This window comes from Streptomyces sp. NPDC045287 (assembly GCF_056432325.1).
On the sequence record NZ_JBWKJG010000008.1, the window covers coordinates 55,332 to 170,674 of the forward strand.

The 115,343-nt window shown below is 71.4% G+C and carries 98 protein-coding genes, 2 tRNA genes and 1 pseudogene (2 of these 101 cut by a window edge); 56 read left to right on the forward strand and 45 right to left on the reverse strand.

Annotated elements, in window-relative coordinates:
- Positions 1-1,335: the 3' portion of a response regulator gene (locus AC07D6_RS15295; protein ID WP_479044624.1), read on the forward strand. It extends 2,769 nt beyond the left edge of the window; only the last 1,335 of its 4,104 coding nucleotides appear in the window; its start codon lies beyond the left edge, outside the window; it ends in the stop codon at positions 1,333-1,335.
- Positions 1,336-1,399: 64 nt separating this feature from the next.
- On the opposite strand, the gene AC07D6_RS15300 is transcribed toward AC07D6_RS15295, so the two are convergent.
- The 5 genes and pseudogenes from AC07D6_RS15300 to AC07D6_RS15320 all read right to left on the reverse strand — a co-directional run bounded on the left by AC07D6_RS15300 (position 1,400) and on the right by AC07D6_RS15320 (position 5,311).
- Positions 1,400-3,049, reverse strand: coding sequence for a long-chain fatty acid--CoA ligase (locus AC07D6_RS15300; protein ID WP_315876909.1), 1,650 nt, complete (start codon positions 3,047-3,049; stop codon positions 1,400-1,402).
- A 179-nt stretch (positions 3,050-3,228) separates the two neighbouring features.
- Positions 3,229-3,774, reverse strand: coding sequence for a SigE family RNA polymerase sigma factor (locus AC07D6_RS15305; RefSeq protein ID WP_315876910.1), 546 nt, complete (start codon positions 3,772-3,774; stop codon positions 3,229-3,231).
- 474 nt (positions 3,775-4,248) lie between these two features.
- The gene (locus AC07D6_RS15310) at positions 4,249-4,371 is read right to left on the reverse strand and encodes a hypothetical protein (RefSeq protein WP_479044627.1); all 123 of its coding nucleotides are present in this window, start codon (positions 4,369-4,371) and stop codon (positions 4,249-4,251) included.
- A 118-nt stretch (positions 4,372-4,489) separates the two neighbouring features.
- Positions 4,490-4,963 (reverse strand): annotated as a pseudogene (locus tag AC07D6_RS15315) (DUF817 family protein); the annotation flags it as partial.
- Between the two features lie 263 nt (positions 4,964-5,226).
- A tRNA-Ser gene (locus tag AC07D6_RS15320) sits at positions 5,227-5,311 on the reverse strand.
- Between the two features lie 469 nt (positions 5,312-5,780).
- Between AC07D6_RS15320 and AC07D6_RS15325 the strand changes: the two genes are divergently transcribed.
- Positions 5,781-7,037, forward strand: a complete 1,257-nt coding sequence (locus tag AC07D6_RS15325) for a hypothetical protein (RefSeq protein ID WP_479044630.1) — start codon at positions 5,781-5,783, stop codon at positions 7,035-7,037.
- Positions 7,038-7,285: 248 nt separating this feature from the next.
- Here AC07D6_RS15325 and AC07D6_RS15330 read toward each other — a convergent pair whose 3' ends face one another.
- Positions 7,286-8,839 carry a S1C family serine protease gene (locus AC07D6_RS15330; protein ID WP_479044633.1) on the reverse strand — a complete coding sequence of 518 codons (1,554 nt, stop codon included), beginning with the start codon at positions 8,837-8,839 and terminating at the stop codon, positions 7,286-7,288.
- Positions 8,840-9,054: 215 nt separating this feature from the next.
- Between AC07D6_RS15330 and AC07D6_RS15335 the strand changes: the two genes are divergently transcribed.
- The 3 genes from AC07D6_RS15335 to AC07D6_RS15345 all read left to right on the forward strand — a co-directional run bounded on the left by AC07D6_RS15335 (position 9,055) and on the right by AC07D6_RS15345 (position 11,661).
- Positions 9,055-9,861 carry a glycerophosphodiester phosphodiesterase gene (locus AC07D6_RS15335; RefSeq protein WP_479044635.1) on the forward strand — a complete coding sequence of 269 codons (807 nt, stop codon included), beginning with the start codon at positions 9,055-9,057 and terminating at the stop codon, positions 9,859-9,861.
- Between the two features lie 47 nt (positions 9,862-9,908).
- Positions 9,909-10,619: an ATP-binding protein gene (locus AC07D6_RS15340; RefSeq protein ID WP_479044637.1), complete on the forward strand. Its 711-nt coding sequence runs from the start codon at positions 9,909-9,911 to the stop codon at positions 10,617-10,619.
- 70 nt (positions 10,620-10,689) lie between these two features.
- Positions 10,690-11,661 carry a DUF5926 family protein gene (locus AC07D6_RS15345; protein WP_479044640.1) on the forward strand — a complete coding sequence of 324 codons (972 nt, stop codon included), beginning with the start codon at positions 10,690-10,692 and terminating at the stop codon, positions 11,659-11,661.
- Between the two features lie 260 nt (positions 11,662-11,921).
- Here the strand turns inward: AC07D6_RS15345 and AC07D6_RS15350 are convergent, their stop codons facing one another.
- Both AC07D6_RS15350 and AC07D6_RS15355 read right to left on the reverse strand, forming a co-directional pair.
- Positions 11,922-12,509, reverse strand: a complete 588-nt coding sequence (locus AC07D6_RS15350; protein WP_479044642.1) for a hypothetical protein — start codon at positions 12,507-12,509, stop codon at positions 11,922-11,924.
- Positions 12,510-12,778: 269 nt separating this feature from the next.
- Positions 12,779-13,534 (reverse strand): bifunctional DNA primase/polymerase, encoded by a 756-nt coding sequence (locus AC07D6_RS15355; RefSeq protein WP_479044645.1) that lies wholly within the window; start codon positions 13,532-13,534, stop codon positions 12,779-12,781.
- Between the two features lie 457 nt (positions 13,535-13,991).
- Between AC07D6_RS15355 and AC07D6_RS15360 the strand changes: the two genes are divergently transcribed.
- Both AC07D6_RS15360 and AC07D6_RS15365 read left to right on the forward strand, forming a co-directional pair.
- Entirely contained in the window at positions 13,992-15,617 is a 1,626-nt protein-coding gene (locus tag AC07D6_RS15360; protein ID WP_479044647.1) for a PP2C family protein-serine/threonine phosphatase, read from the forward strand.
- A 176-nt stretch (positions 15,618-15,793) separates the two neighbouring features.
- Positions 15,794-17,257 (forward strand): aminopeptidase P family protein, encoded by a 1,464-nt coding sequence (locus AC07D6_RS15365; protein WP_479044649.1) that lies wholly within the window; start codon positions 15,794-15,796, stop codon positions 17,255-17,257.
- A gap of 127 nt (positions 17,258-17,384) precedes the next feature.
- Here the strand turns inward: AC07D6_RS15365 and AC07D6_RS15370 are convergent, their stop codons facing one another.
- Entirely contained in the window at positions 17,385-17,831 is a 447-nt protein-coding gene (locus tag AC07D6_RS15370; protein WP_315876921.1) for an ATP-binding protein, read from the reverse strand.
- A gap of 225 nt (positions 17,832-18,056) precedes the next feature.
- Between AC07D6_RS15370 and AC07D6_RS15375 the strand changes: the two genes are divergently transcribed.
- The 9 genes from AC07D6_RS15375 to AC07D6_RS15415 all read left to right on the forward strand — a co-directional run bounded on the left by AC07D6_RS15375 (position 18,057) and on the right by AC07D6_RS15415 (position 28,043).
- The gene (locus AC07D6_RS15375) at positions 18,057-18,851 is read left to right on the forward strand and encodes a hypothetical protein (RefSeq protein ID WP_479044652.1); all 795 of its coding nucleotides are present in this window, start codon (positions 18,057-18,059) and stop codon (positions 18,849-18,851) included.
- Positions 18,852-19,117: 266 nt separating this feature from the next.
- The gene (locus AC07D6_RS15380) at positions 19,118-19,849 is read left to right on the forward strand and encodes a YcnI family copper-binding membrane protein (RefSeq protein ID WP_479044655.1); all 732 of its coding nucleotides are present in this window, start codon (positions 19,118-19,120) and stop codon (positions 19,847-19,849) included.
- A gap of 47 nt (positions 19,850-19,896) precedes the next feature.
- Positions 19,897-20,595 (forward strand): SCO family protein, encoded by a 699-nt coding sequence (locus AC07D6_RS15385; RefSeq protein ID WP_479044657.1) that lies wholly within the window; start codon positions 19,897-19,899, stop codon positions 20,593-20,595.
- On the forward strand, positions 20,592-21,092 hold the full coding sequence (locus AC07D6_RS15390) for a copper chaperone PCu(A)C (RefSeq protein ID WP_479044659.1): 501 nt from the start codon (positions 20,592-20,594) through the stop codon (positions 21,090-21,092). Before AC07D6_RS15385 ends, AC07D6_RS15390 begins: the two co-directional genes overlap by 4 nt.
- Positions 21,093-21,108: 16 nt before the next feature.
- The gene (locus AC07D6_RS15395) at positions 21,109-23,100 is read left to right on the forward strand and encodes a copper resistance protein CopC (protein WP_479044661.1); all 1,992 of its coding nucleotides are present in this window, start codon (positions 21,109-21,111) and stop codon (positions 23,098-23,100) included.
- Positions 23,101-23,107: 7 nt separating this feature from the next.
- Entirely contained in the window at positions 23,108-24,349 is a 1,242-nt protein-coding gene (efeB, locus tag AC07D6_RS15400; protein ID WP_315876927.1) for an iron uptake transporter deferrochelatase/peroxidase subunit, read from the forward strand.
- 187 nt (positions 24,350-24,536) lie between these two features.
- Positions 24,537-25,475: a prephenate dehydratase gene (pheA, locus tag AC07D6_RS15405; RefSeq protein ID WP_315876928.1), complete on the forward strand. Its 939-nt coding sequence runs from the start codon at positions 24,537-24,539 to the stop codon at positions 25,473-25,475.
- A gap of 487 nt (positions 25,476-25,962) precedes the next feature.
- Positions 25,963-27,240, forward strand: a complete 1,278-nt coding sequence (gene serS, locus AC07D6_RS15410; protein WP_315876929.1) for a serine--tRNA ligase — start codon at positions 25,963-25,965, stop codon at positions 27,238-27,240.
- Positions 27,237-28,043, forward strand: coding sequence for an HAD family hydrolase (locus AC07D6_RS15415; RefSeq protein ID WP_479044665.1), 807 nt, complete (start codon positions 27,237-27,239; stop codon positions 28,041-28,043). The genes serS and AC07D6_RS15415 overlap by 4 nt, the downstream gene beginning before the upstream one ends.
- Positions 28,044-28,124: 81 nt before the next feature.
- Here AC07D6_RS15415 and lpdA read toward each other — a convergent pair whose 3' ends face one another.
- The 5 genes from lpdA to AC07D6_RS15440 form a co-directional block, all read right to left on the reverse strand.
- The gene (gene lpdA / locus AC07D6_RS15420) at positions 28,125-29,528 is read right to left on the reverse strand and encodes a dihydrolipoyl dehydrogenase (protein WP_315876931.1); all 1,404 of its coding nucleotides are present in this window, start codon (positions 29,526-29,528) and stop codon (positions 28,125-28,127) included.
- Positions 29,529-29,656: 128 nt separating this feature from the next.
- Positions 29,657-30,379 carry an ABC transporter permease gene (locus AC07D6_RS15425; RefSeq protein ID WP_315876932.1) on the reverse strand — a complete coding sequence of 241 codons (723 nt, stop codon included), beginning with the start codon at positions 30,377-30,379 and terminating at the stop codon, positions 29,657-29,659.
- 15 nt (positions 30,380-30,394) lie between these two features.
- Positions 30,395-31,306 (reverse strand): ABC transporter ATP-binding protein, encoded by a 912-nt coding sequence (locus AC07D6_RS15430; RefSeq protein WP_315876933.1) that lies wholly within the window; start codon positions 31,304-31,306, stop codon positions 30,395-30,397.
- Positions 31,303-32,181 (reverse strand): ABC transporter permease, encoded by an 879-nt coding sequence (locus tag AC07D6_RS15435; RefSeq protein WP_479044669.1) that lies wholly within the window; start codon positions 32,179-32,181, stop codon positions 31,303-31,305. The genes AC07D6_RS15430 and AC07D6_RS15435 overlap by 4 nt, the downstream gene beginning before the upstream one ends.
- A complete protein-coding gene (locus tag AC07D6_RS15440) occupies positions 32,178-33,146 on the reverse strand; it encodes an ABC transporter ATP-binding protein (RefSeq protein ID WP_479044967.1) in 969 nt (322 codons plus the stop codon). The genes AC07D6_RS15435 and AC07D6_RS15440 overlap by 4 nt, the downstream gene beginning before the upstream one ends.
- Before the next feature lie 227 nt (positions 33,147-33,373).
- Here AC07D6_RS15440 and AC07D6_RS15445 point away from each other — a divergent pair, with 227 nt between their 5' ends.
- The 3 genes from AC07D6_RS15445 (at position 33,374) to AC07D6_RS15455 (ending at position 36,828) form a co-directional block, all read left to right on the forward strand.
- Positions 33,374-35,143 carry an SDR family oxidoreductase gene (locus AC07D6_RS15445; protein ID WP_479044671.1) on the forward strand — a complete coding sequence of 590 codons (1,770 nt, stop codon included), beginning with the start codon at positions 33,374-33,376 and terminating at the stop codon, positions 35,141-35,143.
- Between the two features lie 61 nt (positions 35,144-35,204).
- The gene (locus AC07D6_RS15450) at positions 35,205-36,212 is read left to right on the forward strand and encodes a MerR family transcriptional regulator (RefSeq protein ID WP_479044674.1); all 1,008 of its coding nucleotides are present in this window, start codon (positions 35,205-35,207) and stop codon (positions 36,210-36,212) included.
- Positions 36,213-36,285: 73 nt separating this feature from the next.
- Positions 36,286-36,828 carry an RNA 2'-phosphotransferase gene (locus tag AC07D6_RS15455; RefSeq protein ID WP_315876937.1) on the forward strand — a complete coding sequence of 181 codons (543 nt, stop codon included), beginning with the start codon at positions 36,286-36,288 and terminating at the stop codon, positions 36,826-36,828.
- A gap of 348 nt (positions 36,829-37,176) precedes the next feature.
- Here the strand turns inward: AC07D6_RS15455 and AC07D6_RS15460 are convergent, their stop codons facing one another.
- Entirely contained in the window at positions 37,177-37,413 is a 237-nt protein-coding gene (locus tag AC07D6_RS15460; protein WP_479044676.1) for a hypothetical protein, read from the reverse strand.
- Positions 37,414-37,613: 200 nt separating this feature from the next.
- Here AC07D6_RS15460 and AC07D6_RS15465 point away from each other — a divergent pair, with 200 nt between their 5' ends.
- The gene (locus tag AC07D6_RS15465; protein WP_479044678.1) at positions 37,614-38,510 is read left to right on the forward strand and encodes an LLM class flavin-dependent oxidoreductase; all 897 of its coding nucleotides are present in this window, start codon (positions 37,614-37,616) and stop codon (positions 38,508-38,510) included.
- Positions 38,511-38,641: 131 nt separating this feature from the next.
- Entirely contained in the window at positions 38,642-39,502 is an 861-nt protein-coding gene (locus AC07D6_RS15470) for an HAD family hydrolase (protein WP_315876941.1), read from the forward strand.
- A gap of 63 nt (positions 39,503-39,565) precedes the next feature.
- Here AC07D6_RS15470 and AC07D6_RS15475 read toward each other — a convergent pair whose 3' ends face one another.
- From AC07D6_RS15475 to hisC, 5 genes are all read right to left on the reverse strand, one after another.
- Positions 39,566-40,651: a M23 family metallopeptidase gene (locus tag AC07D6_RS15475; protein WP_479044680.1), complete on the reverse strand. Its 1,086-nt coding sequence runs from the start codon at positions 40,649-40,651 to the stop codon at positions 39,566-39,568.
- Positions 40,652-40,861: 210 nt separating this feature from the next.
- On the reverse strand, positions 40,862-44,470 hold the full coding sequence (cydD, locus tag AC07D6_RS15480) for a thiol reductant ABC exporter subunit CydD (RefSeq protein ID WP_479044682.1): 3,609 nt from the start codon (positions 44,468-44,470) through the stop codon (positions 40,862-40,864).
- Between the two features lie 25 nt (positions 44,471-44,495).
- A complete protein-coding gene (gene cydB / locus AC07D6_RS15485) occupies positions 44,496-45,497 on the reverse strand; it encodes a cytochrome d ubiquinol oxidase subunit II (RefSeq protein ID WP_479044685.1) in 1,002 nt (333 codons plus the stop codon).
- A gap of 16 nt (positions 45,498-45,513) precedes the next feature.
- Complete coding sequence (locus AC07D6_RS15490; protein WP_479044687.1) at positions 45,514-47,019, reverse strand: cytochrome ubiquinol oxidase subunit I; 1,506 nt, start codon at positions 47,017-47,019, stop codon at positions 45,514-45,516.
- A gap of 455 nt (positions 47,020-47,474) precedes the next feature.
- Positions 47,475-48,560 carry a histidinol-phosphate transaminase gene (gene hisC, locus AC07D6_RS15495; protein ID WP_479044689.1) on the reverse strand — a complete coding sequence of 362 codons (1,086 nt, stop codon included), beginning with the start codon at positions 48,558-48,560 and terminating at the stop codon, positions 47,475-47,477.
- Positions 48,561-48,956: 396 nt separating this feature from the next.
- Between hisC and AC07D6_RS15500 the strand changes: the two genes are divergently transcribed.
- Both AC07D6_RS15500 and AC07D6_RS15505 read left to right on the forward strand, forming a co-directional pair.
- Positions 48,957-50,072 carry a LacI family DNA-binding transcriptional regulator gene (locus AC07D6_RS15500; protein ID WP_315876947.1) on the forward strand — a complete coding sequence of 372 codons (1,116 nt, stop codon included), beginning with the start codon at positions 48,957-48,959 and terminating at the stop codon, positions 50,070-50,072.
- Positions 50,073-50,346: 274 nt separating this feature from the next.
- On the forward strand, positions 50,347-51,483 hold the full coding sequence (locus AC07D6_RS15505) for a metallophosphoesterase (protein WP_479044693.1): 1,137 nt from the start codon (positions 50,347-50,349) through the stop codon (positions 51,481-51,483).
- A 491-nt stretch (positions 51,484-51,974) separates the two neighbouring features.
- Here the strand turns inward: AC07D6_RS15505 and thiC are convergent, their stop codons facing one another.
- The gene (gene thiC / locus AC07D6_RS15510; RefSeq protein WP_479044695.1) at positions 51,975-53,753 is read right to left on the reverse strand and encodes a phosphomethylpyrimidine synthase ThiC; all 1,779 of its coding nucleotides are present in this window, start codon (positions 53,751-53,753) and stop codon (positions 51,975-51,977) included.
- Between the two features lie 220 nt (positions 53,754-53,973).
- On the opposite strand from thiC, the gene AC07D6_RS15515 reads away from it, so the two are divergent.
- Positions 53,974-55,338, forward strand: a complete 1,365-nt coding sequence (locus tag AC07D6_RS15515; RefSeq protein ID WP_479044697.1) for a YibE/F family protein — start codon at positions 53,974-53,976, stop codon at positions 55,336-55,338.
- A gap of 114 nt (positions 55,339-55,452) precedes the next feature.
- On the opposite strand, the gene AC07D6_RS15520 is transcribed toward AC07D6_RS15515, so the two are convergent.
- The 4 genes from AC07D6_RS15520 to AC07D6_RS15535 form a co-directional block, all read right to left on the reverse strand.
- Positions 55,453-55,887, reverse strand: coding sequence for an SsgA family sporulation/cell division regulator (locus AC07D6_RS15520; protein ID WP_315876951.1), 435 nt, complete (start codon positions 55,885-55,887; stop codon positions 55,453-55,455).
- 138 nt (positions 55,888-56,025) lie between these two features.
- Entirely contained in the window at positions 56,026-56,568 is a 543-nt protein-coding gene (locus AC07D6_RS15525) for a helix-turn-helix domain-containing protein (protein WP_479044700.1), read from the reverse strand.
- 244 nt (positions 56,569-56,812) lie between these two features.
- Positions 56,813-57,034 carry a DUF5326 family protein gene (locus tag AC07D6_RS15530; protein ID WP_315876953.1) on the reverse strand — a complete coding sequence of 74 codons (222 nt, stop codon included), beginning with the start codon at positions 57,032-57,034 and terminating at the stop codon, positions 56,813-56,815.
- Between the two features lie 164 nt (positions 57,035-57,198).
- A complete protein-coding gene (locus AC07D6_RS15535; RefSeq protein WP_479044703.1) occupies positions 57,199-57,516 on the reverse strand; it encodes a cupin domain-containing protein in 318 nt (105 codons plus the stop codon).
- A gap of 49 nt (positions 57,517-57,565) precedes the next feature.
- Between AC07D6_RS15535 and AC07D6_RS15540 the strand changes: the two genes are divergently transcribed.
- From AC07D6_RS15540 to AC07D6_RS15555, 4 genes are all read left to right on the forward strand, one after another.
- On the forward strand, positions 57,566-57,946 hold the full coding sequence (locus AC07D6_RS15540; protein ID WP_479044705.1) for a phage holin family protein: 381 nt from the start codon (positions 57,566-57,568) through the stop codon (positions 57,944-57,946).
- Positions 57,946-59,088, forward strand: coding sequence for a cystathionine gamma-lyase (locus tag AC07D6_RS15545; protein WP_479044708.1), 1,143 nt, complete (start codon positions 57,946-57,948; stop codon positions 59,086-59,088). The genes AC07D6_RS15540 and AC07D6_RS15545 overlap by 1 nt, the downstream gene beginning before the upstream one ends.
- Positions 59,089-59,300: 212 nt before the next feature.
- On the forward strand, positions 59,301-60,197 hold the full coding sequence (locus AC07D6_RS15550) for a LysR family transcriptional regulator (protein ID WP_479044710.1): 897 nt from the start codon (positions 59,301-59,303) through the stop codon (positions 60,195-60,197).
- 61 nt (positions 60,198-60,258) lie between these two features.
- A complete protein-coding gene (locus tag AC07D6_RS15555; protein WP_315876958.1) occupies positions 60,259-60,738 on the forward strand; it encodes an NUDIX domain-containing protein in 480 nt (159 codons plus the stop codon).
- A gap of 199 nt (positions 60,739-60,937) precedes the next feature.
- Here the strand turns inward: AC07D6_RS15555 and AC07D6_RS15560 are convergent, their stop codons facing one another.
- Entirely contained in the window at positions 60,938-62,185 is a 1,248-nt protein-coding gene (locus AC07D6_RS15560; protein ID WP_479044713.1) for an MFS transporter, read from the reverse strand.
- 156 nt (positions 62,186-62,341) lie between these two features.
- Here AC07D6_RS15560 and AC07D6_RS15565 point away from each other — a divergent pair, with 156 nt between their 5' ends.
- Both AC07D6_RS15565 and AC07D6_RS15570 read left to right on the forward strand, forming a co-directional pair.
- The gene (locus tag AC07D6_RS15565; RefSeq protein ID WP_479044715.1) at positions 62,342-62,800 is read left to right on the forward strand and encodes a MarR family winged helix-turn-helix transcriptional regulator; all 459 of its coding nucleotides are present in this window, start codon (positions 62,342-62,344) and stop codon (positions 62,798-62,800) included.
- Between the two features lie 22 nt (positions 62,801-62,822).
- Positions 62,823-63,275 (forward strand): GNAT family N-acetyltransferase, encoded by a 453-nt coding sequence (locus tag AC07D6_RS15570; RefSeq protein ID WP_315876962.1) that lies wholly within the window; start codon positions 62,823-62,825, stop codon positions 63,273-63,275.
- Positions 63,276-63,295: 20 nt separating this feature from the next.
- Here AC07D6_RS15570 and AC07D6_RS15575 read toward each other — a convergent pair whose 3' ends face one another.
- Positions 63,296-64,666, reverse strand: a complete 1,371-nt coding sequence (locus tag AC07D6_RS15575; RefSeq protein ID WP_479044717.1) for a serine hydrolase domain-containing protein — start codon at positions 64,664-64,666, stop codon at positions 63,296-63,298.
- Between the two features lie 86 nt (positions 64,667-64,752).
- Here AC07D6_RS15575 and AC07D6_RS15580 point away from each other — a divergent pair, with 86 nt between their 5' ends.
- The gene (locus AC07D6_RS15580; RefSeq protein ID WP_479044719.1) at positions 64,753-65,412 is read left to right on the forward strand and encodes a GOLPH3/VPS74 family protein; all 660 of its coding nucleotides are present in this window, start codon (positions 64,753-64,755) and stop codon (positions 65,410-65,412) included.
- A gap of 180 nt (positions 65,413-65,592) precedes the next feature.
- Here AC07D6_RS15580 and dnaB read toward each other — a convergent pair whose 3' ends face one another.
- The gene (gene dnaB, locus AC07D6_RS15585; RefSeq protein ID WP_315876965.1) at positions 65,593-67,101 is read right to left on the reverse strand and encodes a replicative DNA helicase; all 1,509 of its coding nucleotides are present in this window, start codon (positions 67,099-67,101) and stop codon (positions 65,593-65,595) included.
- Between the two features lie 423 nt (positions 67,102-67,524).
- On the opposite strand from dnaB, the gene AC07D6_RS15590 reads away from it, so the two are divergent.
- Complete coding sequence (locus AC07D6_RS15590) at positions 67,525-68,862, forward strand: MATE family efflux transporter (protein ID WP_479044721.1); 1,338 nt, start codon at positions 67,525-67,527, stop codon at positions 68,860-68,862.
- A gap of 141 nt (positions 68,863-69,003) precedes the next feature.
- On the opposite strand, the gene rplI is transcribed toward AC07D6_RS15590, so the two are convergent.
- From rplI to rpsF, 4 genes are all read right to left on the reverse strand, one after another.
- On the reverse strand, positions 69,004-69,450 hold the full coding sequence (gene rplI, locus AC07D6_RS15595; protein ID WP_315876967.1) for a 50S ribosomal protein L9: 447 nt from the start codon (positions 69,448-69,450) through the stop codon (positions 69,004-69,006).
- 17 nt (positions 69,451-69,467) lie between these two features.
- Complete coding sequence (gene rpsR, locus AC07D6_RS15600; RefSeq protein ID WP_005315025.1) at positions 69,468-69,704, reverse strand: 30S ribosomal protein S18; 237 nt, start codon at positions 69,702-69,704, stop codon at positions 69,468-69,470.
- Between the two features lie 44 nt (positions 69,705-69,748).
- A complete protein-coding gene (locus tag AC07D6_RS15605; RefSeq protein ID WP_315876968.1) occupies positions 69,749-70,315 on the reverse strand; it encodes a single-stranded DNA-binding protein in 567 nt (188 codons plus the stop codon).
- Between the two features lie 72 nt (positions 70,316-70,387).
- On the reverse strand, positions 70,388-70,678 hold the full coding sequence (gene rpsF, locus AC07D6_RS15610) for a 30S ribosomal protein S6 (protein ID WP_004950685.1): 291 nt from the start codon (positions 70,676-70,678) through the stop codon (positions 70,388-70,390).
- A 277-nt stretch (positions 70,679-70,955) separates the two neighbouring features.
- Here rpsF and AC07D6_RS15615 point away from each other — a divergent pair, with 277 nt between their 5' ends.
- From AC07D6_RS15615 to AC07D6_RS15625, 3 genes are all read left to right on the forward strand, one after another.
- Positions 70,956-71,270 carry a hypothetical protein gene (locus AC07D6_RS15615; protein ID WP_315876973.1) on the forward strand — a complete coding sequence of 105 codons (315 nt, stop codon included), beginning with the start codon at positions 70,956-70,958 and terminating at the stop codon, positions 71,268-71,270.
- A 110-nt stretch (positions 71,271-71,380) separates the two neighbouring features.
- On the forward strand, positions 71,381-72,499 hold the full coding sequence (locus AC07D6_RS15620) for a lipid II:glycine glycyltransferase FemX (protein ID WP_479044725.1): 1,119 nt from the start codon (positions 71,381-71,383) through the stop codon (positions 72,497-72,499).
- Positions 72,500-72,586: 87 nt separating this feature from the next.
- The gene (locus tag AC07D6_RS15625) at positions 72,587-73,618 is read left to right on the forward strand and encodes an alanine racemase (RefSeq protein WP_315876975.1); all 1,032 of its coding nucleotides are present in this window, start codon (positions 72,587-72,589) and stop codon (positions 73,616-73,618) included.
- Positions 73,619-73,660: 42 nt separating this feature from the next.
- On the opposite strand, the gene AC07D6_RS15630 is transcribed toward AC07D6_RS15625, so the two are convergent.
- Together AC07D6_RS15630 and AC07D6_RS15635 are read right to left on the reverse strand one after the other, a co-directional pair.
- Positions 73,661-75,112, reverse strand: coding sequence for a glycosyltransferase family 87 protein (locus AC07D6_RS15630; protein WP_479044728.1), 1,452 nt, complete (start codon positions 75,110-75,112; stop codon positions 73,661-73,663).
- A 134-nt stretch (positions 75,113-75,246) separates the two neighbouring features.
- Positions 75,247-78,018: a transglycosylase domain-containing protein gene (locus AC07D6_RS15635; protein ID WP_479044730.1), complete on the reverse strand. Its 2,772-nt coding sequence runs from the start codon at positions 78,016-78,018 to the stop codon at positions 75,247-75,249.
- Between the two features lie 357 nt (positions 78,019-78,375).
- On the opposite strand from AC07D6_RS15635, the gene AC07D6_RS15640 reads away from it, so the two are divergent.
- From AC07D6_RS15640 to AC07D6_RS15650, 3 genes are all read left to right on the forward strand, one after another.
- Entirely contained in the window at positions 78,376-79,068 is a 693-nt protein-coding gene (locus AC07D6_RS15640; RefSeq protein WP_479044732.1) for a PadR family transcriptional regulator, read from the forward strand.
- Positions 79,069-79,118: 50 nt separating this feature from the next.
- A complete protein-coding gene (locus AC07D6_RS15645) occupies positions 79,119-80,201 on the forward strand; it encodes an inositol-3-phosphate synthase (protein WP_315876980.1) in 1,083 nt (360 codons plus the stop codon).
- A 90-nt stretch (positions 80,202-80,291) separates the two neighbouring features.
- Positions 80,292-81,548: an MFS transporter gene (locus AC07D6_RS15650; protein WP_479044734.1), complete on the forward strand. Its 1,257-nt coding sequence runs from the start codon at positions 80,292-80,294 to the stop codon at positions 81,546-81,548.
- 84 nt (positions 81,549-81,632) lie between these two features.
- On the opposite strand, the gene AC07D6_RS15655 is transcribed toward AC07D6_RS15650, so the two are convergent.
- Positions 81,633-83,075, reverse strand: coding sequence for a CCA tRNA nucleotidyltransferase (locus tag AC07D6_RS15655; protein WP_479044736.1), 1,443 nt, complete (start codon positions 83,073-83,075; stop codon positions 81,633-81,635).
- Positions 83,076-83,258: 183 nt separating this feature from the next.
- Between AC07D6_RS15655 and AC07D6_RS15660 the strand changes: the two genes are divergently transcribed.
- The 7 genes from AC07D6_RS15660 (at position 83,259) to trxA (ending at position 92,875) form a co-directional block, all read left to right on the forward strand.
- On the forward strand, positions 83,259-85,616 hold the full coding sequence (locus tag AC07D6_RS15660) for a DUF6049 family protein (RefSeq protein WP_479044739.1): 2,358 nt from the start codon (positions 83,259-83,261) through the stop codon (positions 85,614-85,616).
- A 45-nt stretch (positions 85,617-85,661) separates the two neighbouring features.
- Entirely contained in the window at positions 85,662-87,866 is a 2,205-nt protein-coding gene (gene murJ / locus AC07D6_RS15665) for a murein biosynthesis integral membrane protein MurJ (protein ID WP_479044742.1), read from the forward strand.
- 119 nt (positions 87,867-87,985) lie between these two features.
- Complete coding sequence (locus AC07D6_RS15670; RefSeq protein WP_315876985.1) at positions 87,986-89,710, forward strand: protein kinase family protein; 1,725 nt, start codon at positions 87,986-87,988, stop codon at positions 89,708-89,710.
- Positions 89,711-89,771: 61 nt separating this feature from the next.
- Positions 89,772-90,476, forward strand: coding sequence for an RNA polymerase sigma factor SigM (gene sigM, locus AC07D6_RS15675; RefSeq protein WP_315876986.1), 705 nt, complete (start codon positions 89,772-89,774; stop codon positions 90,474-90,476).
- On the forward strand, positions 90,473-91,387 hold the full coding sequence (locus AC07D6_RS15680) for a hypothetical protein (protein ID WP_479044745.1): 915 nt from the start codon (positions 90,473-90,475) through the stop codon (positions 91,385-91,387). Before sigM ends, AC07D6_RS15680 begins: the two co-directional genes overlap by 4 nt.
- A 125-nt stretch (positions 91,388-91,512) precedes the next feature.
- Positions 91,513-92,487 (forward strand): thioredoxin-disulfide reductase, encoded by a 975-nt coding sequence (gene trxB, locus AC07D6_RS15685; RefSeq protein ID WP_315876988.1) that lies wholly within the window; start codon positions 91,513-91,515, stop codon positions 92,485-92,487.
- A gap of 43 nt (positions 92,488-92,530) precedes the next feature.
- On the forward strand, positions 92,531-92,875 hold the full coding sequence (trxA, locus tag AC07D6_RS15690) for a thioredoxin (protein ID WP_479044747.1): 345 nt from the start codon (positions 92,531-92,533) through the stop codon (positions 92,873-92,875).
- An 83-nt stretch (positions 92,876-92,958) separates the two neighbouring features.
- Here the strand turns inward: trxA and AC07D6_RS15695 are convergent, their stop codons facing one another.
- From AC07D6_RS15695 to rpmH, 9 genes are all read right to left on the reverse strand, one after another.
- The gene (locus tag AC07D6_RS15695) at positions 92,959-93,576 is read right to left on the reverse strand and encodes a GNAT family N-acetyltransferase (RefSeq protein WP_315876991.1); all 618 of its coding nucleotides are present in this window, start codon (positions 93,574-93,576) and stop codon (positions 92,959-92,961) included.
- 174 nt (positions 93,577-93,750) lie between these two features.
- Positions 93,751-94,851: a ParB/RepB/Spo0J family partition protein gene (locus AC07D6_RS15700; RefSeq protein WP_479044751.1), complete on the reverse strand. Its 1,101-nt coding sequence runs from the start codon at positions 94,849-94,851 to the stop codon at positions 93,751-93,753.
- The gene (locus AC07D6_RS15705) at positions 94,848-95,933 is read right to left on the reverse strand and encodes a ParA family protein (RefSeq protein ID WP_479044753.1); all 1,086 of its coding nucleotides are present in this window, start codon (positions 95,931-95,933) and stop codon (positions 94,848-94,850) included. Before AC07D6_RS15705 ends, AC07D6_RS15700 begins: the two co-directional genes overlap by 4 nt.
- Positions 95,934-96,167: 234 nt before the next feature.
- A complete protein-coding gene (rsmG, locus tag AC07D6_RS15710) occupies positions 96,168-96,902 on the reverse strand; it encodes a 16S rRNA (guanine(527)-N(7))-methyltransferase RsmG (RefSeq protein ID WP_315876994.1) in 735 nt (244 codons plus the stop codon).
- Between the two features lie 72 nt (positions 96,903-96,974).
- Entirely contained in the window at positions 96,975-97,484 is a 510-nt protein-coding gene (locus tag AC07D6_RS15715) for a Jag family protein (protein WP_315876995.1), read from the reverse strand.
- Between the two features lie 13 nt (positions 97,485-97,497).
- Positions 97,498-98,727 (reverse strand): membrane protein insertase YidC, encoded by a 1,230-nt coding sequence (yidC, locus tag AC07D6_RS15720; RefSeq protein WP_315876996.1) that lies wholly within the window; start codon positions 98,725-98,727, stop codon positions 97,498-97,500.
- Positions 98,728-98,730: 3 nt separating this feature from the next.
- The gene (gene yidD, locus AC07D6_RS15725) at positions 98,731-99,057 is read right to left on the reverse strand and encodes a membrane protein insertion efficiency factor YidD (protein WP_315876997.1); all 327 of its coding nucleotides are present in this window, start codon (positions 99,055-99,057) and stop codon (positions 98,731-98,733) included.
- Positions 99,054-99,425, reverse strand: a complete 372-nt coding sequence (gene rnpA, locus AC07D6_RS15730; protein ID WP_315876999.1) for a ribonuclease P protein component — start codon at positions 99,423-99,425, stop codon at positions 99,054-99,056. The genes yidD and rnpA overlap by 4 nt, the downstream gene beginning before the upstream one ends.
- Before the next feature lie 18 nt (positions 99,426-99,443).
- Complete coding sequence (gene rpmH / locus AC07D6_RS15735) at positions 99,444-99,581, reverse strand: 50S ribosomal protein L34 (RefSeq protein ID WP_003956500.1); 138 nt, start codon at positions 99,579-99,581, stop codon at positions 99,444-99,446.
- 361 nt (positions 99,582-99,942) lie between these two features.
- Here rpmH and dnaA point away from each other — a divergent pair, with 361 nt between their 5' ends.
- The 11 genes from dnaA (at position 99,943) to AC07D6_RS15790 (ending at position 114,602) form a co-directional block, all read left to right on the forward strand.
- Positions 99,943-101,802: a chromosomal replication initiator protein DnaA gene (dnaA, locus tag AC07D6_RS15740; RefSeq protein ID WP_479044757.1), complete on the forward strand. Its 1,860-nt coding sequence runs from the start codon at positions 99,943-99,945 to the stop codon at positions 101,800-101,802.
- Positions 101,803-102,716: 914 nt separating this feature from the next.
- On the forward strand, positions 102,717-103,847 hold the full coding sequence (gene dnaN, locus AC07D6_RS15745) for a DNA polymerase III subunit beta (protein ID WP_315877005.1): 1,131 nt from the start codon (positions 102,717-102,719) through the stop codon (positions 103,845-103,847).
- Positions 103,848-103,937: 90 nt separating this feature from the next.
- Positions 103,938-104,813 (forward strand): phosphogluconate dehydrogenase (NAD(+)-dependent, decarboxylating), encoded by an 876-nt coding sequence (gene gnd, locus AC07D6_RS15750; RefSeq protein WP_315877006.1) that lies wholly within the window; start codon positions 103,938-103,940, stop codon positions 104,811-104,813.
- A gap of 31 nt (positions 104,814-104,844) precedes the next feature.
- On the forward strand, positions 104,845-105,975 hold the full coding sequence (gene recF, locus AC07D6_RS15755; protein ID WP_479044760.1) for a DNA replication/repair protein RecF: 1,131 nt from the start codon (positions 104,845-104,847) through the stop codon (positions 105,973-105,975).
- Positions 105,972-106,535, forward strand: a complete 564-nt coding sequence (locus AC07D6_RS15760) for a DciA family protein (RefSeq protein ID WP_315877008.1) — start codon at positions 105,972-105,974, stop codon at positions 106,533-106,535. Before recF ends, AC07D6_RS15760 begins: the two co-directional genes overlap by 4 nt.
- Positions 106,536-106,930: 395 nt before the next feature.
- A complete protein-coding gene (gyrB, locus tag AC07D6_RS15765) occupies positions 106,931-109,063 on the forward strand; it encodes a DNA topoisomerase (ATP-hydrolyzing) subunit B (RefSeq protein ID WP_315877009.1) in 2,133 nt (710 codons plus the stop codon).
- 41 nt (positions 109,064-109,104) lie between these two features.
- Positions 109,105-111,750: a DNA gyrase subunit A gene (gene gyrA, locus AC07D6_RS15770; RefSeq protein ID WP_315877010.1), complete on the forward strand. Its 2,646-nt coding sequence runs from the start codon at positions 109,105-109,107 to the stop codon at positions 111,748-111,750.
- A gap of 3 nt (positions 111,751-111,753) precedes the next feature.
- Positions 111,754-112,410 (forward strand): DUF3566 domain-containing protein, encoded by a 657-nt coding sequence (locus tag AC07D6_RS15775; RefSeq protein ID WP_479044763.1) that lies wholly within the window; start codon positions 111,754-111,756, stop codon positions 112,408-112,410.
- A 58-nt stretch (positions 112,411-112,468) separates the two neighbouring features.
- Positions 112,469-112,542: transfer RNA gene (locus tag AC07D6_RS15780), tRNA-Ile, on the forward strand.
- A gap of 186 nt (positions 112,543-112,728) precedes the next feature.
- Positions 112,729-112,857 (forward strand): DLW-39 family protein, encoded by a 129-nt coding sequence (locus AC07D6_RS15785; RefSeq protein WP_010467770.1) that lies wholly within the window; start codon positions 112,729-112,731, stop codon positions 112,855-112,857.
- Positions 112,858-113,192: 335 nt separating this feature from the next.
- On the forward strand, positions 113,193-114,602 hold the full coding sequence (locus AC07D6_RS15790) for a hypothetical protein (RefSeq protein WP_479044765.1): 1,410 nt from the start codon (positions 113,193-113,195) through the stop codon (positions 114,600-114,602).
- Position 114,603: 1 nt separating this feature from the next.
- On the opposite strand, the gene AC07D6_RS15795 is transcribed toward AC07D6_RS15790, so the two are convergent.
- A protein-coding gene (locus AC07D6_RS15795) for a serine/threonine-protein kinase (protein WP_479044768.1) crosses the window boundary here: on the reverse strand, positions 114,604-115,343 show its 3' portion. The gene runs 637 nt beyond the window's last position; only the last 740 of its 1,377 coding nucleotides appear in the window; its start codon lies off the right edge, out of view; the stop codon is at positions 114,604-114,606.

The window sequence follows — 115,343 nt, forward strand, 5'->3', positions numbered from 1 at the left end:
CCTGTCCCCCCTGGCGCCCCGTCCCCGTCGGGCACCCCCGTACCCCCCGGTGCCCCGGCCGCCACCGACGCGCCCCAGCCCGGCGCCGCCGTACCCGCGCACGGCGCCACCGCCGTGCCCACCGGTCGGCGCCGCGCCGTGTCCGCGCCCGGTCCCGTGCCGGGCCCCGCCGCCGGCGCGCCCGACGGCTCCCCCGCCGAGGCGACCGGGTCCACGCAGGGCCGGGCGTTCAGCGTCCGGACCCTCGGTCAGGGCGTGCCGTTCGCGCAGCAGACCCCCGCGGTCCAGCACCAGACGCCCGCCCAGGGCACCGGTACCGGCTCCGGGCGCCGCCGCAAACTGGCCACGCCCCCGGAGATCGATCCGCAGCCCGCGCCCGACGCGACCGCCGCAGCGCCCGCGGCGCCCCCGGCCGGCGCCCCCGCGCCGGTTCCGCACGCCGCCGCGCCCCCCGCCCACCAGCGCCTCACCACCCCCGTCTCCGAGGGCCGTGCCTACGAGATAGGGGCGCCGGACGAGGGCGCGGACGAGGGACCCGAGCCGCTGGACGGACCGGGCGGCGCCGTCGAGGTCACCAACGAGCCGCAGCCGCAGCCCGTCGACGACGAACTGCCGCCCGAGCCGCTGGACAACCCCCGGCGCCTCCTCGTCTGGCCCGCGCCGGACGTCGCCACGCAGCAGGCGCTGACCGACCGCGGCTACCGGCCGGTGATCGTGCACTCCCGCGAGGAGGTCGACGCGCAGATCGCCGCGTTCCCGGCGGCCCTGTTCGTGGACCCGCTGACCGGGCCCATCACGCGCACCGCCCTGCAGTCGCTGCGCCAGGCGGCGGTCGCCGCCGAGGTGCCGGTGCTGCTGGCGGCCGGACTCGGCCAGGCGACCCGCGAGGCCGCGTACGGCGCCGACCCCGCCGTACTCCTCAAGGCGCTGGCGCCCCGCGACAGCGAGCAGCACCCGTCGCGGGTCCTGCTGATCGAGGAGCACGACGAGATCGCGCACGCGCTGACGGACGCCCTGGAGCGGCGCGGCATGCGGGTGCAGCGGGCGGCGGTGGACAGCGAGGCGGTCGCCCTCGCCACACAGCTACCGCCGAACCTCGTCGTCATGGACCTGATGCAGGTACGGCGCCGGCGGGCCGGGATCATCGACTGGCTGCGCGCCAACGGCCACCTGAACCGCACGCCGCTCGTCGTCTACACCTCGGCGGGCCTCGACGAGGCGGACCTGCCGAGGCTGGCGTCGGGCGAGACGGTGCTGTTCCTGGCGGAGCGGTCCACCAACCCCGAGGTGCAGTCGCGGATCGTCGACCTGCTCGCGAAGATCGGCACCAACTGACGCGACGGAGGAGGGGGCGGGCCGGGCCCACCCCCTCCTCCTCGCCCGTCCGCCGCGCCGGCGGTCAGAGCTGGGTGACGTCCAGCTCCCCGGCCGCGTACTGCTTGCGGATCACCTTCTTGTCGAACTTGCCGACGCTCGTCTTCGGCACGGCCGGGATGACCGCCCAGCGCTCCGGCAGCTGCCACCTGGCGATGCCCGACTCCGCGAGGAACGCGCGCAGCGCCTCGTAGCCGATGGTCGCGCCCTCCTTGAGGACGACCGTCGCGAGCGGGCGCTCGCCCCACCGGTCGTCCGGGACGGCCACGACGGCGGCCTCGGCGACGTCCGGGTGACCCATCAGGGCGTTCTCCAGCTCGACCGACGAGATCCACTCGCCGCCCGACTTGATGACGTCCTTCGCGCGGTCCGTGAGGGTGAGGTACCCGTCGGGGCTGATGACGCCGACGTCGCCGGTCTTCAGCCAGCCGTCCGCGCTGAACTTGTCCTCTGGGCGCAGCGGCTCGCTCCCCGAGCCGCCGTAGTACGCGCCCGCGATCCACGGGCCGCGCACCTCCAGCTCACCGGCCGACTCGCCGTCCCACGGCAGCACCTCGCCGCCCGGGCCGATCAGTCGCGCCTCGACGCCGGCCGGGAAGCGGCCCTGCGTGATGCGGTACGGCCACTCCTCCTCGTCGGACAGGCCGGCCGGCGGGAACGCCATGGTGCCGAGCGGGGACGTCTCCGTCATGCCCCAGGCGTGGCAGAGGCGGACGCCCAGCTTGTCGTACGCCTCCATGAGGGAGGGCGGACAGGCGGCGCCGCCGATGGTGACGTTGGCCATGGAGGAGATGTCGCGCGGATTGGCGGTCACCTCGGCGAGGAGGCCCTGCCAGATGGTGGGGACGGCGGCGGCGTGCGTCGGCCGCTCCTTCTCGATCATCTCGGCGAGCGGGGCGGGCTGGAGGAAGCGGTCCGGCATCAGCATGTTCACGCCGCTCATGAAGGTCGAGTGCGGCAGGCCCCAGGCGTTCACGTGGAACTGCGGGACGACGACGAGGGTCGTGTCGCGGTCGGTGAGGCCCATGGACTCGGACATGTTCACCTGCATGGAGTGCAGGTAGATGGAGCGGTGGGAGTAGACGACGCCCTTCGGGTCCCCGGTGGTGCCGGAGGTGTAGCACATGGCCGCGGCCTGGCGTTCGTCCAGCTCGGGCCAGTCGAAGGTGTCCGGACGGCCCGCTATCAGCTCCTCGTAGTCGTGGACGCGCGGCGCGGCGTCGTCGAGGACGGAGCGGTCACCGGGGCCGGAGACGACGACGTGCTCGACCGTCGGCAGGTGCGGCAGGAGCGGCGCGAGGAGGGGGAGGAGGGAGCCGTTGACCAGGATGACCCGGTCGGCGGCGTGGTTGACGATCCAGATCAGCTGCTCGGCCGGCAGGCGCAGGTTGAGCGTGTGCAGGACCGCGCCCATGGAGGGGATCGCCAGGTACGCCTCGACGTGCTCGGCGTTGTTCCACATGAGCGTCGCGACCCGGTCGTCGCCGGTGACGCCGAGTTCGTCGCGCAGGGCGTTGGCCAGCCGCGTGGCCCGGGTCCCGGCTTCGGCGAAGCTGCGGCGGTGCGGCTCCGGCCCTCCGGTCCAGGTGGTGATCTGCGACTTCCCGTGGATCGTCATCCCGTGGTGAAGGATGCGGGTGACGGTCAGCGGTACGTCCTGCATGGTGCTCAGCACGGCGTCCTCCCGATGGGCGCTCGCTACGCGGCAGTGTGGTGTGCAGATTCTGCGCACATACCGAGCGGTATGTCACTACCCAGAGGTACGCGGTTTCACGTGAAACATCCCCCGTGAGCACCCGTTCCGGACCGCGCCGGCCCGCAGGTGACCGCTTGTGCGCGTCGTGCCGCTCGGCGTCACCGTACCGGCGCCAGCTCCGGGTCGTCCCGCAGTTTGCCGAGTGCGCGGGAAACGGCGCTTTTGACCGTACCGACGGAGACCCCGAGCACCGCTGCCGTCTGCGCCTCGCTGAGGTCCTCGTAGTACCGGAGGACGACCATGGCGCGCTGCCGGTCGGGGAGCCGCATGACCGCACGCCACATCGTGTCGCGCAGGGCCTGCTGCTCGGCCGGGTCGGGCTCCGGCACGCCGTACGGCTCGGGCAGCTCGTCGCACGCGAACTCGTCCACCTTGCGCTTGCGCCACTGCGACGTGCGCGTGTTGACGAGGGCGCGGCGCACGTAGCCGTCGAGGGCGCGGTGGTCCTCGATGCGCTCCCAGGCGACGTACGTCTTGGTGAGGGCGGTCTGCAGCAGGTCCTCGGCGTCGCTCGGGTTCGCGGTGAGCGAGCGGGCGGTGCGCAGCAGGAGGGGCCCCCGGGCCCGTACGTACGAGGAGAAGGACGGGTACGCGGTGGCGGCCGTGGAGGCTCCGGCACAGACGGGGCCAGTAGTCGCGGTCATACGTCCACGCTAGGAGCAGGCATCCGTGCGGGGATCGCCCCCAGGTCCCGAAACGGCGTCCCCCTCAGGTTGTAGGGGCGGCGCGGACCCCACCTCCTGTAGGTGGAGGGGGACGGCCACCCGGTCAGGGTTCCGGGGGGCGGGTACGACGCGCGGCCCGCACCCCGGTACCTCCGTACCGGCGCGCGGGCCGCGGATCGCCACCCCACCGTCGTCCCCTCACCCCTCGGGCCGCGGTCCACCTGGCGGGGGCCGGGTGATCAGCGACGCGCGCGCGGCCGGTCTCGGCGCCGAAGGCAGGGCCGTGCCGAGGGCGCGAGCGGTGGGGACACGTTCCACGCGGGCCTCCTGAAGCGGTGCGTTCTCGTCGTCTCGCGGATCCAGACTGCCCACCGACCCCCCGGCAAACCGGGCTGGACCACCCAATCCCCCTGAAGCGTGATCGGTCACTCGATAAACCACGGGCCCCATGGATCACACCGCCGTGGGACCGTCCCCGTGCCGCCTCCGGGACCGTTCGACGAGGACGAAAGTCACGCTGATCAGCAGCGCCCAGGCCCCGAACTTGGTCAACGCGACCGGTCGCCGGCCGTCCACCTGGTGCGGGTGGCTCCAGGCTCCGACGTACGTGGCGGCGCTCTCGGCGACCTGGAGAGAACCCGATCAGCACGAACGACAGCCCGAGCGGCATCCGGTACCGCCGCGCCCCCACCGTGAACCACACCCGGGCCCCGGCGGTCACCAGAAGCAGTCCGGCGGCGAGCGGCCAGCGGAGGTCCGGGAGCCAGTGGCGGGTGAGGAAGTTGACGTACACGGCGCCGGCGAGGACGGCGGTCGCGGTCGTCCGGTACCCACAGACGCGCAGGTCGGACAGGTGCCAGGCCCGCCACACGCAGCTCCCGACCGCCGCGCACAGGAAGCGCCCGTACAAGGGGACCCCGGCGACCTTCATGAGCGCCTCCTCGGGACAACTCCACGAGCCGAGCCGCACCTTGACGGGCACGAACAGCAACCCGACGACGTGGCACGCGGCGATCACCCCGGTGTCCCGCGCGGTGTCCCACCACCCGCCGGGCGACGACGGCCGGCACGACCCCGTACACGAACACCAGGTCGTACCGCGCGACGGGCGTTTCGGGCAGCACGGCGGACACCCCGATGCCCCCGACGAGCGCCGCGGCGAAGGCACAACAGCGCACCCGCAGAAGCCCGAACCAAGAAGAACTGCCGCACACCACGGGGCATCGCGCCCGCGCCACCAGGGACGTGCCGTCCCCCGCCCCGGTTTTCCCGGCCTGCCGAGGCGGGGGCGGAACCGACCGGGTTCGAACCGGCGGCCTCGCGATTTCGGAGGCCGCGCGCGACGACCCCTGGCACGACTCGCCCGACACGTGAAGGGGCGCCCCGGCAGCGGGGCGCCCCTTCACCTCCGGCACGGACACCGGGATGCCGCGGTGGGTGTGGGATTTGAACCCACGGTGGCTCGCGCCACGACGGTTTTCAAGACCGTTCCCTTAGGCCGCTCGGGCAACCCACCCTCGCCCCGGCCCACCTGGGCGGAGCGGGTACAGACTACCGGCCTCGGGCCGCGTCGTGGGGTGGTGGCCCGAGGGGATCCGCCGCCACCCGCCCCCGCTACCACGTCTTCGACCCGCGGATGTGCCGCCGGACGGCGTTCCGGGGCGGGCACACGGGACGATGCACACGTACGGGGTGGCCACTTCTTGAGCGACGTCACGCGTGCGGGTGAGTGTCGAGTCCGGGCGCCGGGGTACGCAGTCGCCGGCCCGGGGGCTGCGGCGAGTTGGGTCCGGAGAGGGGACGAAGGCTGAAAAAGCCTCTCTATCAAGGGGTTTCCGAAAAGAACCGGTACCGCTGAGCACGTTTCCGGTTGTCTTCGATCAGCGGCGTGCGCGTGTCTACGTCGAGGTAAACGTCCCGATTGTTCAGAATGTTGCCAACTGCCCCAGTTGAAACTATGAAGTTTCGTTGCCGAGGAGCATGACATGCAGGTTCGCAGGTGGCTCCCAGACCAGCCCACCCGTATCGGCCGGCACGACTGGCCGGACGAGGGCGACAACGGAACGCACATGCGACTGCGGGCCGGCTCCATCGTGGTACTCGACCGGCAGGCGTGGCGGATCCTGGAGATCAACGGCTACGTGGGCGACCGGTGGCCGGACTCCTACGAGAAGGCGTGGCGCGAACACGTCGAGTTGTGGTGGCACGCCAACGAACTGCGCCGGGCCAACAACCAGGCCGTCAAACCGGCCCCCGAGCGGGCCGAGTTCTACAAGCGCCCGGTGGTCCTGGTGCTGCGCAACGAGAACCTGCCCCGCTCCACGCCGAAGCACTGGTGCGCCCCCGCCAGCCACGACTGGCAGGTCCTCCCCGAGCACTACGCCGTCTGCCGCGCCTGCGGCGAACTGCCGCCCTGCCGCCACGGGGAGTACCGCTGGGAGGGCGGCCCCCGCTGGCCGGAGCAGAACGGCGGCATCCCGCTCATGGTGCCGGAGGGCTGCTGCATGGGGTGCGCCGAGCCGATCAGGCCGCGGATGCGGACCGTGCGCTTCCCCGGGCCGAACCTCTGGTACCCGGACCTGGGGGAGGACACGGCCGTCTTCCACGCCCGCACCGCCTGTGCCGACCAGGTCGACTGCTACCGCATGCAGTGGCAGGCCGAGTACAACCCGCGTGCCTCCGCGCACTCCGCCACTCCGGCGTTCCCGGAATTCGAGCACTTCGTGCTGCCCCGGACCCGCAACGCGCCGGACCTGGTCCCGCACGTCCACATGACCGGCACGCTGCCGGTCGACCCGTCGGCCCCAGCAGCTCCGGCGGCCCCGGCGGCCCACGAACCAGTACACCAGGCGGCGCAGCAGCCGACGCACCAGGTGACACACCAGTCGGCACACCAGGTGACACAGCAGTCGGGGCACCAGGTGACACAGCAGCCGGGGCACCAGGCAACACACCAGTCGACTCCCGCGGCACCCGGCGCGCCCGCGGCGGACCCGGCCGTACCGGCCGCTCCCGCCACGCCGACGCCCGCTCCCGCGGCCGAGGCGCCCGCCGCCCACGCCCCTTCCACCGAGGGCGCCGGGCTGGCCCTCCGGGCGGCGGAGGAGCTGGGCCTGTCCCTGGCCGAACGCCCGGCCTTCCACAACGCGGAGCAGGCGGCCCGGGTGATCGAGGAGCTCACCGCCGCGGTCCGGAACATCGCGCTCTGCCTGAACGACCCGGCCGCCCGCGCGCGCTCCTGACCGGCGGAAGACCCGCGGAAAACCTGCGGAGGACCGGCGGGAAACCTGGAGGACCGAGCGCGGGCTCCCCGGCACGACCGGTCACGAGCCCGGCTCAGCGCGCCCGCGGGAAGGCCCGGCACGCCCCCGGGAAGCGACGGGAGCGGCGGACCGATCCGCAGGAAGCGGCGGGAGCCGCGGACCGACCCGCGGCTCCCGAGACGCCCGGTGGATCCACCGTCCCGCGGGGCGGGACGGGCCGAGCGGGGTCAGTCGCCCTTGCGCTCGCCGAGGGTGACCTGGACCTGCTTCTCCTGGGTGCCGCGCTTGTACGTCAGGGCCACCGTGTCGCCGGGCTGGTGGGTCCAGATCTCGCTGATCAGCGTCGGGCCGCTGTCGATGATGCGGTCGCCGAAGCGGGTGATCACGTCGCCCGGGCGCAGGCCGGCCTTGGCCGCGGGCCCGTTCGGGGTGATCGACGGCGTGCCGCCCGTACCCTCCTCGACGATCGTGGCGCCTTCGCCCTCCTCCGACATGTTCACCGTCGCGCCGATCATCGGGTAGACCGGCTCGCCCGTCTTGATGAGCTGCTCGGCGACGTTCTTCGCCTGGTTGATCGGGATCGCGAAGCCGAGGCCCACCGACCCCGCCTGGGACTGGCCGAGGCCGCCCGAACCGGGGGACTGGATCGCCGAGTTGATGCCGATCACCGCGCCCCGGCCGTCCAGGAGGGGGCCGCCGGAGTTGCCGGGGTTGATCGACGCGTCCGTCTGGAGGGCGCTCATGTACGAGTTCTTGCCGCCCGAGCCGTCGCTGGACGCGACCGGGCGGTTCTTCGCGCTGATGATGCCGGTCGTCACCGTGTTGGACAGGCCGAACGGGGCGCCGATCGCGATCGTCGAGTCGCCCACGACCACCTTGTCGGAGTTGCCCAACGGCAGGGGCGCCAGACCCGAGGGGGCGTTGCGGAGCTTCAGTACGGCCACGTCGTACCCCTGGGCCCGGCCGACCACCTCGGCGTCGAACTTCCTGCCGTCCGAGAAGGTCGCCGTGACCGTGCCGTTCTCGGCGGCCGACGCCACCACGTGGTTGTTGGTGAGGATGTGGCCCTCCCGGTCGTACACGAAGCCGGTGCCCGTGCCGCCCTCGCCGTCCGAGCCGCCGGACTTCGCCTCGATCGTGACGACGCTCGGCAGGGCCTTGGAGGCGACCGCCGCGACCGTGCCGGGGTCGCGCTTGAAGTCGGCGGGCGTGTCGCCGACGGAGATCGTCGTCGAGGTGTTCGCGCTGTCGTTGCGCTCCGCCGCCCAGTACCCGATGCCGCCGCCGACGCCCCCGGCCACGAGGGCCGCGACCAGGACCGCCGCGACGAGCCCGCCGGAGCGCTTGCGCGGCGACGGCGGGACCGCGACGGGCGCGGCCGGGGGCGCGCCCCACACGTCACCGGGGCCGCCGCCCGCCGGGGCGTGGGCGTACGCCTGGGTGGCGTGGGCGGCATGGGGGTCGCCCGGCACCCCGTACGCCGGGTAGGCGGGCGGCGCGGCCGGGGGCGGGGGCGCCATGGGGGGTACGGCCCTGGGCGCCTCCGCCGGGTTCGGCGCCGGCGCGGACACGGGCTCCGGCGCGGGCGCGGGCGCGGCGCCCGGCGCGGGCGCGGCGTGTCCCTGCTCCCGCGCCCCGTGCGGTGCTCCCTCCGGCGTCCGCCCCGTTTCCCCGGCAGGGGGCGTGGACGCCGTGGGCTTCGCCGGGGTGCCCTCCGGAGCGGACGCGGACGGGGCGTCGGGGGCGGACGGAACCGCGGTGCCCTCGTTCTCGGTGCTCACAGCTCGTTCTCCTCGGTATCCACGTCGTCGTATCGGCACGAGCCCGCCGTGCAGTCTCCGCACTCAGCTTTTCCTACCGCTCGTCAGGCCACTGTAAGCGGGAGCTGTGCGTCCGCCGCCCTTCCTTTATCTCCGACAATAAGGACATGCCTCGATGCGGCCGAACCACGCCGGCCGGGCTCCGCCCACCGGGCGAACGGTGGCACCATGACGCAGTGACCCACGCACGCCAGCACACGATCCAAGTCGTCGCCCACCGGGGCGCCTCCGAGGACGCGCCGGAGCACACCCTCGCCGCGTACGTGAAGGCGATCGAGGACGGGGCGGACGCCCTGGAGTGCGATGTGCGGCTCACCGCGGACGGCCATCTGGTCTGCGTGCACGACCGCCGCGTGAACCGCACCTCCAACGGGCGCGGCGCCGTCTCGGCGCTGGAGCTGGCCGACCTCGCCGCCCTCGACTTCGGGTCCCGGAAGGACAGCCACGAGAGCCCCGACTGGAGCGACCCGGAGTACACCTCGGTCCTCACCCTGGAACGGCTGCTGGAGCTCGTCGCCGACGCGGGCCGCCGCGTCGAGCTCGCCATCGAGACGAAGCACCCCACGCGCTGGGCGGGCCAGGTCGAGGAACGGCTGGTCCGGCTGCTGCGCCGGTTCGGCCTCGCAAACCCGCCGACCCCCGCCGAGTCGGCCGTACGGATCATGAGCTTCTCGCCCCGGTCGCTGCACCGGGTGGCGGCGGCCGTGCCCACCGTCCCGACCGTCTACCTCACGCAGTTCGTCGCGCCCCGGCTGCGCGAGGGCCGCCTCCCGGCCGGTGCCCGGATCGCCGGTCCCTCGATCCGGATCATCCGGAGCCACCCCGCCTACGTCGAGCGGCTCCACGAGGCCGGTCTCCAGGTCCACGTCTGGACGGTCGACACGCCCGAGGACGTGGATCTCTGCATCCGCCTCGGAGTGGACGCCATCATCACGAACCGCCCTAAACAGGTTCTGTCCCAGCTGGGCCGTGCGTCTCAGTAGTCACGGGGAGTGCTCCAGCGCGTTCACTCCGTGGCGGGCTGTGTCGAATGCGTCACTGTAGGTGGACTGGCCGGTTTCCGGCCCAGGCCAGGAGGGCATTCACTCCGTGGCATGGGGCGAAGGAGGTCTCGGGGGTGGCGTTGGTGGTGGCACAGGAAGTGCCGACGTCGTCGAGCATGGCCGTACCCCATGGCCCTGCGGGCGTGGGCGAGGCGAGGCACCGCATGCGGGAGCAGCTGCGGCGCAGCGGCGTCCCGGAGCCGGTCGTCGACGACGCCGTGCTGATCCTTTCGGAACTGCTCAGCAACTCCTGCCGGCACGGCAGGCCGCTGGACGCCGCCGAGGTCGGCGAAGGCGCCGTCCGGGCCGCCTGGCGGGTCGACCCCCACGGCGCCCTGACCGTCGAGGTGACGGACGGCGGCGGTCCCACCCGCCCGGCTCCCTCCACCCCCTCGGTCACCGCGCGCGGCGGCCGGGGACTCAACATCATCAGCGCACTCGCCCAGGAGTGGGGGGTACGCGACAGTGCGTCCGGCGAGGTCACGGTGTGGGTCCTCGTCACGGGAGCACCGCCGCGCCGCGAGGGGGTCGCCGCGCTCGTCAACGGCCAGTGCGACGGCCTCACCAGTTCGGCCCTCCCCCGCGCGAACGGCGCGCGCCGCGCGCGCGTGGCCAGGGCGGGCGCCGGCGCGACCGCGAGCGCGGCGCCGCTCGTGGGTGAACTGGGGCTCCTCGACGCGTACGAGGACGCGGACTGAGGCCCGCGGCCCTCCCGTACGACTAGGCTCGCGGCCGACAGAGGACCGCGTTCCAACGGGAGACCCACGCATGGCCAAGAAGCGCCCCCAGAAGAAGGCCGCCGGCGCACCGCAGGTGACGAACGGGGAAGTGCCGGTCGTCGGCGCCCGTGAGCCCTGCCCCTGCGGTTCGGGCCGCCGCTACAAGGCCTGCCACGGCCGGGCCGCCGCGCACGCGGTGACCGAACTCGTCCAGCGCCCGTTCGAGGGCCTGGCCGGCGAGTGCGACTGGGTCGCGCTGCGCGAGCTGGTGCCGGCCGCGACCGCTCCGCTGCGCCTGAGGGGCGGGCTGCCCGAGGGCGTGCCGTCCGTCACGCTCGCGACCGTCCTGCCGATGGCGTGGCCCGCGCTGCGCCGCGACGACGGCTCCGTGCTGCTGGCGTTGCAGAACGACGCCTCCTCCGGCGACCTGAGCCGCGACCTGGCGGACACGCTCCAGCGCGCGCTGGAGGCCGAGCCCGGTACGCCGGTGGCCGCGCGCCGGGTGCCGGTGGAGGGGCCGCGCCTCCAGGACCTCCTCGACCCGGAGGCGGGCTTCGAGCCGGTCGTCCACACGGGCTTCGAGTTCTGGGTCCCGGAGTCCGCGGAGGGCGCGTCGCCCGAGGTGACCGCCTCGCTGGAGCGGGCCAACGCCGCCGCGATCCCGACGGTGAAGCTGCCGGGCGTGGAGGCCGCGTACTGGTGCGAGACGCCGGAGAAGAACCACCTGCGCTGGGTCATGCCCCACCCGGAGGAGGAGCTGCTCGACGCGCTCGCCCGGCTGCACGCCGCCGGGACGTCGTCGCTCGGCGAGGGGACGCGCCTCGTCGGGTCGTTCCGGGCCCACGGCCTGGTCGTCCCGGTGTGGGACCTGCCGAGCGCCATGTCGGCGGAGGACTGCGAGAAGCCGGCCGCCGAGTTCGCGGAGCGGCTCGCGGGCGCGCTGGCGTCCGGGGCGCCGCTGACGGCGGAGGAGCGGCGGGCGCGCGGCGGGCTCACCAACCGCCAGGTCACCCTGAGCTGAGGACGCGGCGGGCAGCGGTGCGGCGACCCGAGGGGCCCGGCGGCGGCCCCTCGGGCGTACGCGGCCGGATCCTTACCGAATCCATACCGGCTGGTAAATGGCTGACCGAATAAGAGAGATCGAATTTGCGAACCGCCGATCTCTTGTTACCGTTCTGGGAGCCCGGTCGCTGGTGCATCCCCCGTCGCCAGCGACCGGGTTCTTCCATTTCTGCGGAATCGGATGCTCCGGTACCGCGTCCGGCCCTCCGCCCAACCCGCCTACCGCTGCGGGTGGTTGCTCCCCGCCCTCAGCAGGAGCGGGCTCTCCGGCGCTTCTCCCGACGAGAATTCGGCGACCGCCGTGTGGTCCCCGATTCCTCCCGTACCGCTGCCACGTGGGGTTTCGCACGTGGCGGGCTCGCCGCCCGCCGGTACGGCGCAGTGCGTGCGCACGGTACGGCCGTCCGGGCCCATGAGGCTGAGGGCCGCGCGCAGTTCCGCGCCGCCGGCGTTGCGGTGGTACGTCCGCGCCCACACACCGGTCCCGTCGACGAGGACGCACGTCTGCGCCTCGATCCCCTCCGGGGAGACGAGGGTGGGGCCGCAGCGCGCGACGAGACCGCCCGCGCCGCCGTACGACGGGCCGTCGGTTTCGGCCAGAAGCACGGCCGCAGCGGATTTCCGGCCGGAGGCGGAGATTCCGTGGACGGCGCCGGTGGCGGCCGGGCCGGACGCGGGGGCCCGCCCGTCGTCGACGGCGACGCGCGCCGGGGGCTCGGGGCCGCCCGCCGGTCCCGCGGTCGCCGCCACCGGCAGCAGAGTGGCGGCGGCCACGACGGCGCCGAGCCCGATCATGCGGAGGTTCATGGATGTCCCCTGGCCTGGACGGCCTTCCGGTGCTGTCTGACGGTGGGGGACCCTATCGCCGCAGGGCGCGCGCCTTCGGGGCCGCGCGCCCGTTTCCCGCACAAGAGGCGGGACTTCACACCCGTACGGGCGATCCCGCGGGGGCGGTGGGCCGGTCCGGTACCGCGGCCGGGCGTTCTCCGCGGGCCGGACCGCACCGCGACTCACCCGCCCCGCGGCTCACCCGCACGTGACTCGCCCGCACGGTGGCCGCTCAGTACCGCGACCGCTCAGTACCGCAGGCGGCTGCCGCCGTCCGGGGTGGCCGCGCTCGCCTCGACCAGCGCGTCCACGACCACCTCCACGTCCGGGAGCCACAGCGCGCCCGGCTCGGGCGGGCGCTCCCAACGCACCCGGCCCGTCCCGGTCTCCGAGGGCGGCAGCACCAGATAGCCGCCGTCGCCGTGGAACCGGAGCGAGCTGGGCACGCAGTCCTTCGCGTACAGCAGTTCGCCGAGCCGCTCCAGGGAGTACGGGGCCACCAGCAGCGACCAGCGCGTCGACGTCGCCACCACAGGGCCGAGCCGCAGGCCGCGCCGGTCCAGTACGGCCAGGGCGCGCGCCGCCGCGACGGCCGGGAGGCTCACCGCGCACGGGGCGCGGACGCCCGTGGCGAGCAGCACGGGCGCGTCGGGCCGGTTCGTCCACCACCAGCGCACCATCCGCGGGTCGGTGGTGGCCGCGAGCAGCCCGGGGTCGAAGGGGTGCGCGCCGGGGACGACGCAGTCGGGGTCGGGGCAGGCGCAGGCGGGCACCTCTTCGCCGGGGCCACCCGCCACCCGGCCCGTCTTCGTCCGGCCCGTCTTCGCCGCCCTGCTCGTCTTCGCCGCCTTGGCCGTCTTGGTCGACTTGGTCGCCTTGAGCCCCACGCCGGGGAGTACGGGCCAGTGCCACTCGGTGGCGCACTGAAGCGCCGCGTCGAGGTGGGCAGGCCCCTTCTTGCGCCCGAACCGGAGCCTGCGCCGCATTCCGAGGATCTCGCGCATGAGCGCTCGTTCCTTTCCGTTGAACGCCGAGGTCCACATCACAACACGTGTGCGTTACTTCACTGTGCGTACGGGGCGGCGAACCGCCACCCGGGCCGTCGGCAGGGTTGCCGTACGGTCGGTCAACACCGTTGGGGGGCCGGCGTCGGCTGAGTCCGTCAAACGCGTGGCGAGGAGTGGCGCGCGCAGGGCGCTAACCGCACCGCCGAGGTGGGAGCGCCCTCGATGGAGAGGACGCCTGGGCTTCCCGCAGGGTTCCGGGCCTGCCCCAACCTCCCCTGACCTCCACCGATTACGTACCCCGCCCGCTCGGAATGACGCAGCCCCCGAGTCCGCTTGGTGCCGTCTCGGGCGGTGCCCCTTGTCGAACGCGCTCAGTCGACCGCAAAACCTTCCCATCGAGGCCATTTTTTGGCCAAGTTCAGGATCGCACAGACACCACGCGCCCCGCTGGACAATGCTGGACATCCCCTCACGTGTACGTGTACATGTGGATGCACTGATAGCGGCGCAGCATGACATGCGGATTGACGTGGGGGTTTGCGATGCTATTGAGCGACGGGAAGCAGCCGGAAAGCCGGCTGTCATGAGCGCCCCTCACCTGCCGAAAGTGGCCGGAATCGATCCAGCTATTCCTGTCCCCGCGCACACTGCGCCACCTCTGCCGACCGTATCCACCGCGGTCTCCGAGCCCGGTGCCCTGATCCAGGACCGGCTGGCGGGCTGGGTCTCCGGCCTGACCACCCTCCACGAACTCACCGAACGCCTCACGCGTACGAGCACCCTCGACGAGGCGCTCCACGAACTGCTGCGCGCCGGTGCCTCCCTCGTCGGGGCCCGCCGCGGCATGGCCGTCCTCGAACCGGCCGACGGGCAGGGCCCCACCTCCACCGTCGGGCTCGGCCTCGCCCACGCCGACCTCGGCACCATCGAGACCGTCCCCCGCAGCGCCACCTCCTACGGGCGCATCCTCGACGGCCTGTCGGGCGGGCCGCTCCCCGACCCCCGGCCGTCCTCCCCCGCGGAACACCAGGCCGTGCCCGGCGACGGTGCCGGGGGTGCGGCCGGTTCCGGTTCCCGGGCCGCCGCACCCGGCGCCGTCGCCGTCCCCGACATCCTCGGCGACGAGCACCTGGACCCCCGCCACCGCGAGGTCGCCGCCCGCCTCGGCTTCGCCGCCAGCTACGCCGTACCGCTCGCTGCCGAAGGGGACCACCGGCTGGGAGCCGTCGTCTGGCTGTACGACGAGCCCGCCGAACCCGACGGTCACCGCCGCCACCTCGTCGGCCTGTACGGGCGGTACGCCTCCGAGCACCTGGCCCGGTTGCTGGAGCTGGAGCGCGGGCGCGCCGAGGTCGCCGCCCTCACCGAGGAGTTGCTGCCCACCCGGCTGCCGCGCGTCCCCGGCGTCCGGCTGGCCGCGCGGCAGGTCACCGGGGCGCTGGGCGGTGGCGACTGGTACGACGCCCTGCCGCTGCCGGAGGGCGCGCTGGGCCTGGCGGTGGGGTCGGTGTCCGGTGCGGGGCCGCGCTCCCTGGCCGCGGTGGGACGGTTGCGCGCCTCCCTGCGCGCGTACGCCGTGATGGAGGGCGAGGACCCGGTCGCCGTGCTGTCCGACCTGGAACTGCTGCTGCGGCTCACCGAGCCCGCGCGGTCCGCCACGGTGCTGTTCGCGTACGCGGAGCCGGCGCGGCGGAGGATCGTCCTGGCCGGCGCCGGGCACGCGCCGCCCCTGGTCGTCGGGGACCGGCGCACCGAGTACGTCGAGACGTCCCTGTCGGCGCCGCTGGGCATGCTCGCCTGCTGGGAGGCGCCGAGCGTGGACTTCGACGTGCAGCCGGGGGAGACGGTGCTCCTCTACACGGACGGCCTGTTGCGCCGGATCGGCGGCTCCGTCGACCGCGCCTTCGCCCGGCTGCACACGGCGGCGGCGAGCGTGCCGAAGGCCGACCGGGACGATCCGGGGGCGGTCGTGGACCATGTGCTGCGCCTCGTGCTCGGCACGTCCGAGGACGGCCGGGGCGGCTGGGGCGGGCAGGACGGCGACGAGGGCGCCGTGATGCTCGCGGCCCGCTTCGACTAGGGCGGTCCCGGGCCGGTCCGCCGGGGGCGTGCCGTGCGGGCGGCCCCTTCCGATCATGCGCGGACGGGCAGGTGCTTGACCTGGGGCCCCCTGACGTACGCCCGTACGATGGAGAACGTACCCCGGGTTCCTGACCCGGGCAGGGGTTCAATGTCGTACCTGAAGGAGGCGGACCCGTGGCCGATGAGCTCACTCCGGAGACCCCGGACAGTGACGAAGAGCCGATCGAGCAGCGCAAGAACAGCCTGTACCCGGGCGTCTCCGACGAGCTCGCCGAGAACATGAAGTCGGGCTGGGCCGACACCGAGCTGCGGGATCTGCAGCCGATCGCCCAGGCCGCCCACACGGCCGCACGCCGCGCCGCGCTCTCGGCCCGCTTCCCCGGCGAGCGCCTGGTGATCCCCGCGGGCAACCTGAAGACGCGCGCGAACGACACGGAGTACGGCTTCCGCGCCGCCACCGAGTACGCGTACCTCACCGGCAACCAGACCGAGGACGGTGTCCTGGTCCTGGAGCCGAAGGACGGCGGCGAGGGCCACGACGCGACGCTGTACCTGCTGCCGCGCTCCAACCGGGAGAACGGCGAGTTCTGGCTGTCCGGCCAGGGCGAGCTGTGGGTGGGCCGCCGCCACTCGCTGAGCGAGGCCGCCACCCTGTACGGCATCCCCACCGGCGACGTGCGCGAGCTCCCCGGCGCCCTGCGCGAGGCCACCGGCCCGGTGCGCGTCGTGCGCGGCTACGACGCGGGCATCGAGAAGGCGCTCACCGACAAGGTCACCGCCGAGCGGGACGAGGAGCTGCGGGTCTTCCTCTCCGAGGCGCGACTCGTCAAGGACGACTTCGAGATCGCCGAGCTGGAGAAGGCGTGCGCCTCCACGGCGCGCGGCTTCGAGGACGTCGTCAAGGTCCTCGACAAGGCCGAGGCGACCTCCGAGCGCTACATCGAGGGCACGTTCTTCCTGCGCGCCCGGGTCGAGGGCAACGACGTCGGCTACGGCTCCATCTGCGCCGCCGGCCCGCACGCCTGCACCCTCCACTGGGTTCGCAACGACGGCCCGGTCCGCCCGGGCGACCTGCTCCTGCTGGACGCGGGCGTCGAGACCAACGAGCTCTACACCGCCGACGTCACCCGGACGCTGCCGATCTCCGGCACGTTCACCGACCTCCAGCGGAAGGTCTACGACGCCGTGTACGAGGCGCAGGAGGCCGGCATCGCGGCGGTCAAGCCGGGTGCCGCGTTCCGCGACTTCCACGACGCCGCGCAGCGCGTCCTCGCCGAGAAGCTCGTCGAGTGGGGCCTGCTGGAGGGCCCGGTCGAGCGGGTCCTGGAGTTGGGTCTCCAGCGCCGCTGGACCCTGCACGGCACGGGCCACATGCTCGGCATGGACGTCCACGACTGCGCGGCGGCGCGCACCGAGACGTACGTCGGCGGCACGCTGGAGCCGGGCATGTGCCTGACGGTCGAGCCGGGCCTGTACTTCCAGGCGGACGACCTGACCGTGCCGGAGGAGTACCGGGGCATCGGCGTCCGGATCGAGGACGACATCCTGGTGACCGAGGACGGCAACCGGAACCTGTCGGAGGCGCTTCCGCGCCGGTCCGACGAGGTCGAGGCGTGGATGGCGGGCCTGAAGGGCTGACGCCGCCGAGGGACCACGGGACATCCCCCTGCCGGACTTGCTCCGGCAGGGGGATGTTTCACGTGGAACCGGTCGTGCGTGGAACCGGTCGTGTTTCACGTGAAACACGGCTCGCGGCGCTGTTCGTTCAGGTCGTCAGCGCGAGGGGAGCGTCCGCCCGCCACTTCACGATCTTGTCGAAGGAGATGACGGCGCCGCCCCGCCCGGATCGGTTCCCGAAGTGGACGTGGTCGGCGAGTTCTTCGATCAGTCGCAGTCCACGTCCGCTCTCGGCGTCGACGGGTAGGGGGTTCCGGGCGATGACACGCGCCGTTTCCTGGGGGAATCCCGGCCCCGAGTCGGCCACCTCGATACGGCACTTCTCGCCGTCCAGGTACGCGGTCACCCGGAACTCCGCGGATCCCTCCCCGGCGTGCTCCACCGCGTTGGCGCAGGCTTCGCCGAGCGCCAGTGACAGGTCGTAGGAGGTGTCCGGGTCGACGCCCGCGGTCTCCATGGTGCCGAGGAGGAGCCGTCGGGCGAGCGGGACGCTCGCAGCCTCGCGCCGCAAATGGAGGGACCACCAGATGCTCATGCTTCAGCCTCCTGGCTGCGGCTCGTCGTACCGTTACGTATTGCCCCATATTCGACGTGTAAGCACGGTGTCGGTACTCGATCCCCTCGATCAGCGGATGCGCCTGCTCCGGACACCGGTGTATGGGGACCCGGGGGGTGGTGTCTTTCGGGATACCGGCGCCAAAGGCGACGTACCGGACCTGCCGTGGGGGTCGCCGGGGCGTGGTGGGATGATGGCCCGGCCATGTCTGTCCCCCTTGGTCCACGGCTGCTCAGGGCCGCGGTGTTCACCGCGGTCTGCGTCGTGCTGTCCGCGCTGGGGCACTCCCTCGCCGCGGGCCAGGCCGTTCCCTGGTGGTCGCTGAGTGTCGGTTTCGCCGGCATCCTGGTCCTCGCCCTGCCGTTCACCGGGCGCGAGCGCCCGCTGCCGGCGGTCACGACGGCCCTGGCAGGCGGACAGTTGGCCCTCCACACGGTCTTCGGGGTCGGGCAGGAGCACGCCGCCCCCGCGGGCACCGGTGGCCCCGCGAGCGACGCGCTGATCCGGGCCGCCGCCCGGCTGATGTGCGGCGGAGCGACCACGAAGCAGATCACCCCCGGCGAGGCGCACCGGATCGTGACGACGGCGGGCCTCGACCCGGCGACCGCCGCGGCCGCCGCCGGACCGGCCCCGGTCGCCACCGGCCCCGTCGACCAGTTGGTCCTGCCGAACCTGTCGATGGTCCTGGCGCACCTGCTGGCAGCGCTCCCCGCCGGTTGGTTGCTGCGCCGCGGCGACCTCGCGCTGCTGCGGTTGTCCCGGTTGGCCGGGCTCACGGCGCGGGGTGCCGCCGAGGCCGCCGAGGAGGCGCTCGTACGGGCGTTGCGCGCGGCTCTCGCCCTCGTACGCGTCCTGCTCGCCGGAGTGCGGTCGCTGCTCGCGGCGGGGCCGCGGGCGGCGCGCGCCGGGGAGGACGGCCCGCCGGTTCCGGCGGCCGGGGCGCTCCAGCACACGGTGATCAGGCGCGGCCCGCCGACCGCCGTCGTCCTCGCGGCCTGACGCCACCCGGCCGGGCCCGCCCCTCTCACCGTCCGACGCGGTCCCCACCGGCGCACCGCGCCCTCGACGACGCGACGCGCCCGCGTACGCGGCCGTACCCCGACGTGCTCGGCGTTCCCGACGCACACGGCCTTCGGCGTACCCCGTACCGGGCCTCGACGCCACACCCGAGGAGCGCGTCCGCGGCCGGAACGGTGCCGCCGCGCCCGTACGCGCGTACGCCCGCGCGTCGGCTTCCTCACGCCCTTCTTCCCCTGTGGAGTGTCATGAACGTCACCCGTCCGTCCTCGCGCCTCGCCCTCGTCGGCGGCGTCGCCGTCTCGTCCGTCCTGCTGCTCTCCTCGGCCGCCCACGCCCACGTGACCGTCCAGCCGCAGGGCCAGGCCACCAAGGGCGGCTACGCCACGGTCAACTTCAAGGTGCCCAACGAACGGGACGGCGCCTCCACCGTGAAGCTGGAGATCACGCTGCCCCAGGACCAGCCGCTGGCGTCCGTGATGCCGCAGCCCGTGCCCGGCTGGACCGTCAAGGTCGAGAAGGCGAAGCTCGCCACCCCGCTGGACCTGCACGGCAAGAAGATCACCGAGGCCCCCTCCAGGATCACCTGGACGGCGAGCGGCTCGAAGATCGAGCCCGGCCAGTTCCAGCAGTTCCCGGTGTCGCTCGGCCGCCTGCCCGAGGACGCCGACCAGCTCGTCTTCAAGGCCCTCCAGACGTACGACAACAAGGAGGTCGTGCGCTGGATCGAGGAGGCGAAGGAGGGCGCCGCCGAGCCCGACTCCCCCGCGCCCGTGCTGAAGCTCACGGCCGCTGAGGACGGGAGCGGGACTGCAGCCGCGGGCGGGCGGCAGACCGCCGACGAGGACGCGGTGAAGACCGGGACGGCATCCGCCGATGTGAGCGACACCACCGCACGGGTCCTCGGTGTCGTCGGCATCCTGGTCGGAGCCGCGGGAATCGCCTACGGCGCCCTGGCCGGCCGCCGACGCTCCGCCTGACCCCCGACGCACCCACCCTCCGCCCCAACGATCTGAGAGAACACGTGATGCGTAACGTCCTCAGCGCCGCGCGGCCCCGCCGGGCGGTCCGGCGCACCCGGTTGATCGCCGCCGCCCTCGCCACCGCGTCCGCCCTCGCCCTGTCCGCGTGCAGCACCGGCACGGGCACGGGCGACAGCCCCGTCGCCGACGTGTCGGTGGCGCCCGACGCCGGGAAGCCCGGAACGGTCCTGGACCGGCCGTTCGAGAAGCCGAACCTCGTCCTCACCGACACCACCGGCAAGCCGTACGACCTGCGCGAGCGCACCAAGGGCAAGCCGACCCTCGTCTACTTCGGCTACACGCACTGCCCCGACGTGTGCCCGCTGACCATGAGCAACATCGCCGACGCGATGGACCAGTTGCCCAAGGCCGACCGCGACAAGCTGGAGGTCGTCTTCGTCACCACCGACCCCGAGCGCGACACCCCCGCCGAACTCGCCAAGTGGCTGCCCTCCGCGGGCGACCCCGGCTTCGTCGGCCTCAGCGGCGAGTTCTCGAAGATCCAGGCCGGCGCCCGCCAGCTCGGCATCGGCATCGACCCGCCGTCCAAGGACGAGGACGGGAAGATCGTCTCCATGCACGGCGCCCAGGTGATGGCGTTCTCGCCGAAGAACGACCGCGGCTACGTCGTCTACGGCGAGAACACCACCGTCGAGGACTACGCCAAGGACCTGCCGAAGATCATCCGTGGAGAGAACCCGTGACCCGCAGCACCACCACCGCCCTCTCCGCCGCGCTCGCGCTCGTCGCGGGCCTGGCGCTGGGCGGCTGCTCGTCCGCCGGCCCGGCGGACGGCAAGCCGCGGCTGGAGGTCAGCGGGGCCTTCATCCCGGAGCCGGTGAACGCCGACATGGCAGGCGGTTTCCTCACCGTCACCAACACCGGCGACTCCGCCGACACGCTCACGTCCGTCACCAGCGACCTCTCCGACGACGTGCAGATGCACGAGACGAAGGACCAGAAGATGCGGCAGGTCGAGTCCTTCGACCTGCCCGCGCACGGCCAACTGAGGCTGGAGCGCGGCGGCAGCCACCTGATGTTCATGGAGCTGAAGCGCACCCCGAAGCGGGGCGACAAGGTCAAGGTCGAACTGCACTTCAAGGAGTCCGGCCCGATCGAGGTCGAGGTCCCGGTCGAGGCCAGGACCCACAACCCGCAGCGGTCCGGCGAGCACGCGCAGCACGACGGCGCGCGGCACTGAGCGACGAGGACCCACCATGACGGCCAACGCCCCCCGTCCCGGAGCCGCCGCGCACCCGGCGCTCCGGCCGCCGGTCCGACGGACGCCAGCCCCCCGCGTGCCGGTCCGACGGACGCCGGCGCTCCGGCTGCTGGCACTGCTGCTGTTCACCGCGGCGCTGCTCGGCACCGCGCTGTCCGGCGCGGCGTCGGCGCACTCCACGCTGACCGGCAGCGACCCGGCGGACGGGGCGGTGGTCGCCACCGCGCCGCAGCGCGTCACGCTCACCTTCTCCGAGCAGGTCGCCCTCGGCGACGACAGCATCCGCGTGCTCGATCCGAGCGGTGGGCGCGCCGACACCGGGGAGCTGCGCGACCTGTGCAGCGGCTCGGTCGTCAAGTACGGCGTCGACCTGCGCGACGGGTTGCCCGAGGGCACGTACACCGTGGCGTGGCAGGCCGTCTCGGCGGACAGCCACCCGATCTCCGGGGCGTTCGGCTTCTCCATCGGGAAGCCGTCCGCGACGAAGGTCGTCCTGCCCCGGCAGGAGCCGGGCGGCGGGCTCGTCGGCGGGCTGTACGACATCGGGCGGTACGTGTCGTACGCGGGCTTCGTCGTGCTGGTGGGCGGCTGCGCGTTCGTCCTGACCTGCTGGCCGCGCGGCGCGTCCGTACGGCCGGTGCGGCGGCTCGTCGCGTACGGCTGGGTGTCGTTCACCGCGGCGACGCTGGCGCTGCTGATGCTGCGCGGTCCGTACACCGGGTCGGGGGAGCTGGGCGACGCCTTCGACCTCGGTGTGCTCCAGGGGGTGCTCGACACGAAGACCGGTGCCGCGCTCACCTCCCGGCTGCTGCTCGCCGGGGCGGCGGCGCTCTTCGTCGCGGTGCTCTTCGGCCCGTACGCGCGGCGCGAGGGGCCGGGCGACCGGCGGGACCTGGTGTACGGGCTGGCGTTCGGCGGGACGGTCGTCGCGGCCGGGACCGCCGGGACGTGGGCGCTGTCCGAGCACGCGTCGACCGGGGTGCAACCCGCGCTCGCCGTGCCGCTGGACGTGCTGCACCTGCTCGCCGTCGCGGGATGGCTGGGCGGACTCGCGACGCTCGTCGTCGCGCTGTACCGGGAGCCGTCCATCGAACGCACCGCCGTCCAGCGGTACTCACGGCTGGCGTTCGGTTCCGTGGCGGTGCTGGCGGCGACCGGGCTGTACCAGTCGTGGCGGCAGGTCGGTACGTGGACGGCGCTGACCGGCACCGCGTACGGGCGGCTGCTGCTGGTGAAGGTGGGGCTCATCGCCGTCCTGCTGGGCGTCGGCTGGGTCTCCCGGCGCTGGACGCGGCGGCTCTCGGAGACGGTCCGCGACCCGGCGCGCACGGAGGACCCCCCGCGCGCGCAGGGCGTGGCGGACGGCGGCGCGGGCCGCGAGGACGCGGACGCGGTCCCCGACACCGCCGATCCGGTACGGGCCGCCCAGCTCGCGCGGCAGCGGGCCGCCGTCGCGGTCGCCCGCGAGCGGCGGGTGCGGGACGCCGACCCGGCGCGGGCCGGGCTGCGCCGCTCCGTGCTCGCCGAGACGGCCGTCGTCGTGGTGCTCCTCGGCGTGACCACCGTCCTCACCACGACCGAACCGGGCCGCACGCAGGAACGGGCCGACCGGGCGCAGGCCGCCACCGCGACCGCCGTACCGGACCGGCCCGTCGACATCGACCTGCCGTTCGACACGGGCGGCCCGAACGGCACCGGCACCGTCCGGCTCACCCTCGATCCCGGCCGGTCCGGGGGCAACACGCTCCGGGTCGCCGTCGACGGGGCGGACGGGCGACCGCGCGACGTGGCCGAGCTGAAGGTGTCGTTCACGCTCGAAGCGCAGGAGATCGGGCCGCTGCCGGTCGTGCTCGACCGGGAGGCCGCGGGCCGGTGGACCGCCCGCTCGGCGCGGCTCCCGATGCCGGGGGACTGGCGCGTCCGGGTGACGGTGCGGACGTCCGACATCGACCAGACCACCATCGACGAGAACGTGAAGATCGGTTGACCTGACTATGAGCGACAACCTGGAGATTTCGAGGCGTCGGCTCCTCGGCACCGTGGGCGCCGCCGGTGCGACGGGGCTCGCGCTCGGCGCGGCCGGCGGTGCCGCCGGGTACGCGGTCCTCGGCGACAGCGGGGGCGAAGGGCCGGCGCTGACGACGGTGGGCTCGGCACGGGTGCCGTTCCGCGGCACCCACCAGGCGGGGATCGTGCAGCCCCCGCAGGCGCGCGGCCACCTGGTGGCGTTCGACCTGGCGCCGGGCGCGGGCCGCAAGGAGGCCGTCGCCCTGATGCGCCGCTGGTCGGCGGCGGCCGAACTGCTGATGGCGGGCGAGCCGGTGGGCGGCGCGGACGGCGGGGTCGCGCGGGACGCGGGGCCGTGCTCCCTGACGGTCACGTTCGGGTTCGGCGCGTCCTTCTTCGACCGTACGGGGCTGGTGGCGCGGCGCCCGCGGCAGTTGGAGCCGCTGCCGGTGTTCTCGTCCGACCAGCTCGACCCGAAGCGGTCCGGCGGCGACCTGTGGGTGCAGATCGGCGCCGACGACGCGCTGGTCGCGTTCCACGCGCTGCGCACCGTCCAGCGGGAGGCGGGCGCGGCGGCGAAGGTGCGCTGGCAGATGAACGGCTTCAACCGCTCGCCCGGCGCGACCGCGCACCCCATGACGACCCGCAACCTGATGGGGCAGATCGACGGCACGGGCAACCCGAAGCCGGGCGACTCCGGCTTCGACGGGCACGTCTTCGTCGCGCCGGGCGGCGCCCAGCCGTGGATGACCGGCGGGTCCTACGCGGTGGTGCGGCGGATCCGGATGCTGCTCGACGACTGGGAGAAGCTGTCGCTGAAGGACCAGGAGGCGGTCATAGGCCGGCGGAAGTCCGACGGCGCCCCGCTCACGGGCGGTACGGAGACGACGGAGCCGGACCTGGACAAGCTGGGGCCGGACGGCAAGCCGGTGATCCCGGCCGACGCGCACGCGCGGATCTCGGCGCCCGAGCAGAACGGCGGGGCGACGATGCTGCGCCGCCCGTTCTCGTACCACGACGGGATCGGCCCGGACGGGACGCCGGACGCGGGGCTGCTGTTCGTCTGCTGGCAGGCGGACCCGCGCAAGGGGTTCGTGCCGGTGCAGCGGAAGCTGGACCGGGGTGACGCGCTGTCCCCGTTCATCCGCCACGAGGCGAGCGGCCTCTTCGCCGTGCCGGGCGGCCCGGGGGACGGCGAGTACGTGGGGCAGCGGCTGCTGGAGGCGTGAGCGGCGCGGGCGTCCACGGCCGTGGGCGCCCGGACCGCACGGGCGTACCGGACCGCACGGTTGTCCGGGACCACGGACGTTCCGTGCCGCACGGGCGTCCAGGACCGCACGGTTGTCCGGGCCGTCGTGGGAGGCCGCGGTCGGAGGCGTGAGCGGCGCCCGGACCGGGCGCATTAGGGTGACCGGTATGTCGGCCACGCGATTCACCTATCTCGGCCCCGAGGGGACCTTCACCGAGGCGGCCCTGCGCACGCTCCCGGAAGCCGCGACGCGCGAGCTGGTGCCGATGGTGTCGGTGCCGGCCGCCCTGGACGCCGTGCGGAACGGGGAGGCGGCCGCCGCGCTCGTGCCGATCGAGAACTCGGTGGAGGGCGGGGTCACCGCGACCCTCGACGAGCTGGCGTCGGGCCGGCCGTTGATGATCTACCGCGAGGTGCTGCTGCCCATCGCGTTCGCCCTGCTGGTGCGGCCGGGCACGAAGCTGTCCGACATCAAGACGGTGACCGGGCACCCGGTGGCGCAGCCGCAGGTGCGCAACTGGCTGCGCGCCCACCTGCCGGAGGCGGTGTGGGAGTCGGCCGCGTCGAACGCGGACGGGGCGCGGCTGGTGCAGGAGGGCCGGTACGACGCGGCGTTCGCGGGGGAGTTCGCGGCGGCGACGTACGGGCTGGAGGCGCTGGTCACGGAGGTCCACGACGCGGAGAACGCCGAGACGCGGTTCGTGCTGGTGGGCCGGCCGGCGCGACCGGCGGCGCCGACGGGCGCGGACAAGACGTCGATGGTGATCTGGCTGCGGGACGACCATCCGGGCGCCCTGCTGGAACTCCTCCAGGAGTTCGCGGTGCGGGGCGTCAACCTGATGCTGATCCAGTCGCGTCCCACGGGCGCGGGAATCGGGAACTACTGCTTCGCGGTGGACGCCGAGGGGCACATCGCGGACCGGCGGGTGGGCGAGGCGTTGATGGGGCTGAAGCGGATCTGCCCGAATGTGCGTTTCCTGGGTTCGTACCCGCGGGCGGGTGTCACGGTCGACGCGGTGCGGGCGGTGCGGCCCGGCACGTCGGACGACGACTTCACCGCGGCGGCGGACTGGCTGGCGCGCTGCCAGGACGGTCGGGGGGACTGAGGCCCCACAGGGCCCCGAGTTATCCACAGAGCGAGGGGCCTGCCTGGGGACAAGTCGACATCCCCGGGCACCCCAACTCCCATCGAAACGGGACAAGACCGATAAATCGGTGGAGCAGCCCTGTGAGCATCCACAGTCTGCTTTATCCGCCCGCGTCACCCCAATTCCTGGGATCGACCCTTTAGAGGGAAGAATTCCCACCCGAATGAGTGTCGGGAACCGGTTTGGGCGAGGAAACCAGCTCCTGCCGCACCTTTCCGGAGCGCTCCATTCCGAAGCCCACACCCCTTCCACACACCCTGTGGATAACATTTCCCCGCCCGACCACCTCTGTGGACAAGTGACGCGCGTGGAACGTTCTTTTCCCAAGAATCATGGATTTTTCCTCTCCATCATCAACAAGACTGACATTCAGGACAAAGCGACATCCTCGGGGAGAGGCGATACGTGGTGGGGTGCGTCCGGTGCGCACCGGTAGCCTGGAGGGGTGATTGACCTTCGCCTGCTCCGTGAGGACCCCGACCGTGTTCGCGCCTCCCAGCGCGCCCGTGGAGAGGACGTCGAGCTCGTCGACGCCCTGCTCTCCGCCGATGAGCGGCGCAGGTCGTCCGGCGTCCGCTTCGACGAGCTCCGCTCCGAACAGAAGTCGCTCGGCAAGCTGATCCCCAAGGCGTCTCCCGAGGAGAAGGCCGAGCTGCTCAAGCGGGCCGAACAGCTGAAGACCGACGTCAAGGCCGCCGACGCCGAGCAGCACGAGGCCGACGAGGAGACCCGGCGCCTGCTGCTCCAGCTCGGCAACCTGGTCCACCCGGACGTCCCGGTCGGCGGTGAGGAGGACTTCGTCGTCCTGGAGACGCACGGCACGATCCGCGACTTCGCCGCCGAGGGCTTCGAACCGAAGGACCACCTGGAGCTCGGCGAGGCGCTGGGCGCCATCGACGTCGAGCGCGGCGCGAAGGTGTCCGGTTCGCGCTTCTACTACCTGACGGGCGTCGGCGCGCTGCTGGAGCTCGCTCTGGTCAACGCGGCGATCGCGCAGGCCACGGAGGCCGGGTTCGTCCCGATGCTCACGCCGGCGCTGGTCCGCCCGCGCGCCATGGAGGGCACCGGCTTCCTCGGCCAGGCCGCGGAGAACGTGTACCACCTGGAGAAGGACGACTTCTACCTGGTCGGCACGTCCGAGGTGCCGCTCGCCGCGTACCACATGGACGAGATCGTCGACGCCGACAAGCTGCCGCTGCGGTACGCGGGCTTCTCCCCCTGCTTCCGCCGCGAGGCCGGCACGTACGGCAAGGACACCCGCGGCATCTTCCGCGTCCACCAGTTCGACAAGGTCGAGATGTTCTCGTACGTCGCGCCGGAGGACGCCGAGGCCGAGCACCAGCGGCTGCTGGAGTGGGAGAAGCAGTGGCTGACCGCGCTGGAACTGCCGTTCCAGGTGATCGACGTGGCCAGCGGTGACCTGGGCGCGTCCGCGTCGCGCAAGTACGACTGCGAGGCGTGGATCCCGACCCAGGGCAAGTACCGCGAGCTGACCTCCGCGTCGAACTGCGACAGCTTCCAGGCCCGCCGCCTGTCCGTGCGCATGCGCGACGGCAAGAAGGTCCAGCCGCTCGCGACGCTGAACGGCACGCTCTGCGCCGTGCCGCGCACGATCGTGGCGATCCTGGAGAACCACCAGCTGGCCGACGGCTCGGTCCGCGTCCCCGAGGTCCTGCGGCCGTACCTCGGCGGGCGGGAACTGCTGGAGCCCGTGACCAAGTGAGCCCCTTCCCCTACCGGCTCGTCGCGACGGACCTCGACGGGACGCTGCTGCGCCCCGACGACACCGTGTCGCAGCGCACGCGCGACGCGCTCGCCGCCGCCACGGCGGCGGGCGCCGCCCACATCGTGGTCACCGGCCGGTCCGTGCCCTGGACCCGCCACATCCTCGACGACCTCGGCTACGAGGGCCTCGCGGTGTGCGGCCAGGGCGCGCAGGTCTACCACGCGGGCGAGCACCGGCTGCTGACGTCGGTGACGCTGGACCGGCAACTGGCGGGGCTCGCCCTGTCGAAGCTGGAGGCCGAGGTGGGTCCGCTGGCGCTGGCCGCGAGCCGTGACGGCCTGGACGGCGAGGTGCTGGTCGGCGCCGGCTACCGGCTCCAGGACGGCCCGCTGCCGTACCTGCCGCTGGAGGACCCGGCGGACCTGTGGTCGGCGCCGCTGAACAAGGTGTACATCCAGCACCCGGACCTCGACGACGACGCTCTGGCGACCGCCGCGCGCCAGGTGGTCGGCGGCCTCGTGGACGTCGTCATGGCGGGCGCGGGCATAGTGGAGATCCTGCCGCTGGGCCTCACCAAGGCGACCGGCCTCTCCCTCGCGGCCCGCCGGCTGGGCGTGAAGGCGGCGGACACGATCGCGTTCGGCGACATGCCCAACGACATCCCCATGTTCGCCTGGGCCCGGCACGGCGTCGCCATGGCCAACGCCCACGACGACCTGAAGGCCGTGGCCGACGAGGTCACGGCGGCCAACGACGCGGACGGCATCGCCGTGACCCTGGAGCGGATGCTCTCCTGCTGAGACCGAGCGGGCCCCGGGCGGGGCGGCTCCGCGCCGACGCGCGGCGACCGACTCCGCCCGGGGTCCGGAGCGGCGGGCCGATCAGAAGTTGATCATGTGTCCGGCGAGGCCGTGCACGGCCTCCTTCACCGCCTCGCCCAGCGTCGGGTGGGCGTGCACGTTGCGCGCCACCTCGTGGACCGTGAGGTCCCACTGCTGGGCCAGCGTCAGCTCGGGCAGCAGCTCCGTGACGTCGGGGCCGATCAGGTGGGCGCCGATGATCTCGCCGTACTTCGCGTCGCTGATCAGCTTCACGAAGCCCGTCGAGTCGCCGAGGCCGTGCGCCTTGCCGTTGGCCGTGAACGGGAACTTGGCGACCTTGACGTCGAAGCCCTTCTCCCGCGCCTGCTCCTCCGTCCAGCCGAAGCTGGCGATCTGCGGCTGGCAGTACGTCGCGCGCGGGATCATCGGGTAGTCGAGCTCCATCGTCTCGGCGCCCGCGATCGTCTCGGCGGCCACGACGCCCATGGACTCGGCCGCGTGCGCCAGCATCAGCTTCGCGGTCACGTCGCCGATGGCGTAGATGTGCGGCACCGACGTGCGGCAGCGGCCGTCCACGTCGATGGCGCCGCGCTCGGTGAGCCGTACGCCCGCCGCCTCCAGGCCGTAGCCCGTGACGTTCGGCGCGAAGCCGATCGCCTGGAGGACCTTGTCGGCCTCCAGCACCTGCTGCGCGCCGTCCTTGCCGGTGACCGTGACGCGGACCTGCGGGCCCGACTCGTCGATCGTCTCCACGCGCGTGGAGGTCAGGACGTCGATGCCCAGCTTGCGGTACTGCTTGGCGAGCTCCGCCGAGACGTCCTTGTCCTCCAGCGGCGCGACCCGGTCGAGGAACTCGACGATCGTGACCTTCACGCCGTAGTTGTGCAGCACGTACGCGAACTCGATGCCGATCGCGCCGGCGCCCGCGATGACGACGGAGCGCGGCAGGTCCTCGGTGAGGATCAGCTCCTCGTACGTGACCACGCGGTCGCTGCGGCGCGTCCCGGGCAGCAGGCGCGGCGTGGCGCCGGTCGCGATGATGCAGTGGTCGAACGAGACCGTGGTGGTCGAGCCGTCCGCCTGGGCCACCTGGAGCGTGTTCGCGTCGAGGAACGTGCCCCGGCCCGTGAACTCGGTGATCTTGTTCTTCTTCATCAGGAAGTGGACGCCCTTGACCCGGCCGTCCGCGACCCGGCGGCTGCGCCGGAACGCCTCGCCGTAGTCGAAGGAGACCTGGCCGTCGACCTTGATGCCGAACGTCTTCGCCTCGTGGGTGAAGATGTGCGCCAGCTCGGCGTTGCGCAGCAGCGCCTTGGTCGGGATGCAGCCGACGTTCAGGCAGACGCCGCCCCAGTACTTCTCCTCCACCACCGCGACACGCTTGCCCAGCTGGGCCGCGCGGATCGCGGCGACGTAACCGCCGGGGCCTGCTCCGAGCACGACGACGTCGAAGCGGTCTGTCATGGCTTGCTCCCCAGAATGTGAGTGCGGGTCGTACGGGCCGTGTGGGTCGCGCCCGGGGCCCACAGTAATCCCGCTCGGCCCCGGCCGCCGCGACGGCGGTCTCCCTGTGGAAAACCTCCCGGGCTCCCCTACTCCTCACCCGCCAGGGTCAGGGCCCGCAGCTTCCGCCCGGCGAACCAGGTGGCGGCGACGGTCACCACGACCAGCAGCACCGCCGCGACCGGCAGCGTCACGTCGGAGGAGACGAGCCCCTCGCCGCGGGTGACCTCGTCGGCGACCGCGAGGGCCCACTGCTGGACGCTCAGCGTCCGCGCCCCGGAGATGATGCTGCCGAACAGGCTCTCCCAGACCAGCGCGTAGACGAGGCCGAAGACGACGGCGTGCCGGCTGACCGTGCCGAGGAGGAGGAAGAGGGCGCTGTAGGCGATCGACGCGACGAGCGCGGCGACGGTGTACGCGACCGCGACCTGCTGGCCGTTGCCGTTGAGGATCAGACCGGCGACGAAGGTCGGGACCGCCGAGAAGACCATGGTCACGGCGATGGCGACGATCAGCTTGGTGAAGATGATCGTGGGGCGCTTCACCGGCTTGGACAGGAGGTAGACGATCGAGCCGTCGTCGATCTCCGGGCCGATCGCGCCCGTGCCCGCGATGACGCCGATCAGCGGCACCATCGTGGCGAGCGCGAACCCGCCGAGGAGGTCGGCCGCGATCTGGTCGTCGGCGCCGTTGAAGACGCGGACGGCGGACGAGATGGCGATGAGGATGACGGGGAGGACGAAGAGGATGGCGGCGCGCCGGCGGCCGAGGAGGCCGCGGTAGGTGAGCCGGGCGACTGTGGGGTGGTACATGGTCGAGGGCTCCCTTCAGGCCGCGACGAGGTAGGAGAAGACCGACTCGAGGGACTCGTCCGAGGGCGAGACCGTCAGCAGCCGGATGGAGTGCTCGCGGGCGACCCTCGGCAGCAGCTCCGTGAACCGGCCGAAGTCCACCGCCTGCACGCGCAGGACGCCCTCGCGCACGTCCACCTCGATGCCGGCGGTCGACGGGTCGGCGATGAGCGCGGCGGCCAGGGCCCGGTCGTCGCTGGAGCGCACCAGGTAGCGGTGCGGGCGGTCGGTCATCAGGCGGCGGATGCGGCGGAAGTCGCCGCTGGCGGCGTGCCGGCCGGCGACGACGACCTCGATGTGGGAGGCGAGCTGCTCGACCTCCTCCAGGATGTGCGACGAGAACAGGACGGTGCGGCCGTCCGCGCCCATGTGCCGCAGCAGGTCCATCAGCTGCATGCGCTGGCGCGGGTCCATGCCGTTGAACGGCTCGTCGAGGAGGAGCACGGACGGGTCGTGGACGAGGGCGGAGGCCATCTTCACGCGCTGCCGCATGCCCTTGCTGTACGTGCCGATCTTCCGGTCCTGCGCGTGCTCCATCTCGACGGTGGCGAGCGCGCGCTGCGCCTCCGCCGCGCCGAGGCCGTGCAGTTCGGCGTTGGCGAGGACGAACTCGCGGCCGGTGAGGAAGTCGTACATCGCCTCCCGCTCCGGCACGACGCCGATGTGGCGGTAGACGGACTCGTTGCGCCAGATCGGCTGCCCGTCGAGGGTGACCGTGCCGGTGGAGGGGGCGAGGAAGCCGCCCATCATGTTGATGAGGGTCGACTTCCCGGCGCCGTTCGGGCCGAGGAGGCCGGTCACGCCGGGGCCTATGGCCATGGTGACGTCGTTGACGGCGACGACGTTGCCGAACCAGCGGGACGCGTGGTCGATGTGGAGGGTGGTCACAGCCCGACCTTTCGGTAGCGGCGCATCAGGGCGGCGTACGAGCCGGCGATGAGCGCGAGGACGGCCAGGAGGTAGACCGCGCCGGTTCCGGCGTCGGGTCCCGCTCCGCCCGGGAAGGACGTGGAGGCGCCGAGGAAGGCGGTCTGCACGCCGTCGATGAGGGTGATCGGCGAGAACAGGCCGAGCCAGGTCACGGCGTCCCGGTTGTCGGTGCCCAGGGCGATGGCCTGGACCGTGGTGACGGCGCCGTACGAGATGAAGAGGGCGGCGATCACGGCCGCGACGCCGAAGCCGCGGCGGGGGGTCAGGGCGGCCAGGACCAGGCCGATCCCGCCGAAGAGGAGGGACAGCAGCGCCACGGACACCAGCCCCTGTGCGAAGCCCTTCGTCTGGTCGGTGAAGTCCATCTTCGCCAGCAGCGCCCCCGCGTAGAGGACGAGCAGCGGCGAGGCGGTCAGGACGAACAGGGCGGACGCCATCGCGCCGTACTTGGCGAGGACGTAGTCGACCCGCTCGATCGGGCGGGAGAAGTACAGCGGGACGCTGCGGAAGCGCAGGTCGCGCGAGACGGACTGCGGCGCCTGGGAGGCCACGTACAGGGCGATGACCAGCTGCATGACGATCGCGTAGCGGGTGTAACCGACGCCCAGGGAACTGGACTTGGTGACCACGGCGACCGCGACGACGATCAGCGCCGGTACGCACATGACGCCGAAGAGGATCATCGGCAGCACCTTCGACTTGGCGCTGCGGCCGAGCCCGTACGCCCCCCGCAGGGACTGCGCGTACAGGGACCTGCGCGCGTAGGCGCGGCCGAGGCGGGGGCCGTCGTACTTGCGGTACCCGATGTTGTGGATCTGCGTCTCGGTACTCATCGGGCCTGCACCTCCGGGGTCTGGCCGGCCGGGGCGGCGGGGCGGAACACCTCGGCGATGTGGTGGCGGCGCTGTTCCATGCGGACGAGGCCGAGCCCCAGGTCGGCGACGGTGTCGCGCACGATGTCGTAGGTCTCCTCGCCGGTGGCCTCCAGCAGCAGGACGTGACCGGCGCCGGGCAGGCCGTCCTCCACGCGCGCGTGGAGGGTGATTCCGGCGGCGGTGAGCGCCGCGCGGAGGGCGGCCGTGCCGTCGGGGTGGGTGTCGGAGTCGGTGACCTCGACGGCGACGGTGGTCGTGGTCTGGGTGAAGTCGCTGGTGGAGCTGGAGCGCAGGAGGCGTCCGCCGTCGATGACGACGACGTGGTCGCAGGTCCGCTCCAACTCGCCGAGCAGGTGCGACGTGACCAGCACCGAGATGCCGAAGTCCGTCCAGACGCGGCGGATGAGGCCCAGCATCTCGTCGCGGCCGACCGGGTCGAGGCCGTTCGTCGGCTCGTCGAGGAGGACCAGCTGCGGGTCGTGGACCAGGGCCTGGGCGAGCTTCACGCGCTGCTTCATGCCGGTCGAGTAGCCGCCCATGGGGCGGTACCGCTCCTCGTACAGGCCGACGTGGCGCAGCGTGTCGGCGGTGCGCTCACGGGCGGCGGTCGGCGGGAGCCCCGACATGCGGGCCATGTGGACGACGAACTCGGTGGCCGAGACGTCCGGGGGCAGGCAGTCATGCTCCGGCATGTAGCCGACCCGCTCGCGGATGGCGGGGCCGTTCGTCGCCACGTCGAGGCCGAGGACCTCGGCGCGGCCCTCGGTGGCGGGGGACAGGCCCAGCAGGATCTTGATCATCGTCGACTTGCCGGCTCCGTTGGCACCCACAAGTCCGGTCACACCGGGCCCGATGTCCAGGGAGAGCCGGTCGAGAGCGGTCACCCGGGGGAACCGCTTGCTGAGGCTTTCGGTGGCGATCACAGTCACGCTCCGACCGTAGTGGCGCCCGCCACACTCCACGTCAGCCCTGACGGTTGGATCCTTGTCCGACTCCAGGAGTAGGGACCCGTACGGGAGGGGTACGCCGCGCAGGTTGTCCACAGGCGGGCCGGGCGCCCTTGACGCCGCCGCCGGGCATGGTCACATTCGTTGGTGTCAACGTGACGGAACGCGTGCCGCGTGCGGGCGCCTACGGGACGGGGAGTGGCATGGGTCTGCTGAGGGGCGCCCGCGAGCGCCGGATCCGCACGGGCGGGATCGAGCTGTGCGTCGCCGAGATGGGCGAGACGGACCGGCCGACCGTGGTCCTGGTCCACGGCTACCCGGACTCGAAGGAGGTGTGGTCCGAGGTCGCCCCGCGGCTGGCCGACCGGTTCCACGTCGTCCTGTACGACGTGCGAGGGCACGGCCGGTCGACGGCGCCGGTGCCGCTGCGCGGCGGTTTCACGCTGGAGAAGCTGACGGACGACTTCCTGGCGGTCGTGGACGCGGTCAGCCCGGACCGCCCGGTGCACCTGGTGGGGCACGACTGGGGGTCGGTGCAGGGCTGGGAGTTCGCCACGGTCGGGCGCACCGAGGGCAGGATCGCCTCGTTCACGTCGATGTCGGGGCCCTCCCTGGACCACTTCGGCCACTGGATCAAGGAGCGGGCGGGGCGGCCGACGCCGCGCCGGGTGGCCCAGCTCCTCGGGCAGGGCGCCCGCTCCTGGTACGTGTACCTGCTGCACGCGCCCGTACTGCCGGAGCTCGTCTGGCGCGGGCCGCTCGGCCGGCGGTGGGCGGATCTCCTGAGCCGGGTCGAGAAGGTGTCCACCGAGGACTATCCGACCGGGTCGCTGCCGAGGGACGCCGCGCACGGCGCGTGGCTGTACCGGGACAACGTCCGCTCCCGGATGCTGCGCCCCCGCCCGGACGCGTACGCGCACGTACCGGTGCAGCTGATCACCCCGACCGGGGACGCGTTCCTGTCGGAGCGGCTGTACGACGACCTGGCCCGGTGGGCGCCGCGGCTGGTGCGGCGCACGCTGCCGGCGAAACACTGGGTGCCGCGCACGCGCCCGGAGCAACTTGCCGCGTGGATCTCCGAGTTCGTGACGGCGCACGAGGAGGAGGGCACCGGGTTACCGTCCGCCGTGTCGTCGGGGCGGCGGTACGCCGACCGGTTCGGCGGGCAGCTCGTGCTGGTGACGGGCGCGGCGAGCGGCATCGGGCGGGCGACGGCCCTGGCGTTCGCCGGGGCCGGGGCTCGGGTGGTGGCCGTCGACCGGGACGCGGAGGGCGCGGCGCGCACGGCGGAGCAGGCCCGGCGGCTGGGGGCGCCCGGTGCGTGGCCGGAGGTGGTGGACGTGAGCGACGAGCAGGCGATGGAGAAGCTCGCCGCGAGGGTCGCCGCCGAGCACGGCACGGTGGACGTGCTGGTGAACAACGCCGGGATCGGCCTGTCGGGGTCGTTCTTCGACACCACGGCGGACGACTGGAGGAAGGTCCTCGACGTCAACCTGTGGGGCGTCATCCACGGTTGCCGGGTCTTCGGCCGGCAGATGGCGGAGCGCGGCCAGGGCGGCCACATCGTGAACGTGGCCTCGGCGGCGGCGTTCCAGCCCACGAAGCTGCTGCCCGCGTACGGCACGTCGAAGGCGGCGGTGCTGATGCTCAGCGAGTCCCTGCGGGCCGAACTGGCCGGACGGGGCATCGGCGTCACGGCGGTCTGCCCCGGCTTCGTGAACACGGGCATCACGTCGACGGCGCGCTTCACCGGGGTGTCGGAGGCGGAGGAGGGGCGGCTGCGCAGGCGCACGGCGCGGCTGTACGCGTTGAGGAACTACCCACCGGAGAAGGCCGCCGCCGCGATCCTGCGCGCGGTCGTGGAGAACCGGGCGCTGGTGCCGGTGACCCCGGAGGCCAGGGCCGCGCACCTGCTGTCCCGCGTCGCGCCGGGCGTGCTGCGGGCCGTGGCCAGGGTGTCGCCACCGCTGTGAACGGACCGGCGCCGCGGCCGTACCGTCCCGACGGGGCGGCCCGGGGCGGGAGGGAGCGGGCGTGACCGAGCAACCGGCCGGCCGGAGCCCGGCGGCCGAGTACCGGATCGAGGACCTGGCGCACCTCAGCGGGGCCACGGTCCGGACGATCCGCGCCTACCAGGACCGCGGCCTGCTGCCGCGGCCCGAGCGGCGCGGCCGGTCCAACGTGTACGGGGAGGCGCACCTGACGCGGCTGCGGCAGATCACCGGCCTGCTCGATCGGGGTTACACCCTGGCCTCCATCAAGGAGCTGCTGGAGGCCTGGGACACCGGCCGGGGCCTGGGCGGGGTGCTGGGTCTGGTCGCCGAGGTGAACGGGCCGTGGAGCGACGAGCAGGCCGGCCGCATCACGCGCGCGGAGCTGGACGCCGCGTTCGGCGGCGCCCCGGACGAGCGGGCCGTCGAGGAGGCCGTCGAACTGGGCGTACTGGAGCGGGTGCCGGGCCGGGACGACGCGTTCCTGGTGCCGAGCCCGCAGGAACTGGCGGTGGCGGCGGAGTTGTACGCGGCGGGGGTGCCGCTGCTCGCGGTCGCCGGGCACCTGCGGGAGTTGCGGGCCCAGGTGGAGCACATCGCCGCGCGGTTCCTGGAGTTCGCCACCGAGCACGTCTTCGCCCGCCACCTCGGCCACCGACCGCCGGCGGACGCGGACGCGGACGCGGCGGCCGCTCTGGTGCGGCGGCTGCGCCCGCTCGCCCGGCAGACGGTCGACGCCGAACTCGCCCGCGCCATGCGGCTCCTCGCCAACCGCCGTCTCCAACACCACCTCGCCCCGGGCAGTCCCCCGGAGCGGGACGGGGAACCGCGAGCGGTGGCCCTGCCCGCCGCGACGGTCCGGGCGGTGCACGGGTTGGTCGGCGCGGCGAACGCGTCGGCGTTCATCGCGGCGGCCACCGAACGGGAAGTGCGGGCGAGGGAGTTGGACGCGCTCACCGACCAGGCCCGAGGCACCCCGGGAGAAGGCCGGGAAGCCGGAGAGGAGGGACCGGTTGTCCACAGAAACGCCAATAACCCTGTGGATAAGTAGAGTTGTCTGTGGACCAAACCTGTTCCGCCGTTTTTCTGTGGCGGAACGGGGTGATCCCTGACACGCTGCCGCCATGGACGAGAGACGCGCCGTGAAAGTGTCGAAGTACCTCTCGCGGCATCTGCGCCACCAACCCGAGCGGATCGGCCTCGTCCTCGACCCGCAGGGCTGGGTCGCCGTCGACGACCTGCTGCGGGCCATGGCCCGGCACGGCATGCCGCTCAGCCGCGCCGAGCTGGAGCACGTCGTCGCGGTGAACGACAAGCGGCGCTTCGCCCTCGACGGCGATCGCATCCGGGCGAGCCAGGGCCACACCGTCGACGTGGACCTCGGCCTGCCGCCCGCCACGCCGCCCGCGTACCTCTACCACGGCACCGTCGGCGCCCGCCTGGAGGCGATCCGGGCCGAGGGCCTGCGCCCCATGAGCCGCCACCACGTCCACCTCTCACCCGACCGGGAGACCGCGGCCAGGGTCGGGTCCCGGCGGGGCCGGCCCGTCGTCCTCACCGTCGACGCGGGCGCCATGCACGGCGACGGCCACGTCTTCCACGTCAGCGCCAACGGCGTCTGGCTCACGGACGGCGTGCCCCCGCGCTATCTGCGATTCCCGGAGTGAGCACGGAGGCCGGTCCCTGCGGTCCCCGGACTGAGCACGACGGCCGGCGCCGGCGGGGCCGTGGGCTCGACGGCACGGGCCTGCGCCTGCCCACCGCGCCCCTGCCCGTCCGCCGCCGGCACGAGAGGGCCACGACCAGCGGCGGCCCACCGGGCGCGCCGGTGGGGAGGGACCCGGTTCGGCCGGGACGTCCACCCGGGCGCACGACCTCCACGGCGCCGTGGGAGCAGACCACCGGACCGGCCGCCCGCCCCGTGGGGGGTGCGTCCGCGCCGCGGGCCGTACCGGCCGTGGATCCGGCGTGCCGCAGTACGCGCACCGTGCGCCGCGGCCCCTCCGCGCAGGCGCTCAGCGCCGTCCCGCGCCGAGCAGCTCACTCAGCCGGTCGCCGATGACGGACACCCCGGGACGCGGCTCGCTCTCGTAGTACCAGGGCTTGTGCCGGCGCAGCAGCGCCTCGCCGTGCTCGCTCCAGGTGAACCCGGGCTTCCGCAACAGGTTCCGGAACACGGCATCGATGCCGCGCACGGTCGCCTCGACGCCGAGGGCCGCGGTGGTGAAGGGCGGGCCGGGGCCTGCCTCCACCCTGGTGAACGGAACCGTCGCTGTTCGTCACCGCCGTAGGCGTCGACAGTCGCCCCGGCGATCACGGCTTCGGGTTCGGCTCCGTCCGACGTGCCCACGGGGCCGCGCCAGCGGCTTGCCCTGCGGTGCCGGTGCGACTTCCCGGTCCTGCTCCGGTGGCGCGTCCGTGGCGGCGGAGAGCCCCGCGTATCGTCGGTGACATGCGTCTGAGCACGGTGATCCTTCCCGTCCACCCCTGGGGCGGCGGACAGAAGACCTGGCAGCGGGCCGAAGACCTCGGGTTCCACGCCGCGTACACGTACGACCACCTCTCCTGGCGGTCCTTCCGGGACGGGCCGTGGTTCGGTGCCCTCCCCACGCTCACGGCCGCGGCGGTGGTGACGCGGAGCATCCGGCTGGGCACCCTCGTGACCTCGCCGAACTTCCGCCACCCGGTCACGCTCGCCAAGGAGCTGATCACCCTGGACGACATCTCCGACGGCCGGATCACCCTCGGCATCGGCGCGGGCGGCAACGGCTTCGACGCGACAGCCCTCGGGCAGGAGGCGTGGACGCCGCGGGAGCGGGCGGACCGGTTCGCCGAGTTCGTGCCGCTGCTCGACCGGCTCCTCACCGAGGGCGCCGTCACTCACGAGGGCACGCACTACTCGGCGCACGAGGCGCGCAACGTACCGGGCTGCGTCCAGCGGCCGCGGCTGCCGTTCGCCGTGGCGGCGACCGGCCCGCGCGGAATGCGGCTCGCCGCCCGGCACGGGCAGGCGTGGGTCACCACCGGGGACCCGAAGCTGTTCGAGACGGGCACGCCCGAGCAGTCCCTGGCGGCGCTCCGCGAGCAGGTGGAGAAGCTGGGCAAGGCGTGCGCCGAGGCCGGCCGGGACGCGGAGGAACTGGACAAGATCCTGCTGACCGGATTCACCCCGGAGGGGAACGGCCTCCTGGGGTCCGTGGACGCCTTCGTGGACTTCACCGGGCGCCACGCGGAACTGGGCTTCGACGAGATCGTGGTGCACGCGCCCGTCCCCGACTCGGTGTTCGCCGCCGACGAGGCCGTCTTCGAGCGGATCGCCACCGAGGGGATCGCCCAGCTGAACGGCTGAGGGGCATCCCGACCCACCCACCGATACCTCCTCTTCCTTCCCTTTCGCCCGATCTTGGATGCGCGGCTCAAACGTGCGGGGTCACGCACGTCCGCGCATCAGAGGAGCGGCCCATACGGGACAATGGGTGCGTGACCTCACCGACGACCTTCCCCGGCAGCCGACCGACGGCGCGGCAGCGCCCGCGCCTGATCGCCACCGACCTCGACGGAACGCTGCTGCGCGACGACAAGTCCGTGTCGGACCGGACGGTCGCGGCGCTCGCCGCCGCCGAGGAAGCCGGCATCGAGGTCTTCTTCGTCACCGGGCGGCCCGCCCGCTGGATGGACGTCGTCAGCGAGCACGTCCACGGTCACGGACTGGCGATCTGCTCCAACGGGGCGGCCGTCGTCGACCTGCACGCCGGCCGGAAGATCGTCGAAGTGCGGGCGCTGGAGCGGCGGACCGCTCGCGACGTCGTCGAGACCCTGCGCCGGGAGGCCCCCGGCACGGCCTTCGCGATGGAGTTCACCGACGGCATCCGCCACGAGCCGGACTACCCGCCCCTCCACCTGGACGCCGCCGTCGCGGTCGGCCCCGCCGAGAAGCTGCTCCACGAGGACGTGTCCGGCACCGGGTCACCGCTGCTGAAGCTGCTGGCCCTCCACCGCGACCTCACGCCCGACGGCTTCCTCGCCCTGGCCCGCACGGCCGCCGGACACCGCGCCACCATCACCCGCTCCAGCCCCACCGCGCTGCTGGAGGTGAGCGGCCTCGGCGTTTCCAAGGCCAGCACGCTCGCCCTGTGCTGCGCCGAGCGCGGCATCTCGGCCGACGAGGTCGTGGCGTTCGGCGACATGCCCAACGACATCGAGATGCTCACCTGGGCGGGCAGGTCCTACGCCATGGGCAACGCCCATCCGGACGTCGTCGCCGCCGCCTCCGGCCGGACCGTCGCCAACGAGGAGGACGGCGTCGCCGCCGTGATCGAGGCCATCCTCGCCGGCGACTGAGCCACCGGCCCGCCCGGCCGCGCCACCGTTCACCGCTACGCCCGACCACGCCCCGCATTGCCGCTACGCCCGACCGCCGCCCAGCGCGACGCCGTGCTCGCGCAGCCAGCGCAACGGGTCGACGCCCGAGCCGAGGTACGGGGTCACGCGCACCTCGAAGTGCAGGTGGGGCCCCGTCGAGTTGCCGGTCGTCCCCGCCTGGCCGACCCACTGGCCGGCGGCGACCCCCTGCCCCTGCTCCACGGCGACCGACGCGAGGTGTGCGTACTGCGAGTACCAGCCGTTCGCGTGCCGGACGACCACCTCGATCCCGAAGGCACCCCCGCACGACACCGCGTGGACCCGCCCCGCCCCGATCGACCGCACGGGCGTGCCGATGTCCACGGCGAAGTCCTGACCGGTGTGCCGGCGCGCCCAGTGCTTCCCCGCGCTGCCGAAGCCGGCGGACAGCTCGTACCCGTCCGCCTCGGACACCGGCGCCACCCACGTCCGGCCCGCCCCCCGCGCGCCGCCCGGCTGCTCCAGCCGTGCCGCGCCCCGGCACCTGCCCGCCGCCACGCTCTGGTCCGCCGTCGCCTGCAACCGCCGCCGCAGCCGCTCCAGCCGCGTCTCCAGGCCCCGCTTCACCACCGCGAGCCGCGCGTGGCGCGCCTCCAGGTCCCGCCACGCCGTCCGCGCCCGGGCCGCCGCCGCCTCCAGCAGCCGCGCGGCCCGGTCCGTGCCCCGTACCAGCCGGTCCACCGCCTGTCCCGCCTGCCGCGCCGCCCGCTCGGCGCGCAGTGCGGCCTCCGGGTCGTCGGCAAGCAGCAGCCGCGCGGTCGGCGGCAGCGTTCCGCCCGTCCGGTACTGGGCACGGGCCACCTCGCCCGCCCGTCCGTGCAGGTCGGCCAGCTCGCGCCGCCGGTCGGCCAGCTCCTCCTGCAGCCGGTGCGCCCTGGCCCGCTGCACGGCCGCTGCGCGCCTCCCCCGCTCGTACTCCTCGGTGACCCGCTCCGCCTCCGTGAGCAGCCGGGCCACCTCGGCGCTCACGGCCGGCCCGTCCGGTCCGGCGACCGGCGCGGCGGTGGCCGGGAACGGGAGGACGAGCAGGGCGGCCAGCGCGGACAGCACCGGCCCGGGCAGTGACCTTCGGCCGCGGAGAGGACGCACCCTGGGATGGTGGCCCTTCGGCGCCGGCTTCCCCGGCATCTCGCCGCCCCGCCCGCCGCCGTACCGCCGTCCGGGCTACGGCCGTACCGCCGTCCGGCCCACACCGTCCGCCGACCGGCCCACACCGACCGGCCCACGCCGACCGCCGTCCGGCCGCACCGGAACGGGCGGCCCTCCCCAGCGGCGTCCCGCGCGCCTTCCCGCACCGCCCTACGCGTTCCCCGGCGCGGTCGGGTCCGCCGGTGCGCCGGGGCGGAGGTCCGCCGCGCGCTCCCGCTCCCGCATCCGCCGCAGCGGCCCCTCGACGGCGACGAGCTCCTCGTAGCGTCCCCGCTGGACGACCCGGCCGTCCGCGAGGACCACGACCTCGTCGACGGCGTCGAGCCCGCGCAGCCGGTGCGTGATGAGGACGGTGGTGCGCCCGCGCGTCGCCCGCAGCAGGTCCTCGGTGAGCGCGTCGGCCGTGACCAGGTCGAGGTGCTCGGCGGGCTCGTCGAGGACGAGGACCGGGAAGTCCGCGAGGAGGGCGCGGGCCAGGGCGAGCCGCTGCCGCTGACCGCCGGAGAGCCGCGCGCCGTGCTCGCCGACCAGGGTGTCCAGTCCGTCCGGCAGCGCGTCGACCCAGTTCAGGAGCCGTGCCTCGGCCAGCGCCCGGCGCAGCTCGTCGTCGCCCGCGCCGGTCCTGGCCAGCCGCAGGTTCTCGCGGATGGTGCTGTCGAAGAGGTGGGCGTCCTGGGCGCACAGCCCGACGAACCGGCGTACGTCGTCCCCGTCGAGTGCCGTCGCGTCGGCGCCGCCGATCCGGTACGTGCCGTCCTCGACCTCCACGAACCGCAGCAGCACCTGCGCCAGCGTCGTCTTGCCGGCCCCGGAAGCGCCGACGACGGCGACCCGCCGTCCCGCCTCCAGGCGCAGGTCGAGCGAGACGAGGGCGTCCCGGTCCTGCCCGGGATGCCGGGCCGTGACCCCGCGCAGCTCCAGCGGGAACGGGCCCTCCGGCGCCGGTTCGGGCCGCTCCGGCTCCCTGACGGGAACGGGCGCGTCGAGCACGTCGAAGACCCGCTCCGCGCTGCGCCGCACCCGCTGGCGGTACTGCACGGCCAGCGGCATCCCCGTCACGGCCTCGAACGCGGCGAGCGGGGTGAGCACGACGACCGCCAGGGCCACCCCGTCGAGCCGCCCGTCCCGTACCGCCTGGACTCCGACCAGCGCGGTCGCGGCCACGGTCAGACCGGTGGCCAGCGCGATGAGCCCGCCGCCGAGCGCCGTCGCGGCGGACTGGCGCGCGGCGATGCGGGTGAGCACCCCGTCCGCCTCCCGGGCCCGTCCGATACGGCTCCGCAGCGCACCGGCCACCGTCAGCTCGGCACAGCCGCGCAGCAGGTCGACCACCCGGGCGGCGAGGACGCCGCGGGCAGGGGCGAGGCGCTGCTCTGCGCGGCGGGCGACGGCACCGCCCAGCACCGGGACGGCGACGCCCGCGAGGAGCAGGCCGGCCGCGAGGACGGCACCCGCCTCGGGGAGCAGCCACGCCGTGAACCCGACGGCACCGGCACCGACCAGCAGGGCCGTACCGGCGGGCAGCAGCCAGCGGAGCCAGTAGTCCTGGAGGGCGTCCACGTCGGAGACGAGCCGCGACAGCAGGTCACCGCGGCGGGTGCGGCGCAGTCCGGCCGGCGCGATGCGCTCCAGGCGCCGGTAGACGGCCACCCTCAGATCGGCCAGCATGCGCAGGACGGCGTCGTGCGACACGAGCCGCTCGGCGTACCGGAACACCGCCCGGCCGACGCCGAAGGCACGGGTCGCGGTGACGGCGACCATCAGGTGGAGGATCGGCGGCTGTTCGGAGGCCCGCGAGATCAGCCAACCGGACACGGCCATGAGGCCGACGGCCGACGCGAGGGCGAGGCTGCCGAGCAGCAGTGCCAGCGCGAGGCGGCCCCGCAGTTCACCGGCCGTCGCCCGGACCCGGGGGAGAACGCGCCGCGTCGGCCCCGGGGCGGCGGGGCCGGCAGCGGTGCGCCCCGGGCGGACGGCGGACTGGCCGCCGTACAGGCCGCCGACGACCCCGAAGGCGTCGTCGACCATGTCGGTGCCCGCGTCGATCACCGCGGGTGCTGCCCCGGCCGCCGACGCGTTCCCGGTCCCCGTCACCGCGTCGGGTCCCGGCACGGACGGCGCCCCCGCCCCCGGACGCAGCGCGACCACCCGGTCCGCCACGGCGAGCAGCGCGGGCCGGTGCACGACCAGCAGCACCGTCCGGCCGGTGGCGAGCCGGCGCACCGCTTCCACGACGGCGGCCTCGGTCTCACCGTCCAGCGCGGCGGTCGGCTCGTCGAGGAGCACCACGGGCCGGTCGGCGAGGAACGCCCTGGCCAGGGCGAGCCGCTGCCGCTGCCCGGCCGACAGGCCGGCACCGTCCTCGCCGAGCACCGTGCCGATGCCGTCCGGCAGACCGTCGACGAAGTCGGCACCCGCCTCCCGCAGCGCGGCCCGTACGGCGGCGTCGTCCGCATCGGGCCTGGCCAGGCGTACGTTCTCGGCGATCGTCCCGGCGAACAGGTACGGCCGCTGCGGCACCCAGGCGATCCGCGCCCGCCACCGCTCCGGGTCCAGCTCCGCGATGTCCACGCCCCCTGCCCGCGCGGTGCCCGAATCCGGTGCGGTGAAGCCCAACACCACGTCCAGCAGCGTGGACTTGCCGACGCCGCTCGGCCCGACCAGGGCGACCGTCTCGCCCGGCTCGACCACGAGCGACACGAGGTCCAGCGACGGCTCGGCGCGTCCCGCGTGCCGTACGGTCACCCCGTCCAGCTCGATCCGCACCGGGCCCCCGGGCAGCGACTCCGTCCCGGCCTCCGGTAGCGGGGCCTCCAGCACCGCGAAGACCTCCTCCGCGGCCGACAGCCCCTCCGCCGCCGCGTGGTACTGCGTGCCGACCTGGCGCAGCGGCAGGTACGCCTCGGGCGCGAGGATCAGGATGACCAGGCCGGTGTACAGGTCGAGGGTGCCGTGGACGAGGCGCATGCCGATGCCGACGGCCACCAGCGCCACCGACAGCGTCGACAGCAGTTCCAGTGCGAACGACGACAGGAAGGCGACCCGCAGGGTGCGGAGCGTCGCCTGCCGGTACTGCGCGGTGATGGAGCGGATCGACTCCGCCTGCGCCTTCGCCCGGCCGAACACCTTCAGGGTCAGCAGTCCCGCCACCACGTCGAGGAAGTGCCCCGACAGCCGGGACAGCAGCTTCCACTGCCGGTCCATGCGCGCCTGCGTGGCCCAGCCGATGAGGACCATGAAGATCGGAATCAGCGGCAGGGTCACCACGATGACGGCTGCCGACACCCAGTCCTCGGTGACGATGCGCGCGAGGACGGCCACCGGGACGACGACGGCGAGGCCGAGCTGAGGGAGGTAGCGGGCGAAGTAGTCGTCCAGCGCGTCCACGCCCCGGGTGGCGAGCGCCACCAGGGAGCCGGTCCGCTGGCCGCTCAGCCAGCCGGGACCGAGCGCGGACGCCCGCTCCAGCAGCCGGCCGCGCAGTTCGGACTTGACCGCCGCGCTCGCGCGGTGGGCGGCCAGTTCGGTCAGCCAGGCCACCAGCCCGCGCCCCACGGCGACCGCGGCGATCAGGAGGAGCGGGAGAGAGAGGTCGTCGACGGCCATTCCGCGCTGGAAGGCGCCGACGACGACCTCGGCGACGAGCATCGCCTGGGCGACCACCAACGCCGCCCCGACCAGGCCGAGGAGGACCACCGCCAGCAGGAAGAAGCGGGTGGCCCGGGCGTACCGGAGCAGTCGCGGGTCGATCGGTTTCACGTGAAACATCCCCTGCCAGTGGCACCTAGTGGGTGTCGGCGATGTGCTGCGTTCCGATGCGCTTGCGGAACACCCAGTAGGTCCAGCCCTGGTAGAGGAGGACGAGCGGGGTGGCGACCACCGCGCACCAAGTCATGATCTTCAGGGTGTACGGGCTGGACGACGCGTTGGTCACGGTCAGGCTCCAGTCCGGGTTCAGCGAGGACGGCATGACGTTCGGGAAGAGCGTCAGGAACAGCATCGCGACCACCGCGGCGATCGTGATGCCGGACAGCGCGAACGACCATCCTTCGCGGCCCGCCCTGATGGCCCCGACCGCCCCGGCGAGCGCGGTCGCGGCGACGGCCGCCGCGACCAGGCTCACCCCGTCGCCGAGCGACGCCTGCGTCCAGGTGAGGAAGGCGAGGGCGACGGCGACGGTGATCAGGCCCAGGGTCCACGCCAGCTTCCTGGCCCGCGCCCGGATGTCGCCGACGGTCTTGAGCGCGGTGAACACCGCCCCGTGGAAGGTGAAGAGGGAGAGGGTGACCAGTCCACCGAGCAGCGCGTACGGGTTGAGCAGGTCGAAGAGGGTGCCGACGTACTCCTTCGACGCGTCGATCTCCACTCCCCGCACGATGTTGCCGAAGGCCACGCCCCACAGCGCCGCGGGGATGAGCGAGGTCCAGAAGATGGCCTGCTCCCAGTTGTGCTGCCAGTGGTGTTCGGGGCGCTTGGCCCGGTACTCGAAGGCGACGCCGCGCACGATCAGGCAGAGCAGGATGACGAGGAGGGGCAGGTAGAAGCCGGAGAAGAGGGTGGCGTACCAGTCCGGGAAGGCGGCGAAGGTGGCGCCGCCGGCCGTGAGCAGCCACACCTCGTTGCCGTCCCAGACGGGGCCGATCGTGTTGATGAGTACGCGCTTCTCGACCCGGTCGCGGGCGAGCAGCTTGGTGAGGACGCCGACGCCGAAGTCGAAGCCCTCCAGGAAGAAGTAGCCGGTCCACAGGACGGCGATGAGTACGAACCAGACGGTGTGGAGTTCCATGCCTCGCTCCCCTTCCTCAGTACGAGAAGGCCATGGGGCGGTCGGCGTCGCGGTCGTGGCCGCCGATCCTGGTGGGCGGGTTGAGGTCGGCTTCGGTGAGCTCCGGGGGCCCGGCCTTGACGTACTTCACGAGCAGCTTGACCTCGATCACGGCGAGCACCGCGTAGAGCAGGGTGAAGGCGATCATCGAGGTCAGGACCTCGGCCTGGGAAACGCCGGGGGAGACGGCGTCGCGGGTGCGGAACACCCCGTACACGACCCAGGGCTGGCGGCCCGTCTCGGTGAAGATCCAGCCCCAGGAGTTGGCTATCAGCGGGAAGGCCAGCGTCCACAGGGCGACGAGCCAGTACAGCTTGGTCAACCGGTGCCCGAGGGGCTTCTTGAAGAGGACGAGGTGCGGCACGTCGTCGTCCCCGACGCGCAGGGCCCGCGGCAGGAGGAACTTCCTGCGGGTCAGCCAGAGCCCCAGGAGGCCGAGCCCGAAGGAGGCCATGCCGAAACCGATCATCCAGCGGAACGACCAGTAGGCGACGGGGATGTTGGGCCGGTAGTCGCCGGGCCCGTACTTCTCCTGCTCGGCCTTGTTGGTGTCGTTGATGCCGGGCACGTACGAGGAGAAGTCGTCGTTGGCGAGGAAGGACAGCAGGCCCGGGATCTCGACGGCGACCTTGTTGTGGCCCTTGTCGACGTCGCCGTAGGCGAAGACGGAGAACGGCGCGGGGCCCTCGCCGTCCCACAGCGCCTCGGCGGCGGCCATCTTCATGGGCTGCTGCTTGAACATGACCTTGCCGAGCAGGTCGCCGCTGATCGCGGTCAGCATGCCCGCGATCACCACGGTGACCAGGCCGAGCCGCAGCGAGGTCTTCATCACCGGTATGTGCTTCCGGCGCGCCAGGTGGAAGGCAGCGATGCCGACCATGAACGCGCCGCCGGTCAGGAAGGCCGCGGTCATGGTGTGGAAGACCTGGGTGAGGGTGGTGTTCTGGCTCAGGACGGCCCAGAAGTCGGTCAGCTCGGCGCGGCCCGACTCCTCGTTGATCCGGTAGCCGACCGGGTGCTGCATCCAGGAGTTGGCGGCCAGGATGAAGTAGGCGGAGAGGATGGTGCCTATCGACACCATCCATATGCAGGCCAGGTGGATGCGCTTCGGCAGCTTGTCCCAGCCGAAGATCCACAGGCCGATGAAGGTCGACTCGAAGAAGAACGCGATCAGCGCCTCGAAGGCGAGCGGCGCGCCGAAGACGTCTCCGACGAACCGCGAGTAGTCCGACCAGTTCATCCCGAACTGGAACTCCTGCACGATGCCGGTGACGACCCCCATCGCGATGTTGATCAGGAAGAGCTTGCCCCAGAACTTGGTGGCCCGGAGGTACTTCTCCTTGTCGGTGCGCACCCACGCGGTCTGGAGACCGGCGGTGAGCGCGGCGAGTGAGATGGTCAGGGGGACGAAGAGGAAGTGGTAGACGGTGGTTATCCCGAACTGCCACCGCGCCAGCGTCTCTGGCGCCAGAGCCAGGTCCACGACGATCTTCTCCTTACGGCCTAACAGCCCTGCGGCCTCGCAGCCCCACGGCCTTCCGTTCGCCCGCCGATTCCGGTTGATCTTGGGAGGAACCCGGCGTGCTTGTGAATGTGTTCACAAGCACAATCATTATGACGCAGACGAAATCCGTACCTTGACGCGGGGTCCCTCTTCCCTGAAAATTCAACATCTTGTTGACCCCTGACCGGGCGGACCCGCGTCCCCGGCCCGCCGGCCACACGCCGCGATCAACGGGAGGACCCCCGCGAGCGCTCTGCTCGCGGGGGTCCTCCCGGTCGTCTCCACCCCGGGTTCGGGGGCGAGGAGCTCTGTTCTTCGGTCCGTCCGCGTCCACCGAGCCGGAGCCCGGCGCCCGTCGGCGCCTCAGTTCCGGGGCGTGCCGGACAACACCGCCCAGCCTCGATCAATCCCAGTCCGTACCGGACGGAGACTGATCAGAACTTCTCCTTGCGGAACGTCTCGGCCGTCCGCAGGAAGATGTCGTTCGCCTCGACCTCACCGATCGTGACCCGGACGCCGTCAGGCGCGAACGGCCGCACGACGACACCGGCCTCCTCGCAGGCGGCGGCGAACTCGCCGGAGAACTCACCGAGCGGCAGCCACACGAAGTTGGCCTGCGTCACGGGCAGCTGCCACCCCTGGGCCGCCAGCGCCTCGACCACCCGCTCACGCTCGCACACGAGCGAACCGACGCGGCCCAGCAGCTCGTCCTCGGCACGCAGGGAGGCCACCGCCGCGTCCTGCGCGATCTGCGTGACGCCGAACGGCACGGCCGTCTTCCGCAGGGCGGCGGCCACCGGCTCGTGGGCGATCGCGAAGCCGACCCGCATGCCCGCGAGGCCGTACGCCTTGGAGAAGGTGCGCAGCACCGCCACGTTCGGCCGGTCCCGGTAGAGCTCGATGCCGTCGGGCACCTCGCCGTCCCGGATGAACTCGATGTACGCCTCGTCGAGGACGATCAGGATGTCCGACGGCACCCGGTCCAGGAACCGCTCCAGCTCCGCCCGGTGCACCACCGTGCCCGTGGGGTTGTTGGGGTTGCAGACGAAGATCAGGCGCGTGCGCTCGGTGATCGCCTCGGCCATCGCGTCCAGGTCGTGCACGCCCTCCTCGGTGAGGGGGACCATGACCGGAGTGGCACCCGCGATCTGCGCGACGATGGGGTACGCCTCGAAGGACCGCCAGGCGAACATGACCTCGTCGCCCGGGCCGGCCGTGGACTGCACCAGCGACTGGGCGATCCCGACGGACCCCGTGCCGGTCGCCAGGTGCGTCACCGGCACCCCGAAGCGCTCGGACAGCTCGTTCATCAGGGCGGTGCACGCCAGGTCCGGGTAGCGGTTGAGGTCCGCCGCGGCGGCCAGCGCCTTCTCCATGACACCGGGGAGCGGCGGGTACGGGTTCTCGTTGGAGGACAGCTTGTACGCAACGCGGCCTTCGGCGGCGGTGGCCGGCTTCCCCGGCTTGTAGGTGGGGATGTTGTCCAGCACGGCGCGCAACTTGGGGCTTGTCTCGCTCACTGAGGTCCTCCTCGACCGTAAGTGCACCATGGATACTGCACACCTTATGAGGATTCGACGTTCCTGCGAATGGCCGAATGGCGCCAATGCGCGGAACGCGACGGAGCGGCGGCCGGATGCCGCCGCCCACCACCGAGGGGGCGCGCGTCGCCCTGGCGCAAGCGGGTGGCACACGCCGTGGTGCGCATCCCTCGTAGAGGTGAGTTGAAAGCTTCTCGCCACCTCGCTCAGCGCTCTGGACTATGCGCGTGGACAGCCGGCCGCCCGTTGAAAAACCCGCCAACACCCTTGTGTTTCAGTGCTGTTGGCTTCGTTGGACCTTGCAGAAACGTGCCTGTCAACGTCGAATCGTGCATTCGTCGCGCTCCGTCGCCATCCCCCTACTATCAGCACGCCATGACAGCAGCAGGGAAGCACCAGGTGAGCCGGGCACAGACCCGGGGGAACCGGCAAGGGCGCGCGGGCATCCGGGATGTGGCCGCCGCGGCCGGCGTCTCCATCACGACTGTCTCCGACGCGCTCAACGGCAAGGGCCGGCTCCCGGACGCCACCCGCCGCCACGTCCGCGAGGTCGCCGACCGGCTGGGCTACCGGCCCTCCGCGGCCGCCCGCACGCTCCGTACCGGCAAGTCCGGCCTCATCGGCCTGACCGTGACGACCTACGGGGATGAACCTTTCACCTTCACCGAGTTCGCCTACTTCGCCGAGATGGCCAGAGCGGCCACCTCCGCCGCGCTCGCCCGCGGCTACGCCCTCGTCATCCTGCCCGCCACCTCGCGCCGCAGCCCGGCCGACGTCTGGTCGAACGTGGCCCTCGACGGCACGGTCGTCATCGACCCGTCCGACCACGACCCCGTCGTCACCGAGCTCGTCCGCCAGGGCCTGCCCGTCGTCTCGGACGGCCGCCCCGCCGGCACGCTCCCGGTGACCGCCTGGGTCGACAACGACCACGAGGCGGCCGTCCTCGGCCTCCTCGACCACCTCGCCGAAGCCGGCGCCCGCCGGATCGGCCTGCTCACCGGCACCACCACCGACACGTACACGCGGCTGTCCACCACCGCGTACCTCAACTGGTGCGCGCGCGTCGGCCAGGACCCCGTGTACGAGGCGTACCCGGCCCACGACCCGTGCGCCGGCGCCGTCGCCGCCGACCGGCTGCTGGCTCGCCCCGACCGGCCGGACGCCGTGTACGGGCTGTTCGACCCGAACGGTACGGACCTGCTGGCCGCGGCGCGGCGGTACGGCCTGCGCGTCCCCGACGACCTGCTGCTCGTCTGCTGCAGCGAGTCGACCGTGTACGCCACGACCGAGCCGCCGATCACCACCCTGTCGCTCAAACCCCGCCGCATCGGCACCGCCGTCGTCCAGTTGCTCATCGACGCGATCGAGGGGATCGAGCACGACCGGCCGCTCGAACAGGTGATACCGACGGAGCTGATCGTCCGGACGTCGTCGCAGCGCAGGCCGCCGCGCACGACGGTGAGTCCGCCCCGCCAGCCGCGCCAGGAGTAGGACACCTCGGGCCGGTCCCGGACAGAACAGGGCAGAACCTCCAGGGGGGCGGCGGAAAACCCGGCAGCGCCCTGGCAGGGGGCCCGCCTCCCCCAGTTCAGACCTTCACAAATGGGGCGAAACACCCAAGGAATCGGACGTGCTCCCTGATTCACCACCCCTGGTGCGTCACACAGCACAAGCCTCATTCCTATGATGGGCGCACGACAGCGCGGGCCGCTCCGACCAGGCCGGTCCGCGATGTGAGGGCGTCGCGACGGTGGTGGAGGGGTCGATGACTCAGGGGGCCGGTCAGGGACCCGTGGTGCGGACGGCGACGTTGCGCGACTTCCGCGTACCGCCGTACGCCCAGGTACCCGTACAGGGTCATTCCGAACATCCGCAGCCGCAGCCCCACGCTCCCCAGCCACAAGCGGCGCACCTGCCGCACCCGGGCGACGCCTTCCCCGACGAGGAGTACCCGGAGGGGTACACCCCGACCGAGCGCGACCTACCGGTGATCAACCGGGGCGACACGCTCCAGGTGCCCGTCACCGCGCCGGCCGATCCGGCGACCGCTCCGGCCCCGCTCGTCGGACAGGGCCCCGGCCCCGGCCCGCTGTACGTCGTCGGCGACGTCCACGGCTACCTCGACGAGCTTCTCGCCGCCCTGCGTGAACAGGGCCTCGTCGACGAGGAAGGCCACTGGGCGGCCGGAAACGCCCGCCTGTGGTTCCTCGGCGACTTCACGGACCGCGGCCCGGACGGCATCGGCGTCATCGACCTCGTCATGCGGCTCTCCGCGGAAGCGGCGGCCGCCGGCGGCTACTGCAAAGCTCTGATGGGCAATCACGAGCTGTTGCTGCTCGGCGCGAAGCGGTTCGGCGACACGCCCGTGAACTCCGGGGCCGGAACGGCCACCTTCCAGGCCGCCTGGCTGCTCAACGGCGGCCAGAAGAGCGACATGGACCGCCTCCAGGACGTCCACGTCCAGTGGATGTCCCGCCTCGACGCGATCGTCGAGCAGGACGGCCACCTGCTGCTGCACTCCGACACCACGGCGTACCTGGAGTACGGCGACACCATCGAGGACGTGAACGACACCGTCCACGAGATCCTCACCCGCAACGACGCCGACGAGTGCTGGGACCTCTTCCGCAAGTTCACCAAGCGGTTCGCGTTCCGTGACGAGGGAGGGGTCAACGCCGTGCGCGAACTGCTCGCGGCGTACGGCGGGCAGCGCGTCGTCCACGGCCACAGCCCCATCCCCTACCTGCTCGGCGAGGTCGGCACCGAGGACGCGGACGGCGAGAGCACCGGCCCCGTCGTCGAAGGCCCGCACGTGTACGCGGACGGCCTCGCCATCGCCATGGACGGCGGTGTGACCATGGCGGGGAAGCTACTCGTCCAGCAGTTGCCGCTGCCTCACTGAGCGCGTCCGGAACAGGCGGCTTCCGGAAATCCCCGTCACCCGGCGGGTCGGCCCCGCCACCGGCGCTCCCGGCCGCCCTTCCTTCCCGGGCTTCCGCGTCCTGCGGGCGTACCGGAAGACGTCGGGGGCGCACCGCGTAGAGAGCCTTCCGCACCCCGTTGCCCGAGTGCCTCACCGGTTACGGCGCCTCCTCGACGAAGCGCTGCACGCCGCGCCCGGCCGGACCTGCCGGCCGTCGGCTCGGCGCCTCCCAGCTCCGCGATGGCCCTCGGGCGACCCTGGCCGGCACGGCCGCCCCCACCCCGTACGAGCGCTTCGTGCGCGTACGGGAGGAACACCGCAGACTCCCGGGCGTCTTCACGACGGCCCCCGTCCTCGGCGGCCCGGCAGGACCGCGCCCGGCCGGAGCCCCGTGTGGAACGACCGGTCGGCCCGGCCCGCGGCTCCTCCATGGGACGCGGGCCGGGCCGGCCGCCGGGGGACCTCCTGGGTCAGTCCGCCAGCGGCAGGTAGACGCGGTTGCCCGCGGCGGCGAACTCCTTGGACTTCTCCGCCATCCCCGCCTCGATCTCCTCCTGCTTGAGATCGCCGCCGTGTTCCCGCCGGATGTCCTGCGAGATCTTCATCGAGCAGAACTTCGGCCCGCACATCGAGCAGAAGTGCGCGGTCTTCGCCGGTTCCGCCGGCAGCGTCTCGTCGTGGAACTCGCGCGCCGTGTCCGGGTCGAGGGCCAGGTTGAACTGGTCCTCCCAGCGGAACTCGAACCGCGCGTCCGACAGCGCGTCGTCCCACTCCTGCGCGCCCGGGTGGCCCTTGGCGAGGTCCGCCGCGTGCGCCGCGATCTTGTACGTGATGACACCGGTCTTCACGTCGTCGCGGTTCGGCAGGCCCAGGTGCTCCTTGGGCGTGACGTAGCAGAGCATCGCGGTGCCCCACCAGGCGATCATCGCCGCGCCGATGCCGGAGGTGATGTGGTCGTACGCCGGTGCCACGTCCGTGGTCAGCGGACCGAGCGTGTAGAACGGCGCCTCCTCGCAGATCTCCTGCTGGAGGTCGATGTTCTCCTTGATCTTGTGCATCGGGACGTGGCCCGGGCCCTCGATCATCGTCTGGACGTCGTGCGCCTTGGCGATCCGGTTGAGCTCGCCCAGCGTGCGCAGCTCCGCGAACTGCGCCTCGTCGTTGGCGTCGGCGATCGAACCGGGCCGCAGTCCGTCACCGAGCGAGAACGTCACGTCGTACGCGGCGAGGATCTCGCAGAGCTCCTCGAAGTTCTCGTACAGGAACGACTCCTTGTGGTGCGCCAGACACCACGCGGCCATGATCGAGCCGCCGCGCGAGACGATGCCGGTCTTGCGACGGGCCGTCAGGGGCACGTACCGCAGCAGCACGCCCGCGTGGACGGTCATGTAGTCCACGCCCTGCTCGGCCTGCTCGATGACGGTGTCCTTGTAGATCTCCCAGGTCAGCTCCTCGGCCTTGCCGTCGACCTTCTCCAGCGCCTGGTAGAGCGGCACGGTGCCGATCGGCACGGGGGAGTTGCGCAGCACCCACTCGCGGGTGGTGTGGATGTTGCGGCCCGTGGAGAGGTCCATGACCGTGTCGGCGCCCCAGCGGGTCGCCCACGTCATCTTCTCCACCTCCTCCTCGATGGAGGAGGTGACCGCGGAGTTGCCGATGTTCGCGTTGACCTTCACCAGGAACCGCTTGCCGATGATCATCGGCTCGATCTCCGGGTGGTTGACGTTGGCGGGCAGCACGGCCCGGCCCGCCGCGATCTCCTCGCGCACGACCTCCGGCGACACGTTCTCGCGGACCGCGACGAACTCCATCTCCGGCGTGATCTCGCCCCTGCGGGCGTACGCGAGCTGCGTCACCGCCTGCCCGTCCCGCCCGCGCCGCGGTTGGCGCGGACGGCCGGGGAAGACGGCATCGAGATTGCGCAGCCCCCCGCGCGGCGAGGTGTGCTTGATGCCGTCGTCCTCCGGGCGGACGGGGCGGCCCGCGTACTCCTCGGTGTCGCCGCGCGCAATGATCCAGTTCTCCCGGAGAGCCGGGAGACCGCGGCGTACGTCGGTCTCGACGTTCGGATCGGTGTACGGCCCGGACGTGTCGTACAGGGTGACGTCCTTGCCGTTGGTGAGGTGCACCTTCCGGACCGGCACACGGACGTCGGGGCGCGAGCCCTCGACGTACCCCTTGTGCCAGCCGATGGACTTCCCGCTCTCCTCAGTGCTGGAGGCAGGCGTGCGTGCGTCCTGAACGGTCATCCTGACCTACTCCCTACGCCGGCATTACCCGGTAACAGGTTCGGCGGTCGACGCAGCGGCTTCCGTCGGCGACGTTTCACGTGAAACATCGCGTGGACGGAGGTCAGCGCCCTCTCAGCCCGGTGCTCCGAGCTCCCGCGTGTGCAAAGGTGCCACCACGCTAGCGTCATTCCGGCCACGCTGAACAGAGGGCCCCTGTCGTTCTTGCGATGATCGGTCGGTGACTTCCTCGCATCAGCACCCGGAAAACGGGTCGGGACACGGCACCGAGCACGGTCCCGGGCACCACCCGTACCCCGAAGCGCTCGCTCATGTCCACGCACATGCCCACGGGCCGGCCGCACCCGTCTCCAAGCATCTGCGCAAGGTCATCGCCGCAGTGCTGATCCCCTTCGCCACAGCGGTACTCGTCGGCCTCGCCGTCCTATGGCCGGGCGGCGCCCCGGCCCACGAACGCACCGGCGTCGGCTTCGACCGGCAGACCGAGACGGGCAGGGTCGTCCGCGTCGAGCAGGTCGACTGCAAGGACGTGAACGCCGCCCAGGTCCCCCCCACCGGTGACACCAGCACGCCGCAGGGCCGGGAGGCGGTCAACGCGCAGCAGGGGCAGTGCAAGCGCGCGACCATCGAGGTGACCAGCGGCCAGGACAAGGGCCGGCGCTTCACCGAGATCGTCCAGCCCGACGCGCCACGGCAGTTGGAGCAGGGTCAGGGCGTGGTCGTGGCGTACGCGCCGGACGCTCCGGAGGACCTCCAGTACTCGGTGACGGACGTCGACCGGAAGTTCCCGCTGCTGCTGCTGTCGGTGGTCTTCGCCCTGGCGGTGGTGGCGGTGGGCCGGCTGCGGGGCATGATGGCGCTGATCGCGCTCGGGACCAGTTTCGTCTTCCTGACCTTCTTCATCCTGCCGGCGATCCTCCAGGGGTCGAACCCGTTGGTCGTGGCGGTGGTCGGTTCGAGCGCGATCATGCTCATCGCGCTGTACCTGAGTCATGGGCTGAGCGCCCGGACCTCGGTCGCGGTGCTCGGCACGCTGATCTCGCTGCTGATCATCGGCCTGCTCGGCTCGCTGTTCATCGGCTGGGCCCGGCTGAGCGGCAACACCGACGACTACACGGGCCTGATCCACGGGCTGTACCCGGGCATCGACATGTCCGGCCTGCTGCTCGCCGGCGTCATCATCGGTTCGCTCGGCGTGCTCGACGACGTGACGGTCACCCAGACATCGGCCGTGTGGGAGCTGCACCAGGCGGATCCGTCGATGGGACCGCGCGCGCTGTACCGGGCGGGCATCCGGATCGGGCGGGACCACATCGCCTCGGTGGTGAACACCCTGGTACTGGCGTACGCGGGTGCGGCGCTGCCCCTGCTGCTGCTGTTCTCCATCGCGCAGAGCAGCGTGGGGACGGTGGCCAACAGCGAGCTGGTGGCTCAGGAGATCGTCCGTACGCTGGTCGGCTCGATCGGGCTAGTGGCGTCGGTGCCGGTGACGACGGGTCTGGCGGCGCTGGTCGTCTCGGCGGACCGGCCCTCGGCAGCCGCGGCCCCGGCACGTGGGGGCCGGGGGCGGCGCCGCAAGAAGTAGCGGCGGTCGGCGCCCGTGGAAGGACGCGGCGGACGGCCGTTCATCCGTCCGGGCCCGGTCTCCCCTTCTCCGGGGAGCCGGGCCCGTTCGCTCCATGGCACCGCGGACGCCTCCTCAGCCGGCGTTCTCGTCGGCGAGGATGCGGCCGAGCACCTCGTCCAGGCCCTCGTCGAAGTCTCCGAGCGAGCGCTCCTGGCCCAGGGGCACCAACTTGTCGGTGCGGTCGAGGAAGGCGACGAGAGGTGGCGCACTGGCTCGGAACAGCGCCTGATCAGCGCCGACGCGCAGTCGGATGTGAACGTCGGAGAGCTCCTCGACCTGGGTCGGTTCGATCCGCACATCGCCGTCACCGGTGGCGCTGTTGATCCCGTCGACGAGCAGCTCGCGCCCGAAAGTCCAGGTCACCGGCGCGTCACCGGGCAAATGGAACGTCATCCGGACCGCGAAGGGGTCCCTGGTCTCGTACCCGAGCTCGACCGGGATCCTGAAGGAGAGCTCCTCCGAGACGATGAAGCTCATCAGGACCTCGGCCTGAACCGACTCGCGCATCACGTACCCCGCTGTAGATGAATGTCTCGATGCAGTTCTGAAAGCAATAGCCACGACAAAACTGGCCAGGATTGATCCCTCCTGGCCTTCTTGACGTAATGCTCCTGTACGCGCTATCAGATCACAAGGAGTGATTTTTCAGATGCTGATAGAGACGGCGAGTGTCCGGAGGAACTTACCGATCTCGGTGCGCAGTCGCTCCACTTCGGGAGGCACGCTTTCATCTCGCATCAGGGGTACGGAAATGGCCATCGCATGACCTGTTTCCTGATAGTCGGCCCACTCGTCGAGGGCGGGGGCGATCGTCGTGGCGGGATGGTCGGAGACGGCTACGAGCTCGATCTCACCGTCCCGGTAGACGGCGAAGCATACGGGGACGCCGATCGTGTCCCGCCAGTGCGCCAGGGAGTCCTCGATCTTGCTGCGACGATTCTGCAGCGATCCCGCAGCGGCCAGCCGCCGGGCGGCCTCGCCGAGGGTGAACACCCCCTTGTCCCGCACCAGGTAGCCCTCGTGCGTGAGGGTGCGCAGCAGGTGGTAGGCCGTGGCCAGCGGCAGACCGGTCTCGCGCGCGAGCTGCTTGGCCGGGGCCCCGCCCTCATGGGACCCGACGGCCTCCAGCAGCCTGAGCGCCCGCTGCACCGAGCCGATCAGGGTCGGAGCCGTGGAAGTCGAAGCCATGACCGAAGGACACCCCCAGGGCATGTCGCCCACGAGCGATCGCCGCTGGCACCGCCATATGCGCCCGCGTGTCCTGCAGATCACGCGGCATACAGTCGCAACAGTCGTACAAACCGCTGGTAAGGCGTTCAGTCAGCCCTTGAATACAAGGACCGCGGAAGCTCTGCCACTCTAATGGCAGACTCCGTTCGGGGGTGACTTCCGACGGGGCCGTTCCCTCGGGCGGCCTAATAGCCGTTCCGGCTCACCAACCGTCGCGTGAGGACGGCGACGATGCCGTGAACTTCCGTACGACATAGACGAGCCCGGCGACGAGGGCGACGAAGACCAGCACCTTGAACAGCAGGCCGACCACGAAAAGGGCAGCGGTCGCGATCACGCTGCCGAAGACGACGACGGCGATCACGGGTATCGCCACCCACTTCACCCACCACGGCAGTCCTGTGAGAAGTCCTCTTACCGCCATCGCCCGGCCTCGTCTCTCTGCGTCGCAACGGTGAACGCTTTCGATGCTAGGGGCGGGGTGGTGTCCGGCGGGGACTCCGCGCCCCTTGGACTTCCCTGAACCTCCCCCTAGGGAAGGCCGGGGCCGCCCCGGCTTCCGGACCCGGCTCCCCTGCGGAGGGAACGTCAGCTCTCGGGCGGAGAGAACACCACCATGACCCGCAGGTCCTCGGTGATGTGGTGGAACTTGTGCGGCACTCCCGCCGGCACGTACACGACGCTGCCGCGCCCCACCTGGGTGGTCTCCGTCCCGACCGTGATCGAGCCGCGGCCGCTGACGACGAAGTAGACCTCGTCCTCCTTGTGCGGCTGCTGCGGGTCCAGCTGTCCGGCATCGAGCGCGTACAGCCCCACGGACATGTTCCGCTCGCGCAGGAACTGCAGGTACGCGCCGTCGTTGGCGACGCGCTCCGCCTCGAGCTCGTCCAGTCGGTATGCCTTCATCGCCGTTCGTCCCCGTCTCGTTCCGATCACGTCTGTCACGATCAGACACATGATGAATTTCGTAGTCAAGACGCTCGCGAACGCGGGTGCCCTGGCGGTGGCGATCTGGCTGCTGCAGAACATCACGCTCACCGGCGAGAGCACCGGCCGCAAGGCGCTGACGCTGGTCCTCGTCGCCCTCGTCTTCGGCGTGGTCAACATCCTCGTCAAGCCCCTCGTGAAGCTGCTCACACTGCCGTTGTTCATCCTCACGCTCGGCCTGTTCACCCTGGTCGTGAACGCGTTGATGCTGCTGCTGACCTCGTGGTTCGCCGAGAAGCTGGACCTCGGCTTCCACGTCGAGGGCTTCTGGACCGCCGTCCTGGGCGGCCTGATCATCTCGGTCGTGTCGTGGGCGCTGAACGTCGTCCTCCCGGACGGGCGCGACTGATGGCGGCGGCACCCGACTGGGGCGACGGCACCCGTGTCGTGCGAGCCGGCCTTCCGGAACCCCTCAAGTACGAACCGACCCTGCCGGGTCCGGTCTTCGCCGCACACTTCCACCTGCCCGGCGAGCCCACCGGCCCGTACACGTACGGGCGCGACGAGAACCCGACCTGGACGCTGCTGGAACGGGCCATCGGCGAGCTGGAGGCGCCCGGGGACAGCACGGTGGAGACCGTGGTCTTCGCCTCCGGTATGGCCGCGATCTCCTCGGTGCTGTTCTCGCAGCTCAGGGCCGGAGACGCCGTGGTCCTCCCGACGGACGGCTACCAGGCCCTGCCCCTCGTGCGCGAGCAGTTGGAGGCGTACGGGATCGAGGTGCGCACCGCGCCGACCGGCGGTGACGCCCAGCTGTCCGTCCTGGACGGTGCGAAGCTGCTGTGGCTGGAGACCCCGTCCAATCCCGGTCTCGACGTGTGCGACATCAGGCGGATGGTGGCGGCGGCCCACGCCGCCGGTGCCCTGGTCGCCGTGGACAACACCCTCGCCACGCCCCTGGGGCAGCGCCCCCTGGTGCTCGGCGCGGACTTCTCGGTGGCCAGCGACACCAAGGGCATGACCGGGCACGGCGACATCCTGCTCGGCCACGTCGCCTGCCGCGACGCGGACCTGGCCGCCGGCGTACGGCGCTGGCGGAAGATCGTCGGCGCGATCCCGGGTCCGATGGAGGCGTGGCTCGCCCACCGCTCCCTCGCCACGCTCCAGCTGCGGGCCGACCGGCAGTGTGCCAACGCTCTGGCGCTGGCCGCGGCGCTGGCGACGCGCGGCGACGTGACGGGGTTGCGCTACCCGGGGCTCCCGGACGACCCTTCGCACGAGGTGGCGGCCGGGCAGATGCGCCGCTTCGGGTCGGTCGTGTCGTTCGTCCTGGCCGACCGGGAACGCGCGGAGCGCTTCCTGGAGGAGCTGCGGTTGGTGGACGACGCGACCAGCTTCGGCGGCGTGAGGTCGACGGCCGAGCGACGCGGGCGGTGGGGCGGCGACGCCGTGCCGCCTGGCTTCATCCGCTTCTCGGTCGGTGCGGAGGACCCCGACGACCTCGTTGCGGACGTGCTGCGTGCCCTGGACGCGGCGGCCGGGCGCGGCTGACGTTTCGGCGCGCGTCGGAACGGCTACGCGGAACGGACGGTCCGAGCCTCCCCCCTCGTGGCTCGGACCGTCCTGCCTGTGTGCCGGATTCCGGTCTGAACCAGGCTAGTTGACTCTACGTCAGTGTCCAATCACGCTAGCGACAGGAGCCTATCGACTTATTTATAGTTGTACGGATCTGGGGGCGGCACCGACCAGGAAGAGGGAGGCGCATGGACCTGAGTCTGCTGCGGACCTTCGTCACGGTGCACCGAGCCGGCTCCTTCACTCGCGCCGCGGCCCTCCTCGGGCTCTCCCAGCCCGCCGTGACCAGTCAGATCCGCACGTTGGAGCGGCAGCTCGGCCGGCCGCTGTTCCTGCGGCAGGCCCGTGGTGTCACCCCCACGACGGTCGGCGACGAGCTCGCCCACCGGGCCGCTCCGCACCTGGACGCGCTCGTGGAGATCACCGAGCTCGGGCCGCACGGGCGGGTCGGGGCCCGCACCCTCCATCTCGCCGGGCCGCCCGAACTCGTCTCGCTCCGGGTGTTACCCGCGCTGACTCCCCTCGTGGCCGAGGGCCTCACCCTGCGCACTTCGCTGTTCGCCGCCTCCGAGGACGGCCTCGACGGGCTGGCCGCCGGGCGCCATGACCTGGTCCTCTCCACGGCACGACCGCGCGGTGGGCTGCTGACGGCGACACCGCTGTGCGACGAGGAGCACGTGCTGGTGGCCGCGCCCCGCTGGGCCGCCCGGCTGGCACCGGACGTGCTGCTGGGCAAGGGCTCCGTCGTTCTGGAGCAGTTGCCGGTGATCGAGGTGCACGAGTCGCTGCCGTTCGTGACCCGGTACTGGTCCGCCGTCTTCGAGTCAAAACCCGCCGCGTCCGCCACGGTCGTCGTCCCCGATCTGCGGGCCGTACGGGAAAGCGCCGCCTCGGGCGCGGGCCTCGCCGTCCTCCCGCGCTACCTGTGCGAGGACGCCCTGGAGAGCGGCCGCCTCGTCGCGCTGCTGGAACCGCCAGTCCCGCCCCTGCGGACGTACTTCCTCGTCGTCCGCACCGGCACATTGGTCCTGAATCACATCGCCCGGGCCCAGGAGACGCTACTGCAGGCAGCAGCCGAGTGGTGACCGTCGGCGGTCGCGTCCCTCCAGGCGTTTCAAGCGGAACGCCACGGGCCATTTTCATGCCATGACCGAACGTCCAGTGGTCAAGCGCACCGCACGGGCCATCCTCCTCGACGGCGACGACCTGATCCTGATCAAGCGCACCAAGCCCGGGATGGACCCCTACTGGCTCACGCCGGGCGGTGGCGTCGAGCCGAGTGACGCGACCGTCGTCGACGCCCTGCACCGGGAGGTCCACGAGGAACTCGGTGCGAAGATCACGGACGTGGTGCCCTGCTTCGTCGACACCGTCGAGCACATCGAGGACGGTGGCGTCTCCGGCGTGAAGGTGCAGCACTTCTTCGTCTGCCACCTGGAGTCGATGGACCCGAGCCGGCGGCACGGCCCCGAGGTGGACGAACCGGTCGGTGAGTACGAGATCGTCCGCGTGCCGTTCAGTCGGGTCGGCATCGCCGCCGTGCACCTCGTCCCGTTGTCGCTGCGCCATTACCTGGACGGCAACATCGAAGGCGTACGCGCCATGCACGCTCCCGATCTGGGCTGATCGTCGCTCCGTCCGGACACGGTCACGGTCACGGCATCGGCTCGCGAGGCATCGGACCGCGAGCCGTGCCGGACGCGGACGAGGGGATGACGGGGCGGTGTTTCACGTGAAACCACCCAAGCGTCCGAGTCACCGGACTTCCCGTCGTCCGTCACCGTGTCCGCCGACCGGCTGCGGGCGTCGCGGCGGCTCCGGCCCGTCAGCGCCGAGCAGGCGCGGTCGGTGCCTCGCGCGTGACCCTGGTCTCCACGGCCGTGCCGTCCCCGGCCGTGGAGCCGGTGACGATTCGGCTCGTACCGCGCCGGTCACGGCGCTCCAGCGCTCCGGACAGCACGGCCAGTCCCAGTGCCGAACCGGCGAGCAGAGCACCGACCCAGTTGGGGGCCGTGATGCCGAGGCCGGCCGCGATGACGAGTCCGCCGAGCCAGGCGGCCAGGGCGTTGCCGAGGTTGAAGGCCCCGATGTTCACGGCGGACGCCAGGGTCGGCGCGCCGGATGCCTGGTCCAGCACCCGCTTCTGCAGGGGTGGCACGGTCGCGAAGCCCAGGGCGCCGATCAACGCGAGCGTGGCGGCGGCGGCAATCTTGTGGTGCGCGGTGAGCGTGAACAGGGCGAGCACCAGGGCGAGGGCGCCCAGTGACACGTACAGCATCGGCATCAGCGCGCGGTCGGCGAACCGGCCGCCGATCAGGTTGCCGCCCACCATGCCCAACCCGAAGAGGACCAGCAGCCAGGTGACGGACGCGTCGGCGAACCCCGCGGCCCCGGTCATCATCGGCGTGATGTAGGTGATCGCAGCGAAGACGCCGCCGAAGCCGAGCACGGTCATCGCCATGGCGAGCAGCACCTGCACGTTGCGGAAGGCCGCCAGCTCGTGACGCAGGCGTACGCCTTCCGGCCGGGGCTGCTCGGGAACGAGCCTGGCGATCCCCAGCAGGCCGAGGACTCCCAGGGCGGCGACGATCAAGAAGGTGGTTCGCCAGCCGGCGCTCTGTCCGACGAACGTGCCGAGTGGCACGCCGACCACGTTGGCGACGGTCAGGCCGGTGAACATCATCGCAATGGCGCCGGCCTTCTTCTCCGGAGCGACCAGGCCGGCTGCGACGACCGAGCCGATGCCGAAGAAGGCGCCGTGGGCGAGGGAGGCCACGATCCGTCCCAGCAGCATCAGACCGAAGGCGGGGGCGAGTGCGGACAGGACGTTGCCCGCGGTGAAGAGGAGCATCAGCAGCATGAGCATCCGCTTCCGGGAGATCCGGGTGCCGAGCACGGTCATGAGCGGAGCTCCGAGGACGACGCCCAGGGCGTACCCCGTAACGAGGTGGCCGGCAGTGGGGATGGAGACGCCGTACTCGGCCGCGACCTCGGGAAGCAACCCCATGATCACGAACTCCGTCGTACCGATTCCGAAGGCCCCGATGGCCAGGGCGAGGAGCGCGAGGGGCATGGGTTCACCCTTTCCGAAGATTGCGTATGCGCTTTACGGGCGTTGACAATAGTTGCAGACGCTCTTTAATTGCAAGCGCGGGCTATTGCAGGAGTCGTCTACCCTGGTGGCGTGGCCGCCCCGGAGGGCCCGTTCGCAAGGGAGAGAGGCAGAGCGATGACAGCGATCGACCCGTCACTGACCGCCCTCGCGCAGGGCTGGTGCGCGCTCTCGCTGCTGCACGGCAGGATCGAGAGCCATGTCGAGCGCGCCCTGGAGTCCCGGCACGGGCTGAGCGTGCGGGAGTACTCGCTGCTCGACGTCCTCAGCCGCCAGCACAGCGGACCGGGTGGACATCTGCAGATGAAGCAGGTCGCCGACGCCGTCGTCCTCAGCCAGAGCGCCACCACGCGTCTGGTCACCCGTCTTGAGGATCGGGGCTTGCTCACCCGCTACCTCTGCGAGACGGACCGGCGTGGCATCTACACCGATGTCACAGAAGCCGGGCAGAGGCTCCTGGCCGAGGCCCGCCCCACCCATGACGTGGCCCTCCGCGAAGCGCTCGACGAGGCAGCCAAGAAGCCGGAGCTGGCCCCCCTGGTGAAGGCATTGGAAGAACTCGACGTCTCGGCATGACCGACGGGGTAGCCTCCACCCCATGAATGATCTTGAAATCCGGCGCGCGACAGCAGACGACGTTCCCACCATCGTGGCGATGCTCGCCGATGACCCGCTCGGCGCCCAGCGGGAATCGCCCGACGACCTCGCCCCCTACCTCGCCGCCTTCGAGCGGGTGGCTGCGGACCCGAACCAGCATCTGGTCGTCGCCGTACGTGACGAGCAGGTCGTCGGCACGCTCCACCTGACCGTCATCCCGGGGCTGTCCCGGCGCGGCGCCACCCGCTCCCTCGTCGAGGCGGTACGGGTGCACGCCGACGCGCGCGGCAGCGGGCTCGGTACGCGGCTGGTCGAGTGGGCCATCGCGGAGTCGCGCCGCCAGGGCTGCACGCTGGTCCAGCTCACCTCGGACGCGACCCGTACCGATGCCCACCGCTTCTACGACCGCCTGGGCTTCACCGCCTCACACGTCGGCTTCAAGCTGGCGCTCTGAGCGTTGTTTCACGTGAAACGTCAGCGCGTGCCCCGCCAACCGCCCTCGTCCACGCCTCCCGGAACGGCGTCTCCCGGCTCGTACGGCTCACGGGTGAACACGAACGACCCCAGGTCCAAGTGGCTCACCGAGCCGTTCCGCCGGCGGACCACGCGGAGCACCTCCCCGTCGTAGTAGCCGTCGAGCCCGAGCCAGGTGCCGTCCGGCAGCGGCCGGAACCGGGACCCGCGCCCGCCACCGCGCAGGGGCTGCAGCTCCACGCCGCCGTCCGCGAGCGCCTTCAGCCCGTACGCGTACGTTCCCCAGTACCAGGGGCCGGTCAGGGAGAGCGGCAAAGCGTCGGCCTTGGACAGGGGGCGCCACGGCTCCGGGAGCCGGGGCTCCGCCTCGGCGACGATCCGTACGAGGTCGGCGGCGAGCACTCCGGTCTGCGGCCCGGACGTCGCGTTGGCCAGGACGACCGCGGCGACATCGTCGTCCACGCTCAGCCACAGACCGGCGACGAAACCCGGCAGGGAACCGGAGTGGCCGACGAGGGTACGGCCGTCCCGCCGCGTCAGCTGCACACCGAGCCCGTAGCCGCCGTCCCAGTCCCCTGCGACGGGCGGCGCGGCGGGCGTACGCATGTCCCGTACGGACTCCGTGGGCAGCACCCGGTCATCCCCCTCCGCGAGGAACGCGGCGAACCGGCAGAGGTCGGCGGCGGTCGACCACAGTTGCCCGGCCGGGGCCATCAATCCCAGGTCCTCGACCGGCTCGGGCAACAGCACGTCCGCCCAGGGGTGGACCGCCCAGCCCTCGGCGTACGGCGCCACCGGCCGTGTTGTCGTCCGGTTCATGCCCAGCGGCTCCAGGACCTCGGTGCGCAGCGCCTCCTCCCACGGGATGCCGCGTACCGCGGAAACGAGCGAGCCCAGCAGCGTGTAGCCGGTGTTGGAGTAGTGGTGGACACGCCCCGGCGGATGAGCGAGCGGCCGTTCCCCGAGGACGTCGGCGAGGCCAGGGCGCAATTCGCCCGGCGTCCGCTCCCACCAGGGGTCCGGTGACTCGGCCGCCAGTCCAGCCGTATGGCTCAGGAGCTGGGCGACGGTCACATCGCCCACGTCCGTGCCCGGCAGGTGCTTCTCCAGAGGGTCGTCCAGACCGAGCAGGCCCTCCTCCCGCAACCGCATCACCAGGACGGCGGTGAAAGTCTTGGTGATCGAACCGATTCGGTACTGCGTATCGGCGGCGGACGCGACGTCGCCCCACGCGCCCGACCACACCATCCGGCCGCTTCGGGCGACCGCCCCGACGAGTGAGGGTGTCCGGCCTTCGGCCTGGCCGACGGCGATCCGGTGGAGCAGCGAGCGCTCCGTGGCGGGCAGGAGAGGCGCAGAGGACGAGGTCATGGACTCAGGTGTACCGCACGGCACGGAACCCGCTGCCCCCGGCCCGCGTCGACATCAGTGACCGCGATGATCGAGGAGGGCCGCGCATGTCCGTGACACTGGGCGAGGAAGTCATGTTGCTGTCACTGGACGACGAGTCCGGTGTCGCGAAGGACCGGGCCTCCGCGGGTTGGGCCGTGGCGGGCGGCACCCTGCTGGAGCTGGCCCTGCGGTACAGGATCCAGGTCGTGTCCGGCCGGGTGGGCATCACCGACACCTCGTCGACGGGCGACGAACTGCTCGACGAGCGGCTGCACCGACTCGCCGACTGGGCCCACCGGCACCGCTCCGGGAAGGTCACCGACTGGCTGGCGAAGGACCAGGCCACCGCCGTACGGGCGACGGTGCGGAGTCTGTGCGAGCGCGGCCTGGTCGTCGAGGAACGGCATCGCACGATGGGCCTCTTCCCCGTACGGCGCTACCCGGAGGCGGACGGCACCGTGGAGCGCGAGCTCCGCGACCGGCTGGCCCGCGTCGTCCTGCGGGGCGCCCGCCCCGACAACCGCACGTCCGCGCTCATCGCGCTCCTGCACGGCGCCCGGTTGCACGGCATCGCCTTCCCCGATGCTTCCCGCAAGGAGATCGAGCCCCGCATGGCCACGATCGCCGAGGGCCAGTGGGCGGCCGACAGCGTCCGCAGGGCGATCCGCGACATGCAGGCGACGATGGCCGCGGTCACCGCCGTGACCATCACCGCCTGTACGTGACGCATGGTCAGGACCCCGTCCCCAGCGGGCGGACGGCGAAACCGGCGCTCAGCGCGCTGGACACCGGCGCGGTCACCGGCGGGCCAACACGCCACTGACGTCACGGCCGGCCACCACCACGGTCGCCGCCGCCAACACGCCGTTTGAGCACCATCTGCCGTCCCCGGCTGAACCACGGGATCAGGTCTGGGCCATGTCGACGAAGCGTGAGTAGTGGCCCTGGAAGGCGACCGTGATGGTGGCCGTGGGGCCGTTGCGGTGCTTGGCCACGATGAGGTCCGCCTCGCCCGCGCGGGGGGACTCCTTCTCGTAGGCGTCCTCGCGGTGGAGCAGGATGACCATGTCCGCGTCCTGCTCGATCGAGCCGGACTCTCGCAGGTCGGACACCATGGGCTTCTTGTCCGTGCGCTGCTCGGGACCTCGGTTGAGCTGTGACAGGGCGATGACCGGAAGCTCCAGCTCCTTCGCGAGGAGCTTGAGGTTGCGGGACATGTCCGAGACCTCCTGCTGGCGGCTCTCGGCGCGGCGGGAACCACCGGACTGCATCAGCTGGAGGTAGTCGATGACCACCAGCTTGAGGTTGTTCCGCTGCTTCAGGCGGCGGCACTTGGCGCGGATCTCCATCATCGACAGGTTCGGGGAGTCGTCGATGTAGAGCGGGGCCTGCGAGACGTCCGGCATGCGCCGGGCCAGTCTGGTCCAGTCCTCGTCGGTCATCGTCCCGGACCGCATGTGGTGCAGCGCCACCCGGGCCTCGGCGGACAGCAGACGCATCGCGATCTCGTTGCGGCCCATCTCCAGCGAGAAGATGACGCTCGGCAGGTTGTGCTTGATCGAACAGGCGCGCGCGAAGTCCAGCGCCAGCGTCGACTTGCCCATGGCGGGACGGGCCGCGATGACGATCATCTGGCCGGGGTGGAGGCCGTTGGTGAGGGAGTCGAAGTCGGTGAAGCCGGTCGGCACACCGGTCATCTCGCCGCTGCGGGAGCCGATCGCCTCGATCTCGTCGAGGGCGCCCTCCATGATGTCGCTGAGGGGGAGGTAGTCCTCGCTGGTGCGCTGCTCCGTGACGGCGTAGATCTCCGCCTGGGCCTGGTTGACGATCTCGTCGACGTCGCCGTCCGCCGCGTACCCCATCTGCGTGATCTTGGTGCCGGCCTCCACGAGGCGGCGCAGCACCGCTCGCTCGTGGACGATCTCCGCGTAGTACGAGGCGTTGGCCGCGGTCGGTACGGACTGCACCAGGGTGTGCAGGTACGACGCCCCGCCCACCCGGTTGATCTCGCCGCGCTTGGTGAGTTCGGCGCCCACGGTGATGGGGTCGGCCGGCTCGCCCTTGGCGTAGAGGTCGAGGATCGCCTGGTAGATCGTCTCGTGGGCCGGGCGGTAGAAGTCGTGGCCCTTGAGGATCTCCACGACGTCCGCGATGGCGTCCTTGGAGAGCAGCATGCCGCCGAGCACGGACTGCTCGGCGTCGAGGTCCTGCGGGGGGACGCGCTCGAAGCCGCCGGCACCGCTGTCCCAGGGGCCGCTCTCGGCGCCCCGCTCGTGCTGCTCCTCGCGTCCCCGGCCACGGCCGCCGCCTCGCCCTCCGACCGGTGCTTCGGCTCCGCGCTGGCGGGAGACGGGCAGACGGTCGCTCGGGCCGCTGTCGGTCCAGGGGTCGTCCAAGGGCTCCGGAATGGTCACCGGCCACCTCCTCCCGTCCGCACCGCGGACCTTGGCGTGTCACTCTTTCTACGCCACGGCTCTGACAAACAAGAGGCTCCAACTCCACCTCGCGGCACGTCGGGCGCCGGACCACGGTAGGCCCGCGGGCACCGTCAGCCAATCTGGTTATCCACAGGGCCTGTGGGCGAACGCCCCGATGCTGTGGAGAACTCGCCGGATCCTGTGCACGGACCGGGGGACAGTCGTGTGGACAAACTCATAACGCTCTCCACACACCCGCTCTGACCTGCTTTTTTTCCATCCACCGGCTGTGGGGGAGAAAAACTTTCCCCAGGGACTCAAGATCCGCACAAACAGCTCAGGCATCCTCCCCCGAAGCACAGCCATGTAAGGCCTGATGATGGATTGCGCCTCTTACCTGTGGACGATTACATTGAATGCATGACTCAGGCTTCCCCGGCTCCCGAGAACGTCCGCCGCTCCCACGACCGAGAGATCCTCGCCCTCGCCGTCCCTGCCTTCGGAGCCCTCGTCGCCGAGCCCCTGTTCGTACTCGTCGACAGCGCCGTCATCGGTCATCTCGGCACCCCCCAACTGGCCGGCCTGGGCATCGCGGCCCCCCTCCTGGCGACGGCCGTCAGCGTCTTCGTCTTCCTCGCCTACGCCACCACGGCGGCCGTCGCCCGGCGCGTCGGCGCGGATGATCTCCCGGCGGCGATCCGCCAGGGCATGGACGGCATCTGGCTCGCCCTCCTCCTCGGCCTGGCCGTCGTCGCGGTCACCCTGCCGACCGCTCCCTGGGTCGTCGAGGTCTTCGGAGCCTCCGGCACCGCCGCCCCGCACGCCGCGACCTACCTCAGGATCTCCAGCCTTGGCATTCCCGCGATGCTCATCGTCCTCGCCGCCACCGGCGTCCTGCGCGGCCTCCAGAACACCAGGACCCCCCTCTACGTCGCGATCGGCGGCTTCAGCGCCAACGCCGTCCTGAACGTCGTGCTGGTCTACGGTGCCGGGCTCGGGATCGCCGGCTCCGCGTGGGGCACCGTCATCGCGCAGTGCGGCATGGCCGTCGCGTACCTCACCGTCGTCGTCCGCGGGGCCCGGCGCCACGGTGCCTCGCTCCGGCCCGACGCGGCCGGGATCCGGGCCAGCGCCCAGGCCGGCGTCCCGCTCCTCGTCCGCACCCTCTCCCTGCGCGCCGTACTGATGATCGCGACCGCCATCGCCGCCCGGCTCGGTGACGTACCGGTGGCCGCGCACCAGATCATCCTCTCGCTGTGGAGCCTGATGGCCTTCGCGCTCGATGCCATCGCCATTGCGGGCCAGGCCATCATCGGCCGTTATCTGGGTGCGGGGAACACCGATGGCGCCCGCGCGGTCTGCCGCCGCATGGTGCAGTGGGGCATCGTCTCAGGCGTGGTCCTGGGCGTTCTGGTCGTGGCCGCCCGTCCTCTGTTCATTCCGATCTTCACGGGTGATGACGCCGTACGGGACGCTCTCCTGCCCGCACTGCTGGTCGTGGCGCTCTCCCAGCCGATCGCCGGGGTCGTCTTCGTCCTGGACGGCGTCCTGATGGGGGCCGGAGACGGGCCGTATCTGGCGGGCGCGATGGTGGTCACCCTGGTCGTCTTCGCTCCGGTCGCCCTGCTCGTTCCGATTCTCGGGGGTGGGCTAACGGCCCTGTGGTGGGCGATGTTCCTGATGATGGCCACTCGAATGGTGACGCTGTGGCTGCGGATGCGCTCCGGTCGCTGGCTGGTGACCGGCGCCACACGTTGACGAGCACACGGTGTTTCACGTGAAACACGCCGTTTTACGTGAAACACCAGGGAAGTTTCACGTGAAACACCGGAGGACACGACGAAGGGCCGCACCCAAGCGGGTGCGGCCCTTCAGTGCTCAGCCCTGCGAAGGCAGTGCTCAGGCAGCGACGACCTCGACACCGAGGTTCGCGGCGACCTCGGGGTGCAGACGCACGGACACCTGGTGCGAGCCCAGGGTCTTGATCGGCGCACCGAGCTCGACACGGCGCTTGTCGACGTCCGGGCCACCGGCGGACTTGATCGCCGAGGCGATGTCAGCCGGGGTGACGGAGCCGAACAGACGGCCGGCGTCGCCGGAGCGAACGGCCAGCTGCACCTTGACGGACTCGAGCTGGGCCTTGATCTGGTTGGCCTGCTCGATGGTCGCGATCTCGTGGATCTTGCGGGCGCGGCGGATCTGCGCCACGTCCTTCTCGCCACCCTTGGTCCAGCGGATCGCGAAACCGCGCGGGACCAGGTAGTTGCGAGCGTAGCCGTCCTTGACGTCGACGACGTCGCCGGCCGCACCGAGGCCGGAGACCTCGTGGGTAAGGATGATCTTCATTAGTAGGTCACCCTTCCTTATCGCGCGGTGGACGTGTAGGGCAGCAGCGCCATCTCACGGCTGTTCTTGACGGCCGTGGCGACGTCACGCTGGTGCTGCGTGCAGTTGCCGGTCACGCGACGGGCACGGATCTTGCCGCGGTCGGAGATGAACTTCCGCAGCATGTTCGTGTCCTTGTAGTCCACGTACGCGGTCTTGTCCTTGCAGAACGCGCAGACCTTCTTCTTAGGCTTGCGCACAGGCGGCTTCGCCATGGTGTTTCTCCTGTGTGATCAAGAAGTGGGGTACGAGCCCGGCCCTAGAAGGGGGGCTCGTCCGAGTAGCCGCCGCCGGAGCTGCCGCCCCAGCCGCCCTGGCCGCCCTGCTGGCCGCCGGCGGGCGCGCCGCCCGCCCAGGGGTCGTCGGCGGGAGCGCCGCCGCCCTGCTGGCCGCCCGGGGCACCGCCCCAGCCGCCCTGGCCGCCCTGCTGGCCGCCGCCGTAGCCGCCCTGACCGCCGCGGCCGGTGGTCTTGGTGACCTTCGCCGTGGCGTTCTTGAGGCTCGGGCCGACTTCCTCGACGTCCAGCTCGAAGACCGTGCGCTTGACGCCCTCGCGGTCCTCGTAGGACCGCTGCTTCAGCCGGCCCTGCACGATGACGCGCATGCCCCGCTGGAGCGACTCGGCGACGTTCTCCGCCGCCTGGCGCCAGACCGAGCAGGTCAGGAACAGGCTCTCGCCGTCCTTCCACTCATTGGTCTGACGATCGAAGGTGCGGGGGGTGGACGCGACGCGGAACTTCGCGACCGCCGCACCGGAAGGGGTGAAGCGCAGCTCGGGGTCGTCGACAAGATTGCCGACGACCGTGATGACGGTCTCGCCTGCCATGGGGAACCTCTCGGCGGGTTTGCTTCTGGCTGCTTGCTGCTACTCGGACCCGATGACCAGTGAGCGGAAAGCTCAGTGGGTCTCGGGGCGGAGGACCTTGGTCCGGAGGACCGACTCGTTCAGGTTCATCTGGCGGTCGAGCTCCTTGACGACCGCAGGCTCGGCCTGCAGGTCGATGACCGAGTAGATGCCCTCGGGCTTCTTCTTGATCTCGTAAGCGAGACGACGACGGCCCCAGGTGTCGACCTTCTCGACCTTTCCGTTGCCCTCACGGACGACGGAGAGGAAGTTCTCGATCAGCGGGGAGACAGCGCGCTCCTCGAGATCGGGGTCGAGGATGACCATCACCTCGTAGTGACGCATGTGGAACCCACCTCCTTTGGACTCAGCGGCCACGGTCGTTCCGTGGCAGGAGGGTCGTGATGCGTGCGCAACGGTATCCGTGCCCACTGACAAAGGCCGCGGACGACGGCCAGGGACTGGCGCGTTTCCGGGCATGGGCAGACACCGGTGCAGACCGTACAGAGTACCCGCACGGCGGCTTCCGGTTGAAATCCCGTGGTCAGCGGACGCAATCTGTACGCATCGGGTCCGGGCGGCGCTGTGGTGCGCCGCCCTCCGGCAAGCCAGGAGGTGCCTCATGGCTCAGGCATTCCAGCGTCATTCCTCCTCTTCCCTCCTCTCCACGGACGGCAAGCCCCATCCGCTCCAGGACACCCTGATGGTCGTGACCCTGGTGCTGGGCGCCCTCGCCTTCATCACGGCGCAGTTCCACAGCCTCCACCTGATCAGCTCGTGGTCCGGCCTCATCGGCATCCTCACGGGCGCCTACGGCCAGTACGTCTCCGAGACCACCCGGGAGCGGACGTTCCTGGTCATCGGGCTGGGCGCGGCAGCGGTCGGCTTCTTCCTCGGAATGGCCCGCGGCGGTCTGTTCGGCGGCGTGATCGGCTAGCGCCTCCCGGTGTAGGCCCAGTCGGGGCGCTCCCCCGTGCCAGTAGGCTTCGGCGCGAGAGCTGGAACCCCTGTACCGATGGGGGACACACCTGCCGAGGAGCGCCCCGCATGAGCCTGACCCTGAGGACCATCAGCCGAGAGCAGCATCTGGCGTACATCCAGAGTCTTCCGGCGGCGAGTCACTGCCAGGTTCCGGCGTGGGCCGACGTCAAGACCGAATGGCGCTCGGAGAACCTGGGCTGGTTCGACAGGAACAACCAGCTGGTCGGCGTGGGGCTGGTGCTGTACCGCCAGCTCCCGAAGATCAAGCGGTACCTGGCCTACCTGCCCGAGGGCCCGGTGATCAACTGGTACGCGCCGAACCTGGACGACTGGCTGCAGCCGATGCTCCAGCACCTCAAGAACCAGGGCGCGTTCTCGGTCAAGATGGGCCCGCCGGTCGTGATCCGCCGCTGGGACGCCCCGGCGATCAAGGCGGGGATCCAGGACCCCGAGGTCAAGCGCCTGCGCGACATCGAGGCGACGCACATCGAGCCGCGCGCCTTCGAGGTGTCGGACCGGCTGCGCAAGATGGGCTGGCAGCAGGGCGAGGACGGCGGCGCCGGCTTCGGCGACGTCCAGCCCCGCTACGTCTTCCAGGTGCCGCTGGCCAACCGCTCCCTGGACGACGTCCTCAAGGGCTTCAACCAGCTGTGGCGGCGGAACATCAAGAAGGCCGAGAAGGCCGGCGTCGAGGTCGTCCAGGGCGGCTACGACGACCTGCCCGAGTGGCAGCGGCTGTACGAGATCACGGCCGTCCGGGACCGTTTCCGGCCGCGCCCGCTGTCGTACTTCCAGCGCATGTGGACCGTCCTCAACAACGAGGACCCCAACCGCATGCGCCTCTACTTCGCGCGGCACAACGGCGTGAACCTCTCCGCCGCGACGATGCTCGTGGTCGGCGGGCACGTCTGGTACTCGTACGGCGCATCCGACAACATCGGCCGTGAGGTCCGCCCGTCGAACGCCATGCAGTGGCGCATGCTGCGCGACGCCTACGCCATGGGGGCGACCGTGTACGACCTGCGCGGCATCTCGGACTCGCTCGACGAGACCGACCACCTCTTCGGCCTGATCCAGTTCAAGGTGGGCACGGGCGGCGAGGCCGTCGAGTACATCGGCGAGTGGGACTTCCCGCTGAACAAGCTGCTGCACAAGGCGCTGGACATCTACATGTCGCGTCGCTGACGCCACCGCGCTTCCGTACGCTCGTACACGTCCCGCACACCTCATCCACCCCGACACCCACAGCCACAGAAAGGGTCCGGACCGGCCATGGCGCTCACCCTGTACGTCGACACTGCTCGCTGGCGGGCGCATCAGAAGTCCGTGATAGACCAGTTCCCCGGGATCATCCCGGTCTGCAAGGGCAACGGCTACGGTTTCGGCCACGAACGCCTCGCGGAAGAGGTGAATCGCTTCGGCGCCGACATGCTCGCCGTCGGCACCACCTACGAGGCGGCCCGGATGAAGGACTGGTTCGGCGGCGACCTGCTGGTGCTGACACCGTTCCGGCGGGGTGAGGAGCCGGTGCCGCTGCCGGACCGGGTGGTCCGCTCCGTGTCGTCCGTGGACGGCGTGCACGCCCTGGTGGGCGCGCGCGTCGTCATCGAGTGCATGAGCTCGATGAAGCGGCACGGCATCGGCGAGCACGAGCTGGGGCAGCTGCACGCGGCCATCGAGGACGTCCGCCTGGAGGGCTTCGCCCTGCACCTGCCGCTGGACCGTACGGACGGCTCGGACGCCGTCGAGGAGGTCATCGGCTGGATGGACCGGCTGCGGGCCGCCCGGCTGCCGCTCCACACGATGTTCGTCAGCCACATGCGGGCGGAGGAGCTGGCCCGCCTCCAGCAGCAGTTCCCGCAGACCCGGTTCCGCGCCCGCATCGGTACGCGGCTGTGGCTGGGCGACCACGAGGCGACGGAGTACCGGGGCGCCGTCCTGGACGTCACCCGCGTCTCCAAGGGGGACCGCTTCGGCTACCGGCAGCAGCGGGCGGCGTCCGACGGCTGGCTGGTGGTCGTCGCCGGGGGCACCTCGCACGGCGTGGGCCTGGAGGCGCCGAAGGCCATGCACGGGGTGATGCCGCGCGCCAAGGGCGTGGCCCGGGCCGGCCTCGCCACGGTCAACCGGAACCTCTCCCCGTTCGTGTGGGCGGGCAAGCAGCGCTGGTTCGCGGAGCCGCCGCACATGCAGGTGTCGATCCTGTTCGTCCCGGCGGACGCGCAGGAGCCGAAGGTCGGCGACGAGCTGGTCGCCCACCTGCGGCACACGACGACCCAGTACGACCGGCTCGTCGACCGCTAGGCCGCCGCACGGCCCGCACGGCCGTACGGGCGGGCCCGCCGGTCACTGGACGGCGGTGTCCGCCCGGCGCTCCCCCCGGGCGGCCCGACCGACCGCGAAGACGTCCTCGGCACCGTCCAGGACGCCTCCGGACGGGTCGTCCGAGCCGTCCTGCCGGACGGCGTCCCGCTCGGGCCGCAGGGCGTCCCGTACGACCAGGGCGCACAGGTACAGCGTCCCGGCCAGGTGCAGGGCGATCGCGAAGTGGTACCCGTCCAGCGGCAGGCCCTGCTTGTGCTCGGTCGTGACGTACACGAGGTACATCCAGATGCCGAGGAAGTACGCCACCTCGCACGCCTGCCACACGAGGAAGCTCCGCCAGCGCGGCCGGGCCAGCGCGGCCAGCGGGACCAGCCACAGGACGTACTGCGGCGAGTAGACCTTGTTGGTCAGGATGAACGCCGCCACGACCAGGAACGCGAGCTGCGCGAACCGGGGGCGGCGCGGCGCGGCCAGTGCCAGCGCGGCGATCCCGGCGCACGCCAGGAGCATCAGCACGCTCGCGGCCGTGTTGACCGTCTCGACCCGCAGGTCCAGGTCGAAGCGCTGCGTGAGGACCAGCCAGAACGAACCGAAGTCGATGTTCCGCTCCTGACTGAAGACGTAGAACCGCTTCCAGCCCTCCGGCGCGAGCACCATGACGGGCAGGTTCACCACGAGCCACGCGCCCGCGGAGCCCAGCAGGGCCACCGCGAACTCCCGCCACTTCCCGGCCCGCCAGCACAGCACCAGGAGCGGCCCGAGCAGCAGGAACGGGTAGAGCTTCGCGGCCGTGGCGAGGCCGAGCAGCACCCCGAAGGCCAGGGCGCGGCCCCGGCTCCACATGAGCGTCGCCGCGGCGGTCAGGGCGATGGCGAGCAGGTCCCAGTTGATGGTGGCGGTCAGCGCGAAGGCCGGCGCGAGGGCGACCAGCAGGGCGTCCCAGGGGCGCCGCCGGTGCGTCCTCGCGACGCACACGGCGATCACCGCGGTGCAGACGAGCAGCATGCCCGCGTTGACCATCCAGTACATCTGCTCCTGGTGCTGCAGGTCGCCGCCGCCCGGTGTCAGCCAGGCCGCGACCTGCATGAAGAGGCCGGTGAGCACCGGGTACTCCAGGTACTGCATGTCGCCGGAGAACCGGTCGAAGTACGGGAGGAGCCCCTCGGAGAAGCCGCGCGCCACGAACAGGTGCGGGATGTCGGAGTAGCAGGCGTGGGTGTACTGGGACGCGGCGCCGCGGAACCAGGCCCAGTTGTAGCAGGGCAGCTTCTGCACCATGCCGAGCGCGAACACGCCGATCGCGACGAGCGCGACGACCCGCACCGGCGTGAGGACGTCGACGCCGAGCCGGGCGCGGCGGCCGACGGGACCGCCGATCACCTCGCTGCCCGCGGCGGCGGTCTCGTCCTGGCGCGTGGGGCACACGACGGGCCGCCGGTCGTGGGGGACGCGCGTCTTCTGTGGGCTCGGCATGGGGGACATCCTGCCGTACGGGCCCGGGAACGCGGCGAGGGCCGCCGCACCCGCCCTACGCGCGCGTGGTGCGCGTACGGGGTGCGACGGCCCTCGCCGTGGCGCGTGCCGGTGGCCGGGCGGGAGCGGCGGCGCTAGCCGCTCGTCCCGCCGAACCAGCCGCCTCCGTCCCCACCTCCGGTGTTGCTGCTGCTCCCGTTGCTGTTGCCGTTGCCGTTGCCGCCGGTCGGCGGCGACTGGCTCGTCTCGCCGCCTTCCGTGGTCCCGCCCTCGATGGTGGCGCCGGTGCCCCCTTCGGTGGTGCCACCGTTGTCCGTACCGTCCGTCGTACCGCCACCCTCGGTGGTGCCGCCCGCCCCGGGGTCACAGTCCCAGTCGAACGGGCCGCAGGTCTTGTCCGGCTTCTCGGTCTCCCTGGACGGGCTGGTCGACGGCGTCGGGGTCGGCGAGCTCGACGGCGACGGGGACTGCGACGGCGTCTCGCTCGGCGTCGGCTCGGGGCTCTCGGCGCCACCGCCGTACACGGGCCGGGCGTCCAGGTCCTCCGGCTCCGGGAACTGCTTCACCGGCAGGCCCGCGTGGGCCTCGGTCATGTACGCCTTCCAGATCTCGGACGGGAACGACGAGCCGTGGACCTTCTCACGACCGCCCGTACCGAACATCTCCTCGAACTTGCGGTTCTTGTTGGAGGCGTCGTCGTCCAGGCGGTACATGTCGATCGCCGTCACGAGCTGCGGGGTGTAGCCGACGAACCAGGCCGACTTGTTGCCGTCCGTGGTACCGGTCTTGCCCGCGGCGGGGCGGTCCGGGAGGCGGGCCTTCTTGCCGGTGCCCTTCTCGACGACGTCGACGAGCACGTCGGTGATGTTGCTGCTGATGGCGGCCGTGAAGGCGCGCGTCGGCTTGTCCTCGTGCTGGTAGATGACGACGCCGTTCTTCTTCACCTCGGTGACGGAGTACGGGTCCCGCCGCTCGCCGTTGGCGGCGAAGGTGGCGTAGGAGGACGCCATGCGGATGGCGCTCGGGTCGGAGATGCCGATGGAGAAGGACGGCACCTCGCCCTTGGCGAGGCTGCTCTCCAGGAGGCCGGCTTCGACGGCCGTCTTCCTGACCTCCTTGATCCCGATGTCCATGCCGAGCTGCACGAACGGCGAGTTCGCGGAGTGGATCATCGCCTCGCGGAGGCTGATGTCCGGGTAGCTCACGTCGTCGTCGTTGACCTGGAGCCACTCCTTGTTGTTCTCGTCCTTCCAGACGCTGCCGTTGTAGTGCCGGATCTTCAGCTTGTTCTTGCCGTTGTAGATCGCCGTGTCGGGGTCGATCAGCGTCCGGCTCTCAAGGCCCTGGTCCGGGCCCTTGGACCGGTCCCTGACGCCGTACTTCATGCCCGCGGCGAGGACGAACGGCTTGAACGTCGAGCCGACCTGGGCACCGGTCTGGTCGGCGTTGTTGGTGAAGTGCTTCGTCGCGTCGACGCCGCCGTAGATGGCGACGATGGCGCCCGTCTCCGGGTTGACGGAGGCACCGCCGAACTGGACGTGCGTGTCCGTGTCGGGGCGCTTCTCCGGGTCGATGTTCTCGTCGTAGACCTTCTTGATGGTCTTCTCGAGGGCCTCGACCTTCTCCTTCTCGAAGGTCGTCCTGATCTCGTAGCCGCCCTTGGACAGGTCCTCGGCGGTGATCCCGTGGTCGTTGTTGTTGATGAAGTACGCCTTGGCGAGGTCGACGAGGTAGCCGACCTGGCCGCCAAGCTTCGCCTGCTTCTGCGGCGGGTCCGGGTCCGGGAAGTCCGTGAGGGTCGCCCGCTTGGCGGCGGACAGCTTCCCGTCCTTCACCATCTCGTCGAGGATCCAGCTCCAGCGCTTCGTCGCGCGCTCGGTGTTGGCCTCGGCGGTCGCCTTGGGGTCGATCTCGGGCGCGCCGGCCGGGTCGTAGTACGTGGAGCCCTTGAGCAGCGCGGCGAGGAACGCGCACTCCTCCACCTGGAGGTGCTCGGCGTCCTTGCCGTAGTACGTGCGCGCGGCGGCCTGGATCCCGTAGGCGCCCCGGCCGAAGTACGAGGTGTTCAGGTAGCCCGCCATGATCTCCTTCTTGGTCAACTCGGTGTTGACCTTGATGGAGATGAACAGCTCCTTGAACTTCCGGTCCAGCGTCTGCGACTGGTTGTTGAGCCGGTTGTTCTTGACGTACTGCTGGGTGATGGTCGAGCCGCCCTGGGTCTCGCCGCCCGTGGCCATGTTGAACAGGGCGCGACCGATGCCCATCGGGTCGACGCCGGCGTCCGTCCAGAAGGTCTTGTTCTCGGCGGAGACCACGGCGTCCTGGATGCCCATGGGGATCTCGCTGTAGGCGATGATCTGCCGGTTGACCTCACCACCGGTGGCGGCCATCTGCGTGCCGTCCTCCCAGTAGTAGACGTTGTTCTGGGCCGTGGCGGCCTTGGCCGGGTCCGGCAGCCCCACCATCGCGTAGGAAAGGGTCGCGACACCCATCACCAGGGCGGCGAAGGTGAGGCCGGCCCCCGCCACGAGCTTCCAGGACGGCACCCAGCGGCGCCATCCGTACCTGTCGTGGCGGGGGTAGTCGATCAACCGCTTCCTGCCCGGCCGGCCGCCCCCGGGCCCCCGGCCCCCGTAGCCGCCGCCACCGGTGCCGCGGCGTCCGCCGCCGTGGCCACCGGCGCCCCCCGCGCCCTCGGCGGCGCGCCGCCGGCCGCCGCGCTGGGCGGCCCGCCGCGCCTCGGCACGACCGCCGTAGGGGCGCGCCTCGCCGTACGGGTCGGCAGGAGATCCTGTACTGACATCCCGCGCCGGCGCCGACCGGCGGCCGGGCTGCTGGGCAGCGCGCCGGGCCGCGGCGCGGCCGCCACCCTGCGGCTGCGGCGGTTTACGACGGTGCTCGCTCATCGAACGACTACTCCTCGGGCAGGCGATTACGCCTGGAAGCGGCAGTTGAGTTCCGGTCCCCCCGAAATGGCTCGGACGAGCCCGCCGGGCCCGCCCGCCATGCACCCACGACGATGACGTTCCCCCGTCCTCACGTGGTTCCCGGTGGTGTGCATGCCGCACAGACTACGCACGGCCAAAACCCCCCTTGAGCCGAAGTTCACCCCAAATCAGGCAAGTCGCTTACGGCGAATTGCTGATGTGACGCCGTTCACGGCGGTCCCACTTGTCGACACAGGGGCGTCGTTCTATCGTCGTGATGTATCGAACCGATACATCAGGGCGGCATAAAGAGCGACACGGAAGAGGTGGCGGCTGATGAGCAGGCGCTCCGGCATCCTGGAGTTCGCCGTCCTCGGTCTGCTCCGCGAAGCTCCGATGCACGGATACGAGCTGCGCAAGCGGCTCAACACCTCGCTGGGCATCTTCCGCGCCTTCAGCTACGGCACGCTCTACCCCTGCCTCAAAACCCTGGTGGCAAACGGCTGGTTGGTCGAGGAGCCGGGCAGCGCCCCCGAGGACGCTCTCGCCGCCTCCCTCGCGGGACGGCGTGCGAAGATCGTCTACCGGCTGACCGCCGAAGGTAAGGAGCACTTCGAGGAGCTCCTGTCCCACACGGGACCGGACTCCTGGGAGGACGAGCACTTCGCGGCACGCTTCGCCTTCTTCGGGCAGACGGAGCGCGAGGTGCGGATGCGGGTGCTGGAAGGCCGCCGCAGCCGCCTCGAGGAGCGGCTGGAGAAGATGCGCGCCTCCCTGGCACGCACCCGCGAGCGGCTGGACGACTACACGCTCGAACTCCAGCGGCACGGCATGGAGTCCGTGGAGCGCGAGGTGCGCTGGCTGAACGAGCTCATCGAGAGCGAGAGGGCGGGCCGGGATCAGCGACGATCCGGCCCGGAGGCGTCAGCGGACCCCGCGGAGCAGAACAAGACATCTGGAGAGACGGGCGGCCTGCCCCGGCACGGGGGCAGCACCCGGCCGGATCCGTCCGACGACACCGCCAAGTGAAGCCCTGCGCACCGCAGGGCTTCGTCGAGAACAAACAGGGAGCAACCGGAATGGGTTCGGTTCGCGTAGCCATCGTCGGCGTGGGCAACTGCGCCGCCTCGCTGGTGCAGGGCGTCGAGTACTACAAGGACGCCGACCCGGCGGGCAAGGTGCCGGGGCTGATGCACGTCCAGTTCGGCGACTACCACGTGCGGGACATCGAGTTCGTCGCGGCCTTCGACGTGGACGCGAAGAAGGTGGGCCTCGACCTCGCCGACGCCATCGGCGCCAGCGAGAACAACACCATCAAGATCTGCGACGTGCCGACCACCGGCGTGACGGTCCAGCGCGGCCACACCCTGGACGGTCTCGGCAAGTACTACCGCGAGACCATCGAGGAGTCCGCCGAGGAGCCGGTCGACGTCGTCCAGGTCCTCAAGGACAAGCAGGTGGACGTCCTCGTCTGCTACCTGCCGGTCGGTTCCGAGGACGCCGCGAAGTTCTACGCCCAGTGCGCCATCGACGCCAAGGTCGCCTTCGTCAACGCCCTCCCGGTGTTCATCGCCGGCACCAAGGAGTGGGCCGACAAGTTCACCGAGGCCGGCGTGCCGATCGTCGGCGACGACATCAAGTCGCAGGTCGGTGCCACCATCACGCACCGCGTCATGGCGAAGCTGTTCGAGGACCGGGGCGTCGTCCTGGACCGCACGATGCAGCTGAACGTCGGCGGCAACATGGACTTCAAGAACATGCTGGAGCGCGACCGGCTGGAGTCCAAGAAGATCTCCAAGACGCAGGCCGTCACCTCGCAGATCCCCGACCGGGACATGGGCGAGCGCAACGTGCACATCGGTCCCTCCGACTACGTGGCGTGGCTCGACGACCGCAAGTGGGCCTACGTCCGCCTTGAGGGCCGCGCCTTCGGTGACGTGCCGCTGAACCTCGAGTACAAGCTCGAGGTGTGGGACTCCCCGAACTCGGCGGGTGTCATCATCGACGCCCTGCGCGCCGCGAAGATCGCCAAGGACCGCGGCATCGGCGGCCCGATCCTCTCCGCGTCCTCGTACTTCATGAAGTCCCCGCCGGTCCAGTACTTCGACGACGAGGCCCGCGAGAACGTCGAGAAGTTCATCAAGGGCGAGGTCGAGCGCTAGGTCCCGCCTTCAAAGGAGGCCCGTCCTCCAGGTGTTGAGGCCCCCGTGGTGCATGCCCGGGGGCCTCACCCGTATGTGAGGCTTGCTGTCATGCCCGTCGTACGTGATCTGCGCGTACTCCTGCGCCTGACGAACTTCCGCCGCCTCCTCGCCGTACGGCTCCTCTCCCAGGGGGCCGACGGCGTCTACCAGGTCGCGTTGGCCGCGTACGTGGTCTTCTCGCCGGAACGGCAGGCGTCACCCGCCGCCATCGCCTCCGCCATGGCGGTCCTGCTGCTCCCGTACTCCCTGGTCGGCCCGTTCGCCGGTGTGCTGCTCGACCGCTGGCGCCGCCGCCAGGTCCTGCTGTACGGCAACCTGCTCCGCGCGCTCCTCGCCGCGGGCACCGCGCTGCTGATCCTGGCCCCGGTACCCGACTGGGCCTTCTACGCGTCCGCCCTCTCCGTGACCGCCGTCAACCGCTTCGTCCTGGCAGGGCTCTCCGCCTCCCTGCCGCGGGTCGTCGACGGAGAGCGCCTGATGATCGCCAACTCCCTCTCCCCGACCGCGGGCACCCTGGCCGCCACCGCCGGTGGTGGCCTGGCCTTCCTGGTGCGGCTGGCCGCCGCCGACTCCGATGCCGTCGTCGTCCTCCTGGGGGCCGCGCTCTACCTCTCGGCGGCCCTGGCCTCCCTCCGCATGGGTCGCGAACTCCTCGGCCCGGACCCGGGCGTCGCCCTGCCCCGGATCGGTGCCGCGCTGGCATCGACCGCCCGGGGGCTGTGGAGCGGTCTGCGCCATCTGTCGGAGCGCCGGCCCGCCGCCCGGGCGCTGGCCGCGATGACCCTCACCCGCTTCTGCTACGGGGCACTGACCGTGATGGTGCTGATGCTCAGCCGGTACGCCTGGACGTCGGACGAATCCGAAGGGCTGGCCCTGCTGGGGCTCGCGGTCGCCATCTCCGGCGCGGGGTTCTTCACCGCGGCAGTGGTCACCCCCTGGGCGACGGCGAAGCTGGGCGTGGGCGGCTGGATGGCCGCGTGCGCCGGGGCGGCGGCCGTACTGGAGCCGGCCCTGGGGCTTCCCTTCGCCCCGGCGACCACCATGATCGCGGCCTTCGTCCTCGGCTTCATCACCCAGGCCACCAAGATCTCCACGGACACGGTCGTCCAGAAGACGGTCGACGACGCCTATCGCGGGCGGATCTTCGCCCTCTACGACATGCTCTTCAACGTCGCCTTCGTCGCCGCCGCCGGTATGGCTTCCCTGATGCTGCCGTCGGACGGCCGCGCCCCCCTGCTGGTCCTCGTCGTCGCCGGTCTGTACGCCCTCTGCGCCATGGCTCTCGCACGCCGGCGGCGCGCATGAGGGAGGGGTGGTGTTTCACGTGAAACACCACCCCCCGTCTCTCCTCCCGGGTCATGTTTCACGTGAAACATGACCGGCCGGGCTTCAGCTCTGGGCAGCCCACCACTCCTTGAGGGCGGCGACGGCGGCTTCGTGCTCCATCGGACCGTTCTCCAGCCGGAGCTCCAGCAGGTACTTGTACGCGCGCCCGACAGCGGGCCCGGGCCTGATCCCGAGGACTTCCTGGATCTGGTTGCCGTCGAGGTCCGGGCGGATCGCGTCCAGCTCCTCCTGCTCCTGGAGCTGCGCGATGCGCTCCTCCAGCCCGTCGTAGGCCCGGGACAGGGCACTCGCCTTGCGCTTGTTACGGGTCGTGCAGTCGGAGCGGGTCAGCTTGTGCAGCCGGGACAGCAGGGGTCCGGCGTCGCGGACGTAGCGCCGGACGGCGGAGTCGGTCCACTCGCCGGTGCCGTAGCCGTGGAACCGCAGGTGCAGCTCCACCAGCCGTGAGACGTCCTTGACCACCTCATTGGAGTACTTCAGCGCGGTGAGGCGCTTCTTGGTCATCTTCGCTCCCACCACCTCGTGGTGGTGGAAGGAGACCCGGCCGTCCGGCTCGAAGCGCCGCGTGCGCGGCTTGCCGATGTCGTGCAGGAGCGCAGCCAGCCGCAGCACGAGGTCCGGGCCGTCCTCCTCCAGGTCGATCGCCTGCTCCAGCACGATCAGCGAGTGCTCGTACACGTCCTTGTGCCGGTGGTGCTCGTCGCTCTCCAGGCGCAGCGCGGGCAGCTCGGGCAGCACCCGGTCGGCGAGACGGGTGTCGACGAGCAGCGTCAGACCCTTGCGGGGATGCACGGAGAGGACCAGCTTGTTCAGCTCGTCCCGGACCCGCTCCGCGGAGACGATGTCAAGCCGCTCCGCCATCTCCGTCATCGCGGTGACGACCTCGGGGGCCACCTCGAAGTCCAGCTGGGCGGCGAAGCGGGCCGCGCGCATCATCCGCAGCGGATCGTCGGAGAAGGACTCCTCCGGGGTGCCCGGGGTGCGCAGCACCCGCGCGGCGAGGTCCTCCAGCCCGCCGTGCGGGTCGATGAACTCCTTCTCGGGCAGGGCGACCGCCATCGCGTTGACGGTGAAGTCACGGCGCACGAGGTCTTCCTCGATCGAGTCGCCGTAGGACACCTCGGGCTTGCGCGAGGTGCGGTCGTACGCCTCGGAGCGGTACGTCGTCACCTCGATCTGGTAGCCGTCCTTCTGCGCCCCCACGGTGCCGAACGCGATCCCGACCTCCCAGACCGCCTCGGCCCAGGGCCGTACGATCTTCAGTACGTCCTCGGGACGGGCATCGGTGGTGAAGTCGAGATCATTGCCGAGCCTGCCGAGCAGAGCGTCCCGTACCGAGCCGCCGACCAGGGCGAGGCGGAACCCCGCCTCCTGGAAACGGCAGGCGAGATCGTCGGCGACCGGTGACACGCGCAGCAGCTCACTGACCGCGCGGCGTTGCACCTGGCTCAGGGCAGTCGGATTGTCTTCGTTGGCGTTCGGCACAACAGAACAGGGTACGTGTCCCCGCCGCGGGCAGCCTCCTTGATCACACGAGCCCCGCCGCCCTCCCTGGACGATCTCGTGGCCCACTCCGCAGCACTCCGCCGCGCCGCATCTCGTTACCATGCGTGGACGCAGGAACCGGCAGGGACCGACGGCACCAGACGACGAGGGACGGGCGAGCGCGTGGCCGAGGCGGCAGACTTCCAGGGCACCGATCCCTCTCCTGCCCGTCGCTGGCTGCGGCGGGTGGCCGCGACCGTCGCCGCGGTGCCCCTCCTCGCCGGGCTCGTGCAGCTGCCCGTCACGCCCGCCGCCTCGGCGGCACCGGCCGCGTCCATGACCACGGCGGCGGCAACGACAGCGGCGGGATCCCGCACCGTCTCTGTGTCTCTGGACACACTCACGCCGAGTGCTCCGGTGAAGGGGGACACCCTCACACTGAGCGGCACCGTGACCAACAAGGGCAAGGAGACGGTGAGCCAGGCGCAGGTCGACGTGCGCCTCGGCACACGGCTCTCCAGTCGCGGCGCGATCGAGGACGCCGCACGGCGCACCGGATTCTCCCAGCGCCGGGACGGGAAGCCCCTGGGTGGCACGTACCTCGTGGAGGTCCCGGAGATTCCGTCCGGTGCCAGCCGTGAGTTCACCCTGGACGTGCCCGTCGACAAGCTCGGCCTCGACGACGCCGGCGTGTACCAACTGGGCGTCTCCCTGTCCGGGCGCACGCCGAGCGAACCGTACGACCAGGTGCTGGGCATCGACCGGACCTTCCTGCCCTGGCAGCCGGCCGCCGCGAAGAACAAGGCGCAGATCACCGTCCTGTGGCCGCTGATCTCCACGACCCACCTGTCCGCCGAGACGGGCTCCGACGACCAGCAGACACCGGTGTTCGAGAGCGACGCCCTCGCGGCGGAGCTGGCGCCCGGAGGCCGACTGGAGCGGCTGGTCACCCTCGGCGCCGAGCTGCCCGTCACCTGGGTCATCGACCCGGACCTGCTGGCCACCGTCGAAGCGATGACCCGCGACTACCAGGTCAGGAACGAGGACACCACAGTCGCGGGCAAGAACCAGGGCATCGCGAAGCAGTGGCTGAACTCCCTGGACAAGGCCGTGCAGGGCGACAAGGTGGTCGCGCTGCCGTACGGCGACCCCGACCTGGCGTCGCTCGCCCACCGGGGCAAGCGCGTCTCGGGCTCCCTGAGCCACCTGCGGCCGGCGACGGAGCTGGCCGAGTCGACGGTGGAGACGATCCTCCACGTGAAGCCGTCCGTCGAGTACGCCTGGCCCGCGAACGGGGCCGTCGACCCGTCGATCGTCGATGTGGCGACCTCGGCCGGCGCCGACAAGGTGATCACCCGCAGTGACAGCATGCGGGAACACCTCCCGTACACGCCGAACGCGGCCCGTCCGATCGGGGGCGGGACGACCGCGGTCGTCTCCGACGCGGCCCTGTCCTCCGCCTTCGAGGGCGACATGTCCCGCGCGGGCGACTCCACGGAGGCAGTCCAGAAGTTCCTCGCGCACACCCTCGCCGTCACCCACGAGCGTCCGGGCACCGGCCGCAGCGTCGTCGTCGCCCCCCAGCGGATGCCGACGGTCTCGCAGGCGGAGTCCATGGCGAGCGCCCTGCGGATCCTGGGAGCCGAGCGCTGGTCGCAGCCCTCGGACCTGATCACCGCCGCGACCGCCGAGCCCGACCCCAGGGCGACGACGAGCGTGCCGTCCGCCGGGAAGTACCCCAAGGCGCTCAGCCGGCGCGAACTGCCGGAAGCGGTGTTCCAGCAGGTGCGGACCACGCAGGACACCCTGGACAACTTCAAGGTCATCCTCACCGCCGCGGACCGCGTCGTGACGCCGTTCGGCAACGCGATCAAGCGGGAGATGTCCACGTCGTGGCGGGGTCGCCCGCAGGAGGTCACCGAGTACGGCAGGGGCGTACAGGCCCATCTGGAGAGCCTCACCGACGAGGTGAAGCTGATCGAGAAGTCGGACCTGACGCTCTCGGGGCGCAGCGCCACGATCCCGGTGACCGTGCAGAACAAGCTGGTGCAGGGCGTCGAGCACCTGGTGCTGCGGCTGAAGTCGACCAAGCCCACCCGTCTGAAGCTCAACGGTGGCGAGACCGTCGCCGAGCTTCCGGTGCGGATCGACGGCGGCCACAGCCAGTCCGTGAAGTTCACGGCCTCCGCCAACGCGAACGGCCCCGTCCCCGTCGAGGCGCAGCTGTACACGGAGGACGGCCGGCCCTACGGCGAGGCCATGAAGTTCACCGTCAAGGTCTCCGAGATCACGTCGACGGTGATGCTCGTCATCGCCGGAGGCGTGCTGCTGCTGGTCCTCGCCGGTGTCAGGATGTACAGCCAGCGCAAGCGGGCCGCGGCGCGGGGCGACGAGACCGGCACGGTCGAGGAGACCGAAGGGGACGGCCCCGCCCAGCCGGTCGCGGAGAGCGACGATCCGGTGCAGCCGAGTGACCCCGCGACGGACACCGGACCGCAAAGCACCGACCCGTCGGGCCCGGGTGAGAAAGTGGAGCATTGAGCGATGTCGTGGCCGGCCGGCCGGGGACGATGAGGTGGGGTATCCATGAACGCGCCGTACGACGGTGACCGCGGTCAGGGCGCGGGCGGCGGCAGTGCGCCTCCGGGCGGGACATCGCCCGTCCCGGCGCCGGGAGACCCGCAGGCCCCGCACAACCCCTACGCACAGGACCCCTACGTCCAGGACGCCTACGACCACGACCCGTACCGCTCCTACGACCTCTCCTCGCAGGACCCGGTCGGCGAGGCCCTGTACGACCGGGCCGCGCACCCACCGCCCCCGCCCGGCACCTACGAGGAGCCCCGCCCGCTCTACCAGCAGCCCGCCGCTCCGCAGTACGCGCCCGACCCCCGGGTGTGGGCCCAGACACCGCCGCCCGAGCCCGCCGGACCCTCCCGCCACCTTCCGTACGGCGACGACGCCAGGACCGTGCAGTTCACCGGGGTCGACGACCTGGTGACCCACGCCGCCGAGGAGAAGCCGGCACCCGACGCCTTCGCGCACCTCTACCGGGACCAGCAGCTCCAGGGCCAGCCGGCGACGGCCGCGCCGGTCCTCGAGCCGGCGGAGCCGGAAGTGCCCGCGGAACCGGTGGCGGCCCCGCCGCCGAAGAAGTCGGGCGGAAAGGCGTCCGGGCTGCTGAAGTCCAGCGCCGTGATGGCGGCGGGCACCCTGGTGTCGCGGCTCACCGGCTTCCTGCGGAGCCTGGTGATCACCGGCGCCCTGGGCGCGGCGACACTCGGTGACGCGTTCACCGTCGCCTCCACGCTACCGACGATGATCTACATCCTGACCGTGGGCGGCGGACTCAACTCGGTCTTCGTTCCGCAGCTCGTCCGCTCGATGAAGAACGACGAGGACGGCGGCGAGGCGTACGCCAACCGGTTGCTCACCCTGGTGATGGTCGCCCTCGCCGTGATCGTGGGCATCGCCGTGTTCCTGGCGCCCCTCCTCGTCCACGCGATGTCGCCCACCATCGCGAACGACCCGGACGCCAACAGTGTCGCCGTCACCTTCGCCCGGTTCTGCCTGCCCACCATCTTCTTCATGGGCGTCCACGTGGTGATGGGTCAGATCCTGAACAGCCGGGGCAGGTTCGGCGCGATGATGTGGACTCCAGTCCTCAACAACATCGTCGTCATCTTCACGTTCGGCCTCTTCATCTGGGTGTACGGCGCCTACTCCGAGACGGAGATGGGCGTCGACGTCATCCCTGACGAGGGCGTCCAATTGCTCGGCGTCGGCATGCTGCTGGGCCTCGTCGTCCAGGCGCTGGCGATGATCCCGTACCTGCGCGAGGCGGGCTTCCGCTTCCGGCCGCGCTTCGACTGGAAGGGCCAGGGCCTCGGCAAGACGGTCAGACTGGCCAAGTGGACGGTCCTGTTCGTCCTCGCCAACCAGGCGGGCGTCGTCGTCGTCACACAACTGGCCACGGCCGCCGGAAAGGCGTCCGGCGCGGACGGCGCGGGCATCCTCGCCTACTCCAACGCCCAGCTGATCTGGGGCATGCCGCAGGCCATCATCACGGTCTCCGTCATGGCCGCGCTGCTGCCCCGCATCTCGCGCGCCGCGCACGACAACGACCCCGGCGCCGTCCGCGACGACATCTCACACGGCCTGCGCAACTCGGCCGTCGCGATCGTGCCGGTCTCCTTCGGCTTCCTCGCCCTGGGCGTGCCGCTGTGCACCCTGCTCTACGCCTCCAGCGGCCTGGAGGCGGCCACCGGCATGGGCTTCATGCTGATGGCGTTCGGCCTGGGCCTGATCCCGTACTCCGTCCAGTACGTCGTCCTGCGCGGCTTCTACGCGTACGAGGACACCCGCACGCCGTTCTACAACACCGTCATCGTGGCGGCCGTCAACGCCGCTGCCTCCGCCGTCTGCTACTTCGTGCTCCCCGCCCGGTGGGCCGTCGTCGGCATGGCCGCCAGCTACGGCATCGCCTACATGGTCGGCGTGGGCATCGCCTGGCGGCGGCTGCGCAACCGGCTGGGCGGCGACCTCGACGGGGCCCATGTCGTACGGACGTACGCCCGCCTCTCCATGGCGTCGATGCCCGCGGCGCTGGCCGCCGGCGCGGTCGCGTGGGGCCTCCTCACCCTGCTCGGGATGGACGCGTTGGGCTCCCTCGTGGCGCTCGTGGCCGGCGGAACCGTACTGATCGGCGTGTTCTACGTGGCGGCCCGCAAGATGCGCATCGAGGAGCTCAACGCCATGGTGGGCATGGTCCGGGGCCGTCTCGGCCGCTAGGACACGGGGCTGTCGCACAACCATCGCCGCCCACCGCGTGTCGTGCATAGCGGTGGACTGTGGGCACAATTGGCATGGCTGTTGGATATGGCGCATCGAATGGGGAGGCAGGAACGACGGTGGCGGAACGTAGCACGGCTGCCGTCGACGTGGCCGACAACAGCGGTGACGATCCGCTGACCGCCAAGGCGGACACGACCACGGCCGACGGGGCGGAAGCGCAGGACGCGACGGACATGTCTTCCCTGAACACGAACGGCGAACAGGAAGCCGACGACGATCCCGCCATCAAGACCCCGGAGCTGCACAGCGGGCACAAGCTCGCCCGCCGCTACCGGCTCGAGGAGTGCGTCACCCGCCTGGACGGTTTCAGCAGCTGGCGGGCGGTCGACGAGAAGCTGCGGCGCGCCGTCGGCGTGCACGTCCTGCCCGCCGACCACCCGAGGGCCCGGTCGGTCCTGGCCGCCGCACGCTCCTCCGCGCTGCTCGGCGACCCCCGATTCGTCCAGGTCCTCGACGCCGTCGAGGAGAACGACCTCGTCTACGTCGTGCACGAGTGGCTGCCGGACGCCACCGAGTTGACCACCCTGCTCGCCGCCGGTCCTCTGGAACCGTACGACGCCTACCAGCTCGTCAGCCAGGTCTCCCAGGCGATGGCCGCCGCGCACCGCGAGGGCCTGGCCCATCTGCGGCTCACGCCGGGCGCCGTGCTGCGCACCTCCACCGGCCAGTACCGGATCCGGGGCCTCGCCGTGAACGCGGCGCTGCGCGGCATCACCGTCGACCGCCCGCAGCGCACCGACACCGAGGCGATCGGCGCGCTCCTCTACGCCGCGCTGACCCAGCGGTGGCCGTACGAGAACGACGCCCACGGCCTGTCCGGGCTTCCCAAGGGCATGGGGCTGATCGCCCCCGACCAGGTACGGGCGGGGGTCCACCGGGGCCTGTCCGACCTCGCCATGCGCGCGCTCGTCAACGACGGCGCGACCGCTTCCCGCCAGGAACCCCCCTGCACGACGCCCGACGAACTCGCCAAGGCCGTCGCGGCCATGCCCCGCATCCGCCCGCCGGAGCCCGCCTTCCCTCCCGCGCCGGAGTACCAGCGCACGACCTACCAGCAGGGCACGTACGGCCGTCCGCAGCAGCACCCGAGCGTCGCCGTCACCCAGCCGGTGCTCCCGCCGCCCGCGCCCCTGGAGAGCCGCGCCGGCAAGGTGCTGAAGTGGACCGTCTCCGCGCTGCTGATCGCCGCACTGGGCCTCGGTAGCTGGCAGGTCGCCGATCGCCTCCTCGACCAGGGCGGCGGCACGAACAGCGGGCCGGGCGCGACGCAGCCGTCCCCCGAGGTTTCGGTGGACGACAAGGCGGCACCCCAGCTGCGCCCCCTGAAGATCGTTGATGCCCGGGAGTTCATGCCGAGGGGCACCGGCATACAGATCGACCAGGTGCAGAACGCGGTCGACGGTGACCCCCAGTCGGCCTGGATCACGCCCGAGTACCACGGCTACGCCAACTTCGGGAACCTGGAGAAGCGCCGGGGCGGCAGCGGACTCGTCATCGACCTCGGCAGCGAGCAGAACGTCTCCGGCATCCGCGTCGGCCTGTACCGGAACGGGCAGACCCTGCAGCTCCGCGCCGGCGGCGAGGCGGCCATGGGCTCCAGCTCCCTGGCGGACTTCCCCCAGCAGCTGGCCCCGCTGAAGCGGGCCGACGACGACCTGGACGTGAGGCTGGACAAGCCGGTACGGGCCCGTTACGTCCTGATCCACATCACCGAACTGCCACCGGACGGCTCACCCGGCCGGTTCCGCGGCGGCATTTCCGAGGTCCAGGTCCTGGGCTGACCGATGCCCCGCACGAGGACCGTCGTGCCGTCGGCGCTCGAGCAATCGGAGGGGAAGGCGTATGGGAGCGGGGACAGAGCAGGAACCCAGCGACGCCGACCTGCTCGCGCAGCACGTCGCCGGCGACCCCGACGCCTTCGGTCGGTTGGTGAGGCGCCATCGTGACCGGCTCTGGGCGGTGGCCTTACGCACGCTCGGAGATCGCGAGGAGGCCGCCGACGCCGTCCAGGACGCCCTCGTCTCGGCGTTCCGGGCGGCTCACACCTTCCGGGGGCAGTCCGCCGTCACCACGTGGCTGCACCGCATCACGGTCAACGCCTGCCTGGACCGGGCCCGCAAGACCGCGTCCCGCCGGACGGCTCCTCTGGACGACACGGAACGGTTGGAGCGGTTCCTGGAGCCCCATGAGTCGGCCGAGGCCCCTGCCGAGCGGCACGACCTGCACCGCCAGCTGCTGTCCGCCCTGGCGACGCTTCCCGCCGACCAGCGCGCCGCGCTGGTCCTCGTCGACATGCAGGGGTACGCGGTGGCCGAGGCTGCCGAGATCCTCGGAGTGCCGACCGGGACGGTGAAGAGTCGCTGCGCCCGGGGTCGTGCCCGTCTTGTGCCCTTGCTCACTCATCTGCGCGGTGACCCCGTGGATAACACCGGTACCGACGGGGGAAGGAACCGGACGCCGGGGGCATCCGTCCCACCGGCATCAGAACCAAGGGATCCAGGACCGAACGATCCTGCTGCTGTGAAGGGCGGAGGTGGACGCGCGTGACATCCACGGCCGACACGACTCAGCATCCGGACGTCTCGGAGATCTCCGATCTCACGGAGGGGGTCCTCCCACCGTCCCGCACGGTGGACGTACGCCGCCATCTCGACCGCTGCGACCTCTGTGCCGACGTCCGCAGTTCCCTGGAGGAGATCCGCGGTCTGCTCGGTACGCTGCCGGGCCCGGCCCGTATGCCGGTCGACGTGGCGGAGCGCATCGATGCCGCACTGGCCGCCGAGGCGCTTCTCGACGCCACCACTCCGAACAGCGCCGCACCCGTTTCACGTGAAACCACGCGGAAGGCCGTCGGGGCAGCCCCCGACAGGTCCGGGACGGCCGAGCGCCCCGCAACCGCACCGGCCGGTCGGCCCTCCAGCTCCACGGGGCCTGGACGCGCCCCGGCCCGTCGGCGCCGCTACGCGGTGGTGAGCGCTGTCTGCGGCTTGGCAGCGGTCGGCCTGGGGGTCCTGGTCTTCCAGGCGGCGGTCCCGAACGGCGACGAGTCCGGTGTCGCCTCCGCCGAGAACGCGCCGGTCTCCCACGACCCCCGCTTCTCCGGAACGGTGCTCACGGACAAGGTGCGGTCCCTGCTCACCTCTCGCGAGCGTTCCTACGACACCACGTCGCCGCGTCTCCCGTCGATCCGCGACGCCCAAAAAGACGCCAGCCCGATGGTCGGCACGGCGGATCGGCACCTTCCCATGTGCGTACGGCAAGGACTTGCCCGGAGCGAGCAGCCACTCGCGGTGGAGCGGGGCGAGTACCGAGGGCGGTCCGCCTACCTCGTGGTACTTCCGCACCCCCGTACCGAGACACAGGTCGACGTCTACGTCATGGACGCTTTCTGTACGACGGCGAAGAACCCTTCCGACGCCGCGGACGTGCTGCTCAAGCAGTCCCAGCCCCGTCCCTGACGGGCACGCCCGAAGCCGCACGGTCCCGCGGGAATGCGCGCCCCTTAGGATCCGTTGGGTGGGGTGAGAGTCTTGACCCGGCCCCAGTAGGCAGTAGGCAGTCTGCAGAGACGAGGAAGAAACCCGTGAGCGACGTCCGAAACGTGATCATCATCGGCTCCGGGCCCGCCGGTTACACGGCAGCGCTCTACACCGCACGCGCGTCGCTGAAGCCGCTGGTCTTCGAGGGCGCCGTCACCTCTGGTGGCGCCCTGATGAACACGACCGACGTGGAGAACTTCCCCGGGTTCCGTGACGGCATCATGGGCCCCGAGCTCATGGACAACATGCGGGCCCAGGCCGAGCGCTTCGGTGCGGAGCTCATTCCGGACGACATCGTCGCCGTCGACCTGTCCGGTGACATCAAGACCGTGACGGACACCGCCGGCACGGTGCACCAGGCCAAGGCGATCATCGTGGCCACCGGATCCCAGCACCGCAAGCTCGGCCTGCCGAACGAGGACGCCCTCTCCGGCCGTGGCGTCTCGTGGTGCGCCACCTGCGACGGGTTCTTCTTCAAGGACCATGACATCGCCGTCGTCGGCGGTGGTGACACGGCGATGGAGGAGGCGACCTTCCTCTCCCGCTTCGCGAAGTCGGTCACGGTGGTGCACCGCCGTGACACCCTGCGTGCCTCCAAGGCGATGCAGGAGCGTGCTTTCGCCGACCCGAAGATCAAGTTCGCCTGGGACAGCGAGGTCGCGGAGATCCACGGCGACCAGAAGCTCAGCGGTCTCACCCTGCGCAACACCAAGTCGGGCGAGACTTCGGAACTGCCGGTGACGGGCCTGTTCATCGCCGTCGGCCACGACCCGCGCACGGAACTGTTCAAGGGCCAGCTGGAGCTGGACGACGAGGGCTACCTGAAGGTGGACGCGCCGTCCACGCGCACCAATGTGAAGGGTGTCTTCGCCGCCGGCGACGTCGTCGACCACACCTACCGCCAGGCCATCACGGCTGCGGGCACGGGCTGCTCCGCCGCGTTGGACGCCGAACGCTTCCTCGCCGCCCTCGCCGACACGGAGAAGCTGGCCGAGCCGGAGAAGACCCCCGCGGTCTGACCTTCGATTCCCACCCACACCCCGCACAGTGAAGGAGGCCACCGTGGCCGACCTCAAGGCAGTGACCGACGCCTCGTTCGAGGAGGCCGTCCTCAAGAGCGAGAAGCCCGTACTGGTGGACTTCTGGGCCGCCTGGTGCGGTCCGTGCCGTCAGATCGCCCCCTCTCTGCAAGCGATCGCCGATGAGTACGGCGACCAGATCGAGGTCGTCAAGCTGAACATCGACGAGAACCCGGAAACCGCCGCGAAGTACGGTGTCATGTCGATCCCGACCCTGAACGTCTACCAGGGTGGCGAGGTCGCCAAGACGATCATCGGCGCCAAGCCGAAGGCCGCGATCGTCCGCGACCTGGCCGACTTCATCAGTGACGAGGCCACCAAGGCGTGAACCCTGGTTTCACGTGAAACGCCGTTTCACGTGAAACACGAACGGCCCATCCCTCCGGGGATGGGCCGTCGCCGTAGGATCAGTCAGAGCGGACGCAGCGCCGGCTCCTTCTGGACGGCGCCGAGCAGACGGTCCAGGGCCAGTTCCACGTCCTCCTTCCACGACAGCGTGCTGCGCAGTTCGAGACGCAGCCGCGGGTGGACCGGATGGGGGCGTACGGTCTTGAATCCGACGGACAGCAGGTAGTCGACGGGCAGGACACAGGCCGGTTCCTTCCAGCGGGCGTCCCCAAATGCCTCGATGGCCTTGAACCCGCGACGCAGGAGGTCCTTCGCCACCGTCTGCACCATCACCCGCCCCAGTCCCTGCCCCTGGTAGCCCGGCGTGATCCAGGCGGTCATCAGCTGTACGGCGTCGGGGGACACGGGGCTGGTCGGGAAGGCCGTGGAGCGCGGCACGTAGGCGGGCGGCGCGTACATCACATACCCCACCGGGACCTCGTCCACGTAGACGACGCGGCCACAGGAGCCCCAGTCGAGGAGGACGGCGGAAATCCATGCCTCCTTCTCGAACTCCGGTGTTCCGGCCTTGACGGCAGCCTCGCCGCTGACCGGGTCGAGCTCCCAGAAGACGCAGGTGCGGCACCGCTTGGGGAGGTCCGGAAGGTTGTCCAAGGTGAGCGGTACGAGCCGACGCCCCATGAAGGTTGTCCCTCACTTCCTTCGCCTGCCACGCCACGGGCGGTGGATGCGCATACCCGAACGCATCGTATCGATTGGGTGATGACTCGCATACGGGAAAAGACCAAAGGGCGAACCTCACTCCGGTGAATTCCAGAGCGAGCCCGCCCTCTGTGCTTGGTCCTACGGCGCAGATCAGCCTTGGTCGTCCGCGTCCGATGCTCCGGACAGCCCCTTGTCGAGAACCCTTCCCTCACCGGGGGCAAGGGTCCCGAGGATGCGGTTCAAGTCCTCCATTGAGGCGAACTCGACGACGATTTTCCCCTTCTTCTGGCCGAGGTCGACTTTCACCCGGGTCTCGAAGCGGTCCGAGAGCCGCGTGGCGAGTTCGCTCAGCGCAGGAGAGACCCGGGCACCGGCCCGCGGTCCCTTCGCCTTGGCTGCCTTGCGCGGTTCGGAAGCCATCAGCGTGACGATCTCCTCCACCGCTCGGACGGAGAGCCCTTCGGCGACGATGCGATGCGCCAGCTTGTCCTGCTCCTCCGGGTCGTCCACGGACAGGAGGGCACGTGCGTGACCGGCCGACAGCACCCCTGCGGCGACCCGGCGCTGGACCGGAGGCGAGAGCCGGAGCAGACGCAGTGTGTTGGAGACCTGGGGACGTGACCGTCCGATACGGTCCGCCAGCTGGTCGTGCGTGCAGTTGAAGTCCTTCAGTAGCTGGTCGTAGGCGGCCGCCTCTTCCAGCGGATTGAGCTGCGCCCGGTGCAGGTTCTCCAGCAGAGCGTCCAGCAGCAGCTTCTCGTCCTCGGTCTCGCGGACGATCGCCGCGACGCGCTCCAGGCCCGCCTCACGGCAGGCCCGCCAGCGGCGTTCCCCCATGATGAGCTCGTACCGCTCCGGGGCGACCCGGCGGACGACGACCGGCTGGAGCAGGCCCACCTCCTTGATGGAGGTCACCAGTTCGGAGAGGGCGTCCTCGTCGAAGACCTGCCGGGGCTGGCGCGGGTTGGGCGTGATGGAGTCCAGAGGCAGTTCGGCGAAGTGGACGCCGGCCGGCATCTCCACCACGGAACCGCCTTCGGGCTGCTCCGGCAACGCGGCGCCGTTGCCGGAGGATGCCGCCTGGGGCAGAGTCGCCACCTTGGCGGCGGCGACGCCCCGCTCCATGCCCAGCGCCGGAATGGCCGTGGGCGACGTGGACGCCGTTCCGACCGAAGTGGCCTGCCTCTCCTGTGGAGCTGCGGGAATCAGTGCGCCGAGCCCACGTCCCAGCCCCCTGCGTCGCTCACTCACTGGATCCCCTCCGACATGCCGTGCTGACTGTGCTGATACTGCTGGCCGCCCGTGTGGGCGTGCTGGGCGTCGTAGTGGACGCCCACCCCCCGAAGGGCGATCTCGCGGGCGGCCTCCAGGTAGGAGAGCGCACCGCTGGAGCCCGGGTCGTACGTGAGTACCGTCTGCCCATAGCTCGGGGCCTCCGAGATACGGACCGACCGCGGGATGCTGGTGCGCAGCACCTCGTCACCGAAGTGGTTGCGCACCTCCTCCGCGACTTGCGAGGCGAGCCTGGTCCGACCGTCGTACATGGTGAGCAGGATCGTCGACACGTGGAGGCCCGGGTTGAGGTGGCCCCGCACCAGGTCGACGTTGCACAGGAGCTGTCCCAGCCCTTCCAGCGCGTAGTACTCGCACTGGATGGGGATCAGCACTTCCGCGCCGGCCACCATGGCGTTGACCGTGAGCAGACCGAGCGACGGCGGGCAGTCGATGAGGATGTAGTCCAGCGGCTGCTCGTACGCCTGGATCGCTCGCTGAAGCCGACTCTCCCGCGCCACCAGCGACACCAGCTCGATCTCCGCACCGGCGAGATCGATGGTGGCCGGGGCACAGAAGAGACCTTCGACGTCCCGGACCGGCTGCACCACATCGGAGAGGGGCTTGCTGTCCACGAGGACGTCGTAGATCGAGGGCACCTCGGCGTGGTGGTCGATCCCCAGTGCCGTGGACGCGTTGCCCTGCGGGTCGAGATCGATCACGAGGACGCGTGCGCCGTGCAGTGCCAGGGACGCGGCGAGATTGACCGTCGTGGTGGTCTTCCCCACCCCGCCCTTCTGGTTGGCGACGACCATGATGCGGGTCTGCTCTGGCCGGGGAAGGCCCTCGCCGGCCCGGCCCAGTGCCTGCACGGCCAGCGGGGCGTCAGAGCCCCTGGAGGTGTCATCCAGCGGGGGATGTGTTTCACGTGAAACGTCGTCCCCGGGCAGTTCGGTACGGGGACCGGGGACCGGGTCGGTCATCGGTCCCGCGATGTTGGCGTCGGACCGCAAGGATTCACTCTCCTCGGCTTCAGGCTCGCGATGAACAGAGCCTGCCATGCTTCCGGGGCCGCGAACCAGCGAGGCCCGGCCTTCTGTGGAGGAATCCACTTCTGTGGACAACTCCGTCGCCCCATCGGGGGGCCTATGGCCTCGTGGCGCGGCGGCCACACGGTCGCGGCTGAAGAATCCCTGCAGCAGTGAGCGACGTTTCACGTGAAACACGATGCACGCGCCGCAGGGTCAGAACGCCACGACACTCTGGAACAGGCCGGATGAGAGGTGAAGCACCTGTCAACGGCGGCGTCGCGACGTCCTCGCGGCCTTGGCCCGCTTGGCGGCGAAACGAACACCACCGGGGCTCTCCCCGACCTCGACACGAACCACGGTGGACATCGGGTCGACGATGCCCTCTCCGACGTGCAGCACGGAGGTGCGGACGACCCCCAGCTTGCTGAGGGCGGCGCGGGCGCTCTGGACCTCCTCCTCGGCTGTGTCCCCCTTCAGGGCGAGCATCTCCCCGTAGGGACGCAGCAGGGGCACGCCCCAGCCTGCGAGCCGGTCCAGCGGGGCGACCGCACGGGCCGTGACCACGTGGACAGGGGGAAGCTTGCCCAGCATCTCCTCGGCGCGCCCACGGGCGACGGTCACGTGGTCCAGTCCCAGCAGCTCGACGACCTCCTGGAGGAAGTTCGTCCGGCGGAGCAGGGGCTCCAGCAGCGTGATCTTGAGGTCAGGACGTACGAGCGCGAGCGGGATGCCCGGCAGACCGGCCCCGGAACCCACGTCGCAGACGGTGACGCCTTCGGGCACCACCTCGGAGAGCACCGCGCAGTTCAGCAGATGCCTCTCCCACAGCCGCGGCACCTCGCGGGGGCCGATGAGGCCGCGCTTGACCCCTGCGTCCGCGAGCAACTCCGCGTACCGGACCGCTTCCGGGAAGAACTCACCGAAGACCGTGTGCGCCTCCTGGGGCGCAGGGGGAAGTTCCTCTGCCTCGGACACGGGAACCGTCCTTCCGTACCGCACTGGGTGGCTGACTATCAGGCTGACAAAGATCGGCCCCGCCTGCGGACAGACGGGGCCGACACGACGAAGGGGTCAGGCGGGGAGCACGACGACGAAGCGCTGCGGCTCCTCGCCCTCGGACTCGCTGCGCAGGCCGGCGGCGGCGACCGCGTCGTGGACGACCTTGCGCTCGAAGGGGGTCATCGGCTCCAGCTTCACGGGCTCACCGGTGTTCTTGGCCTCGACCGCGGCCTTGGCACCCAGCTCGGTCAGCTCGGCACGCTTCTTGGCACGGAAGCCGGCGATGTCCAGCATGAGCCGGCTGCGGTCACCGGTCTCACGGTGCACCGCGAGACGTGTGAGCTCCTGCAGCGCCTCCAGCACCTCACCGTCACGGCCCACGAGCTTCTGCAGGTCGCGGCTGCTCGTGTCGCTGATGATCGAGACCGCGGCGCGGTCTCCCTCGACGTCCATGTCGATGTCGCCGTCGAGGTCGGCGATGTCGAGCAGACCCTCGAGGTAGTCAGCCGCGATCTCACCCTCCTGCTCCAGGCGGGTCAGGGTGTCGCCACCCTCGGCGGCGGACGTGGTGCCTTCCGTCACGGATGGACTCCTTCTACTTCTTCGACGACGGGTGCTTGGGCCGCTGCTGGCCCTTGCGCTGTCCGGACTTGGCTTGACGTGCGGGGGCGGGCTTGCCGGGCTGCTGGGACTGCTCGGGCTGCGCCTGGTCCGCCTTCTCCAGGGAGGTCTTGGCGGTGCCGGGCTGCGCGGTGGCGGCCTGACGCTTCGCCTTCGTCTGGCGCTTGGGCTGCTGGCGGCGCACCGCCGCGGCCTCCGCCTCGGCCTCGACCGGGTCGACCTTCCGCACCGTGCCGTCGGCCTGGGCAGTGAAGCCGGCCTTGGCGAGGCTGCCGATGAAGCGGCGCTCGTTGTCGTTGCGGTCCGGGCCCTTGGCGACGATGGCCTGGAGGACGTTGCGCTTGCGACGGCCGCGCACCTCGCCGTGCTGGGTGATGCTCTTGAGGAGCCGCTGCAGGTAGTGGTCCTGTGCCTTGCTGCCCGGCGTCGGGTTCTGGTTGATCACGTACATCTGCTGGCCCATGGTCCACACGTTGGTGGTCAGCCAGTAGACGAGGACGCCGACGGGGAAGTTGATGCCCATCACGGCGAACATGATCGGGAAGATGTACATCAGCATCTTCTGCTGCTGCATGTACGGGGTCTTCACCGACAGGTCGACGTTCTTCTGCATCAGCTGGCGCTGGGTGAAGAACTGCGACGCCGACATCAGCACGATCATGATCGCGGTGACGATACGGACATCGGTCAGCGAGGCGTTGAGCGCGTGGACCGTGCCGGGGTCGTCCATGAACTTCGCGGCGATCGGGGCACCGAAGATGTGGGCCTCGCGGGCGCTGTCGACCAGCTGCTGGTTGAGGCTGCCGATCGTGTCACCGGACGAGATCTTGCTGAGCACGTGGTAGAGCGCGAAGAAGAACGGCGACTGCAGGAGGATGGGGAGGCACGAGGAGAGCGGGTTGGTACCCGTCTCCTTGTACAGCTTCATCATCTCTTCCGACTGGCGCTGCCGGTCGTTCTTGTAGCGCTCCTGGATGGCCTTCATCTTCGGCTGGAGCGCCTGCATGTTCCGCATCGACTTGATCTGCTTCACGAAGAGCGGGATCAGGCAGATGCGGATGACGATCACCAGGGACACGATGGACAGACCCCAGGCCCACCCCGTGTCGGGCCCGAAGATCGCACCGTACAGCTTGTGGAACTGGACGATGATCCACGAGACAGGTCCGGTGATGAAGCTGAACAGATTTCCAATCGTGTCCACTAATCAGGCTCCTTGAGCATGGGGCGAGGTCTCGGCGGCCGGGCTCGTCCCGTCGGAACGCCCGCCCTTGTCGCCGCGCAGCCGTGCGCGCAGCAGTTCGTGCCAACGGGGGCGCTTGCGCGGCGGCACGTGGTCCACTCCGCCGGGCGACCAGGGGTTGCAGCGCAGGATGCGCCAGGCGGTGAGGGCCGTGCCCTTGACGGCACCGTGCCGGTCGATTGCGGTGTACCCGTAGTGGGAACACGACGGGTAGTACCTGCAGACGGGGCCCAGCAGTGGGCTGATCGTCCACTGGTAGAGCTTGATCAGGGCCAGCAGCGGGTACTTCATCGCGCGCCCCCTCCCAGGAGCCGCTGCAGGGCGGCGTCCAGGTCTCGGGCCAGCTGTGCATGGTCGGCGTCACCCGCGCCGGGCAGCGCTCGTACTACCACCAGGCTACCGGGGGGCAGCACGGCGAGCCGCTCCCGCATCAGGTGCCGCAGTCTGCGCTTCACCTGGTTGCGGACGACCGCCCCGCCGACGGCCTTGCTGACGACGAAACCCGCACGCGTCGGGGGAGCGCTCTCCCCAGGCGCGTGCGGGTCCGTTGCACCGCTGCGTAGATGGACGACGAGGCTCGGGCGGCCTGCCCGGCGTCCTCGCCGTACCGCGGTCGCGAAGTCCTCGCGCCGCCTCAGCCGATTCTCGGAAGGCAGCACGTCATGACCTGACCGCGATCAGGCGGACAGACGGGCGCGACCCTTGCTGCGGCGGGACGCGAGAATCGCGCGGCCGGCGCGCGTACGCATGCGCAGGCGGAAGCCGTGGGTCTTGGCGCGACGACGGTTGTTCGGCTGGAAGGTGCGCTTGCTCACTCGGGGGCTCCAGAAATGATTCGTGGGGTGGCGGGGTATCGCTTGGCTGTCACCGTGCGCCCACGAGTAGCTCGCAATACGCCCGAGTGCACCGCTACACGATCACGTGATGTGATCTTTGCCCATCGGAGGCAGGCGGCAGCAGCCATCGACAACTCGACCTGGTTACGGTACGCGCGGCTACGCCATCCGGTCAAACCGGCGGCATGGCGGGACACACTATGCACAGGCTGTGGACAACAACTTGAACCACGCGAGCTGCCACGACTACCGTGACTGGACTCGGATTCCTTTCCTGCCTGTCCTTCCCATCCCGTCCCGAGAAGCACACATTCGCGGGACCTGTGAGAGAGCGTGCCCCGTGGCTGATGTACCTGCTGATCTTGCCGCAGTGTGGCCACGAGTGCTGGAGCAGCTCCTCGGCGAGGGGCAGCAGGGCATCGAGCCGAAGGACAAACAGTGGATCGAGCGGTGCCAGCCGCTCGCGCTGGTGGCCGACACCGCCCTCCTCGCCGTCCCCAACGAATGGGGCAAGCGCGTCCTGGAGGGCCGGCTGGCCCCGCTGATCAGCGACACGCTCAGCCGTGAGTGCGGCCGCCCGATCCGGATCGCGATCACCGTCGACGACTCCGTCGGCGACCAGTCCCCGCCGCCGGCCGCCCCGGAGCGGCACCAGCCGGAGCGCCCGCGCTACGAGGAGCGCGGCCAGGGCTACGAGGAGCGCGGCCAGGGCGAGCCGTACGACGCGTACGGGCGGCCCGTGGCGGACGACGGGCTGCCGTCCGTGCGCCCCGCCTACCCCGACTACCAGCAGCAGCGCCCGGAGCCCGGCGCGTGGCCGCGCACCCAGGAGGAGCTGCCCTGGCAGCAGCCGCGCCTGGGCGGCTTCCAGGACCGCGACCCGTACGCGACGGCCCGCCCGCAGCAGCCGCATCACGACTACGGCGCCCCGCAGGGTTCCGAGCACGGCGGGTACGACTCCCCGCGCGCGGAGCGGCGGGAGCTGCCCGACGCGCAGGACCGGCGCCGGCCGGGCGGCCCCGCGGGCTCCGGCGGTCCGGAGGCCCGGGGCGGGGCGGGCGGCCGTGGTGCACCGGGTCCCGGTCCGATGGCCGGCCCCGGGTCCATGGGCGGCGCGGGCGGGCTGGGCCAGGGCGGCTCCGGCGGTACGGGCGGCCCGGGGGAGCAGCACGCGCGGCTGAACCCGAAGTACCTGTTCGACACGTTCGTCATCGGCTCGTCCAACCGGTTCGCCCACGCAGCGGCGGTCGCGGTTGCCGAGGCGCCGGCCAAGGCGTACAACCCCCTCTTCATCTACGGCGAGTCGGGGCTCGGCAAAACCCACCTGCTGCACGCGATCGGTCACTACGCGCGCAGCCTCTACCCGGGGACGCGGGTGCGGTACGTGAGCTCGGAGGAGTTCACCAACGAGTTCATCAACTCCATCCGCGACGGCAAGGGCGACACGTTCCGCAAGCGCTACCGCGACGTGGACATCCTGCTCGTGGACGACATCCAGTTCCTCGCGAGCAAGGAGTCGACGCAGGAGGAGTTCTTCCACACCTTCAACACGCTCCACAACGCCAACAAGCAGATCGTGCTGTCCTCCGACCGGCCGCCCAAGCAGCTGATGACGCTGGAGGACCGGCTGCGGAACCGCTTCGAGTGGGGCCTCACCACGGACGTCCAGCCGCCGGAGCTGGAGACGCGCATCGCGATCCTCCGGAAGAAGGCGGTCCAGGAGCAGCTGAACGCCCCGCCGGAGGTGCTGGAGTTCATCGCGTCGCGGATCTCCCGGAACATCCGCGAGCTGGAGGGCGCGCTGATCCGGGTGACGGCGTTCGCGAGCCTCAACCGCCAGCCGGTGGACCTGGTGCTCACCGAGAGCGTGCTGAAGGACCTGATCCCGGGCGGCGAGGACACCGCGCCGGAGATCACCGCGGGCGCGATCATGGCGGCGACGGCGGACTACTTCGGGCTGACGGTCGAGGACCTGTGCGGCTCGTCGCGCAGCAGGGTGCTGGTGACGGCCCGGCAGATCGCGATGTACCTGTGCCGGGAGCTGACCGACCTGTCGCTGCCGAAGATCGGCGCGCAGTTCGGCGGGCGGGACCACACGACGGTCATGCACGCGGACCGGAAGATCCGCGCGCTGATGGCGGAGCGGCGCTCCATCTACAACCAGGTGACCGAGCTGACGAACCGCATCAAGAACGGCTGACGGCGCGCGGTGCGGCGCTTCGCGGGCGTCCCGGGACGGGTTTCCGGGGCGCCCTTCGCCGTCTTCGGAGGCCGTGGAGTCCGGTTCGGGCCGGGCCGAACCGGTTCTGCGGACGCCCGCGGGCGGGCAGCGACGGCGGGGCCGTTCGAATAGCTGCGTCGGTCACGCCGTTCTCCACAGATTTGGAGACGACCTCCCGTCCACAGGCTGGGGACTGAGAAGTTATCCGAGCCTTGTCCACAGCGGGGGTGTATGGGCCGTCATACGCCCAGGTCAGAGGCGTGTGGATTTGTGGTCGAACGTTATCCACAGCTTGTGGAAAGTAAGTTTGTCCACAGGCTGTGATCGGAGTTGTCCACCAGCAGCCCACAGGCTCAAGGGCACGGTCCACAGCTTCTCCACACCGCTGTCCACTGTTCGGCAACGAAACACCCCCAGTCACCGTGACGAGTGAAAGCGGTCACACCAAGAAGCCGGATTGGGCTGTGGGGAACCTGGGTAAAACTGGGGACGGCTCTGGGGAGAAGTCCGCCCTGCCTGTGCATCGGGTGTGCAGAACTTCGCCGCGTCCACAGCGGACCCCGGTTGTCCACCGCTGCCACCCACAGGGCCGGTGGACAAAATCTGGGCTGTGACCTGCGTGGACGGGGTTATCCACGGTTTCCACAAGCCCTACTACTACTCCCACACAGAGTTAGCTGGGATTTCGCTTGGAAGCGGGGCCTGTGCACAACTCGGCGCCGGCGCTCCGACCGCGGCCCGTCCCGACTTGACCCCGAGCCGCGCCGAGTGTCGGCGGCGTACGTCAGACTGGTCCCCGGCATTCCGACGCAACCGCTGCGGCGGTGGACGGACCGGATGCCGGACGAGGAAGGCCAGCAGGGCGAGCCAGCAACAGCAGGAGGCGGCTTACGGTGAAGATCCGGGTGGAGCGCGATGTACTCGCGGAGGCGGTGGCCTGGGTGGCCCGCAGCCTCCCGGCCCGTCCGCCCGCGCCCGTGCTCGCGGGCCTTCTGCTGAGGGCCGAGGACGGTGCGCTGAGCTTCTCCAGCTTCGACTACGAGGTCTCCGCGCGGGTCTCGGTCGAGGCCGAGGTCGAGGAGGACGGCACGGTCCTGGTGTCCGGGCGGCTGCTCGCCGACATCTGCCGCGCCCTCCCCAACCGGCCGGTGGAGATTTCCACAGACGGTGTACGGGCGACGGTGCTCTGCGGCTCGTCCCGCTTCACCCTCCACACCCTTCCTGTGGAGGAGTACCCGGCGCTGCCGCAGATGCCGACCGCCACCGGCACGGTGCCCGGCGAGGTCTTCGCCTCCGCCGCCGCGCAGGTCGCCATCGCCGCGGGCCGCGACGACACGCTGCCCGTCCTCACGGGTGTGCGCATCGAGATCGAGGGCGACCGGGTCACCCTGGCCTCCACCGACCGCTACCGCTTCGCGGTCCGCGAGTTCCTGTGGAAGCCGGAGTCCCCGGACGCCTCGGCCGTCGCCCTGGTGCCCGCCAAGACGCTGCTGGACACGGCCAAGGCGCTGACCAGCGGCGACACGGTGACGCTGGCGCTGGCCGGCTCCGGTGCCGGCGAGGGCCTGATCGGTTTCGAGGGCGCCGGACGCCGCACCACCACGCGCCTGCTCGAAGGCGACCTGCCGAAGTACCGGACGCTGTTCCCGACGGAGTTCAACTCGGTCGCGACGATCGAGACGGCTCCGTTCGTGGAGGCCGTGAAGCGCGTGGCGCTGGTCGCCGAGCGGAACACCCCGGTGCGGCTCAGCTTCGAGCAGGGCGTGCTCATCCTCGAGGCGGGTTCCAGCGACGACGCACAGGCTGTGGAGCGCGTCGACGCGCAGCTGGACGGCGACGACATCTCGATCGCCTTCAACCCGACGTTCCTGCTCGACGGCCTCAGCGCCATCGACGCGCCGGTCGCCCAGCTCTCCTTCACCACGTCCACCAAGCCCGCGCTGCTGAGCGGCAAGCCGGCCGTGGACGCGGAGGCGGACGAGGCGTACAAGTACCTGATCATGCCGGTTCGGCTCAGTGGCTGACTGAGCGGCTGACCCCACAGGTGTGCACCCGTGTCCGGGCGTAGTCTCGGACACGGGTACGAACCGCACACAACGCGTAAGGAAGATCTGATGGAGCTCGGTCTCATCGGCCTCGGCAAGATGGGCGGCAACATGCGCGAGCGCATCCGCCGCGCGGGCCACACCGTCGTCGGGTACGACCGCAACCCCGACCTCGCCGATGTCCACAGCCTCGAGGAGCTCGTGGGCAGGCTGAAGGGCCCGCGCGTCGTGTGGGTCATGGTCCCGGCCGGCGAGGCCACGCAGTCCACCATCGACCAGCTGGCCGAGCTGCTCTCCCCGGGCGACGTCGTCGTCGACGGCGGCAACTCCCGCTGGACGGACGACGAGAAGCACGCCGAGGAGCTGGCCGCCAAGGGCATCGGCTTCGTCGACTGCGGCGTCTCCGGCGGTGTGTGGGGCCTGGAGAACGGCTACGCGCTCATGTACGGCGGCGACGCCGAGCACGTCGCGAAGGTCCAGCCGGTCTTCGACGCGCTGAAGCCGGAGGGCGAGTTCGGCTCCGTCCACGCGGGCAAGGTCGGTGCCGGCCACTTCGCGAAGATGGTCCACAACGGCATCGAGTACGCGATGATGCAGGCCTTCGCCGAGGGCTGGGAGCTGCTGGAGGCCGTGGACTCCGTCACGGACGTCCGCGAGGTCTTCCGCTCCTGGCAGGAGGGCACGGTCATCCGCTCCTGGCTGCTGGACCTGGCCGTCCGCGCGCTCGACGACGACGAGCACCTGGAGAAGCTGCGGGGCTACGCCGCGGACTCCGGCGAGGGCCGCTGGACGGTCGAGGCCGCCATCGACAACGCGGTGCCGCTGCCCGCGATCACCGCGTCGCTGTTCGCGCGGTTCGCGTCGCGCCAGGACGACTCGCCGCAGATGAAGATGATCGCCGCCCTGCGCAACCAGTTCGGCGGACACGCGGTCGAGAACAAGTAACACGCACAGCCGGGAGAGGTCGGCGCACACCATGCACGTCACGCATCTGTCGCTGGCCGACTTCCGTTCGTACGCCCGGGCCGAGGTTCCGCTCGACCCGGGCGTCAGCGTCTTCGTGGGCGCCAACGGGCAGGGCAAGACGAACCTGGTCGAGGCGGTCGGCTACCTCGCGACGCTCGGCAGCCACCGGGTGTCCTCCGACGCGCCCCTCGTCCGGATGGGCGCCGAGCGCGCCGTGATCCGGGCGGCCGTCCGGCAGGGCGAGCGGCAGCAGCTCGTCGAGCTGGAGCTCAACCCCGGGAAGGCCAACCGCGCCCGCGTCAACAGGTCCTCGCAGGTCAGACCGCGCGACGTACTGGGGATCATACGGACCGTGCTGTTCGCGCCCGAGGACCTCGCCCTGGTGAAGGGCGACCCCGGCGAGCGGCGGCGGTTCCTCGACGAGCTGATCACCGCCCGGTCGCCGCGCATGGCCGGCGTGCGGTCCGACTACGACCGGGTCCTCAAGCAGCGCAACACCCTCCTGAAGACCGCCGCCATGGCCCGGCGGCACGGTGGCCGTTCCCTGGACCTGTCCACCCTCGACGTGTGGGACCAGCACCTCGCGCGGGTCGGCGCCGAACTGCTCGCGCAGCGGCTCGACCTCGTCGCCGCGCTCCAGCCGCTCGCCGTCAAGGCGTACGAGCAGTTGGCCCCCGGCGGTGGCCCCGTCGCCCTGGAGTACCGCGGCTCGGCGGGCGGCGACGTCCACGGGCCGGCCGGCCGCGAGGAGCTGTTCGAGCGGCTGATCGCCGCGCTCGCCGACGTGCGCAAGCAGGAGATCGAGCGCGGGGTCACCCTCGTCGGGCCGCACCGCGACGACCTCGGGCTGCTGCTGGGGCGGATGCCGGCGAAGGGGTACGCCAGCCACGGCGAGTCCTGGTCGTACGCGCTCGCGCTGCGGCTGGCCTCGTACGACCTGCTGCGCGGGGAGGGCAACGAGCCCGTCCTCGTGCTGGACGACGTCTTCGCCGAGCTGGACGCGAGGCGGCGGGAGCGGCTGGCGGAGCTGGTCGCGCCGGGCGAGCAGGTGCTGGTGACGGCGGCGGTCGGCGACGACGTGCCGGGGGTGCTGGCGGGTACGCGGTACGCGGTGTCGGAGGGGGCGGTGGAGCGCGTATGAGCACGCAGTCGCAGGCGCCGCGGCCGGCGGGCCCGACGCAGGCCCCGGTTCCCGAGCCGTCCGGCGTCGACCTCGCGCGCGTGGCGCTGCGCGCGGCCAAGGAGCAGGCGAAGGCGCGGGGCGCCGCGGCCCAGCAGAAGAAGCAGGCGCGGCGCGGCGGCGGCCTGCGCTCCGGGGCGCGCGCCGACGGGCGCGACCCGCTGCCGCTGGGCGCGGCGATCAACCGGTTGATCACGGAGCGCGGCTGGGAGGCGCCCGCGGCGGTCGGCGGCGTCATGGGGCGGTGGCCGCAGATCGTGGGCGAGGACCTGGCGAAGCACTGCGTGCCGCTGCGGTACGACGAGGACCCCGACGAGCGCGTCCTCACCGTCCAGTGCGACTCCACGGCGTGGGCGACGCAGCTGCGGCTGCTCGCGCCCCGGCTGGTGGCCCGGCTGAACGAGGACCTGGGGCACGGGACGGTGCGCCACATCCGCGTCCTCGGGCCCGGCGGACCGCGCCGCGGGTACGGCCCGCTGCGGGCGCCCGGCAGCACCGGGGCCGGCGACACCTACGGCTGACGGTCCCGCCGGAGGGACAGGAACCGGCCATTTCAGGGTCCGGGCCGGCCGGGAGCGGAGCGGGACCGGGCGTCCGGCGGCGCCTGCGCGCGCCCCGGGCGGCCACCGGGCCGGCCGAGGACGGCGAACCAGGCCGTGACCTGCCGCGCGGGCGGCGGCGGCGGGCTCCTCGGAGGGCTTCGGAAGAGGGGGTTCCGGGGGCGGTGACGGCGGTTGCGGGTGGTTGACAGGCCGAAGCGCTGAGTGCCCGCGTGAGCCTCTTGGAGCCCCGTCCCACATATGGGGAGTCGGCGGGCGCCGGTTCAGAGCGGCACATGCGGACCCAGGTACCGGCAAACCCCCATGAGTGTCAGCGCTACCGGTAGACTGGTAAGCAATCCCGCCCACTGCGGAACATGTCGAACGACGCAGCCACTCCGGGGCCTCCCGGGAGGTGGCTCGCGCTGTGCCAGAAAGGGCGCTTCGTGGCCGATTCCGGCAACCCCAACGAGAACATTCCGTCCACTCCTGCCGGCGAGAGCGGCGCGGCCCCGGCGTCGGGCTCCCCCGCGTACGACGCCAGCGCGATCACCGTCCTCGAGGGTCTGGACGCGGTCCGCAAGCGGCCCGGCATGTACATCGGCTCGACCGGTGAGCGTGGACTCCACCACATGGTGCAGGAGGTCGTCGACAACTCCGTCGACGAGGCCCTGGCCGGCCATGCGGACACCATCGACGTCACGATCCTGGAGGACGGCGGCGTCCGCGTCGTCGACAACGGCCGCGGCATCCCGGTGGGCATCGTCCCCTCCGAGGGCAAGCCCGCCGTCGAGGTCGTGCTGACCGTGCTGCACGCGGGCGGCAAGTTCGGCGGCGGCGGCTACGCGGTCTCCGGCGGTCTGCACGGCGTGGGCGTCTCCGTGGTCAACGCGCTGTCGACGCGGGTCTCCGTCGAGGTCAAGACCGACGGCCACCGCTGGACGCAGGACTACAAGCTGGGTGTCCCCACCGCGCCCCTCGCCAAGCACGAGGCCACCGAGGAGACCGGTACGTCGGTCACCTTCTGGGCCGACCCGGACATCTTCGAGACCACCGACTACTCCTTCGAGACGCTGTCGCGCCGCTTCCAGGAGATGGCGTTCCTCAACAAGGGCCTGACGATCACGCTCACCGACGAGCGCGAGTCGGCCAGGGCGACGATGAACGCCGACGACGCCGACGCCTCTGCCGAGGCGGTGGAGGAGCAGCCGGCGCGCACGGTGACGTACTACTACGAAGGCGGCATCGTCGACTTCGTCAAGTACCTCAACTCCCGCAAGGGCGAGCTGATCCACCCCACGGTCATCGCGGTGGAGGCCGAGGACAAGGAGCGGATGCTCTCGGTCGAGATCGCGATGCAGTGGAACTCGCAGTACACGGAGGGCGTGTACTCGTTCGCGAACACGATCCACACCCATGAGGGCGGTACGCACGAGGAGGGCTTCCGCGCGGCGCTCACCGGCCTCGTCAACCGCTACGCGCGCGACAAGAAGCTGCTGCGGGAGAAGGACGACAACCTCACGGGCGAGGACATCCGCGAGGGCCTGACCGCGATCATCTCGGTCAAGCTCGGCGAGCCCCAGTTCGAGGGCCAGACCAAGACCAAGCTGGGCAACACGGAGGCGAAGACCTTCGTGCAGAAGGTCGTCCACGAGCACCTGTCGGACTGGTTCGACCGGAACCCGAACGAGGCGGCGGACATCGTCCGCAAGGCCATCCAGGCCGCCACCGCGCGCGTGGCCGCCCGCAAGGCGCGGGACCTGACGCGCCGGAAGGGCCTGCTGGAGTCGGCGTCCCTGCCGGGCAAGCTGTCCGACTGCCAGTCGAACGACCCGACCAAGTGCGAGATCTTCATCGTCGAGGGCGACTCCGCCGGCGGCTCCGCCAAGTCCGGCCGCAACCCGATGTACCAGGCCATCCTGCCGATCCGCGGCAAGATCCTGAACGTCGAGAAGGCGCGGATCGACAAGATCCTGCAGAACACCGAGGTCCAGGCGCTGATCTCGGCCTTCGGCACCGGGGTCCACGAGGACTTCGACATCGAGAAGCTCCGCTACCACAAGATCATTCTCATGGCGGACGCCGACGTCGACGGCCAGCACATCAACACGCTGCTGCTGACCTTCCTCTTCCGCTTCATGCGACCGCTGGTCGAGGCCGGCCACGTCTACCTCTCCCGCCCCCCGCTGTACAAGATCAAGTGGGGCCGGGACGACTTCGAGTACGCCTACTCGGACCGCGAGCGCGACGCGCTCGTCGAGCTCGGCAAGCAGAACGGCAAGCGGATCCGCGAGGACTCCATCCAGCGCTTCAAGGGCCTGGGCGAGATGAACGCCGAGGAGCTGCGCATCACCACCATGGACCAGGACCACCGGGTGCTCGGCCAGGTCACGCTGGACGACGCGGCCCAGGCCGACGACCTGTTCTCGGTGCTGATGGGCGAGGACGTGGAGGCGCGGCGCTCGTTCATCCAGCGCAATGCCAAGGACGTCCGCTTCCTCGACATCTGAGTCGGTCTCAGCTGACCGTACGAAAGGACTGAAGACCAGCAATGGCCGACGAGAACACCCCCGCCGCCGTGACGCCCGAAGAGGAGCCCGCCACCCCCGGCGTGGGCCTGCGCGTCGAGCCCGTCGGGCTCGAAACCGAGATGCAGCGCTCGTACCTCGACTACGCAATGTCCGTCATCGTGTCGCGCGCGCTGCCCGACGTGCGGGACGGCCTCAAGCCCGTCCACCGGCGCGTCCTGTACGCCATGTACGACGGCGGCTACCGGCCCGAGAAGGGCTTCTACAAGTGCGCCCGCGTCGTCGGCGACGTCATGGGCACGTACCACCCGCACGGCGACACCTCCATCTACGACGCCCTGGTCCGCCTGGCCCAGCCGTGGTCGATGCGCATGCCGCTGGTGGACTCCAACGGGAACTTCGGCTCGCCGGGCAACGACCCGGCCGCCGCCATGCGCTACACCGAGTGCAAGATGGCGCCGCTGTCCATGGAGATGCTCCGGGACATCGACGAGGAGACCGTCGACTTCCAGGACAACTACGACGGCCGCAACCAGGAGCCGACGGTCCTCCCGTCACGCTTCCCGAACCTGCTGGTCAACGGCTCGGCCGGAATCGCGGTCGGCATGGCGACCAACATCCCGCCGCACAACCTGCGCGAGGTCGCGGCCGGTGCCCAGTGGGCGCTGGAACACCCGGAGGCCAGCCACGAGGAGCTCCTGGACGCGCTGATCGAGCGCATCAAGGGCCCCGACTTCCCGACCGGCGCCCTCGTCGTCGGCCGCAAGGGCATCGAGGAGGCGTACCGCACGGGCCGCGGCTCGATCACGATGCGCGCGGTCGTCGAGGTCGAGGAGATCCAGAACCGGCAGTGCCTGGTCGTCACCGAGCTGCCGTACCAGGTCAACCCGGACAACCTCGCGCAGAAGATCGCCGACCTGGTGAAGGACGGCAAGATCGGCGGCATCGCGGACGTCCGCGACGAGACCAGCTCCCGCACGGGCCAGCGGCTCGTCATCGTCCTCAAGCGGGACGCGGTCGCCAAGGTCGTCCTCAACAACCTCTACAAGCACACCGACCTCCAGACGAACTTCGGCGCGAACATGCTCGCGCTGGTCGACGGCGTGCCGCGCACGCTCTCGCTGGACGCGTTCATCCGCCACTGGGTGACGCACCAGATCGAGGTCATCGTCCGCCGTACGCGCTTCCGGCTGCGCAAGGCCGAGGAGCGGGCGCACATCCTGCGCGGCCTGCTCAAGGCGCTCGACGCGATCGACGAGGTCATCGCCCTGATCCGGCGCAGCGACACGGTGGAGGTCGCACGCGAGGGCCTGATGGACCTGCTCCGGATCGACGAGATCCAGGCCAACGCCATCCTGGAGATGCAGCTGCGCCGCCTGGCCGCCCTGGAGCGCCAGAAGATCGTCGCGGAGCACGACGAGCTCCAGGCGAAGATCAACGACTACAACGGCATCCTCGCCTCCGAGCCCCGCCAGCGGCAGATCGTCAGCGAGGAGCTGGCGCAGCTGGTGGAGAAGTTCGGCGACGACCGCCGTACGCAGCTCGTGCCGTTCGACGGCGACATGTCCATGGAGGACCTGATCGCCGAGGAGGACATCGTCGTCACCATCACGCGCGGCGGCTACGTGAAGCGGACGAAGACCGACGACTACCGGTCGCAGAAGCGCGGCGGCAAGGGCGTGCGGGGCACGAAGCTGAAGGAAGACGACATCGTCGACCACTTCTTCGTCTCCACCACCCACCACTGGCTGCTGTTCTTCACCAACAAGGGCCGCGTCTACCGCGCCAAGGCGTACGAGCTGCCCGACGCCGGCCGGGACGCCCGCGGCCAGCACGTCGCCAACCTGCTGGCCTTCCAGCCGGACGAGCAGATCGCCGAGATCCTCGCGATCCGCGACTACGAGGCGGCGCCCTACCTGGTCCTCGCGACCAAGGCGGGCCTGGTGAAGAAGACCCCGCTCAAGGACTACGACTCCCCCCGCTCGGGCGGCGTCATCGCCATCAACCTGCGCGAGCGGGAGGACGGCAGCGACGACGAGCTGATCGGCGCCGAGCTGGCCTCCGCCGAGGACGACCTGCTGCTCATCAGCAAGAAGGCCCAGTCCATCCGCTTCACCGCGACGGACGACGCGCTGCGCCCGATGGGCCGGGCCACGTCCGGGGTGAAGGGCATGAGCTTCCGCGAGGGCGACGAGCTCCTCTCGATGAACGTCGTCCGCCCCGGTACGTTCGTCTTCACGGCGACGGACGGCGGTTACGCCAAGCGGACGGCCGTCGACGAGTACCGCGTCCAGGGTCGTGGCGGCCTCGGCATCAAGGCTGCGAAGATCGTGGAAGACCGCGGTTCGCTCGTCGGCGCCCTGGTGGTCGAGGAAGGTGACGAGATCCTCGCCATCACGCTGTCCGGTGGTGTGATTCGCACGCGCGTCAACGAAGTCAGGGAGACCGGCCGTGACACCATGGGCGTCCAGCTGATCAACCTGGGCAAGCGCGATGCCGTCGTGGGCATCGCGCGCAACGCCGAGGCCGGCGCCGAGGCCGAAGAGGTCGACCAGACCGACGCGGTCGACGGCGCGGACGTGGAAGAGACCGAGGCCGCCGTCGGTACCGGCGCCGCGGTCGAGGCAGCCGAGGGCACGGAGTCCTCGGCCGGGGAGCACGAGGAGTAAAGCGTGAGCGGAGCCACGGGCGCCGGTTCGGCCGGCTCGGCCGCTTCGGGAAAGAACGGTGCCCGTGGCCCTGCCACGGAATCCCAGGGGGTTGCGGTGACCGACACCCGGGGGCCGAAGCCCCCGTACGAGACGTACGACGACGGCCCGCTGCCCGGTGAGCGGCCGTCCGCCCAGCAGACGGCCCAGCCGTACCGCCCGCCGCAGGCGTACGGGGCGCAGGACGCCCTCGGGGGCGTCCAGGACGGCACGGCGCGCCGGCCCCGTACGGGCGCCAAGACGACGCCGCGGACGCGCAAGGCGCGGCTGCGGGTGGCCAAGGCCGACCCGTGGTCGGTGATGAAGGTCAGCTTCCTGCTCTCCATCGCGCTGGGCATCTGCACGGTCGTCGCGGCGGCCGTGCTGTGGATGGTCATGGACGCGATGGGCGTCTTCTCGACGGTCGGCGCGACGATCAGCGACGCGACCGGCTCCACGGAGAGCAACGGGTTCGACCTGCAGGCGTTCCTGTCGCTCCCGCGCGTCCTCGTCTTCACGTCGGTGATCGCCGTGATCGACGTCGTGCTCGCCACGGCGCTGGCCACGTTGGGCGCCTTCGTCTACAACCTGGCGGCCGGTTTCGTGGGCGGCGTGGAGCTGACACTCGCGGAAGACGAGTAGCGATTTTGGCTGGAGCCGCCCTGTGCGCTAATCTTCAGAGGTCAGCGCGCAGCGCGGAGGGGCTATAGCTCAGTTGGTTAGAGCGCATCCCTGATAAGGATGAGGCCACAGGTTCAAATCCTGTTAGCCCCACAGAATCGAAGGCCCCGGTTGAGAGACCGGGGCCTTCGGCGTTATCCGGATTCCTGCGGACGTCCCCCTGACGCGTCGGGACGGTGTCGTACTGTCGTCCGGAGCTAGGTCACCGATTGATATCGGTTGGTGTGTATAGTCGGGCGCCATAAGGTCCCCTACGTCAACGAAAGACGAGGTCGCGCGGTGAAGAAGCTTCTCCTGGTCGCACTGGCCGCCATCGGCGGGCTCCTCGTGTACCGCCAGATCCAGGCGGATCGCGCCGAGCAGGATCTGTGGACGGAGGCGACCGACTCCGTGCCCGCAGGTTCGTGAGCGCGTCACATGCGTGAAGGGCCCCGCCGCTGAGAATGCGGCCGGGGCCCTTCTCCGTTGTGGGACCGTGGCGACCCCGCCGCTGAGTTCGCCGGCGCGAATCCGCGGTGGGCGGGCGGGGAGCGCGGCCGGTTCCCCGTCCGGGCGCCGGCCGGGGGCCGGTCCGCAAGCGGATCCACGGACAGCGGCGGGGCCCGCCGGGCAGGATGGTGCGGCCGGGAGACGACGGGGGGAAGCGCGTGAACGGGCGGGGCTGGAGCCGCGGCGCGGGGGCCGTGGGAGCGGTGGGGCGCGGGTCGGGGGCTACGCGCGCGAAGAGGGGCCGCAGCGGGGCGATGGCCCGGATCGTGCGGGACGGCGCGATGGCGTGGGTCCGGATCGTGCGGGGCGGCGTGGCGGCGGTCGGAGCGGCCGTCCTCGCCTGCGGCCTGTCCGCGCCTCCGGCCCTGGCGGACGGTGAGCCCGCGGCCGGTGAGCCCGCCCCGTACGCCTTCGCCGAGGACGCCCGGACGGTCAAGGGCTCCTCGACCACGAGCGACGCGCCCCGGCTGGCCGCCGGCACCGTCCACAGGGACGCCCTCCCCCGGGACGGCGAGCTGGTCTACCGCGTCGACCTGGACGCCGTCAGCCACGCGTACGTCTCCGTCGTCGCCGTACCGCCGCCGGGCGCCGAGCTCTCGTTCCAGGACGGGCTGAAGGTCTCCCTCCAGGACCGGGACGGCTCCGTCTGCGGTACGGCCACCACGCGGTTCGGCTCCGCCGAGTTCGCCCGGCCGATCGCCGCGTACGCCGACCGCACGCTCGGCCCCGGCCGGTCGCTGTGCCAGGAGGCCGGGCCGTACTACGCCGTCGTCGAGCGCGACGGCAGGGAGACGTCGTCGGGGGAGCCCTGGGAACTGGAGCTCCGGTACGTCCTGGAGCCCCGACTGAAGGAGTCCGGCCCGACCGCGGCGCCCGGGAAATGGCCCAGCGCCTCGCCCGAGCCGCCCGCGGACGGGCCCCGCGAGCGGGCCGGCGGCTCCGGCTTCTTTGACGCGCCCGGCCTCACCGAGGGCGAGTGGACCGACCGCGTCGAGCCCGGCGAGAGCCGCTTCTACCGCGTCCCCGTCGACTGGGGCCAGCAGCTCTTCGTCAGCGCGGACCTGGGCAGTTCGGCCGGCGACGGCTTCGTGGGCAGCGCGCTGCCCGTGTCGCTGTACAACCCGGCGCTCGGCCTCGTCGACAGCGAGGACTCCCTGTCGTACGACGGCAGGCAGAAGTCGACGGCCCTCAACCCGCTGCCGCCGGTGGCGTACGAGAACCGTTTCAGCTCCGACACGAGGATCAGCGGCCTCCGCTTCGCGGGCTGGTACTACCTGCGCGTCAGCCTCCACCCGGAGGTCGGGGAGGAGTTCGGCCAGAAGCCGTACGGGCTGACCCTGCGCGTCAACGTCGAGGGCGAGGCCGGGGCGGCGCCGCCGTACGCCGGTCCGGCCGGGATCTTCACCGTCACCGGGGACGACCGGCGGGCGGCGGCCGACGGGGAGAGCGGCCCGCGGACGGGGGACACCGGCACGATGCGGCTCGTCGCGACGGGCGGGTTCGGCACCGGGACGGTGCTGCTGCTCGCCCTCGGGGGGTGGGCCGTGCTGGCGCGGCGGCGCGCGGACACGGCACCCGCTGCGGGCCCGGCGGGCCCGCCGGGCGGGCCCGCGCTGCCGTCGCCGGACGCGCCGACGCGCCACGGGCCGCCGCGGGGCCGGTAGCTCAGATCCGGGTGAGCGCCCAGATGCCGACGGCGTAGCAGACCAGGGCCAGGAGCACGACCGGGACCGCCACCGCGCGCGGAGGGCCCGGCCGCCGGCGCGGAGCCGGTACGGGGGCGGGCGCCGTGACGGCCGCGGAGGCGGGCGCGCGCCCGGCCGGGGCAGGTGCCGGTTCCGGTGCGCCCGGGGCGGGGTGGTGGGGCGCGGCCGGAGTCGGGGTCGGGGCGGGGTGCTGGGGCACGGCCGAGGTCGGGTGCGGTGCTGCGGGGTGCGGCGCCGCAGGGGGTGGGCCGTACGGCTGGGGTGCTGCGGGGTGCGGGCCGTACGGCTGGGGCGGCGCGGTGGGCGGAGGCGTGACGGGGCGGTGCTGATGGGGCTGGTAGGGCTGGTAGAGCTGGAGGGACCGCTGGGGCGGCGGGGCCAGGTGGAAGCTGCCCGTCTCGGACGGTGACGGCGGTCCCTGCGCCGGTACGTCCGGGGGCGCGGGCGCCGGTACGGGCGCGGGGCCGTCCGGGCCGTACCCGGGCGGCAGCGGGCCGAGCTGGTCGAAGACCTCCACCGGCTCCTCCTCACCGGTCGGGTCGGGCAGCAGCTCCACCGCGGACGCCAGCGCCTTGCGGGCCCCGTTCGCCGTACGGAACCGGGCCTGCGGGTCGGGCTGGAGCAGCCACGCCAGGACCTGCCACAGCGGCTCGGGGACACCAGCGGGGGCGCCCGGTGTGCCGTGCGCCCGGAAGTGCG

Coding starts and splice junctions, on each gene's coding strand:
- AC07D6_RS15370 (WP_315876921.1), bottom strand. CDS start 17,831: ATGAGCATCTGGTGGTCCCTCCATTTGCGGCGCGAGGCTGCGAGCGTC.
- rpsR (WP_005315025.1), bottom strand. CDS start 69,704: ATGGCGAAGCCGCCTGTGCGCAAGCCTAAGAAGAAGGTCTGCGCGTTC.
- AC07D6_RS15575 (WP_479044717.1), bottom strand. CDS start 64,666: ATGACCTCGTCCTCTGCGCCTCTCCTGCCCGCCACGGAGCGCTCGCTG.
- AC07D6_RS15625 (WP_315876975.1), top strand. CDS start 72,587: ATGGCGCTCACCCTGTACGTCGACACTGCTCGCTGGCGGGCGCATCAG.
- AC07D6_RS15790 (WP_479044765.1), top strand. CDS start 113,193: ATGGCCCGGATCGTGCGGGACGGCGCGATGGCGTGGGTCCGGATCGTG.
- AC07D6_RS15435 (WP_479044669.1), bottom strand. CDS start 32,181: ATGAGTACCGAGACGCAGATCCACAACATCGGGTACCGCAAGTACGAC.
- AC07D6_RS15570 (WP_315876962.1), top strand. CDS start 62,823: ATGAATGATCTTGAAATCCGGCGCGCGACAGCAGACGACGTTCCCACC.
- AC07D6_RS15545 (WP_479044708.1), top strand. CDS start 57,946: ATGGCGGCGGCACCCGACTGGGGCGACGGCACCCGTGTCGTGCGAGCC.
- AC07D6_RS15395 (WP_479044661.1), top strand. CDS start 21,109: ATGACGGCCAACGCCCCCCGTCCCGGAGCCGCCGCGCACCCGGCGCTC.
- AC07D6_RS15640 (WP_479044732.1), top strand. CDS start 78,376: ATGAGCAGGCGCTCCGGCATCCTGGAGTTCGCCGTCCTCGGTCTGCTC.
- yidD (WP_315876997.1), bottom strand. CDS start 99,057: ATGAAGTACCCGCTGCTGGCCCTGATCAAGCTCTACCAGTGGACGATC.
- AC07D6_RS15580 (WP_479044719.1), top strand. CDS start 64,753: ATGTCCGTGACACTGGGCGAGGAAGTCATGTTGCTGTCACTGGACGAC.
- AC07D6_RS15375 (WP_479044652.1), top strand. CDS start 18,057: ATGTCTGTCCCCCTTGGTCCACGGCTGCTCAGGGCCGCGGTGTTCACC.
- AC07D6_RS15500 (WP_315876947.1), top strand. CDS start 48,957: ATGACAGCAGCAGGGAAGCACCAGGTGAGCCGGGCACAGACCCGGGGG.
- gnd (WP_315877006.1), top strand. CDS start 103,938: ATGGAGCTCGGTCTCATCGGCCTCGGCAAGATGGGCGGCAACATGCGC.
- AC07D6_RS15380 (WP_479044655.1), top strand. CDS start 19,118: ATGAACGTCACCCGTCCGTCCTCGCGCCTCGCCCTCGTCGGCGGCGTC.
- AC07D6_RS15520 (WP_315876951.1), bottom strand. CDS start 55,887: ATGCGCGAGTCGGTTCAGGCCGAGGTCCTGATGAGCTTCATCGTCTCG.
- AC07D6_RS15590 (WP_479044721.1), top strand. CDS start 67,525: ATGACTCAGGCTTCCCCGGCTCCCGAGAACGTCCGCCGCTCCCACGAC.
- AC07D6_RS15355 (WP_479044645.1), bottom strand. CDS start 13,534: ATGCGCGAGATCCTCGGAATGCGGCGCAGGCTCCGGTTCGGGCGCAAG.
- AC07D6_RS15340 (WP_479044637.1), top strand. CDS start 9,909: ATGCGTCACTGTAGGTGGACTGGCCGGTTTCCGGCCCAGGCCAGGAGG.
- lpdA (WP_315876931.1), bottom strand. CDS start 29,528: ATGACAGACCGCTTCGACGTCGTCGTGCTCGGAGCAGGCCCCGGCGGT.
- cydB (WP_479044685.1), bottom strand. CDS start 45,497: ATGGAACTCCACACCGTCTGGTTCGTACTCATCGCCGTCCTGTGGACC.
- efeB (WP_315876927.1), top strand. CDS start 23,108: ATGAGCGACAACCTGGAGATTTCGAGGCGTCGGCTCCTCGGCACCGTG.
- AC07D6_RS15425 (WP_315876932.1), bottom strand. CDS start 30,379: ATGTACCACCCCACAGTCGCCCGGCTCACCTACCGCGGCCTCCTCGGC.
- AC07D6_RS15345 (WP_479044640.1), top strand. CDS start 10,690: ATGGCCAAGAAGCGCCCCCAGAAGAAGGCCGCCGGCGCACCGCAGGTG.
- rpsF (WP_004950685.1), bottom strand. CDS start 70,678: ATGCGTCACTACGAGGTGATGGTCATCCTCGACCCCGATCTCGAGGAG.
- AC07D6_RS15635 (WP_479044730.1), bottom strand. CDS start 78,018: ATGAGCGAGCACCGTCGTAAACCGCCGCAGCCGCAGGGTGGCGGCCGC.
- AC07D6_RS15360 (WP_479044647.1), top strand. CDS start 13,992: ATGCTGGACATCCCCTCACGTGTACGTGTACATGTGGATGCACTGATA.
- AC07D6_RS15705 (WP_479044753.1), bottom strand. CDS start 95,933: ATGGCAGGCTCTGTTCATCGCGAGCCTGAAGCCGAGGAGAGTGAATCC.
- AC07D6_RS15615 (WP_315876973.1), top strand. CDS start 70,956: ATGGCTCAGGCATTCCAGCGTCATTCCTCCTCTTCCCTCCTCTCCACG.
- AC07D6_RS15760 (WP_315877008.1), top strand. CDS start 105,972: ATGAGCACGCAGTCGCAGGCGCCGCGGCCGGCGGGCCCGACGCAGGCC.
- sigM (WP_315876986.1), top strand. CDS start 89,772: ATGGGAGCGGGGACAGAGCAGGAACCCAGCGACGCCGACCTGCTCGCG.
- AC07D6_RS15650 (WP_479044734.1), top strand. CDS start 80,292: ATGCCCGTCGTACGTGATCTGCGCGTACTCCTGCGCCTGACGAACTTC.
- pheA (WP_315876928.1), top strand. CDS start 24,537: ATGTCGGCCACGCGATTCACCTATCTCGGCCCCGAGGGGACCTTCACC.
- AC07D6_RS15445 (WP_479044671.1), top strand. CDS start 33,374: ATGGGTCTGCTGAGGGGCGCCCGCGAGCGCCGGATCCGCACGGGCGGG.
- AC07D6_RS15630 (WP_479044728.1), bottom strand. CDS start 75,112: ATGCCGAGCCCACAGAAGACGCGCGTCCCCCACGACCGGCGGCCCGTC.
- AC07D6_RS15505 (WP_479044693.1), top strand. CDS start 50,347: ATGACTCAGGGGGCCGGTCAGGGACCCGTGGTGCGGACGGCGACGTTG.
- rplI (WP_315876967.1), bottom strand. CDS start 69,450: ATGAAGATCATCCTTACCCACGAGGTCTCCGGCCTCGGTGCGGCCGGC.
- AC07D6_RS15350 (WP_479044642.1), bottom strand. CDS start 12,509: ATGAACCTCCGCATGATCGGGCTCGGCGCCGTCGTGGCCGCCGCCACT.
- AC07D6_RS15550 (WP_479044710.1), top strand. CDS start 59,301: ATGGACCTGAGTCTGCTGCGGACCTTCGTCACGGTGCACCGAGCCGGC.
- AC07D6_RS15535 (WP_479044703.1), bottom strand. CDS start 57,516: ATGAAGGCATACCGACTGGACGAGCTCGAGGCGGAGCGCGTCGCCAAC.
- AC07D6_RS15555 (WP_315876958.1), top strand. CDS start 60,259: ATGACCGAACGTCCAGTGGTCAAGCGCACCGCACGGGCCATCCTCCTC.
- thiC (WP_479044695.1), bottom strand. CDS start 53,753: ATGACCGTTCAGGACGCACGCACGCCTGCCTCCAGCACTGAGGAGAGC.
- AC07D6_RS15305 (WP_315876910.1), bottom strand. CDS start 3,774: ATGACCGCGACTACTGGCCCCGTCTGTGCCGGAGCCTCCACGGCCGCC.
- gyrB (WP_315877009.1), top strand. CDS start 106,931: ATGTCGAACGACGCAGCCACTCCGGGGCCTCCCGGGAGGTGGCTCGCG.
- AC07D6_RS15525 (WP_479044700.1), bottom strand. CDS start 56,568: ATGGCTTCGACTTCCACGGCTCCGACCCTGATCGGCTCGGTGCAGCGG.
- AC07D6_RS15605 (WP_315876968.1), bottom strand. CDS start 70,315: ATGGCAGGCGAGACCGTCATCACGGTCGTCGGCAATCTTGTCGACGAC.
- AC07D6_RS15695 (WP_315876991.1), bottom strand. CDS start 93,576: ATGGGGCGTCGGCTCGTACCGCTCACCTTGGACAACCTTCCGGACCTC.
- AC07D6_RS15645 (WP_315876980.1), top strand. CDS start 79,119: ATGGGTTCGGTTCGCGTAGCCATCGTCGGCGTGGGCAACTGCGCCGCC.
- recF (WP_479044760.1), top strand. CDS start 104,845: ATGCACGTCACGCATCTGTCGCTGGCCGACTTCCGTTCGTACGCCCGG.
- AC07D6_RS15565 (WP_479044715.1), top strand. CDS start 62,342: ATGACAGCGATCGACCCGTCACTGACCGCCCTCGCGCAGGGCTGGTGC.
- AC07D6_RS15620 (WP_479044725.1), top strand. CDS start 71,381: ATGAGCCTGACCCTGAGGACCATCAGCCGAGAGCAGCATCTGGCGTAC.
- AC07D6_RS15530 (WP_315876953.1), bottom strand. CDS start 57,034: ATGGCGGTAAGAGGACTTCTCACAGGACTGCCGTGGTGGGTGAAGTGG.
- AC07D6_RS15385 (WP_479044657.1), top strand. CDS start 19,897: ATGCGTAACGTCCTCAGCGCCGCGCGGCCCCGCCGGGCGGTCCGGCGC.
- AC07D6_RS15560 (WP_479044713.1), bottom strand. CDS start 62,185: ATGCCCCTCGCGCTCCTCGCCCTGGCCATCGGGGCCTTCGGAATCGGT.
- murJ (WP_479044742.1), top strand. CDS start 85,662: ATGAACGCGCCGTACGACGGTGACCGCGGTCAGGGCGCGGGCGGCGGC.
- gyrA (WP_315877010.1), top strand. CDS start 109,105: ATGGCCGACGAGAACACCCCCGCCGCCGTGACGCCCGAAGAGGAGCCC.
- AC07D6_RS15325 (WP_479044630.1), top strand. CDS start 5,781: ATGCAGGTTCGCAGGTGGCTCCCAGACCAGCCCACCCGTATCGGCCGG.
- AC07D6_RS15540 (WP_479044705.1), top strand. CDS start 57,566: ATGATGAATTTCGTAGTCAAGACGCTCGCGAACGCGGGTGCCCTGGCG.
- AC07D6_RS15455 (WP_315876937.1), top strand. CDS start 36,286: ATGGACGAGAGACGCGCCGTGAAAGTGTCGAAGTACCTCTCGCGGCAT.
- AC07D6_RS15465 (WP_479044678.1), top strand. CDS start 37,614: ATGCGTCTGAGCACGGTGATCCTTCCCGTCCACCCCTGGGGCGGCGGA.